Annotated in this window: 116 protein-coding genes, 2 tRNA genes and 1 pseudogene (2 of these 119 only partly in view); 69 read left to right on the top strand and 50 right to left on the bottom strand. The window is 59.0% G+C overall.

Features of this window, described 5'->3' with window-relative positions; all coding sequences use genetic code 11:
- From rplF to rplQ, 11 genes are all read left to right on the top strand, one after another.
- Window positions 1-472, top strand: the 3' portion of a protein-coding gene (gene rplF, locus ACZ5A6_RS08155; protein WP_003516129.1) for a 50S ribosomal protein L6. Its footprint begins 62 nt before the window's first position; 472 of the gene's 534 nt are visible here — the last part of the coding sequence; its start codon lies beyond the left edge, outside the window; its stop codon occupies window positions 470-472.
- Between the two features lie 12 nt (window positions 473-484).
- Window positions 485-847, top strand: a complete 363-nt coding sequence (gene rplR, locus ACZ5A6_RS08150; RefSeq protein WP_003516127.1) for a 50S ribosomal protein L18 — start codon at window positions 485-487, stop codon at window positions 845-847.
- 218 nt (window positions 848-1,065) lie between these two features.
- Window positions 1,066-1,635 (top strand): 30S ribosomal protein S5, encoded by a 570-nt coding sequence (gene rpsE / locus ACZ5A6_RS08145; protein WP_003516126.1) that lies wholly within the window; start codon window positions 1,066-1,068, stop codon window positions 1,633-1,635.
- An 11-nt stretch (window positions 1,636-1,646) separates the two neighbouring features.
- Window positions 1,647-1,853, top strand: a complete 207-nt coding sequence (gene rpmD, locus ACZ5A6_RS08140; RefSeq protein ID WP_003495212.1) for a 50S ribosomal protein L30 — start codon at window positions 1,647-1,649, stop codon at window positions 1,851-1,853.
- Window positions 1,854-1,869: 16 nt separating this feature from the next.
- Window positions 1,870-2,349 (top strand): 50S ribosomal protein L15, encoded by a 480-nt coding sequence (gene rplO, locus ACZ5A6_RS08135; RefSeq protein ID WP_003516125.1) that lies wholly within the window; start codon window positions 1,870-1,872, stop codon window positions 2,347-2,349.
- 333 nt (window positions 2,350-2,682) lie between these two features.
- The gene (gene secY / locus ACZ5A6_RS08130; protein WP_003516124.1) at window positions 2,683-4,023 is read left to right on the top strand and encodes a preprotein translocase subunit SecY; all 1,341 of its coding nucleotides are present in this window, start codon (window positions 2,683-2,685) and stop codon (window positions 4,021-4,023) included.
- The gene (locus ACZ5A6_RS08125; RefSeq protein ID WP_003516123.1) at window positions 4,020-4,610 is read left to right on the top strand and encodes an adenylate kinase; all 591 of its coding nucleotides are present in this window, start codon (window positions 4,020-4,022) and stop codon (window positions 4,608-4,610) included. Before secY ends, ACZ5A6_RS08125 begins: the two co-directional genes overlap by 4 nt.
- A gap of 307 nt (window positions 4,611-4,917) precedes the next feature.
- A complete protein-coding gene (gene rpsM, locus ACZ5A6_RS08120) occupies window positions 4,918-5,286 on the top strand; it encodes a 30S ribosomal protein S13 (RefSeq protein ID WP_003516122.1) in 369 nt (122 codons plus the stop codon).
- A 138-nt stretch (window positions 5,287-5,424) separates the two neighbouring features.
- Entirely contained in the window at window positions 5,425-5,814 is a 390-nt protein-coding gene (gene rpsK, locus ACZ5A6_RS08115; protein ID WP_003495225.1) for a 30S ribosomal protein S11, read from the top strand.
- Window positions 5,815-6,009: 195 nt separating this feature from the next.
- Complete coding sequence (locus tag ACZ5A6_RS08110; protein WP_003516121.1) at window positions 6,010-7,020, top strand: DNA-directed RNA polymerase subunit alpha; 1,011 nt, start codon at window positions 6,010-6,012, stop codon at window positions 7,018-7,020.
- Window positions 7,021-7,138: 118 nt separating this feature from the next.
- On the top strand, window positions 7,139-7,564 hold the full coding sequence (gene rplQ, locus ACZ5A6_RS08105; protein WP_003495230.1) for a 50S ribosomal protein L17: 426 nt from the start codon (window positions 7,139-7,141) through the stop codon (window positions 7,562-7,564).
- Between the two features lie 78 nt (window positions 7,565-7,642).
- Here the strand turns inward: rplQ and ACZ5A6_RS08100 are convergent, their stop codons facing one another.
- The gene (locus ACZ5A6_RS08100) at window positions 7,643-7,966 is read right to left on the bottom strand and encodes a hypothetical protein (RefSeq protein ID WP_333717822.1); all 324 of its coding nucleotides are present in this window, start codon (window positions 7,964-7,966) and stop codon (window positions 7,643-7,645) included.
- 219 nt (window positions 7,967-8,185) lie between these two features.
- Window positions 8,186-9,058: a DUF817 domain-containing protein gene (locus ACZ5A6_RS08095; protein ID WP_003516116.1), complete on the bottom strand. Its 873-nt coding sequence runs from the start codon at window positions 9,056-9,058 to the stop codon at window positions 8,186-8,188.
- A 57-nt stretch (window positions 9,059-9,115) separates the two neighbouring features.
- Here ACZ5A6_RS08095 and ACZ5A6_RS08090 point away from each other — a divergent pair.
- Window positions 9,116-9,544, top strand: a pseudogene (locus ACZ5A6_RS08090) (ribosomal maturation YjgA family protein).
- Here the strand turns inward: ACZ5A6_RS08090 and msrQ are convergent.
- Window positions 9,498-10,145: a protein-methionine-sulfoxide reductase heme-binding subunit MsrQ gene (gene msrQ, locus ACZ5A6_RS08085; RefSeq protein ID WP_113157731.1), complete on the bottom strand. Its 648-nt coding sequence runs from the start codon at window positions 10,143-10,145 to the stop codon at window positions 9,498-9,500. The pseudogene ACZ5A6_RS08090 and the gene msrQ overlap by 47 nt on opposite strands.
- A 2-nt stretch (window positions 10,146-10,147) precedes the next feature.
- Complete coding sequence (gene msrP, locus ACZ5A6_RS08080; RefSeq protein WP_025593942.1) at window positions 10,148-11,089, bottom strand: protein-methionine-sulfoxide reductase catalytic subunit MsrP; 942 nt, start codon at window positions 11,087-11,089, stop codon at window positions 10,148-10,150.
- Between the two features lie 312 nt (window positions 11,090-11,401).
- Between msrP and ilvD the strand changes: the two genes are divergently transcribed.
- Window positions 11,402-13,237, top strand: coding sequence for a dihydroxy-acid dehydratase (gene ilvD / locus ACZ5A6_RS08075; RefSeq protein ID WP_174061108.1), 1,836 nt, complete (start codon window positions 11,402-11,404; stop codon window positions 13,235-13,237).
- Window positions 13,238-13,501: 264 nt separating this feature from the next.
- A complete protein-coding gene (locus tag ACZ5A6_RS08070) occupies window positions 13,502-14,503 on the top strand; it encodes a serine hydrolase domain-containing protein (RefSeq protein ID WP_174061109.1) in 1,002 nt (333 codons plus the stop codon).
- A 3-nt stretch (window positions 14,504-14,506) separates the two neighbouring features.
- Here ACZ5A6_RS08070 and ACZ5A6_RS08065 read toward each other — a convergent pair whose 3' ends face one another.
- On the bottom strand, window positions 14,507-14,860 hold the full coding sequence (locus ACZ5A6_RS08065) for a lysozyme inhibitor LprI family protein (RefSeq protein ID WP_019567060.1): 354 nt from the start codon (window positions 14,858-14,860) through the stop codon (window positions 14,507-14,509).
- A 174-nt stretch (window positions 14,861-15,034) separates the two neighbouring features.
- Between ACZ5A6_RS08065 and ACZ5A6_RS08060 the strand changes: the two genes are divergently transcribed.
- Window positions 15,035-16,441: a DegQ family serine endoprotease gene (locus ACZ5A6_RS08060; RefSeq protein WP_003516104.1), complete on the top strand. Its 1,407-nt coding sequence runs from the start codon at window positions 15,035-15,037 to the stop codon at window positions 16,439-16,441.
- Window positions 16,438-17,754, top strand: a complete 1,317-nt coding sequence (locus ACZ5A6_RS08055; RefSeq protein ID WP_464110906.1) for a replication-associated recombination protein A — start codon at window positions 16,438-16,440, stop codon at window positions 17,752-17,754. The genes ACZ5A6_RS08060 and ACZ5A6_RS08055 overlap by 4 nt, the downstream gene beginning before the upstream one ends.
- Window positions 17,755-17,835: 81 nt before the next feature.
- On the opposite strand, the gene ACZ5A6_RS08050 is transcribed toward ACZ5A6_RS08055, so the two are convergent.
- On the bottom strand, window positions 17,836-18,150 hold the full coding sequence (locus tag ACZ5A6_RS08050) for a DUF1883 domain-containing protein (RefSeq protein ID WP_003516101.1): 315 nt from the start codon (window positions 18,148-18,150) through the stop codon (window positions 17,836-17,838).
- Window positions 18,151-18,401: 251 nt separating this feature from the next.
- Here ACZ5A6_RS08050 and ACZ5A6_RS08045 point away from each other — a divergent pair, with 251 nt between their 5' ends.
- The 5 genes from ACZ5A6_RS08045 to ACZ5A6_RS08025 all read left to right on the top strand — a co-directional run bounded on the left by ACZ5A6_RS08045 (window position 18,402) and on the right by ACZ5A6_RS08025 (window position 24,800).
- Window positions 18,402-20,216, top strand: a complete 1,815-nt coding sequence (locus tag ACZ5A6_RS08045) for a methyl-accepting chemotaxis protein (RefSeq protein WP_065659245.1) — start codon at window positions 18,402-18,404, stop codon at window positions 20,214-20,216.
- A 304-nt stretch (window positions 20,217-20,520) separates the two neighbouring features.
- The gene (locus ACZ5A6_RS08040; RefSeq protein WP_065659246.1) at window positions 20,521-21,789 is read left to right on the top strand and encodes an extensin-like domain-containing protein; all 1,269 of its coding nucleotides are present in this window, start codon (window positions 20,521-20,523) and stop codon (window positions 21,787-21,789) included.
- Window positions 21,790-22,188: 399 nt separating this feature from the next.
- Window positions 22,189-23,010: a sulfite exporter TauE/SafE family protein gene (locus tag ACZ5A6_RS08035; protein WP_065660785.1), complete on the top strand. Its 822-nt coding sequence runs from the start codon at window positions 22,189-22,191 to the stop codon at window positions 23,008-23,010.
- A gap of 105 nt (window positions 23,011-23,115) precedes the next feature.
- Entirely contained in the window at window positions 23,116-24,042 is a 927-nt protein-coding gene (locus ACZ5A6_RS08030) for an ABC transporter ATP-binding protein (RefSeq protein ID WP_065659355.1), read from the top strand.
- Window positions 24,039-24,800 (top strand): ABC transporter permease, encoded by a 762-nt coding sequence (locus ACZ5A6_RS08025; RefSeq protein WP_003516094.1) that lies wholly within the window; start codon window positions 24,039-24,041, stop codon window positions 24,798-24,800. Before ACZ5A6_RS08030 ends, ACZ5A6_RS08025 begins: the two co-directional genes overlap by 4 nt.
- Before the next feature lie 115 nt (window positions 24,801-24,915).
- Here ACZ5A6_RS08025 and ACZ5A6_RS08020 read toward each other — a convergent pair whose 3' ends face one another.
- From ACZ5A6_RS08020 to ACZ5A6_RS08010, 3 genes are read right to left on the bottom strand one after another with little or no spacing between them, the layout of a single operon-like run.
- Complete coding sequence (locus tag ACZ5A6_RS08020; RefSeq protein WP_003516092.1) at window positions 24,916-25,623, bottom strand: TIGR02281 family clan AA aspartic protease; 708 nt, start codon at window positions 25,621-25,623, stop codon at window positions 24,916-24,918.
- Window positions 25,620-25,814 carry a DUF1289 domain-containing protein gene (locus ACZ5A6_RS08015; protein ID WP_038491422.1) on the bottom strand — a complete coding sequence of 65 codons (195 nt, stop codon included), beginning with the start codon at window positions 25,812-25,814 and terminating at the stop codon, window positions 25,620-25,622. Before ACZ5A6_RS08015 ends, ACZ5A6_RS08020 begins: the two co-directional genes overlap by 4 nt.
- Before the next feature lie 19 nt (window positions 25,815-25,833).
- Window positions 25,834-26,619: an adenosylcobinamide-GDP ribazoletransferase gene (locus tag ACZ5A6_RS08010; protein ID WP_081308850.1), complete on the bottom strand. Its 786-nt coding sequence runs from the start codon at window positions 26,617-26,619 to the stop codon at window positions 25,834-25,836.
- Window positions 26,620-26,750: 131 nt separating this feature from the next.
- Here ACZ5A6_RS08010 and cobT point away from each other — a divergent pair, with 131 nt between their 5' ends.
- Window positions 26,751-27,785: a nicotinate-nucleotide--dimethylbenzimidazole phosphoribosyltransferase gene (gene cobT / locus ACZ5A6_RS08005; RefSeq protein WP_173992797.1), complete on the top strand. Its 1,035-nt coding sequence runs from the start codon at window positions 26,751-26,753 to the stop codon at window positions 27,783-27,785.
- 8 nt (window positions 27,786-27,793) lie between these two features.
- Complete coding sequence (locus tag ACZ5A6_RS08000) at window positions 27,794-28,198, top strand: diacylglycerol kinase (RefSeq protein WP_013636420.1); 405 nt, start codon at window positions 27,794-27,796, stop codon at window positions 28,196-28,198.
- 16 nt (window positions 28,199-28,214) lie between these two features.
- Here the strand turns inward: ACZ5A6_RS08000 and pdhS2 are convergent, their stop codons facing one another.
- Window positions 28,215-29,750, bottom strand: a complete 1,536-nt coding sequence (pdhS2, locus tag ACZ5A6_RS07995) for a two-component system sensor histidine kinase PdhS2 (protein WP_025593930.1) — start codon at window positions 29,748-29,750, stop codon at window positions 28,215-28,217.
- A 108-nt stretch (window positions 29,751-29,858) separates the two neighbouring features.
- On the opposite strand from pdhS2, the gene ACZ5A6_RS07990 reads away from it, so the two are divergent.
- The 4 genes from ACZ5A6_RS07990 to ACZ5A6_RS07975 all read left to right on the top strand — a co-directional run bounded on the left by ACZ5A6_RS07990 (window position 29,859) and on the right by ACZ5A6_RS07975 (window position 32,905).
- Complete coding sequence (locus ACZ5A6_RS07990; protein WP_003516079.1) at window positions 29,859-30,452, top strand: thermonuclease family protein; 594 nt, start codon at window positions 29,859-29,861, stop codon at window positions 30,450-30,452.
- A complete protein-coding gene (locus ACZ5A6_RS07985; RefSeq protein ID WP_174061112.1) occupies window positions 30,445-31,089 on the top strand; it encodes a uracil-DNA glycosylase family protein in 645 nt (214 codons plus the stop codon). The genes ACZ5A6_RS07990 and ACZ5A6_RS07985 overlap by 8 nt, the downstream gene beginning before the upstream one ends.
- A 70-nt stretch (window positions 31,090-31,159) precedes the next feature.
- Window positions 31,160-31,648, top strand: coding sequence for an Lrp/AsnC family transcriptional regulator (locus tag ACZ5A6_RS07980; protein ID WP_003507846.1), 489 nt, complete (start codon window positions 31,160-31,162; stop codon window positions 31,646-31,648).
- A 291-nt stretch (window positions 31,649-31,939) separates the two neighbouring features.
- On the top strand, window positions 31,940-32,905 hold the full coding sequence (locus ACZ5A6_RS07975; protein ID WP_003516074.1) for an aliphatic sulfonate ABC transporter substrate-binding protein: 966 nt from the start codon (window positions 31,940-31,942) through the stop codon (window positions 32,903-32,905).
- 95 nt (window positions 32,906-33,000) lie between these two features.
- Here the strand turns inward: ACZ5A6_RS07975 and ACZ5A6_RS07970 are convergent, their stop codons facing one another.
- The 5 genes from ACZ5A6_RS07970 to ACZ5A6_RS07950 form a co-directional block, all read right to left on the bottom strand.
- A complete protein-coding gene (locus tag ACZ5A6_RS07970) occupies window positions 33,001-33,825 on the bottom strand; it encodes a methyltransferase domain-containing protein (protein ID WP_464110905.1) in 825 nt (274 codons plus the stop codon).
- A gap of 84 nt (window positions 33,826-33,909) precedes the next feature.
- Window positions 33,910-34,176 (bottom strand): usg protein, encoded by a 267-nt coding sequence (locus ACZ5A6_RS07965; protein WP_003516070.1) that lies wholly within the window; start codon window positions 34,174-34,176, stop codon window positions 33,910-33,912.
- 168 nt (window positions 34,177-34,344) lie between these two features.
- Window positions 34,345-35,175, bottom strand: a complete 831-nt coding sequence (locus ACZ5A6_RS07960) for an ABC transporter permease (protein WP_025593926.1) — start codon at window positions 35,173-35,175, stop codon at window positions 34,345-34,347.
- Entirely contained in the window at window positions 35,172-35,975 is an 804-nt protein-coding gene (locus ACZ5A6_RS07955; protein WP_003516067.1) for an ABC transporter permease, read from the bottom strand. The genes ACZ5A6_RS07960 and ACZ5A6_RS07955 overlap by 4 nt, the downstream gene beginning before the upstream one ends.
- 113 nt (window positions 35,976-36,088) lie before the next feature.
- On the bottom strand, window positions 36,089-36,862 hold the full coding sequence (locus ACZ5A6_RS07950) for an ABC transporter substrate-binding protein (RefSeq protein ID WP_003516066.1): 774 nt from the start codon (window positions 36,860-36,862) through the stop codon (window positions 36,089-36,091).
- Window positions 36,863-37,203: 341 nt separating this feature from the next.
- Between ACZ5A6_RS07950 and ACZ5A6_RS07945 the strand changes: the two genes are divergently transcribed.
- The gene (locus tag ACZ5A6_RS07945) at window positions 37,204-39,432 is read left to right on the top strand and encodes an OmpA family protein (protein ID WP_464110904.1); all 2,229 of its coding nucleotides are present in this window, start codon (window positions 37,204-37,206) and stop codon (window positions 39,430-39,432) included.
- A gap of 202 nt (window positions 39,433-39,634) precedes the next feature.
- Here ACZ5A6_RS07945 and ACZ5A6_RS07940 read toward each other — a convergent pair whose 3' ends face one another.
- Together ACZ5A6_RS07940 and ACZ5A6_RS07935 are read right to left on the bottom strand one after the other, a co-directional pair.
- Window positions 39,635-40,558, bottom strand: a complete 924-nt coding sequence (locus tag ACZ5A6_RS07940; RefSeq protein ID WP_003516064.1) for a pseudouridine-5'-phosphate glycosidase — start codon at window positions 40,556-40,558, stop codon at window positions 39,635-39,637.
- A gap of 31 nt (window positions 40,559-40,589) precedes the next feature.
- Entirely contained in the window at window positions 40,590-41,531 is a 942-nt protein-coding gene (locus ACZ5A6_RS07935) for a carbohydrate kinase family protein (protein ID WP_113555735.1), read from the bottom strand.
- A gap of 246 nt (window positions 41,532-41,777) precedes the next feature.
- Between ACZ5A6_RS07935 and recA the strand changes: the two genes are divergently transcribed.
- The 3 genes from recA to ACZ5A6_RS07920 all read left to right on the top strand — a co-directional run bounded on the left by recA (window position 41,778) and on the right by ACZ5A6_RS07920 (window position 46,223).
- The gene (gene recA / locus ACZ5A6_RS07930; RefSeq protein ID WP_003516062.1) at window positions 41,778-42,869 is read left to right on the top strand and encodes a recombinase RecA; all 1,092 of its coding nucleotides are present in this window, start codon (window positions 41,778-41,780) and stop codon (window positions 42,867-42,869) included.
- A 231-nt stretch (window positions 42,870-43,100) separates the two neighbouring features.
- Window positions 43,101-45,764: an alanine--tRNA ligase gene (gene alaS, locus ACZ5A6_RS07925; protein ID WP_003516058.1), complete on the top strand. Its 2,664-nt coding sequence runs from the start codon at window positions 43,101-43,103 to the stop codon at window positions 45,762-45,764.
- Between the two features lie 75 nt (window positions 45,765-45,839).
- Window positions 45,840-46,223 carry a VOC family protein gene (locus ACZ5A6_RS07920; protein WP_111799586.1) on the top strand — a complete coding sequence of 128 codons (384 nt, stop codon included), beginning with the start codon at window positions 45,840-45,842 and terminating at the stop codon, window positions 46,221-46,223.
- 77 nt (window positions 46,224-46,300) lie between these two features.
- On the opposite strand, the gene ACZ5A6_RS07915 is transcribed toward ACZ5A6_RS07920, so the two are convergent.
- Both ACZ5A6_RS07915 and ACZ5A6_RS07910 read right to left on the bottom strand, forming a co-directional pair.
- Window positions 46,301-46,927: a glutathione S-transferase family protein gene (locus ACZ5A6_RS07915; protein ID WP_065659255.1), complete on the bottom strand. Its 627-nt coding sequence runs from the start codon at window positions 46,925-46,927 to the stop codon at window positions 46,301-46,303.
- Between the two features lie 335 nt (window positions 46,928-47,262).
- Window positions 47,263-48,477 (bottom strand): NADP-dependent isocitrate dehydrogenase, encoded by a 1,215-nt coding sequence (locus ACZ5A6_RS07910; RefSeq protein ID WP_003516051.1) that lies wholly within the window; start codon window positions 48,475-48,477, stop codon window positions 47,263-47,265.
- 216 nt (window positions 48,478-48,693) lie between these two features.
- Here ACZ5A6_RS07910 and ACZ5A6_RS07905 point away from each other — a divergent pair, with 216 nt between their 5' ends.
- The 7 genes from ACZ5A6_RS07905 to ACZ5A6_RS07875 all read left to right on the top strand — a co-directional run bounded on the left by ACZ5A6_RS07905 (window position 48,694) and on the right by ACZ5A6_RS07875 (window position 55,320).
- Complete coding sequence (locus tag ACZ5A6_RS07905) at window positions 48,694-49,224, top strand: hypothetical protein (protein ID WP_003516050.1); 531 nt, start codon at window positions 48,694-48,696, stop codon at window positions 49,222-49,224.
- A 174-nt stretch (window positions 49,225-49,398) separates the two neighbouring features.
- Window positions 49,399-50,241 carry an RNA methyltransferase gene (locus tag ACZ5A6_RS07900; protein ID WP_003516049.1) on the top strand — a complete coding sequence of 281 codons (843 nt, stop codon included), beginning with the start codon at window positions 49,399-49,401 and terminating at the stop codon, window positions 50,239-50,241.
- Entirely contained in the window at window positions 50,225-51,046 is an 822-nt protein-coding gene (gene murI, locus ACZ5A6_RS07895; protein ID WP_174061114.1) for a glutamate racemase, read from the top strand. Before ACZ5A6_RS07900 ends, murI begins: the two co-directional genes overlap by 17 nt.
- 380 nt (window positions 51,047-51,426) lie before the next feature.
- The gene (locus ACZ5A6_RS07890; RefSeq protein ID WP_025593918.1) at window positions 51,427-51,666 is read left to right on the top strand and encodes a DUF1127 domain-containing protein; all 240 of its coding nucleotides are present in this window, start codon (window positions 51,427-51,429) and stop codon (window positions 51,664-51,666) included.
- Window positions 51,667-52,112: 446 nt separating this feature from the next.
- Window positions 52,113-52,751 (top strand): LysE family translocator, encoded by a 639-nt coding sequence (locus ACZ5A6_RS07885; protein WP_174061115.1) that lies wholly within the window; start codon window positions 52,113-52,115, stop codon window positions 52,749-52,751.
- 37 nt (window positions 52,752-52,788) lie between these two features.
- Window positions 52,789-53,676 carry an EamA family transporter gene (locus ACZ5A6_RS07880; protein ID WP_111790321.1) on the top strand — a complete coding sequence of 296 codons (888 nt, stop codon included), beginning with the start codon at window positions 52,789-52,791 and terminating at the stop codon, window positions 53,674-53,676.
- A gap of 126 nt (window positions 53,677-53,802) precedes the next feature.
- Window positions 53,803-55,320, top strand: a complete 1,518-nt coding sequence (locus ACZ5A6_RS07875; RefSeq protein ID WP_464111078.1) for a helicase HerA domain-containing protein — start codon at window positions 53,803-53,805, stop codon at window positions 55,318-55,320.
- A 38-nt stretch (window positions 55,321-55,358) separates the two neighbouring features.
- Here ACZ5A6_RS07875 and ACZ5A6_RS07870 read toward each other — a convergent pair whose 3' ends face one another.
- Entirely contained in the window at window positions 55,359-56,342 is a 984-nt protein-coding gene (locus ACZ5A6_RS07870; protein WP_174061117.1) for a TerC family protein, read from the bottom strand.
- A 451-nt stretch (window positions 56,343-56,793) separates the two neighbouring features.
- Between ACZ5A6_RS07870 and rpsD the strand changes: the two genes are divergently transcribed.
- The 5 genes from rpsD (at window position 56,794) to ACZ5A6_RS07845 (ending at window position 61,087) form a co-directional block, all read left to right on the top strand.
- Complete coding sequence (gene rpsD / locus ACZ5A6_RS07865) at window positions 56,794-57,411, top strand: 30S ribosomal protein S4 (RefSeq protein ID WP_003516040.1); 618 nt, start codon at window positions 56,794-56,796, stop codon at window positions 57,409-57,411.
- Window positions 57,412-57,480: 69 nt separating this feature from the next.
- Entirely contained in the window at window positions 57,481-58,410 is a 930-nt protein-coding gene (locus ACZ5A6_RS07860) for a glutaminase (protein WP_003495341.1), read from the top strand.
- A 63-nt stretch (window positions 58,411-58,473) separates the two neighbouring features.
- Complete coding sequence (gene ttcA / locus ACZ5A6_RS07855) at window positions 58,474-59,388, top strand: tRNA 2-thiocytidine(32) synthetase TtcA (RefSeq protein WP_003516038.1); 915 nt, start codon at window positions 58,474-58,476, stop codon at window positions 59,386-59,388.
- A gap of 16 nt (window positions 59,389-59,404) precedes the next feature.
- Window positions 59,405-60,232, top strand: coding sequence for an inositol monophosphatase family protein (locus ACZ5A6_RS07850; protein WP_003516037.1), 828 nt, complete (start codon window positions 59,405-59,407; stop codon window positions 60,230-60,232).
- A gap of 30 nt (window positions 60,233-60,262) precedes the next feature.
- Window positions 60,263-61,087 carry an inositol monophosphatase family protein gene (locus ACZ5A6_RS07845; protein ID WP_003516036.1) on the top strand — a complete coding sequence of 275 codons (825 nt, stop codon included), beginning with the start codon at window positions 60,263-60,265 and terminating at the stop codon, window positions 61,085-61,087.
- Window positions 61,088-61,161: 74 nt separating this feature from the next.
- On the opposite strand, the gene ACZ5A6_RS07840 is transcribed toward ACZ5A6_RS07845, so the two are convergent.
- From ACZ5A6_RS07840 to ACZ5A6_RS07825, 4 genes are all read right to left on the bottom strand, one after another.
- Complete coding sequence (locus ACZ5A6_RS07840) at window positions 61,162-62,370, bottom strand: multidrug effflux MFS transporter (RefSeq protein WP_026331057.1); 1,209 nt, start codon at window positions 62,368-62,370, stop codon at window positions 61,162-61,164.
- A gap of 138 nt (window positions 62,371-62,508) precedes the next feature.
- Window positions 62,509-62,844 carry a Grx4 family monothiol glutaredoxin gene (grxD, locus tag ACZ5A6_RS07835; RefSeq protein ID WP_003516034.1) on the bottom strand — a complete coding sequence of 112 codons (336 nt, stop codon included), beginning with the start codon at window positions 62,842-62,844 and terminating at the stop codon, window positions 62,509-62,511.
- A 137-nt stretch (window positions 62,845-62,981) separates the two neighbouring features.
- Window positions 62,982-63,413 carry a hypothetical protein gene (locus ACZ5A6_RS07830; RefSeq protein ID WP_174061118.1) on the bottom strand — a complete coding sequence of 144 codons (432 nt, stop codon included), beginning with the start codon at window positions 63,411-63,413 and terminating at the stop codon, window positions 62,982-62,984.
- Window positions 63,410-63,661 (bottom strand): hypothetical protein, encoded by a 252-nt coding sequence (locus ACZ5A6_RS07825; protein WP_174061119.1) that lies wholly within the window; start codon window positions 63,659-63,661, stop codon window positions 63,410-63,412. Before ACZ5A6_RS07825 ends, ACZ5A6_RS07830 begins: the two co-directional genes overlap by 4 nt.
- 109 nt (window positions 63,662-63,770) lie before the next feature.
- Between ACZ5A6_RS07825 and ACZ5A6_RS07820 the strand changes: the two genes are divergently transcribed.
- A complete protein-coding gene (locus ACZ5A6_RS07820) occupies window positions 63,771-64,919 on the top strand; it encodes a hypothetical protein (RefSeq protein ID WP_174061120.1) in 1,149 nt (382 codons plus the stop codon).
- A 136-nt stretch (window positions 64,920-65,055) separates the two neighbouring features.
- Here ACZ5A6_RS07820 and ACZ5A6_RS07815 read toward each other — a convergent pair whose 3' ends face one another.
- The 4 genes from ACZ5A6_RS07815 to ACZ5A6_RS07800 form a co-directional block, all read right to left on the bottom strand.
- Window positions 65,056-65,289, bottom strand: coding sequence for a BolA family protein (locus tag ACZ5A6_RS07815; RefSeq protein WP_003516012.1), 234 nt, complete (start codon window positions 65,287-65,289; stop codon window positions 65,056-65,058).
- 16 nt (window positions 65,290-65,305) lie between these two features.
- Window positions 65,306-67,540 carry a phosphoribosylformylglycinamidine synthase subunit PurL gene (purL, locus tag ACZ5A6_RS07810; RefSeq protein ID WP_003516011.1) on the bottom strand — a complete coding sequence of 745 codons (2,235 nt, stop codon included), beginning with the start codon at window positions 67,538-67,540 and terminating at the stop codon, window positions 65,306-65,308.
- A gap of 114 nt (window positions 67,541-67,654) precedes the next feature.
- Complete coding sequence (locus ACZ5A6_RS07805) at window positions 67,655-68,245, bottom strand: acyloxyacyl hydrolase (RefSeq protein ID WP_003516010.1); 591 nt, start codon at window positions 68,243-68,245, stop codon at window positions 67,655-67,657.
- A gap of 107 nt (window positions 68,246-68,352) precedes the next feature.
- Window positions 68,353-69,771, bottom strand: coding sequence for an aminotransferase-like domain-containing protein (locus ACZ5A6_RS07800; protein WP_464110903.1), 1,419 nt, complete (start codon window positions 69,769-69,771; stop codon window positions 68,353-68,355).
- A gap of 93 nt (window positions 69,772-69,864) precedes the next feature.
- Between ACZ5A6_RS07800 and ACZ5A6_RS07795 the strand changes: the two genes are divergently transcribed.
- The gene (locus ACZ5A6_RS07795) at window positions 69,865-70,170 is read left to right on the top strand and encodes a DUF1127 domain-containing protein (protein WP_003516008.1); all 306 of its coding nucleotides are present in this window, start codon (window positions 69,865-69,867) and stop codon (window positions 70,168-70,170) included.
- A gap of 132 nt (window positions 70,171-70,302) precedes the next feature.
- Here the strand turns inward: ACZ5A6_RS07795 and ACZ5A6_RS07790 are convergent, their stop codons facing one another.
- The 14 genes from ACZ5A6_RS07790 to ACZ5A6_RS07725 form a co-directional block, all read right to left on the bottom strand.
- Window positions 70,303-70,710, bottom strand: a complete 408-nt coding sequence (locus ACZ5A6_RS07790; RefSeq protein ID WP_003516006.1) for a hypothetical protein — start codon at window positions 70,708-70,710, stop codon at window positions 70,303-70,305.
- Window positions 70,711-70,795: 85 nt separating this feature from the next.
- Window positions 70,796-71,467, bottom strand: a complete 672-nt coding sequence (gene purQ / locus ACZ5A6_RS07785) for a phosphoribosylformylglycinamidine synthase subunit PurQ (protein WP_003516005.1) — start codon at window positions 71,465-71,467, stop codon at window positions 70,796-70,798.
- Between the two features lie 20 nt (window positions 71,468-71,487).
- Complete coding sequence (purS, locus tag ACZ5A6_RS07780; RefSeq protein WP_003495372.1) at window positions 71,488-71,730, bottom strand: phosphoribosylformylglycinamidine synthase subunit PurS; 243 nt, start codon at window positions 71,728-71,730, stop codon at window positions 71,488-71,490.
- Window positions 71,731-71,785: 55 nt separating this feature from the next.
- The gene (gene purC / locus ACZ5A6_RS07775) at window positions 71,786-72,550 is read right to left on the bottom strand and encodes a phosphoribosylaminoimidazolesuccinocarboxamide synthase (RefSeq protein ID WP_003516002.1); all 765 of its coding nucleotides are present in this window, start codon (window positions 72,548-72,550) and stop codon (window positions 71,786-71,788) included.
- Window positions 72,551-72,733: 183 nt separating this feature from the next.
- A complete protein-coding gene (locus ACZ5A6_RS07770; protein WP_003516000.1) occupies window positions 72,734-73,297 on the bottom strand; it encodes an alpha/beta hydrolase in 564 nt (187 codons plus the stop codon).
- 69 nt (window positions 73,298-73,366) lie between these two features.
- Window positions 73,367-74,674 carry an adenylosuccinate lyase gene (purB, locus tag ACZ5A6_RS07765; RefSeq protein WP_003515998.1) on the bottom strand — a complete coding sequence of 436 codons (1,308 nt, stop codon included), beginning with the start codon at window positions 74,672-74,674 and terminating at the stop codon, window positions 73,367-73,369.
- Window positions 74,675-74,781: 107 nt separating this feature from the next.
- Window positions 74,782-75,318 (bottom strand): hypothetical protein, encoded by a 537-nt coding sequence (locus tag ACZ5A6_RS07760; protein ID WP_025593892.1) that lies wholly within the window; start codon window positions 75,316-75,318, stop codon window positions 74,782-74,784.
- A 61-nt stretch (window positions 75,319-75,379) separates the two neighbouring features.
- Window positions 75,380-76,057: a ribulose-phosphate 3-epimerase gene (rpe, locus tag ACZ5A6_RS07755; protein ID WP_003515995.1), complete on the bottom strand. Its 678-nt coding sequence runs from the start codon at window positions 76,055-76,057 to the stop codon at window positions 75,380-75,382.
- A 132-nt stretch (window positions 76,058-76,189) separates the two neighbouring features.
- Window positions 76,190-77,269 carry a branched-chain amino acid ABC transporter substrate-binding protein gene (locus ACZ5A6_RS07750; protein WP_050923875.1) on the bottom strand — a complete coding sequence of 360 codons (1,080 nt, stop codon included), beginning with the start codon at window positions 77,267-77,269 and terminating at the stop codon, window positions 76,190-76,192.
- Window positions 77,270-78,154: 885 nt separating this feature from the next.
- Window positions 78,155-78,574 (bottom strand): NUDIX domain-containing protein, encoded by a 420-nt coding sequence (locus tag ACZ5A6_RS07745; protein ID WP_003515990.1) that lies wholly within the window; start codon window positions 78,572-78,574, stop codon window positions 78,155-78,157.
- A gap of 32 nt (window positions 78,575-78,606) precedes the next feature.
- Complete coding sequence (locus ACZ5A6_RS07740; protein WP_019567097.1) at window positions 78,607-80,121, bottom strand: DEAD/DEAH box helicase; 1,515 nt, start codon at window positions 80,119-80,121, stop codon at window positions 78,607-78,609.
- A 219-nt stretch (window positions 80,122-80,340) separates the two neighbouring features.
- Window positions 80,341-81,657: a peptidoglycan DD-metalloendopeptidase family protein gene (locus ACZ5A6_RS07735; RefSeq protein WP_065687242.1), complete on the bottom strand. Its 1,317-nt coding sequence runs from the start codon at window positions 81,655-81,657 to the stop codon at window positions 80,341-80,343.
- 89 nt (window positions 81,658-81,746) lie between these two features.
- Window positions 81,747-82,577, bottom strand: coding sequence for a ferritin-like domain-containing protein (locus ACZ5A6_RS07730; protein WP_080798308.1), 831 nt, complete (start codon window positions 82,575-82,577; stop codon window positions 81,747-81,749).
- Between the two features lie 14 nt (window positions 82,578-82,591).
- The gene (locus tag ACZ5A6_RS07725; RefSeq protein ID WP_013636380.1) at window positions 82,592-83,059 is read right to left on the bottom strand and encodes a peroxiredoxin; all 468 of its coding nucleotides are present in this window, start codon (window positions 83,057-83,059) and stop codon (window positions 82,592-82,594) included.
- 118 nt (window positions 83,060-83,177) lie between these two features.
- Between ACZ5A6_RS07725 and ACZ5A6_RS07720 the strand changes: the two genes are divergently transcribed.
- Complete coding sequence (locus ACZ5A6_RS07720; RefSeq protein ID WP_174061121.1) at window positions 83,178-86,561, top strand: YhdP family protein; 3,384 nt, start codon at window positions 83,178-83,180, stop codon at window positions 86,559-86,561.
- A 44-nt stretch (window positions 86,562-86,605) separates the two neighbouring features.
- On the opposite strand, the gene tyrS is transcribed toward ACZ5A6_RS07720, so the two are convergent.
- Complete coding sequence (gene tyrS / locus ACZ5A6_RS07715; protein ID WP_003515978.1) at window positions 86,606-87,859, bottom strand: tyrosine--tRNA ligase; 1,254 nt, start codon at window positions 87,857-87,859, stop codon at window positions 86,606-86,608.
- A gap of 151 nt (window positions 87,860-88,010) precedes the next feature.
- On the opposite strand from tyrS, the gene ACZ5A6_RS07710 reads away from it, so the two are divergent.
- The gene (locus tag ACZ5A6_RS07710; RefSeq protein ID WP_112154609.1) at window positions 88,011-89,132 is read left to right on the top strand and encodes an anhydro-N-acetylmuramic acid kinase; all 1,122 of its coding nucleotides are present in this window, start codon (window positions 88,011-88,013) and stop codon (window positions 89,130-89,132) included.
- 114 nt (window positions 89,133-89,246) lie between these two features.
- Here ACZ5A6_RS07710 and ACZ5A6_RS07705 read toward each other — a convergent pair whose 3' ends face one another.
- Window positions 89,247-89,924 (bottom strand): alpha/beta hydrolase, encoded by a 678-nt coding sequence (locus tag ACZ5A6_RS07705; RefSeq protein ID WP_003507952.1) that lies wholly within the window; start codon window positions 89,922-89,924, stop codon window positions 89,247-89,249.
- 211 nt (window positions 89,925-90,135) lie between these two features.
- Here ACZ5A6_RS07705 and ACZ5A6_RS07700 point away from each other — a divergent pair, with 211 nt between their 5' ends.
- The 7 genes from ACZ5A6_RS07700 to sufA all read left to right on the top strand — a co-directional run bounded on the left by ACZ5A6_RS07700 (window position 90,136) and on the right by sufA (window position 97,251).
- Entirely contained in the window at window positions 90,136-91,305 is a 1,170-nt protein-coding gene (locus tag ACZ5A6_RS07700; RefSeq protein WP_113291124.1) for a cysteine desulfurase family protein, read from the top strand.
- Between the two features lie 200 nt (window positions 91,306-91,505).
- Window positions 91,506-92,975 carry a Fe-S cluster assembly protein SufB gene (sufB, locus tag ACZ5A6_RS07695; protein ID WP_003507956.1) on the top strand — a complete coding sequence of 490 codons (1,470 nt, stop codon included), beginning with the start codon at window positions 91,506-91,508 and terminating at the stop codon, window positions 92,973-92,975.
- 72 nt (window positions 92,976-93,047) lie between these two features.
- Window positions 93,048-93,803 carry a Fe-S cluster assembly ATPase SufC gene (gene sufC, locus ACZ5A6_RS07690; RefSeq protein WP_003507958.1) on the top strand — a complete coding sequence of 252 codons (756 nt, stop codon included), beginning with the start codon at window positions 93,048-93,050 and terminating at the stop codon, window positions 93,801-93,803.
- A 24-nt stretch (window positions 93,804-93,827) separates the two neighbouring features.
- Window positions 93,828-95,099 (top strand): Fe-S cluster assembly protein SufD, encoded by a 1,272-nt coding sequence (gene sufD / locus ACZ5A6_RS07685; RefSeq protein ID WP_464110902.1) that lies wholly within the window; start codon window positions 93,828-93,830, stop codon window positions 95,097-95,099.
- Window positions 95,092-96,342: a cysteine desulfurase gene (locus ACZ5A6_RS07680; RefSeq protein ID WP_003515973.1), complete on the top strand. Its 1,251-nt coding sequence runs from the start codon at window positions 95,092-95,094 to the stop codon at window positions 96,340-96,342. The genes sufD and ACZ5A6_RS07680 overlap by 8 nt, the downstream gene beginning before the upstream one ends.
- A gap of 23 nt (window positions 96,343-96,365) precedes the next feature.
- On the top strand, window positions 96,366-96,749 hold the full coding sequence (locus ACZ5A6_RS07675; RefSeq protein ID WP_003515972.1) for an SUF system Fe-S cluster assembly protein: 384 nt from the start codon (window positions 96,366-96,368) through the stop codon (window positions 96,747-96,749).
- A gap of 112 nt (window positions 96,750-96,861) precedes the next feature.
- Window positions 96,862-97,251, top strand: a complete 390-nt coding sequence (gene sufA, locus ACZ5A6_RS07670) for a Fe-S cluster assembly scaffold SufA (protein ID WP_174061123.1) — start codon at window positions 96,862-96,864, stop codon at window positions 97,249-97,251.
- A gap of 21 nt (window positions 97,252-97,272) precedes the next feature.
- Here the strand turns inward: sufA and ACZ5A6_RS07665 are convergent, their stop codons facing one another.
- The 4 genes from ACZ5A6_RS07665 to ACZ5A6_RS07650 form a co-directional block, all read right to left on the bottom strand.
- On the bottom strand, window positions 97,273-97,554 hold the full coding sequence (locus ACZ5A6_RS07665) for a hypothetical protein (RefSeq protein WP_013636374.1): 282 nt from the start codon (window positions 97,552-97,554) through the stop codon (window positions 97,273-97,275).
- A gap of 62 nt (window positions 97,555-97,616) precedes the next feature.
- Entirely contained in the window at window positions 97,617-98,825 is a 1,209-nt protein-coding gene (locus tag ACZ5A6_RS07660; RefSeq protein ID WP_174061124.1) for an ABC transporter permease, read from the bottom strand.
- Window positions 98,815-99,534: an ABC transporter ATP-binding protein gene (locus ACZ5A6_RS07655; protein WP_003515966.1), complete on the bottom strand. Its 720-nt coding sequence runs from the start codon at window positions 99,532-99,534 to the stop codon at window positions 98,815-98,817. Before ACZ5A6_RS07655 ends, ACZ5A6_RS07660 begins: the two co-directional genes overlap by 11 nt.
- A gap of 14 nt (window positions 99,535-99,548) precedes the next feature.
- On the bottom strand, window positions 99,549-100,847 hold the full coding sequence (locus tag ACZ5A6_RS07650; RefSeq protein ID WP_003515964.1) for an efflux RND transporter periplasmic adaptor subunit: 1,299 nt from the start codon (window positions 100,845-100,847) through the stop codon (window positions 99,549-99,551).
- 236 nt (window positions 100,848-101,083) lie between these two features.
- Here ACZ5A6_RS07650 and ACZ5A6_RS07645 point away from each other — a divergent pair, with 236 nt between their 5' ends.
- Together ACZ5A6_RS07645 and ACZ5A6_RS07640 are read left to right on the top strand one after the other, a co-directional pair.
- Entirely contained in the window at window positions 101,084-101,239 is a 156-nt protein-coding gene (locus ACZ5A6_RS07645) for a hypothetical protein (RefSeq protein WP_003515963.1), read from the top strand.
- Between the two features lie 16 nt (window positions 101,240-101,255).
- The gene (locus ACZ5A6_RS07640) at window positions 101,256-102,041 is read left to right on the top strand and encodes a DUF429 domain-containing protein (protein WP_236776084.1); all 786 of its coding nucleotides are present in this window, start codon (window positions 101,256-101,258) and stop codon (window positions 102,039-102,041) included.
- A gap of 7 nt (window positions 102,042-102,048) precedes the next feature.
- Here ACZ5A6_RS07640 and ACZ5A6_RS07635 read toward each other — a convergent pair.
- Window positions 102,049-102,125: transfer RNA gene (locus tag ACZ5A6_RS07635), tRNA-Arg, on the bottom strand.
- Between the two features lie 51 nt (window positions 102,126-102,176).
- Window positions 102,177-102,482, bottom strand: coding sequence for an ETC complex I subunit (locus ACZ5A6_RS07630; protein WP_003495468.1), 306 nt, complete (start codon window positions 102,480-102,482; stop codon window positions 102,177-102,179).
- A gap of 265 nt (window positions 102,483-102,747) precedes the next feature.
- Between ACZ5A6_RS07630 and ACZ5A6_RS07625 the strand changes: the two genes are divergently transcribed.
- From ACZ5A6_RS07625 to ACZ5A6_RS07565, 13 genes are all read left to right on the top strand, one after another.
- Window positions 102,748-102,824, top strand: a tRNA-Pro gene (locus ACZ5A6_RS07625).
- 55 nt (window positions 102,825-102,879) lie between these two features.
- Window positions 102,880-104,469, top strand: coding sequence for an integrase (locus tag ACZ5A6_RS07620; protein WP_464110901.1), 1,590 nt, complete (start codon window positions 102,880-102,882; stop codon window positions 104,467-104,469).
- A 132-nt stretch (window positions 104,470-104,601) separates the two neighbouring features.
- Window positions 104,602-105,825, top strand: coding sequence for a phage portal protein (locus ACZ5A6_RS07615; protein ID WP_464110900.1), 1,224 nt, complete (start codon window positions 104,602-104,604; stop codon window positions 105,823-105,825).
- On the top strand, window positions 105,822-106,160 hold the full coding sequence (locus tag ACZ5A6_RS07610; protein WP_464110899.1) for a gene transfer agent family protein: 339 nt from the start codon (window positions 105,822-105,824) through the stop codon (window positions 106,158-106,160). Before ACZ5A6_RS07615 ends, ACZ5A6_RS07610 begins: the two co-directional genes overlap by 4 nt.
- Complete coding sequence (locus ACZ5A6_RS07605; RefSeq protein WP_464110898.1) at window positions 106,157-107,728, top strand: phage major capsid protein; 1,572 nt, start codon at window positions 106,157-106,159, stop codon at window positions 107,726-107,728. The genes ACZ5A6_RS07610 and ACZ5A6_RS07605 overlap by 4 nt, the downstream gene beginning before the upstream one ends.
- Window positions 107,729-107,731: 3 nt before the next feature.
- Complete coding sequence (locus ACZ5A6_RS07600; RefSeq protein WP_464110897.1) at window positions 107,732-108,349, top strand: hypothetical protein; 618 nt, start codon at window positions 107,732-107,734, stop codon at window positions 108,347-108,349.
- Complete coding sequence (locus ACZ5A6_RS07595) at window positions 108,346-108,687, top strand: HNH endonuclease (protein WP_464110896.1); 342 nt, start codon at window positions 108,346-108,348, stop codon at window positions 108,685-108,687. Before ACZ5A6_RS07600 ends, ACZ5A6_RS07595 begins: the two co-directional genes overlap by 4 nt.
- Window positions 108,688-108,999: 312 nt before the next feature.
- Window positions 109,000-109,416, top strand: coding sequence for a hypothetical protein (locus ACZ5A6_RS07590; RefSeq protein ID WP_464110895.1), 417 nt, complete (start codon window positions 109,000-109,002; stop codon window positions 109,414-109,416).
- A complete protein-coding gene (locus ACZ5A6_RS07585) occupies window positions 109,413-109,715 on the top strand; it encodes a head-tail connector protein (protein ID WP_137410535.1) in 303 nt (100 codons plus the stop codon). The genes ACZ5A6_RS07590 and ACZ5A6_RS07585 overlap by 4 nt, the downstream gene beginning before the upstream one ends.
- Entirely contained in the window at window positions 109,705-110,130 is a 426-nt protein-coding gene (locus ACZ5A6_RS07580) for an HK97-gp10 family putative phage morphogenesis protein (RefSeq protein ID WP_464110894.1), read from the top strand. The genes ACZ5A6_RS07585 and ACZ5A6_RS07580 overlap by 11 nt, the downstream gene beginning before the upstream one ends.
- Window positions 110,127-110,558 carry a DUF3168 domain-containing protein gene (locus tag ACZ5A6_RS07575; protein ID WP_464110893.1) on the top strand — a complete coding sequence of 144 codons (432 nt, stop codon included), beginning with the start codon at window positions 110,127-110,129 and terminating at the stop codon, window positions 110,556-110,558. The genes ACZ5A6_RS07580 and ACZ5A6_RS07575 overlap by 4 nt, the downstream gene beginning before the upstream one ends.
- Window positions 110,555-110,872, top strand: coding sequence for a phage head closure protein (locus ACZ5A6_RS07570; RefSeq protein WP_464110892.1), 318 nt, complete (start codon window positions 110,555-110,557; stop codon window positions 110,870-110,872). Before ACZ5A6_RS07575 ends, ACZ5A6_RS07570 begins: the two co-directional genes overlap by 4 nt.
- Window positions 110,869-111,183, top strand: partial view of a P27 family phage terminase small subunit gene (locus ACZ5A6_RS07565; protein WP_013636357.1) — the 5' portion only. It continues 78 nt past the right edge of the window; only the first 315 of its 393 coding nucleotides appear in the window; its start codon is at window positions 110,869-110,871; the stop codon falls past the right edge of the window. The genes ACZ5A6_RS07570 and ACZ5A6_RS07565 overlap by 4 nt, the downstream gene beginning before the upstream one ends.

The following is a 111,183-nucleotide window of genomic DNA, read 5'->3' as shown; positions in this document are numbered from 1 at the left end:
CCAGAAGGTCACTGCTAAGGGCCCGAAGGGTGAACTGTTTTTCGTCGCTAATGACGACATCCAGCTGAAACTCGAAGATAATGGCGTTTCCGTAACGCCGGCCAACAACACCAAGGAAGCTCGTTCCAAGTGGGGCATGTCCCGCACGATGATCGAGAACATCTTCAAGGGTGTTAAGGACGGCTACGAACGCAAGCTCGAAATCAACGGCGTCGGTTACCGTGCCGCCCTGCAGGGCAAGAACCTGCAGCTGGCTCTCGGTTTCAGCCACGATGTAGTTTACGAGCCTCCGGTCGGCATCACCATTGCCGTTCCGAAGCCGACGGAAATCATCGTTTCCGGCATCAACAAGCAGCAGGTTGGCCAGGTTGCCGCGGAAATCCGCGAATACCGTGGTCCCGAGCCCTACAAGGGTAAGGGCGTGAAGTACGCTGAAGAGCGTATCGTCCGCAAAGAAGGCAAGAAGAAGTAAGGATCACGCGAAATGGCTAGCAGGAAAGAAGCACTTGCACGTCGCGCGAGCCGTGTGCGCCGCCAGATCAAGGCGGTTGCCAATGGCCGCCCGCGCCTGTCGGTTCATCGCTCGTCGAAGAACATCTACGCTCAGATCATCGATGACGTTGCTGGCAAGACGCTTGCGTCTGCCTCCACGCTCGAAGCCGATCTGCGCGGCTCGCTCAAGACCGGCGCCGACGTTGCAGCAGCAGCTGTCGTAGGCAAGCTGGTGGCAGAGCGTGGCGTCAAGGCTGGCGTCAAGGATGTCGTATTCGACCGTGGCGCATTCATCTATCACGGCCGTATCAAGGCTGTGGCAGAAGCTGCCCGCGAAGGCGGTCTGAACTTCTGAGTGCTTGACCCTTTCGATTGTTCGCAATCGAGAGAAAGGGTCACGCACCACTCAAGATCCTGCAGTGTCCTTTGCGTGTCGGTTTCGACACGCGGCGCTGCAGTTTCCGCCCTGACAACGATCCGGGCGGAATTTCACTGGGCCATGCGGGTCTCTTCATCGAGGCCGGTGGTCTTTTCGTTTGCCGTTCCACCCGTAAAAGAAAAAGGACAAGGACAATGGCACAGGAAAAAAGAGGTTCTCGCGACGACCGCCAGAACCGTGAAGAACGCGATAGCGAATTCGTCGACAAGCTGGTCGCGATCAACCGCGTTGCAAAGGTTGTTAAGGGTGGCCGTCGCTTTGGCTTCGCCGCTCTCGTCGTCGTCGGCGACCAGAAGGGCCGCGTTGGCTTCGGTCACGGCAAGGCTCGCGAAGTTCCGGAAGCCATCCGTAAGGCAACCGAGAGCGCAAAGCGCGATCTGATCTTCGTTCCGCTGCGCGATGGCCGCACGCTGCATCACGACGTCAATGGCCGTCACGGCGCAGGCAAGGTTCTGCTGCGTTCGGCCAAGGCCGGTACCGGTATCATCGCCGGTGGTCCGATGCGCGCTGTTTTCGAAACGCTGGGCGTTCATGACGTTGTTGCCAAGTCGACCGGTTCTTCGAACCCGTACAACATGGTTCGCGCAACGTTCGACGCTCTGAAGCATCAGGTTCATCCTAAGGACATCGCTGCACAGCGTGGTCTCAAGTATGCGACCCTTCAGTCTCGTCGTGCCGCTTCCGGCAACGCTTCTGAAGAATAAGGAGCTGGATCATGGCCAAGAAGACTACTGAAGCCAAAAAGACTGTTACGGTCGAACAGATCGGCAGCCCTATCCGCCGCCCGGCAATCCAGCGTCAGACGCTGGTCGGTCTGGGTCTCAACAAGATGCACCGTCAGCGCACCCTGGAAGATACTCCTGCGGTTCGCGGCATGATCCGTGCGGTCCAGCATCTCGTTCGCGTCGTTGACGAGAAGTGAGACGGAGTAACCTATCATGAAACTCAATGAAATCAGAGACAACGAAGGCTCCACCAAGGACCGCATCCGCGTAGGTCGCGGTATTGGTTCCGGCAAGGGCAAGACCGGTGGTCGCGGTGTAAAGGGTCAAAAGGCTCGTTCGGGCGTCGCCATCAACGGTTTTGAAGGCGGTCAGATGCCAATCTACCGTCGTCTTCCGAAGCGCGGTTTCAACAACATTTTCGCTTCCGAATTTGCTGTTGTATCGCTCGGCCGCATTCAGACGGCCATCGACGCCAAGAAGCTCGACGCTTCCGCAACGATCGATGCTGCTGCTCTCAAGGCTGCTGGCGTTATCCGTCGCACCAAGGACGGCGTTCGCATTCTCGCTGACGGCGAACTGACGAGCAAGGTTGCTTTTGAAGTTGCCGGCGCTTCCAAGCCTGCACTCGAAAAGATTGAGAAGGCTGGCAGCTCTATCAAGCTTCTCGCAGTTGCAGCTGAAGCCTCCGAGTAATATATAGACTCCAGACGCCCGGGGCATAGTCGCTCCGGGCGTTTGCGCTCCCTGGCTTATGGTGCTCTCGATTTAAATCGATTTATTGTGGCATCATGGCAAACTCTTCGCGGTGCAGCTGTTATGCGCGCCACATGCGGCATAAAGTGCCGCAGGGAGAGCCTCACAGTTCTTGAACTTCCTTGAGGGAGGGGATAGGACATAAAAAAACAGGGTGAGGCATGATGGCGGCGCAACGCCGTGTTCGTCCGAAGCCCGTTTTTGAACCGGTATTTTTAGACCTTTCCGCATTGGCCGGTTTCGCTGGCCGGCAAGGGTCATTCGGAGAAATTTATGGCTTCAGCAGCGGAACAACTGGCTTCGAACCTGAATTTTTCGACCTTCGCTAAGGCGGAGGATCTGAAAAAGCGTCTCTGGTTTACTCTTGCCGCACTTCTCGTCTACCGTCTTGGTACCCACATTCCGCTTCCGGGTCTGAACCCCGAAGCCTATGCACAGGCCTTCCGTGGCCAGGCCAACGGTATTCTCGGTCTTTTCAACATGTTTGCGGGTGGCGCAGTCGAGCGTATGGCGATCTTCGCCCTCGGCATCATGCCTTACATCTCCGCTTCGATCATCGTGCAGCTCATGACCTCGGTCGTGCCTTCGCTCGAAGCGTTGAAGAAGGAAGGCGAAGCCGGACGCAAGATCATCAACCAGTACACGCGCTACGGCACGGTACTGCTTGGCACCCTGCAGGCCTACGGCATCGCTGTCGGCCTTGAGAGCGGCAACGGCCTCGTGGTCGATCCTGGCCTGTTCTTCCGTATTTCCACCGTCATCACGCTGCTCGGCGGCACGATGTTCCTGATGTGGCTTGGCGAACAGATTACCTCGCGCGGCATCGGCAACGGTATTTCGCTCATCATCTTTGCCGGTATTGCCGCAGGTCTGCCCAAGGCGCTTGCCGGCACGCTGGAACTCGGCCGCACCGGTGCGTTGTCGACGACGCTCATCCTCATGGTCGTTATCGTGGCAATCGGCGTCATCGCGCTGATCGTTTTCGTGGAGCGCGCCCAGCGCCGTCTGCTGATACAATATCCGAAACGCCAGGTCGGCAACCGGATGTTCCAGGGCGATACCTCGCATCTGCCGCTGAAGCTCAACACGGCTGGCGTTATTCCCGCGATCTTCGCATCCTCGCTGCTGCTTCTGCCTGCGACGGCTGCCGGTTTTGCCGGAAACACCAACCTGCCGGGCTGGGCAACCTCGATCATCGCGTCGTTGCAGCATGGACAGCCGCTGTTCATGGCGCTCTACGGCCTGCTCATCGCGTTCTTTGCATTTTTCTACACGGCTATCGTCTTCAATCCGAAGGACACGGCCGATAACCTCAAGAAGCATGGCGGCTTCATTCCGGGCATTCGTCCGGGCGAGCGCACCGCGGAGTACATCGATTACGTTCTGACCCGTATCACGGTTGTCGGCGCTGTTTATCTTGTCTTCGTGTGTATCCTTCCTGAGACACTTATCGCACGTACGGGCATTCCATTAGCCCTTGGTGGTACTTCGCTTTTGATCGTTGTCAGTGTAACTCTGGACACGGTTGCGCAAATTCAGGGACACCTGATCGCGCAGCAGTATGAAGGACTGATCAAGAAGTCGAAGTTGCGTGGAGGAAAGAGGGGACGATGAGACTGATATTTTTAGGTCCGCCGGGTGCGGGCAAGGGAACCCAGGCCAAACGCCTGACTGACAAGTACGGGATCCCGCAGCTTTCCACCGGTGACATGCTTCGCGCTGCGGTTAGCGCGGGCACGGAAATAGGCAAGCGCGCCAAGGCCGTCATGGACGCCGGCGGGCTGGTTTCCGACGATATCGTCAATCAGATCGTTTCCGAACGCATCGAAGCTCCGGACTGTGCCAAGGGTTTCATTCTCGATGGCTATCCGCGCACCGTTCCGCAGGCCAAGGCGCTTGCCGAGAACATGCACAAGAAGAACGTCGCCCTCGATGCCGTCATCGAACTGAAGGTGGACGAGGAGGCGCTGATTCGCCGAATCGAAAATCGCGTTGCAGAGACCATCGCTGCCGGTGGCACGGTTCGTTCCGACGACAATCCGGAAGCCTTCCGCAAGCGGTTGACGGAGTATCGCGAGAAGACTGCGCCGCTGTCGCAATATTACAGCGAGCAGGGCGAACTTGTGACACTGGATGGCATGGCTGATGTCGATGCCGTCACCGCAGCCATCGAACGGGTTCTGGAAAAGGCCTCGGCCTGATGGTTGGAGCGGGATGGTGAAAACCGCAGGCGGTTTTCCCGGCAAATCCTGTGCTCCTGATACGGCGTATCCTTTGGATCGCAAAAGAATCTTGGCGGAGCCGGTTGCTTTTTAGCGCTGATTCCGTTAAACACCGCGCCAACTCGCGACATCCCAAGCGACTGGCGCGGATTTCCCTTAAGGGATGGAAATCCGGGTTCGGTCGTTTTGACTTGTCACGGACATCAATTTTGAACTGGCGGTCGTGTCGGCCGCTCGAATGGAATCACCACTTGCCGGATGGCAACTGGAACCAAGGAGAAAAGACGTGGCACGTATCGCTGGCGTCAACATCCCGACTGCAAAGCGCGTTGTTATTGCGCTGACGTATATTCACGGGATTGGTCCGAAATTCGCGCAGGAAATCATGGACAAGGTCGGTCTTCCGGCTGACAAGCGCGTTCATCAGCTTACGGATGCTGAAGTTCTTCAGATCCGCGAAGCCATCGATCGCGACTATCAGGTCGAAGGCGATCTTCGTCGCGAGACCTCGATGAACATCAAGCGTCTGATGGACCTCGGCTGCTACCGCGGCCTGCGTCACCGTCGTGGCCTTCCGGTCCGCGGTCAGCGCACGCACACCAACGCCCGCACCCGTAAGGGTCCGGCGAAGGCTATCGCTGGTAAGAAGAAGTAATTTTCCGGTTCTCCGGAAAGGAGAGGCTGGTGCGGTCTGCGCCAGCCTTTCTGAGTTTGGCGTGAAGCTCGGAAACGGGTCGATCGCCGGTGTAGCCGCTGGTGTTACGGCGGTGAAGAGATCAATGAAAGGTATAAAATGGCCAAGGAAGCCGCACGCGTTCGCCGTCGCGAACGTAAAAATATCACGTCGGGCGTCGCGCATGTCAACTCGACCTTCAACAACACGATGATCACCATCACCGACGCACAGGGCAATGCTATTGCCTGGTCGTCCGCTGGTGCCAAGGGCTTCAAGGGTTCGCGCAAGTCGACCCCGTTTGCTGCCCAGATCGCTGCTGAAGATTGCGCGAAGAAGGCTCAGGAACACGGCATGAAGTCGCTTGAAGTTGAAGTTTGCGGTCCGGGTTCCGGCCGTGAATCGGCACTTCGCGCTCTGCAGGCTGCCGGTTTCATGATCACTTCCATTCGCGACGTGACGCCGATCCCGCACAACGGTTGCCGTCCGCGCAAGAAGCGCCGCGTCTGACGCGACCGTGGTTCGGAAATTCCGCCTTTCCTTCGGTCTGGCGGAATTTTCGTGTATCTGGCGTGTGCGCGTCGATTTCGATCGACGGACTTGCGCTCAAGAACCCACTGATGAACCGCGGAATTAGGTTCCTCTCAGTGTTTTCATGCTCGGTCCGTCACGATTGGATGGTGGCGGCGAACGGAAGGTTTAAAGATGATTCAGAAGAACTGGCAGGAACTTATCAAGCCGAACAAGGTCGAGTTCACCTCGTCCAGCCGCACCAAGGCAACTCTCGTTGCCGAGCCGCTGGAGCGTGGTTTCGGTCTTACTCTCGGCAACGCGCTGCGTCGCGTTCTGTTGTCTTCTCTGCGTGGTGCCGCTGTTACGGCCGTGCAGATCGACGGTGTCCTGCACGAATTCTCCTCCATCCCCGGCGTTCGGGAAGATGTGACGGATATCGTGCTCAACATCAAGGAAATCGCCATCAAGATGGATGGTGACGATTCCAAGCGCATGGTCGTGCGCAAGCAGGGTCCGGGTTCGGTAACCGCTGGTGACATCCAGACGGTTGGCGACATCGAGATCCTGAACCCCGACCACGTGATCTGCACGCTGGACGAAGGCGCTGAAATCCGCATGGAATTCACCGTCAACAACGGCAAGGGTTACGTACCGGCTGAGCGCAACCGCGCGGAAGATGCCCCAATTGGCCTCATTCCGGTGGACAGCCTGTATTCTCCGGTCAAGAAAGTGTCCTACAAGGTGGAAAACACCCGTGAAGGTCAGGTTCTCGACTATGACAAGCTGATCATGACGATCGAGACCAACGGTTCGGTTTCCGGCGAAGACGCCGTTGCCTTCGCCGCTCGCATTCTTCAGGACCAGCTCGGCGTCTTCGTCAACTTCGACGAGCCGCAGAAGGAAGCAGAAGAAGAATCGGTTACCGAACTCGCGTTCAACCCGGCGCTTCTCAAGAAGGTCGACGAGCTGGAACTGTCCGTTCGTTCGGCAAACTGCCTGAAGAACGACAACATCGTCTATATCGGCGACCTGATCCAGAAGACCGAAGCCGAAATGCTTCGCACGCCGAACTTTGGTCGCAAGTCGCTGAACGAAATCAAGGAAGTTCTCGCTTCCATGGGTCTGCACCTCGGTATGGAAGTACCGGCATGGCCGCCTGAGAACATCGAAGATCTCGCCAAGCGTTACGAAGACCAATACTAACAAACAAGAAGGCAGACCTTAAAGACTGCCTTTCCCCGTCAAACAGCAGATAAGTCATCTGCATGTGCCAGGAAACGGCAGGCCTTAGAGAAGGCACCTGCGTAGAAGGAGAATAGCAATGCGCCACGGTAATTCAGGCCGCAAGCTCAATAGAACCGCCAGCCACCGCAAGGCAATGTTTGCCAACATGGCTGCTTCGCTCATCACCCATGAGCAGATCGTCACCACCCTTCCTAAGGCGAAGGAAATCCGTCCGATCGTTGAGCGTCTCGTGACGCTTGGCAAGCGCGGCGACCTGCACGCTCGTCGTCAGGCGATCTCGCAGATCAAGGATCAGGACGCTGTTCGCAAGCTGTTCGACGCAATCGCTTCGCGTTACGCAACCCGCAACGGCGGCTACCTGCGCATCATGAAGGCTGGCTTCCGCCAGGGCGACAACGCGGCTCTGGCCGTTGTTGAATTCGTCGAGCGTGACGTTGACGCCAAGGGCGCAGCCGACAAGGCTCGCGTTGCTGCGGAAGCTGCTGCTGCCGAAGCTGCGTAAGGTCTGACGCCGTTCAGGCGTCGTGAATTAAAAAGCCGGGTGAGAAATCACCCGCCTTTTTATTTTCCAAAAGAATAGTCATGAACGACGCAGATAGTAACCGTCAGTGCCGTCGTCACCTTCGATCAACTCGACGGTCCGGTTGAGAAGCCATCTAATTCCCTTACCTTCGGCACCAAATTCAGCATTGGATGTGTTCCAAAGATCTCCAATCAAGCCATCTGAAACATCAGAGCGCAACAGGGATGCAAGGAATGTATTGAGCTCATTTCGCTCCTTTTTGGTTAAGTGATACAAACCTAAAAGTAAGACGCCATCCAAGCTTTCGAACATTTCGAAGTCTTGGATCATATAGCCTGTAAATTTCAGGAATACGGGCGCGGGTGTAATGGTCTTTTTCACAATATCGGCGTTCCGATGGTAAGCTGTATCAACATAGAAGCCATTAGGGCGGCTGGCGTCGTGAACAATAAATACGCCAACTTCGGTATTTTCGCTTGTCTTGTATATCGCCCGGTAGATTTTTTGGCAGGATTTACTTAATGATATCTAAGTTATTGCTCTCTATCGGCTCGATGTCCTGCAATCGTCGTTTTTAACGATGCTTGGAAAGCGCTCGCTTCACTCCGGAACGTGGATGCGGGCCTTGATGTGCTTGAGTTGCGCGACAATCGTAAACGTCATGATGACCAGCAGCGACCACGAACTCCACTTGCCGATATGCACCACGGACCAGGCGCCGATCTGATCGGGATATTTCCAGATACCGAAGAATGTGGAGATGTTTTCCGCCAGCCAGACGAAAAACCCTATCAGGACGAAGGAGAGAAGCAGCGGCATCTTTCGATCCCGATCATAGGGACGGTAGACCACTGTTGCGCGGGAATAGAGGCCGATGGCGCAGGCGGCGATGTACCAGCGGTAGTCACCGATAAAGTGGTGGGTGAAGAAGTTGGCGTAGATGGCGATGCCGATCAGCGTTGCCATCCAATAGGTGGGATAATTGCGAATGCGCACATCCAGCAGGCGCCACGCCTGGATGATGTAGCTGCCGACGGCGGCGTACATGAAGCCGGAAAAGAGCGGCACGCCGAGGACCTTGCTATAGGCGAAGTCGGGGTAGGACCAGGACTGGATAGCGCTTGACGTCTTGAACACCTCAAGCGCGAAGCCGACGATATGGAACAGCAGGATGGCCTTGGCCTCGTCAAGCGTTTCCAGCCTGCTCCAGATCATGAAGAACTGGATGCCGAGCGCGACGATCAGCAGCACGTCATAACGCGGAATGCCAAATACCCCACCATGCGGCACTACGAAGATGGAAATGAAGAACAATCCCGCAAACAGGCAGGCACGGGCTTCCTTGATACCGAAATAGAGAAATTCGATGACAAAGCGCCTGATGCCCTTGAGTTCGCCCCAAGGATAGGTATCGCACAGAAGATTGTCCAAAACCGAGAGGCGGGTTGCGGCTGGGCCTGTTGCTATGCTCATGTTCGCGCCTCGATTTGTATCCGTTAAATTTTCATACGAAAACCGGAAGGAACTCGCATGGGTCCGTCACGCCTTTCCCCGCCTTATTTTGCCCGCATCCGGCTTTTGGCGGCGGCCATGATTGTGATCATTGGCGGTCTTTGCTTGCGGGCGTTCGGCTACGAGGTGGGATTGCCGTTCGTGGCGGTAAAATATGGCGGATCCGTGCTCTGGGGGGCGATGGTCTATCTGCTGCTGGCGGCCATCCTTCCGTCCCGCTGGTACGGTTACGAGGTTCACATCGCCGTCATCGCCGTCGTCGTCGTGGAATTGATTCGGCTCGTTCATTTCCCGGCGCTGGACGCGTTTCGCGCAACGGCGGCCGGAGCTTTGCTGCTCGGCCGCGTTTTCTCGGTGTGGAATATCGTCTGATATATCGGCGGGATCGCGGTGGCGTCCTTTACGTCCGGACGGGGCTTGCGCGCCTTGCCCTCTTCGCCGCCATGATCGAGGGCCGCACCAGCCGATACCCGAGCAACACCACCATCGTACTGATATAAAACACCGGCTCGAGCGTGATCGATTTTCGCGCCAACACGAAATGCAGTACGCCGACGATGAGCACGAGATAGACGAGCTTGTGCAGCGTGTTCCAGCGGCTGCCGAGCTTGCGGATCGACCAGCGGTTGGAGGTGAGCGCGAGCGGCAGCAGCATGACGAGCCCCGCCATGCCGAACATGATATAGGGCCGCTTGAGAATATCAGCGGCGATGGAGCTGAAGACCAGGCCGCGGTCCAGAACCAGATAGACGCTGAAATGTGCCAGCACGTAATAGAAGGCGATCAGTCCCAGCGCCCGGCGATAGGCGATGAGGTTTATGTTGAAGAGATCGCGCAGCGGCGTCACCAGCAAGCCGAGGCAGAGAAAGCGCAGGGCCCAGATGCCGAGCATGTGCTCGAAATCCTTGACTGGGTTGAAGCCGAGGCCGCCCGTCGCGGCGAGGTAAAAATACCACAGGCCGGGACAGAGGCCGATGACATAAAGCGACCAGATGGCTGCCGGCTGATAACGCTTCGGCAGTGAGGGAAGCGAAAAGGCGAGGGCCATGATCAGTAATTCGCCTTTAGATCGAGGCCGGTATAGAGGCTTGCCACCTCGTCGTAGCCGTTGAACATCAGGGTAGGGCGGTTCTGGGTGCCGAAAAAGCCGCCTTCGCCGATTCGCTGTTCCGTCGCCTGGCTCCAGCGCGGATGGTCCACATGCGGATTGACGTTGGAATAGAAGCCGTATTCGCGGGCGTTGGAGTTTTTCCACGTCGTTTCCGGCTGTTTCTCGACAAGCGAAATACGGACGATGGATTTGATGCCCTTGAAGCCGTATTTCCAGGGAACGACGAGGCGAATGGGCGCGCCATTCTGGTTCGGCAGGGTTTCGCCGTATAGTCCGACGGCAAGAATGGTCAGAGGATGGCGGGCCTCATCTAGGCGCAGACCCTCGACATAGGGCCAGGACAGAGGCTGGAACAGGCCGCTCTGGCCCGGCATTTCCTCCGGCCGCACCACGGTTTCGAAGGACACGTATTTCGCGCTGCCGAGTGGCTCCACCTTGTCGAGAAGGGCGGCGAGAGGGAAACCGATCCACGGAATGACCATCGACCAGCCCTCGACGCAGCGCATGCGATAGGTGCGCTCCTCTAGCTGATATTTCATCAGCTCTTCGATGCCGAATTCCTGCGGTTTGGAGACAAGGCCATCCACTTTTACCGTCCAGGGGGTGGGCTTGAACTTGCCGGAATTTTCCTTCGGGTCGGATTTGCCCACTCCGAACTCATAGAAATTATTGTAGCTGGTGACGGCATCGAGCGGGGTGAGCTTCTCATCCAGCTTGTAGGCGCCTGCTTTGGCAGCAAGCGGAGTGGCGACAGCCTCGCGGCCGGAAAGCCCGATTGCCGCAAGCCCCGCCGCCGTGCCCAGGAAGCCGCGTCTCGAGAGGTAGATATTCTTCGGCGTGATTTCTCGTGCCGGGATGAGGGGCGGACGATAGGCGGGCATTTCAACCTCCACAAAAGCCGGGTGCATCGGCGATAAATCGATTATGATAGGCTATACGGCCGCTGCACAGATATGTTTCAGCACTCTGCGCAAAAACAGCGGCCGGGCGGCAAAAATCGCGCATTTGTGATGACAGACCGCGCGAATTGCAACATTCAAACCGGGCGTACCGTACCGAACCGTACTGTTTTGCCCGAAGGTGACAGTGACAGGGCTTACGGTTTGCGCTAGAAAAACCGCAAAATAGGGCGAGGGCATTTTGACCGCGGTGCGGGAATGCGCTCTTCTGCCCAAGAGATCGAGGAAAACACCATGCCAGTCTATCGCTCCAGAACGACAACCCACGGCCGCAACATGGCGGGCGCGCGCGGCCTATGGCGCGCCACCGGCATGAAGGACAGCGATTTCGGCAAGCCCATCATCGCGGTGGTCAATTCCTTCACGCAATTTGTGCCGGGCCATGTGCATCTGAAGGATCTCGGCCAGCTCGTTGCGCGTGAAATCGAAGCGGCCGGTGGCGTCGCTAAGGAATTTAACACCATCGCTGTTGATGACGGCATCGCCATGGGACATGATGGCATGCTTTATTCGCTGCCGTCGCGCGAAATCATCGCTGACTCGGTCGAATACATGGTCAATGCCCATTGCGCCGACGCGATGGTGTGCATCTCCAACTGCGACAAGATCACCCCCGGCATGCTGAATGCGGCAATGCGCCTCAACATTCCCGCCGTATTCGTTTCCGGTGGTCCGATGGAAGCGGGCAAGGTCGTTCTGCATGGCAAGACGGTCGCGCTCGATCTGGTTGACGCCATGGTCGCAGCTGCGGACGACAAGATTTCCGATGAGGACGTCAAGATCATCGAGCGTTCCGCTTGCCCGACCTGCGGTTCCTGTTCCGGCATGTTCACTGCCAATTCCATGAACTGTCTGACCGAGGCGCTCGGCCTGTCATTGCCCGGCAATGGTTCGACGCTTGCCACCCATTCGGACCGCAAACGCCTGTTCGTCGAGGCCGGTCACCTGATCGTCGATCTGGCGCGCCGTTATTACGAGCAGGACGACGAGACCGTTCTGCCGCGCACCATTGCCAACAAGGCTGCGTTTGAAAACGCCATGTCGCTGGATATCGCCATGGGCGGTTCCACCAACACGGTGCTGCATATTCTGGCGGCAGCGCATGAGGGCGGTGTCGATTTCGGCATGGAAGACATCGACCGTCTTTCCCGCAAGGTTCCCTGCCTTTCCAAGGTCGCGCCTGCCAAGCAGGACGTGCACATGGAAGACGTTCACCGCGCCGGCGGCATCATGCGCATTCTCGGTGAGCTGGATCGTGGCGGTCTCCTCAACCGCGATACCTACACGGTGCACGAGGCGACGCTGGGCGACGCCATCGACCGTTGGGACATCACCCGCACCAACAGCGAAACCGTGCGGCAGTTCTTTAAGGCTGCCCCCGGCGGCGTGCCGACGCAGGTGGCCTTCAGCCAGTCGTCGCGCTGGGACGATCTGGATACGGACGGTGAGAACGGCGTTATCCGCTCGGTTGAAAAGCCTTTCTCCAAGGATGGCGGTCTGGCCGTGCTTTATGGCAACATCGCTCTTGATGGCTGCATCGTGAAGACGGCGGGTGTCGACGAATCCATCCTGAAATTCAGCGGTCCGGCGGTTGTTTACGAAAGCCAGGACGCGGCGGTTAAGGGTATTCTTTCCAACGAGGTCAACGCAGGTGATGTCGTCGTCATTCGTTACGAAGGACCGAAGGGCGGCCCCGGAATGCAGGAAATGCTCTATCCGACCAGCTACCTCAAGTCCAAGGGCCTCGGCAAAGCCTGCGCGCTGATCACCGACGGACGTTTTTCGGGCGGCACATCCGGCCTGTCCATCGGCCATGCCTCGCCGGAAGCGGCGCAGGGCGGCGCTATCGGCCTCGTGCGTCAGGGCGACTTGATCGAGATCGATATTCCCAACCGCACGATCAACCTCAAAGTTACGGATGCGGAACTGGCAGCCCGCCGCGCCGAGCAGGACCAGCTCGGCTGGAAGCCTGCGGAGTTCCGCAAGCGCAACGTCACGACAGCGCTGAAGGCCTATGCGGCTTTTGCGTCCAGTGCCGACAAGGGTGCTGTTCGGATTTTGCCGGAGTAATCTGGCGGGCAGGGTCCTACATTGCAGGCAGCCTGAGCCGCTCTTCTTAGCGGCTTTTTCTTGTTCTGACCCGGATTACGCGCGTCGTTAACAAACAGATTCAATTGCCTCAGAGCTTGATTCTCCAAGCTCGCGCAACACGCTGTTTCGCCACCGTAAATTCTAAACCATCCGGCCGTCCACCCTCCATGCCAGCAGTCACATTGGAGTGATGTTCCGTCACTTGCCCTTTTCCAACGCGCCGCGATGCCTAACTTCAGCATCATGAAAAGACGAACCGCACTCAGCCTTATCGCATCTTTGCCTTTCGCCCGCCTTGCCTACGGGCAAACGGCTGGCAATGGCGCCCGCTTCAGTCCATTGCTCAACGAGGCGGATGGGCTTTCGAGCCTGAAAGCCGTCATCGTCAGTATTGACGGCCAGGAGGTGGCCAGCCGTGCCTATCACGGCGCCAGCCTTATGGGTTCCACCAACATCAAGTCGGCCTCGAAATCTGTCATTTCCGCGTTGATCGGCATGGCGATCGATCGCAAGATATTGGCCGGGGCGGATCAGCCGATTGCCACGATCCTGCGCAGCGATTTTCCGCCGAACCCCGATGCGCGTCTGGAAAGGGTAACCATCGGCAACCTGCTTTCCATGCAATCCGGTATGGAACGAATGTCCGGCCCAAACTACGGCCGCTGGGTCGCCAGCCGCAACTGGGTGCGAATGGCGCTGGGGTCGGGTTTTGCCGGAGAGCCGGGCGGTGGCATGCTTTACTCCACCGGTTCCACGCATCTGCTTTCGGCGATTTTGACCAAGGCATCCGGCCGTTCGACGCTGTCGCTGGCGCGCGACTGGTTCCGGCCGCTGGAGGGCTTCTCAATCGGCGGCTGGGAGCGCGATCCGCAGGGCATCTATCTCGGCGGCAACCAGATGGCGATGACGGCGCGGTCGCTGCTGGCTTTCGGCGAGCTTTACCGGCTGGGCGGGGTAACGCCAGGCGGCGAGCGTTTGATTTCGCAGAGCTGGATCGATCAATCCTGGCAACAACGCACCAATTCCGTCTTCAACGGCGATGGTTACGGCTATTGCTGGTTCATCAAGAAGATGGCGGGCGAGACGGTTTATTATGCCTGGGGCTACGGCGGGCAGATGCTCTATATCGTCCCCGCCAAACGGATTTCGGTGGTTATGACGTCCCGTGAGGATGCGCCTTCGGCGAGAACCGGTTATCGCGACCAATTGCATGGGTTGATGGAGAATATTATTCGCGTTGCGTGAAAATCAGAGCGGTCTGTTTATGCTCTGGAAAGCTTCCCCGAGCCGCTTCATGCGCTCCTCATAGGCACTTGTAATGCAGGCGACATCCGCATTGCATTCCTGGCGCTTTTTCAACCATTGGCTCTGTTCTTCGCGCAAGGTGTCGCGTGCGCCCATCGCCATCAGTTGTGTCAGGATGTCGAAGGTGGTGACCATCTTCACGTCCTGATCGTTGAGGGCTCGGTTGTCGCAGATCGCCTTTTCATCCGCGGCCAGATCAGGCTTCGTGCAATCGAAGCTAGCGGCGTTGGCGGGCGAACCCAATGAAGCGCAGGCGAGGAGGATGCCGGAGGCAAGGATTGTCTGTTTCATGTGCATGGGTCGTCTCATTTTGAGGACAGGCTTGTGTGAGTGAAACCGAAATGGGGTGCTGTTGGTTCCACCTGCACAAGCCGGTCATCGCATGAAAAAGATCGGCCATCATCTTGCCGCGCTTTGCTTTATAGGCTTTCGCGTTATAACTCCATCATACTGATGAGGATGAGGAATCACATGCAGAGCGTGCTGAAGTATCTGTCCACCGGCTTTCTTGCGGCGCTGCTTCTCGTTCCGGTCGGAGCGCAGGCGCAGGACAACAAGACCGTGCCCGCAAGCCACACGGAAATGCAGCTTTCCTTCGCGCCGCTGGTCAAGCGTACCGCAGGCGCTGTGGTGAATGTCTATGCCGAACGCATCGTGCAGCGGCGCTCGTCGCCCTTTGCCGGCGACCCGTTCTTCGAGCAGTTCTTCGGCCAGCAGATGCCGAACCGCACGGAGAAACAGTCCTCGCTCGGATCGGGTGTGATCGTGACGGCCGGCGGCCTCGTGGTGACCAACAATCACGTCATCGATGGCGCCGACGACATCAAGGTGGCGCTGGCGGATGGGCGTGAATTCTCCTCCAAGGTGCTGCTGAAGGACGACCGGGTCGATCTTGCCATTCTGCAGATCGACGCGAAGGAACAGTTTCCGGTGCTTTCGCTTGGCAATTCGGATGCCATTGAAGTCGGCGATCTCGTGCTTGCCATCGGCAACCCCTTCGGTGTCGGCCAGACGGTAACAAGCGGCATCGTCTCGGGGCTGGCGCGCAACCAGGTGACGCAGGGCGATTTTGGCTTCTTCATCCAGACCGACGCCTCCATCAACCCCGGCAATTCCGGCGGTGCGCTGATGAACATGGCGGGTGAGTTGATCGGCATCAATACTGCCATCTTCTCCAAGGGCGGCGGGTCGAACGGCATCGGTTTTGCCATTCCCGCCAATCTGGTCCGCGTTTTCGTTGCCGCCGCCGAGCGTGGCGACGCGAACTTCCAGCGGCCCTATATCGGCGCAACCTTCGATCCCGTCACCTCCGATGTCGCCGAGGCGCTTGGCCTGCACCGCGCGCGCGGTGCGCTCGTCGTCAGCGTCGTCAAGGGCGGCCCGGCGGAGAAAGCTGGCATCGAGCCGGGGCAGGTCGTAACGGCGGTCAACGGTTTGGAGGTGGAGCATCCCGATGCACTCGGTTATCGCCTCACGACGGCTGGCATCGGCAAGTCCGCCGAATTGACGCTGGTGGAGAAGGGCAAAGAGAAGAAGGTGACCATTGCGCTCGACACGGCGCCGGAAACCGCGCCGCGTGACGAACGGCTGCTGGAGGGACGCAATCCCTTGGCGGGCGCGACTGTCGCCAATCTCTCGCCGAAGCTTGCAGATGAACTGCGCATGCCTTCGCAGGTGACCGGCGTCGTCGTCACCGATGTGAAGCGCGGTTCGCCGGCCTATCGGGTCGGGTTCCAGCCGAAGGATGTCATCCTGTCGCTGAATGGCTCGGATATCGGCTCCACGGCTGCGGTCGAAAAGGCGCTGGACGACAATCCCGGCTTCTGGCGGGTGGAAATCCTGCGTGACGGTCAACGTATCCGGCAGTTCCTGCGATGAGCGATGACCTCTTTGCCCCACAGGTGCCTGTCGAGGTCGCCAACCGGCGGCCTCTTGCCGACCGCCTGCGTCCGAAGACGCTGGCGGAGGTGACCGGGCAGCCGCATCTGACGGGGGAAGAGGGCGTGCTGCGCCGTATGATCGATAGCGGCTCACTCGGATCGATGATCTTCTGGGGACCGCCCGGTACCGGCAAGACGACGGTCGCCCGTCTGCTTTCGGGCGAGGCCGGGCTGGCTTTCGAGCAGATTTCGGCGATTTTTTCCGGTGTTGCCGATCTCAAGAAGGTTTTCGAGGCAGCACGCACACGCCGGATGAACGGCCGGCAGACGCTGCTTTTTGTTGACGAGATCCATCGTTTCAACCGTGCCCAGCAGGACAGCTTCCTGCCGGTCATGGAAGACGGCACCATCATTCTTGTGGGTGCAACCACCGAAAACCCGTCCTTTGAACTGAATGCCGCTCTTTTGTCGCGGGCGCGTGTCCTCACGTTCGGTTCGCATGACGAAGAGAGCCTGGGCGAGCTTTTGAAGCGCGCCGAAGAGGCGGAGGGCAAGCCTCTGCCGCTGACCGAGGAGGCGCGTGTCAGCCTGATCCGGATGGCCGATGGCGATGGCCGCGCCGTGCTGACGCTTGCCGAAGAGGTCTGGCGTGCGGCGCGCAAGGACGAGACTTTCGATACCGAAGGGCTGACGCGCATCGTGCAGCGGCGCGCGCCGGTTTACGACAAGGGACAGGACGGCCACTACAATCTGATTTCCGCGCTGCATAAATCGGTGCGCGGTTCGGACCCGGATGCGGCGCTTTATTATCTCTGCCGCATGTTCGATGCCGGCGAAGACCCGCTCTTTATCGGGAGGCGGCTGGTGCGCATGGCGGTGGAGGATATCGGCCTTGCCGATCCGCAGGCGCTTGCCGTCTGCAATGCCGCCAAGGACGCCTATGATTATCTGGGGTCACCGGAAGGCGAACTGGCGCTGGCGCAGGCCTGCGTCTATCTCGCCACCGCGCCGAAATCGAATGCCGTTTATACAGCCTTCAAATCGGCGATGCGGGCGGCCAAGGAAAACGGCTCGCTGGTGCCGCCAAAACATATTCTGAACGCGCCCACAAAGCTGATGAAGGGCGAGGGTTATGGTGACGGTTACCGTTACGACCATGACGAGCCGGATGCCTTTTCGGGACAGGACTATTTTCCGGAAAAAATGGGGCGCAAGACGTTTTACGATCCGCCCGACAGGGGGTTCGAGCGGGACATCCGCAAGCGTCTCGACTGGTGGGTGAAGCTGCGCCGCGAGCGCGGTTCGCGTTAAAAAGCTTTCTTCACAAAAAGAATCAGGCGCTTGCCAAAGTGAGTCGTAAAAACGCGCCATCCAACTGTTTCCAAAGGGAAATCAGGATGCCTTCCGGTGCTGCATGACCTGCGACGGGGCAGGCAGCATCTTGACCGAGGATTCCGCCAGACCACTGTGCCCTTCGGCATCGATCACCAGATGCCAGTGCAAGGTCTCGGGAATGCTGATGCGGATCGGCGATTTTTTCGCGACGCCGCCGAGATATTTGAAATCGAGCAATTCGGTGAAACGCTGGAAGTTTGCGCCTGTCATAAGCCGTACATTGTTGACGGCCGAAAGGGACACCTCAATAGTCGTCCCAGCCCGCAATTCCTTCAGGTCATAGTGTGTAAAGCGGAAATTCGGCCGTGACATTGCGCGTCTCCCTGTACCTGTATTTTGGCAAAAGAGGATAGGACGTCAGGGTTAACGAGCTCTTTAAAACGGCAGCACCCTGTAGAATTTCGGGTCGCTGCGCCGGCTTTGAAGGGCCGTGGAGAGTATTGGCGGGTTGGGAGGAGGAGGTCTGGAATAATACTAACGTATAATAAGCGTATTCAGTTATAATAAATTTTTTAACTCTAACATACGCTGGTCGAAGTGCCGTCAGCGGCGTTGGGGGGAATATGAAAAACGTCACGATATCTATGCGCCTTTATGCGCTCGTTGCATTGTTTCTGGCAATATTGACTGCGGCACTTACATTCAGCCTGTTCGAGACCTTTCATGAGATGGAACGCGAGCGTAAAGCGGGGCTCGCATCCATGAACGAAACGGCTGTCGCCATTCTTGAGCAATATTACCGGCTGGAGCAGGGTGGCACCCTGACGCGTGAGGCTGCGCAGCAGCAAGCCAAGACCACGATTGCGGCGATGCGCTATGGCAACGGCAGCGGCTATTTTTGGATCAACGACATGCATCCCAAGATGGTGATGCATCCGATCAAGCCCGAGATGAACGGCAGCGATCTCACTGCCAACAAGGATCCGAACGGCAAGGCGCTGTTCGTCGAATTCGTCAATACGGTGAAGGCGGGCGGCCAGGGCTTTGTCGATTATTATTGGCCCAAGCCCGGCGCGCCGGACCCAGTCGAGAAGTTTTCCCATGTCGCCGGTTTCGCGCCTTGGGGATGGATTGTCGGCACTGGCGTTTATGTCGACGATCTTGAGGCGGTTTTCTGGAGCAACGCCTATTTCAACATCGCAGTGTGTGTTCTGTCCGGCCTTCTGGTGATCGGCGTGGCTGCAGCCGTCGTGCGCAGCGTGACACGGCCTATCGATCGCATCCGGCAGAGTATGAAGCGGATCGCTGATGGTGACGGCGAGGCTGAAATTGAATTCGCCGACCGTCGCAACGAAATCGGCGCCATTGCCAAGACGTTGCTGGTGCTGCGTGACAGCGTCAACGAGCGCAGCGCCTTGCAGGCCCGCGAGGCGGGGCAGCAGCGGGCGCTGGAGGAGGCGCGGCATGGCAACGAGATGGCGTTGCGCTCCGCATCCGAGCGTCAGGCTCATGCCATGAACGAGCTCGGCAGTTCGCTGGAAGCACTCGCCAATGGCGATCTGACCGTCGAGCTTGCCGATATCGGCGGCGAATATGAAAAGCTGCGCATGGATTTCAACCGCGCCGTCGGCGCGCTGCATGGGGCGATCGAGGCGATCGCCAGAACCGGCCATGTCGTCAACGATAGCGCATCTGACATCAGCGGTGCGACCGGCAATCTTTCGCGCCGGACAGAGCAGCAGGCAGCGGCGCTGGAGGAGACGGCGGCGGCTCTTGACGAAATCACCGCGACGGTACGCACCGCTTCCGAACGGGCGAACGAGGCCCGACAAATGGTGCAGGATACAAAAACGAGCGCAGGCCGCTCGGGCGAGATCGTGCGCAATGCCGTCGATGCGATGGGCCGTATTGAGGAATCTTCGCGGCGCATCGGGCAGATCATTTCCGTCATCGACGAAATCGCGTTCCAGACCAACCTTCTGGCGCTGAATGCCGGAGTCGAGGCCGCAAGGGCAGGCGAAGCGGGACGCGGTTTTGCCGTGGTGGCGCAGGAGGTTCGCGAACTCGCGCAACGCTCTGCCAATGCCGCCAAGGAGATCAAGACCCTTATCAATCGTTCCGCGGAAGAGGTCGGCGGCGGTGTCGCACTCGTTCGCTCCACGGGTGACGCGCTGGATGAGATCGTGACGCTGGTCAACCGGGTCGACGGCCACGTCAATTCCATCGCCACGGCGGCACGCGAACAGGCCACCGGCCTGCAGGAGATCAACACCTCCGTCAACCACATGGACCAGATGACCCAGCAGAACGCCGCCATGGTGGAAGAGACGACGGCGGCCAGCCAGACGCTGGCCGAAGAAAGCCGGCAGCTCCGCGCGCTGCTGTCCCGTTTCGAACTCGGGCGTGGGGCAGGGCGCGAGGTTTCGCGGGCGGCTTGATTTTTATCCGCTTGAGATAGTTTACAGGGCGCGGCTTTGGCTGCGCCCTTTCTGTTTCGAGGAAGTGAGACAACATTTCCTCCGTCGTGCCGGACCTGTGGTGTGTCTGCATCGTGAGAGGCGTTGGTTTGCAGAGCTTTGCTCACACCTTTGGTATGATTTCGGTCGAGGCTTCCGCATTTCCCGCTTCACGGAACAGCCCGGTTCGTTATTTCTCCCAACCAATAAGGATTCGTTTACCCCGTTTCTTTAAAATTTACCTGTATTGCCGCGGGTAGCGGCCGCTGAAGGTACAGGTTCTCGTATGGCGTATGTTTCCCTTCCGCGTCGTCTTGTGACGTTGTTGATGATTTCCACGGTCATGGTGTCGTGTTCGGCGGAGGGCCTTGTGCCGCCGGCTGAGGTTGACGGCACGACGCGTGTCGGCGCCATCCGGTCGTCGCGGCAGCAAGGCTACAGCGCGCCGCCGGGTGCGGTCTATCAGGCCGAGCGGACCGGGCAGGCCACCAATTATCCCGCAGCCGTGTCGCAGCCGATGCCGGAGCCTTATGCCTCGCAGGATCCCCTGCTGCAATCGCCACAGGGCGGCCAGGGCTATTCCACGCTGGATGGCCAGCATCAGGCGCGGATGGCCGCGAACGGCCAAAGCATGGCCTCCCCAGCCATGCCCAACCAGCAGGGCGCCGCAAATCAGATCGCCGAAGGCGAGGGCGGGGTGAACATGGATTCCATGCTGGGCGTGGAGCCGGTTCGCGGACTTGCGGAAGAGCAGGACGCCGATATTGCCGAAGGTGCTTCCGCCCAGCCGGTGGTGGACGGCATCGGCACCGACAATCCGGTTGCCGTTTCTCCGGCTCGCCGGCAACAAAGTGCGGGTCAGTCGCGGTTGATACCGCCACCGCCGCCGGGGTCTTCTTCCCGCCGCCAGCCGGTGGAGGAGGTCGCCATGCTGATGCCTAATGATCCGATGTCCCGCGACGGACTGCAAAGCAACCGCTCGGCTATGCCGCCCGGCGTCATGCCATCCTCGGAAGTGGCCTGTCGCTCCGAGCTGCGCCGTCTCGGCGTCGCCTTCCGCGATGTTGCGCGCATTGCAGATGGACCGACCTGCGGTATCGACTATCCGATCGAACTCAGCGGGCTTGCCAGCGGCGTTGCCATCCGCCCGGCAGTGAAGCTCAATTGCCAGGTCACGCTTGCGTTCGCCAAATGGGTAAAGTTCGAACTCGTGCCGTCCTCCCGCTTCCGTTACCTCTCAGGCGTCGGACGCATCACGCCCATGGGCGGTTATTCCTGCCGCAAGATGAATTCGCGCTCCAGCAATCCGTGGTCCGAACATGCGCGTGGCAACGCCATCGATATCGGCACCATAACGCTGAACAACGGCAAGGAGATCGACGTTCGCAGCAAGAACTTCTTCGCCTTCCGGGAAAAGGCGCTGCTGAAGGCAGTGAGGTCCGATAGCTGCAAATATTTCTCCACGGTTCTCGGGCCGGGCAGCGATCCCAACCACTGGAACCATTTCCACTTCGACCTGCGCACCCGCAAGTCCGGTTACAGGCATTGCGACTAGGGGCGACGAGACGACACGGTGGTGCATGACGATAGGCGTGAGGCATTAGTTGTGGTGCGTCACGTCGACCCGTAACTTCCCGTCCGTCCCGGCGCTACCCGGAATGGCGGAGTGGGGGATGTGGCCACATTACAATTTGGGCCTGTTGGGTTTGGTGCTAGCCGCCCAAAAAAAGACCGGCCCTAAGGCGGTTGAAGAAGACTGCCTAAATCGGGGGATATCGGCGTCTTTGCAAGGGCATGCAATGGGAAGAAATCCCATAAAACGGTCCATCCGGTGCGGATATCCGGCAAAAAACATCGCGCCGTACTGACCTGCGGCCAACATGGCTTGCCGCCCTTTTCTGATACGCTATGAGCGTCACATGTTTGTGACAACGGCCCCCGGGAGCCTGCTTTCATGCCCCCTGTTTCAGAGATACTGATCTTTGCTTCGGCGCTTGCGGCCGCGGGCGTGGTCGCTGGACTTCTGGCGGGGCTGTTCGGCATTGGCGGCGGTGCTGTGCTGGTGCCGGTGTTCTACCATGTGTTCGGGCTTCTGGATGTGCCGGAGGCGGTGCGCATGCATCTGTCGCTTGGCACTTCGCTTGCCATCATCGTGCCGACCTCCATTCGTTCCTTCCTGACGCATCGCCAGAAAGGTGCCGTTGATATCGATCTCCTGAAGGGCTGGATCGTCGCCGTGCCGCTCGGCACCATCCTCGCATCTGTGGTGGCTGCGCATGCCTCGAGCGTCGCCCTGCGGCTGATCTTCGCTTTCATTGCGCTTGCGCTCGCTTTCCGGATGATCTTCAACCGGGCGAGCTGGCATCTCGGTTCAGACCTGCCGAAAAACCCGGTCCGCTTTCTGGTCGGCACCTGCATCGGCCTTCTGTCTGGCCTGATGGGTGTGGGCGGCGGGGTGATGAACAATACTTTCATGACGCTTTACGGACGCACCATCCATCAGGCGGTTGCCACATCCTCCGGTGTCGGAGTGCTTATTTCGCTGCCGGGTCTCCTCGGCTATATCTGGGCCGGCTGGGGTGATGCAGGTCTGCCGCCTTTTTCCACCGGCTTCATCAACTGGATCGCCGTCGCGCTGCTGATCCCCATCACGCTTGTCGTCGCGCCCTATGGCGCGCGGCTGGCGCATGCACTCAGCAAGAAGCAGCTGGAGCGGGCCTTCGGGGTGTTTCTGGTCTTCGTCGCGGCCCAGTTTTTCTACAGCGTCTACAGCTGATTTTCCCTCTCCGCCGAATGCAGTGTTCAGGCCGTTGGGCTGGCAATTGCGGGTTGTACGGCCTATATGGCGTGCATCTTACTCGTTTTTTTCGAAAGATTCGCGATGAATGCCATTGTTTCGATACGGAATCTGACCAAGTCCTACGCAAATGGCTTTCAGGCGCTCAAAGGTGTCAGCCTCGATATCAGAGAGGGGGAAATCCTTGCTCTTCTCGGGCCTAACGGAGCCGGCAAGACGACGCTGATCTCTATCATCTGCGGGCTTGTCAATCCGGGTGAAGGCTCGGTTCTCGTTGGCGGATATGATGTGGTGAAGGATTTTCGCCAGACGCGTGCCCTGATCGGCCTTGTGCCACAGGAATTGACGACAGACCAGTTCGAGACCGTGTGGAACACCGTCAGCTTCTCGCGCGGTCTGCATGGGCAGAAGAAGAACCCGGAACTGATCGAGCGCGTCCTGAAATCGCTGTCGCTCTGGGACAAGAAGGACAATATGCTGCGGGAGCTTTCCGGCGGCATGAAGCGACGCGTGCTGATCGCCAAGGCGCTTGCGCACGAACCGAAGGTCCTCTTCCTCGACGAGCCGACGGCGGGTGTGGATGTTACCTTGCGCCGCGACATGTGGAATGTCGTTTCCGAGCTGCGCTCCAAGGGCGTCACAATCATTTTGACCACGCATTACATCGAGGAGGCGGAAGAGATCGCTGATCGGGTGGGCGTTATCAATGGCGGCCAATTGTTGCTGGTGGAAGAAAAGACCGCGCTGATGAAGAAGCTCGGCCGCAAGCAGCTTTTCCTTGAACTTTCGCAGCCGGTGGAGGCGTTGCCGGACAGTCTCTCATCTTTCGGCCTTTCGCTCTCGGATGACCGCAACACCATCACCTACGAGATCGAGGACAACGGCGAGCAGGGGCGCATTGCCGATCTGCTGACTGCGCTTTCCGGTGCCAACATCCATTTCAAGGATATTTCGACACGTCAAAGCTCTCTTGAGGATATTTTCGTCTCGCTGGTAGGAGACCAGAAATGAATTTTGAAGCCGTCAAGTCCATCTACCTGTTCGAAATGGCGCGCACCCGCCGCACCCTGTTGCAGAGTGTCGTGTCGCCGGTCATTTCCACCTCTCTCTATTTCATCGTTTTCGGAACGGCGATCGGTTCAAGGATTCAGGAGGTTGGCGGGGTTTCCTATGGCGCGTTCATAACGCCCGGCCTGATCATGCTGACGCTTTTGACGCAATGCATCAGCAACGGCTCTTTCGGCATCTATTTTCCGAAATTCACCGGCACGGTCTACGAGATATTGTCTGCGCCAGTGGCGATGACGGAAATTGTTGCCGGTTATGTCGGGGCGGCGGCGACCAAGGGGCTGATGATCGGCACGATCATCCTGATAACGGCCTCCTTCTTCGTGGATATCACCATCGCCCATCCGTTCATGATGATCCTGTTCTTTGTGCTGACGGCGGTGAGCTTCAGCCTGTTCGGCTTCATCATCGGCATCTGGGCCACGAATTTCGAGCAGCTGAACCTCATCCCGATGCTGGTGGTGCCGCCTCTGACATTCCTTGGCGGCAGCTTCTACTCCATCGACATGCTGCCGCCCTTCTGGCAGACGGTCAGTCATTTCAACCCGGTGCTCTACCTCATCAGCGGTTTCCGCTGGAGCTTCTACGAGATCGCCGACGTTAATCCCGTCATCAGCCTGGCGATGATCACGCTGTTTCTCGCACTCTGCCTCGGTGTCGTCGGCTGGATGTTCAAGACCGGTTACCGGCTGCGCAACTGACCGGAAAGAGGTTTGCCGTGAATGTGATACGCCCGGTTTGCACCGGGCGTTTTCGTATTCGGATAGCGAGACGTTATTTTTTGATCGCGAGCAGGAACTGTCTGCACGGCAGGTTTTACCTGTCTCGCAATCTCAACTCATCGGTCTGCATCTGCATCGAACCAAGCGTCGACAGGAAGCTCATGCCGAGCAGGCTCTGGCCCAGTTGGCCATCCTGCGCGACGAGGGCGGGGATGTTGCTCCGTGCGATCGGGCCGATGCCGATCTCGGACAGGGTGACGGGCGCTGCCGCCGTGCGGCCGTTCGCGGTCATCACCGGCACGGTGTAGCGCAGTTTCGTGGTGTCGATGCCAATGGCGGCGGCATCGGCATTGGCCAGCACCACGGAGCTCGCGCCGGTATCGACCAGCATGTGGATGGTTTTGCCTTCAATACTGACATTCGCCTCGAAATGGCCGCTCATCGATTTGTGCAGTATGATCTCCTGTTCGCCGCCAGCGGTCGTCACCACCACCGCGCGGCCGGGCATCAGGCCACCCAGCAGCCGGTCGGCGAAGGATTGCAGGTCGTAGCGATAGAGATAGACGGATACGAGGCCGAGGATAATCACGAGCCAGATGGCGAGTTGCCGGACAACGCTTGCGAAGCTGCCGCGGCTTCCCGCCAGAATGCCGACGGATAGCAATCCCGCAATCGGCAGGAGATAGACGATCTGCCCGAATTTCTCGTTGTCGATGCCGAAGGTGCGGCCGCTGTCGTGATTGACGAGAAGCAGGCCGAGACCCACGGCCAGCAAGAGGAGAACGAAAGTCAGCCTGTTCATGCGGTGTGCGTCTCCCTGGAGGTGTCCTTGCCTGTTTTTGCCAGTCTTTCGGGAAGCGCCTGCATGATCATGCGGCGCTTTTCGTCGCTATAGGTTGCCCAGCCGCCGATCTCGTCCAGCGTGCGTCCGCAACCGATACAGAGGCTGTTTGTGGCGTCGAGGGAGCAGATATGAATGCAGGGTGTTTCCATGGGGATCTATATCAGTCTGTCACGTCGCAAGGGCAAGAGCGACGAGAGTAACGATCTCCGTGATCTGCTGGCTGGCGCCGATCGTGTCGCCGGTGTGGCCGCCGATCTTGCTGACACAGAGCCTGCCGAACAGCACCGTCGCGAGGCAGACAGCCGCCAGAACGACTACGATCGACACAAAGGGCAGGGCATGCAGCGTGAAAAGCACGAGCAGCAGCAACCCTGTTGCGAGCGCGATGTTGCGCTCGCTTTCCCCGGGTTGGCCCGCGCCGGCGGCGATGCCGGAGGTTTTGGCGGCGGGCAGTGACTGCCAGTGCCATACCATCAGGGCGCGGCTCACCACCAGCGCGGCAATCAGGCAGGCGGCGGCGGTCTTGGCAGGCAGGGTTTCTATAAGCGATGCGAGTGCCGTGGCGCGCAGTGCAAAGGACAGGATCATGGCGATCGTGCCATAGCTGCCGATGCGACTGTCCTTCATGATCTCAAGCGTTTTCGGCTTTTCCTTGCCGCTGCCGAAGCCATCGGCCATATCCGCCAAGCCGTCTTCGTGCAACGCACCGGTTATGAGCGCGGTGACGGCGATGGCAAGCCAGCCGGTGAGCTGCGGTGAGGCGTCGAACTTCGCTAATGCCACCACGAGCACAGCAGCGGGCAGGGCGATCAGGAGGCCTGCGGCGGGAAAAGCGCGTGCTGTCCGGCGCATCGATGGACCGTCACCTTCACCGAAGAAGCGCGATGGGACCGGCAGGCGGCTGAGAAAGGCAACGGAATGCATGACATCTGTTATAAAATCCCCGGCCTTCATGCTCTCTCCGCTGCTGTGCTTGCATTTCCGGTTGTTCCGCGGCGCGTCCGCGATTATGAGAGGCGCAACAAAGACCGATTTGCCGGAAAACACAAGTTTCCGCCAACCCGACGACGAGAAAGACAGATACCATGAGCATGAGCGGATTGCCCTTCGACGATTTCCGCGCGCTGCTGCGCGAGCTTCCCGGCCCGGATACGCATGCGCTGGTCGCGGCCAAGGAGCGCAATGCGCAACTGACGAAACCGGCCGGTTCGCTCGGTCGGCTGGAAGAAATCGCCATGTGGCTTGCCGCATGGTCGGGCCGCTCGCCCGCCGTCACCCGTCCGCTGGTGGCGATTTTCGCCGGTAATCATGGCGTCACCCGGCACGGCATCACGCCCTATCCGACGTCCGTGACGCAGCAGATGGTGGAGAATTTTGCGGCAGGCGGTGCGGCGATCAACCAGATTTGCGTCACCAACGATCTCGGTCTGAAGATTTTCGATCTGGCGCTGGACTACCCGACCGGCGACATCACCTGCGAGCCTGCCCTTTCCGAGCGTGATTGCGCCGCCACCATGGCCTTCGGCATGGAGGCGATTGCCGGCGGTACTGACCTTCTCTGCGTTGGCGAAATGGGCATTGGCAACACCACCATCGCAGCGGCGATCAATCTGGCGCTTTATGGCGGTACGGCGGAAGAATGGACCGGTCCCGGTACCGGCTCCGAAGGCGAGGTCATGGCCCGCAAGATCGCGGCAGTGAAGGCTGCCGTCGAGTTCCACAAGGACCATCTGTCCGATCCGCTCGAAATCATGCGCCGACTTGGTGGCCGTGAGATTGCGGCGATTGCCGGCGCGATCCTTGCCGCCCGCGTGCAGCGCATTCCCGTGCTGATCGACGGTTATGTGGCGACTGCCGCTGCAGCACTTCTGAAGGCTGCCAATCCTTCGGCGCTTGACCATTGCCTGATCGGCCATGTCTCCGGTGAACCGGGCCATCTGGCTGCCGTCGAGAAACTTGGCAAGACGCCGCTTCTGGCGCTGGGCATGCGGCTTGGCGAGGGCACGGGTGCCGCTTTGGCCGCCGGCATCGTCAAGGCTGCCGCCGCCTGCCATTCCGGCATGACGACTTTCGAAGCTGCCGGTGTCGATACTGGTACCCATTCCCACACTGAGCATTGAGGCCGAAGATGGACGCAACGCCGCAGAAGAAGCAACCGGAACCTGCCTTCCGTAAGGAAAAGGGATGGCGGCATCTTTTTGCTGCTGCCCGCTATTCCTTGCAAGGGCTTGGACGGCTGTGGCAGGAAGCGGCGTTCCGGCACGAGGTTCTCGCCTTCGGCGTCGGCCTTGCTCTGCTTCTGGTCGCCGGCGCGCCGTTTGCGCATCTTCTCGTCTTTACGGTGCTGATGCTGCTTTTGTTCGCGGTCGAGGCGCTCAATACCGCGATTGAGGAGTTGGTGGATCGCATCTCGCCGGAAATCTCTTCCGTCGGGCGACACGCCAAGGATCTCGGTTCCTTCGCCGTCTTCTGCCTTTTGACGGCAAACGGATTTTTCGTGCTTTATTCGCTGGTGACGACGCTGTTCTTCTGAACGGCAGATTTGACGCTTAGGCGAAGGACCGACGGCGTGGCTGGATGGCGTGGGTTTCCTCCACGGCTGGCAGGCTTTGCAGCACGCGTTTTGCCGGCAGGATGGCGATGCCTTCGGTGCCTTCACGCAATTTCGATTTCAGGATGAACTGGCCGTCATGCTTGGCAAGGATGGCCTGAACGATGGGCAGGCCGAGCCCGGTTCCCTGTTCGGCGCTCTTGATCGCGATCGATCCCTGACCGAAGGCAGACAACACCACGGGGATTTCTTCCTCTGGAATGCCGGGGCCGTTGTCCTTGATCGACACATATTGCCCGCCACCCGCCGTCCAGCCTGCCTTCACGAGGATTTCACCGCCCTGCGGGGTGAATTTGACGGCGTTGGAGAGCAGGTTGAGGATGACCTGGCGGATCGATTTTTCATCCGCCCAGACCTGCGGCAGGCTGCTTTCAAACTGCTGCGAAATCCTGATGGTCTTGGCGCGGGCGCGAAGCTGGATCATGCCGATGCAATCTTCGGCGATTTCAAGCATCGAGACCGCTTCTTCATTGAGGTCGTAGCGACCGGCCTCGATACGCGACAGGTCGAGGATTTCGTTGATGAGGTCGAGCAGATGCTGGCCGGAACGGTGGATGTCGCCGGAATATTCCTTATAGAGCGGATTGTTGAGCGGACCGAGCACCTCTGCTGACATGACTTCGGAGAAGCCGAGAATAGCGTTGAGCGGGGTTCGCAGCTCGTGCGACATGGAGGCGAGAAAGCGCGATTTCGCCAGATTGGCCTCTTCCGCACGCCGCCGCGCCTCATCCGACATCGAGTTGGCGACTTCGAGTTCGGCGATCAGATCATCTTTTTCAGTCTGCGACGACAGCAGCTTGATGCTGGTCTGGTAAAGCCTGCTGGTGATGCGATGACAGAAAAGAATCGCCATGCCGAACATCAGGGCGAGGCCAACATCGAAGGGATCGCGGGAGACGACGGAGGTGACGCACAGCGCCGCCAGCACCGGCAGGAAGGTCATGAAGGTGGCCCGCCGCAGCATGAAATTGGCCATGGCGGTAAGCGAAAGCGCGATCAGCAGCGTCGCGCCCTTGAAGAAAAGAACGAGTGTCGGGTTGTTGCGCACCGGTTCGGCCAAGGCGAACATTGCCCAGGCGCAACCGATGAGGATCTGCATGGCAAGGAAGAGATTGCGCCACTTCGGCAGATTTTCGGCCGTGATCCCCTGTTTGGCGGCTCTTTTGGCCAGCACCAGAGACATGGCATGGAAACTCAGCGCAATGAGCGACCAGATGATCAGCCCTATGTCACCCGTGATATACAAACCGATGATAGAGGCGAGCACGATGAAAAGCGGCATGATCATCGCGCCCTGAAGGGCTTCTGCGATGTGCATCGTCAGCATTTCACGTTCATAGGCTTCGCTGCCGCCAGCGCCTTGCTGCAAGCGTTCACGCGTCGTCTTCACCGTGTCGAAAACAGCCTTGTTACGGTGCTTTCGTGAACGGTCGACGATGATCTTATCGGTGGACGTGCTGACGCTTTTACTCATTGTTACAACGCAGGTGACATGAACCCTTTGCAGGCTACGCACAAAATCTTAAGAAGATGCTGCCGTGAAAGGATTTGTTTGCCATTTCTGACAAGGGTTTGTTGTGACATGAGACGAAATGGAGGCAGGCGCGGCTTTTTCTCGACGTTTCGCGACGGCGGGCTTTTCCTTGCCACCGTTTTTCTCGGCATTCTGATTGCCGCCAAGCTCGATCAGATCAATAGCGAGACCCATACCGGCCGTTTCTTCGTGATCGATGGCGATACGCTTTCAAAGGGCGAGGACCGGTTCCGGCTGCTCGGCATCGATGCGCCGGAGCTTTCGCAGACGTGCCGACGCGGCAGTGAAACCTGGCCATGCGGCGCGGAGGCGCGACGCGTTCTGCAACAGATGATCGAAGGCACGACCTTTTCCTGTTCCGGCAGTTCCAGGGACCGTTACGGACGGCTGCTGGTCTATTGCTCGGCGGGAGACCGGGATGTGTCCTCGGAAATGGTGGCGTCGGGTTTTGCCATCGCTTCAGGTTATTTCCAGTTCTCCGGCGAACAGGCGCTGGCGCGCAAAGAAGCTCGCGGCATATGGGCCGGAGAATTCGAAAAACCGGCGGAGTGGCGGCGCGAACATCGCGCAGCGGATTTGCAAACGCCCGCCGCGGGTTTCCTCACCATCATCCGTCATCTTCTGGGATGGAATCATGGCTGAGGCGGATCGAGCCCTGCCGATGAATGACGACGGGTTGGACGGGCTGCGGGGCGCGATTGCCCTCTGTCGCATCTGTCGCGACACCCCAACCTGCGGACGTCTGCCGCACGAACCCCGACCGGTCGTGGTGATGTCGACCAAGGCGCGTATCATGATTGCAGGGCAGGCGCCCGGGCTTCGCGTGCATGAAACGGGTGTGCCTTTCAACGATGCCTCCGGCGACAGGCTGCGCCAGTGGCTGAATGTGGATCGTGAGACATTCTACGATCCGGACCGCTTCGCCATCGTGCCCATGGGGTTCTGTTTCCCCGGCTATGACGACAAGGGCAGTGACCTGCCGCCTCGACGCGAATGTGCGCCGCAGTGGCGGGAGAAGGTGCTGGCGGCGATGCCGCAGGTGGAGCTGGTCCTTGCCATCGGTCAATATGCCCAGGCCTTTCATCTCGGGGAAAGACGGCGGAAAACCATGACCGAGACCGTACACGACTGGCGCAGCTATTTTCATTCAAATTCGGGACCAGCCATTTTGCCGCTGCCGCATCCGAGCTGGCGCAACACCGGCTGGCTGAAGAAGAATCCATGGTTTACCGAGGAGCTGCTTCCTGTTCTGCGAGAACATGTGGAAATGCGACTTTAGTGAAACAATTTTCTGTTTTTCTCTAAAAATTAGTGTATTGAAAGGAAATTAATTCAGGAGGGTAGACGCATTGGATCGCCTAGACCGTAAGATTTTGCGCATTCTGCAAGAAGATTCCACGCTGGCTGTCGCTGATCTGGCGAAAAAGGTCGGCCTTTCCACGACGCCCTGTTGGCGGCGTATCCAGAAGATGGAAGAGGACGGTGTCATCCGCCGGCGCGTGGCGCTGCTGGATCCGGTCAAGGTCAACACCAAGGTCACCGTTTTCGTCTCCATCCGCACTGCCTCCCATTCCATCGAATGGCTGAAGCGGTTTTCCGAGGTGGTGTCCGAGTTCCCCGAAGTCGTCGAGTTTTACCGCATGAGCGGCGATGTCGATTATCTGCTGCGCGTTGTCGTGCCTGACATCGCGGCCTATGACGCCTTCTACAAGCGGATGATCGCCAAGATCGAAATTCGTGACGTGTCGTCTGCCTTTGCGATGGAACAGATCAAATATACGACGGAACTGCCGCTCGATTACATGCTGCTGGATAATCCCAAATCCGGCGAGGAATGATCCCGGCTGATCAGGCTTTTTGAACAATGCCCTTTCCGGCTGCCGGGGAGGGCATTTTTCGTTGCGCAGTTTGCTTTTCCGCAAGCACTCAAGTCGGCCATCCGGCGGTTGTCCGGGGAATGCACACTCCTGGCGTGCCGAGGCGGCCAGGCAATCTTATTCCGCCTGCGACGGCAAATTAGCACATTCAATTCTCTTTGCACTGGTGCCGCGCAAAGTGGGATTTTGATAAAATCACTCGAATATCTACGCTTTGTATATCTGATGATGGCAACAGTGAAGGATATCCACATGCTCACACGACGCGGAACATTGGGACTGATTGCGGGTGCAACGGGGGCGGCGTTCCTGCCGCATATCCGACGGGCTGGAGCCGCGACCACCACATTACGGATCGGCTGGCAGAAGAATGGCGTGATCGCGTTGGCAAAGAGCCAGGGCGCGCTTGAAGCGCTGTTGAAGGATCGCGGCATTGAGGTCAAATGGTCGGAGTTCTCCTCCGGGCCGCCGCTTCTTGAAGCGCTGGGCGCAGGTGCGCTGGATATCGGACCGACGGGCGATGTGCCGCCGCTTTTCGCGCAGGCTGCCGGTGGCAATCTGCGCTATGTGGGAACTTACAAGGGCGCCGCCGGCGGATCGGCAATCCTTGTGCAGAAGGATTCGCCGCTGAAGACGCTGGCCGACCTCAAGGGCAAGAAGGTGGCTTTCAAGCGCGGCTCCAGCGCCCATAACGTTACTGTCAAAGCATTGCGAAAGGCCGGTCTGACGCTGAACGACATAACATCCATCGACCTTGCCCCGCCGGATGCGGCGGCCGCTTTCCGCAGCGGCAGCATCGATGCCTGGTCGATCTGGGATCCTTATTTTGCCGTGGCGGAAAAGGAGCCGACGACACGAGTTCTCGCGACTGCCGAAGGTATTGTCGATCCCTGGAGCTATTTCCTCGCCAATGGCGACTTCGTGGAAAGCAATCCCGACCTCGTGCCGCTGCTCCTCAAGGAACTCGCAAGCGTCGGCGCAAAGGCTCAGGCCAACATCGATGAGACTGCAAAATTGCTGGCGGCGATAACCGGCGTCCCGCAGGATGTAACCAAGGTGTCGCTGACGCGTCCGGGAGCGGATCTGGGGCGTGTCTCGCTGGTTTCGGATGAGGCCATCAGCTATCAGCAGGCGCTGGCCGACGAGTTCTACGATCTGAAAATCGTGCCAAAGAAACTCAAGGTTACCGATATCGTCTGGCGTCCGAAAGCGAGTTGATCCGGGCGAAAGCTGAGTCTCTTCAATCGTCTGGCTGTTGTTGCTGAGAGATTGATTCAGGCAAGCGCTCCATGTCAGGAGCGCTTGCCTCTACCTCAGCCCTTGAGCCTGGCAATCACCAGATGGCCGGGTGTGGGGTTGCCGTCCTGCATGCGCACGTTGATATCGGTGACTTCGACTATGTCGAAACCGGTCGCTGCCAGTCTTTCCCGAACATAGGTTTCGGCGTGGGCGAAACGCTGGTGCGGGCCTACCATATAGGGGCGTCCGGCCATGGTTGCTTCGGGCAGCGTTTCCGACGAGAAGATCAGCAGGCCACCAGGGACGAGGTTTTCAGCGGCGCCGAAAAACAGCGGTTCCAGCGCGCCGAGATAGGGCAGCACATCGGTTGCGGTGATGATGTCGAAGGGCTCGTCGTCATTGTCTTCGAGAAAGTCCTCGGCTTCGGCGACATAGAGCGTCTCGTAGAGGTCCTTCTCATGGGCGATCTCGACCATGTTTTCGGAAATGTCGATGCCGGTGATGTCATCAGCCATGTCGCGCAGCGCTTCGCCGGTGAGGCCGGTGCCGCAGCCGAGATCGAGCAGGCGCTTGAAGGGGCCGAGTTCAAGCGTTTGCAGGCGCTGGCGCACCATCATCGGCACTGCATAACCGAGCTGTTCGACAAGAATATCCTCGAAGGCTTCGGCGTGCTGGTCGAACAGGGTTTCGACATAGGCGTCGGGCGCTTTGGAAGGCGGTTCGCCGCGGCCCATGGCGGCGATGCGAACGGCTGCGCCACCGTGATCGTCCGGATCGATGGCCAGAACCTCTTCATAGGCCTTCACCGCCGCGTCAACATCGCCGGCCTTTTCAAGCGCGAGCGCGCGGTTATAGGCTTCGGCAAGCGCATCTTCGTCAATTTTCTGGTTCTTCGTCATCGTGCAGTATCCGTCAGCATCTTCAGTTGAAGTCTGCTGTAAGCCGCAAGACGGACGGGCGCAATGCTTATGTGGCGATGGGCCTCAGTGGAGAATGAACTCTCCTTTCAATGCGCGCCATTCCTGCGCCGAGATCACCTGCCGGTGCACATAGCGGACCGAGTGCAACGGACCGTCTAGCTTTTCCTGCCAGAATTTGAGGAAACCGTGCATTTCGGGGAAATCCGGGGCGAGATCATAGTCCTGCCAGACATAGGTCTGGAGAACCAGCGGATGGTCCGGCATGCGATAAAAAATCTGGGCGGTGGTGAGGCCGTAGCCCCTCAGCATCATTTCCATTTCCTTGTTCATGTCGGCTGTTCCCGTTCTCATGATTGCCGATCACAGCGTTGTCGCTGTATCTGATATGGGAACACGACAGGGTTAACCCAACCTTGCCAAAGGTCTGGGTTGTCACAAAATAGTTATATTTTTCAAAATGTTGGCAGTCTTCTCTGTTGAGTGCTGCCAACGGTGTCCCTAGCGCTTGAGATGGCGCGTCAGGCGGGCTTCGAGCCATGCCCAGACATGCCGGAGCGTCTCGACGATCGTCAGGTAGAAGATCGCCGCCCAGAGATAGGCCTGATAATCGAATGTGCGGGAGAAGGCGTAGCGCGTCTGTCCCATCAGGTCGAAGACCGTGACGATGGAGACCACTGCCGAACCCTTGATCATCAGGATGATCTCGTTGCCGTAGGGGCGCAGCGCCACGATGAGGGCCTGCGGCAGAATGACCTTGCGGAAGGTGATGAATTTCGACAGGCCGAGCGAGGCCGCACCTTCAATCTGGCCGCGTGGCACGCTTCGGATCGCGCCCCTCAGAATTTCGGCCTGATAGGCGGCGGTGTTGAGGGTGAGCGACAAGAGGCCGCAATACCAGGCCTCGCGGAAGAACCACCATAGGCCAACGGTTTCCAGCCCCTGACGGAAACTGCCGAGGCCGTAATAGATCAGGAAAAGCTGCGCCAGCAGCGGGGTGCTGCGAAAGACGTAGACATAGGCATAGGCCAGCGCGCTGATGACGCGATTTTCCGACATGCGGGCGAAGGCGATCGGCACCGAGAGAATTGCGCCGAGGATGATCGAACTGCCAACCAGCGTAATGGTGGTGATGAGGCCATCGATATAACGCGGCCCGTAACGTTCGAATTTCGCCCAGTCCCAGCCTTCGATCATCGCAAAGATCAGCCCGGCGGCCAGCAGCAGCCAGAGCGTTATGACGGCGATGCCGACGACGCGCGATATGTTGAGGGGCTTGTCTGTGGCGACCGGCGCGGGGCGCGGCGGGATGAGTTCCTGAACATGGCTCATCGGCTTGCCTCCGACTTGCGCGACCAGCGATCGATGAAGCCGATGCCGATGGAGGAGAGCAGAGCGAGGATGAGGTAGAGCAGGCAGGCGATGCCGTAGAAGAAGAAGGCTTCCTTGCTGACGCGGGCAGCGATGCCGGTCTGGCGCACGATATCGGCAAGGCCGATGATCGAGACGTAAGAGGTATCCTTGAGCAGAATGACCCAAAGGTTGGTCATGCCGGGCAGGGCGATCCTGACCAGCTGCGGAATGATGACGAGCACCATGGTGTGGCCGCGCGAGAGGCCGAGTGCATGGCCCGCCTCATATTGGCCCTTTGGGATGGCCTTGAAGGCGGATAGCAACACTTCCGAGGAATAGGACGAAAACACCACTGACAGCGCGACCATGCCCGCCACGAAGGCGTTGATCTCTACCGGGCCGGTTATCCCGACATAACCGGCGGCCGATTGCAGCAGCATCTGTATGCCGTAATAGACGATGAACAGCGTCAGGAGTTCCGGCAGGCCGCGGAAGATGGTGGTATAGACACCGGCCGCCAGCCGCAGCGATTTTTCCTCCGATTGCGCGGCGAGCGCAATGAGGAAACCGATCACAAGCCCGACGGGCAGGGTGGCGAGCGCCAGCGAGATCGTGACCTTGACGCCGAAGGCGATTTCGTCGCCCCAGCCGGCATCGCCACAGGTGACGAGGGTGCCGTTTCCGAAAAGCGTGAAGAGACCGACCGGCCCACAGAAAGGGTCGAGAAGTGTCGAGACATAGGTCCAGAACGCACCTATGGCGGAAAATGCTCCGCTCATGCCAGTTTTCCCCCGCGGTCTTAAGCCGCCGTGATTGTTATGGTTACGTTTTCAAACAAAAATGGCGGAAGGGCAAGCCTTCCGCCACCAGATTTCAACAGGCGACGCGCCGCTTACTGGCCGTAAACGTCGAAATCGAAGTATTTCTTGTTGATTTCCTGGTACTTGCCGTTGGCGCGGATGCCGGCGATGGCAGCCGTGAACTTGTCGGCGAGCGCCGTATCGCCCTTGCGAACGGCTACGCCTGCACCATTGCCGTTGATCTCGACATCCACCGGAAGCGGCGTCAGGATCTTGCAGCACTTGCCTGCATCCGACTTCAGCCACTCCGACAGGACGACGATATCGTCGATGACGGCGTCGATGCGGCCGTTGGCGATGTCGAGCTTATATTCGTCGGCGGTCGGGTACATTTTCAGGTCGGAACCCGGGAAGTGCTTTTCGGCATAGTTGGAGTGAGTCGTGGAACCCTGAGCGCCGAGCGACTTGCCCTTCAGGTCGTCGACGGACTTGATCGGCGAATCCTTCGGTACGGCGATTGCCGGCGGGGTGTTGTAATATTTCTTGGAGAAATCGACCTTCTGGAGACGCTCCGGCGTGATCGACATGGACGCGATGATGGCGTCGAACTTCTTTGCCTGCAGGGCGGGGATGATGCCGTCCCAGTCATTTGTGACGAAGGTGCATTCAGCCTTCATTTCGACGCACAGCGCCTTGGCGATGTCGATGTCGAAGCCGGTCAACGTACCGTCGGCTTCCAGATTGTTGAAGGGCGGGTAGGCGCCTTCCGTGCCGATGACGATCTTGTCCTGCGCGAGGGCCGCGCCGGAAAACAGGGAGATGGCGGCAATCGATACGGCTGCGAGCAGACGGGTGGAAATAGGCATTTCGATCCTCTCTTTTGGTCGTTCATCCGCAGTCTGTTGTTGTTTTCAGTGCGGACGTCGTGAGCGCAGGCGCAACAGAACGGTTTGACATTCGTGGCCTTCAGCGCGCGGCAATTATTCGTCCGGTTGGTCAAAAAATGCAACTGCAATATTAGCGCCCTCTTTTTCGTCGCGGAGCTTTCACGAAATGGCCTTGATCTGTTCATTTCCGGTACAGAACGCTTTGGTCATCATGGGAACCGAAGCGTATGCAAGGCGTTGACCAGCGCCTGCACGCGCGGCCGGATTCACAATGTCGCGGCATAAGCGGCGTACAACGATTGGCAGATGAGGAAGCACCGATGCTGAAGAAGAACACATTGCTGACGGGGGTGGTTTTCCCCCTCATGTCGCTGGCGATCGCGGTGGAGCCGGCCGCCGCCGGTTATGCCGGCGCCGCACGGACGCAAACGCAAATGCCCCAGGCACAGGCCCCGGTGATATTGGCGCAGGCGCAGCCGCAGGCGGAGGAGCAGAACCCGGAAGAGCTGCTGCGCAAGCAACGCCAGCAAGCAGAAGAGGCGCAGCCGAAGCCAGAGCCAGAGCCGAAAAAGCAGGAGCAGGCTCCGGAACCGCAGCGCGAACAGCCGAAGGCTGAAGCTGCACCGGCCGAACCGCGTCCTGAACCCAAGCGTGAAGCTCAGCCCGAGCCGCAACGCGAGCCTCAGCCAGAACCGAAACGGCAGCCGCAGCAGCGCGAAGCCCAACCGGAACCGGCGCCAGCTGAACAGCCACCCGCCCGCAAGCAGCGTCCGCAGCCTGAGCCCGAAGCCGCACCTGCACCCGCCGAGCAGCAGCCGCAGGAACGGCCGCGCAAACCGGCTAGAGCCGAGCAGCCGGCAGGCGAGGGCGAGCAACGCCCCGCACGTCCGCGCAAGCCGGAGCCGGCGGCCGAACAGCCAGCCGCACGCCCAGAAAATACCGAGCAGCCGGCGAAACAGCGCGAGCCCGCCGCCGAGAAAAAGCCGGTAGAGGAAAAGGCGCCCGCTTCAGCACCGGAACCGAAATCGGAACCCGCCGAAAAGGCCGTTTCAGAGAAAAAGCCAGCGGCTCCTGAGCCAGCTGTAAAGGAGGCTCCTGTTCCAACGGAAGCGCCGACACCGGCACGGCCACCGGCTCCGGAAGCTCAGCCCAATCCTGCGCCCGGCCAGCAGCCTTCTGAGAAGCAGCCGGTAGAAGGCCAGGGCAAGACGGAGCCTGCAGCGCCGCTGCCGGGTACTCCGACACCTCCGCCGCCAAGCGGTGCCACGACAGGACAGGCGCCTGCCGGCGAAGCCGTTCCCAATCAGGTCGCCATTCCGCAGACGGAAGCGCCTCCGACGACGAAGCAGGAACTGGACAAGGCCAAGGCTATCGCCAAGGACCCGTCCAAGACTGCCGACACCGTCATTCTGCCCGTCGACAAGGGTGCCGCCGTTCTCGACAGCGACAAGGAAGTGGAGCGCTCCGGTAACAACCAGGCACGCGAGCAACGCCGCCGCGAGCGTGAGCAGGCCGGTGACGTGAAGGTGCCGACTTCCGACGCCGAAGCGCAGCGCGCCGGTGCTGCCGGAGGCAAGGCTCCGCCGCCCGTAAAGATGGAGGCGATTACCTCTCAGCAGGGCGAGCGTGTCGACCGCCGTCCGCAATATGACCGGCCGGAAGGTGCGCGGGAATGGCAGCCGCGCGAAGGCGGCCGGCGCGATCAGGATCGCGATGCGCCGATCATCCTGCAATTCGGTGACCGCGTGGTTGTGCGCGGCGACGACAATCAGCGCTTCATCCGCGATGGCGGCGAGCCCTATTACGAGCGCCTGCCCGGCGGACGTGTCCGCGAGACCGTCGAGCGTCGCGACGGCACGCAGGTGGTGACGATCCGCAACCGCTATGGCGACGTCATCCAGCGTTCGCGCATCGATGACCGTGGCCGGGAATATGTGCTGTTCTATGCACCGGAGCTGATGGACGAACCGGACCGTGAATATGTCTATCGCGATCCCGGCCTCGATCTGCCGCCGATGCGTCTGCGCATTCCGGTTCGTGACTACATCATCGACACGTCGAGCGATCCGGACCGCGATTACTACCGCTTCCTGGAGCAGCCGCCGGTCGAGCCGGTGGAGCGTGTCTACTCGCTGGATGAAGTGCGTTATTCGGCCCGTATCCGCGACAAGGTGCGCCGTATCGACCTCGATACGATCACATTTGCCACTGGAAGCGCTGATATTCCGATGGCGCAGGCCCGTTCGCTGCGGAAAGTAGCGGATGCGATCAACAAGGCGCTGGCAAAGAACCCGGCGGAAACCTTCCTGATCGAAGGCCACACCGATGCCGTTGGTTCGGATGAAAGCAACCTCGTTCTTTCCGACGAGCGTGCCGCTTCCGTCGCCAATGTCCTGACCGATGTTTACGGCATTCCGCCGGAAAACCTGGCGACGCAAGGCTACGGCGAGCGTTACCTGAAGGTTCAGACACTCGGCCCGGAACAGCAGAACCGCCGCGTCACCATCCGCCGCGTGACACCGCTGGTAAGACCGGTCGCCCAGAACTGATAAGGTTCAGGAACTGAAAAATGAAAGCCCGGAAAGCGCAAAGCTTTCCGGGCTTTTTTATTGGTAGCAAAGTTCCCAGTCCGACACATTATCCGTAACGCCGGACCAGATCCGGGGGCCAGCGTGATCAAGTCCGGCATGACTGGGATGCTTCTCACCCTGCCATCATCCTCAAATTTGAGGATAATCCAGCCTCTAACGCTTAGTTCAGCGCCACAGCAATCTCTGCTGCGAGCTGGGCATTGTTGCGTACCAGCGCGATATTGGTCGCGAGGCTGCGGCCGTCGGTCAGGCGGAAGATATCGCCGAGCAGGAAGGGCGTGACGGCCTTGCCGGTGATGTCCTCGCGCTCGGCGTGGGAAATGGCGCGATTGATGTAGATTTCCATCTCCTCGCGCGGAATTTCGTCCTCTTCCGGCACGGGATTGGCTATCAGCATACCGCCATCGATGCCGAGCTGTTCGCGGGTCGTCTGGAAATTGGCGATGGCTGCAGGGCTGTTGAGCGACAGCGGGCTGGGAAGGCCCGAAGAACGCGACCAGAAAGCCGGGAACTCTTCCGAACCGAAAGTCACGACAGGCACGCCGTTGGTTTCGAGAACTTCCAGCGTCTTCGGGATGTCAAGAATGGCCTTGGCGCCGGCGCAGACGACGATCACGCCGGTTTTGGCAAGCTCGGTCAGATCGGCGGAAATATCGAAGGTCTCCTCCGCGCCCTTGTGTACACCGCCGATGCCGCCGGTGGCGAAAACGCGGATGCCGGCGCGGGCAGCGGCGATCATGGTGGCTGCCACTGTCGTGGCACCGGTGCGGCGCTCGGCAATCGCAAAGGCAATATCGGCGCGCGAGACCTTCATGGCGTCGGTGGTCTGGGCAAGCGCTTCGAGCTGCTCCTTCTCGAGGCCGATATGCAGCGTACCGTGAATGACGGCGATGGTTGCCGGAACGGCTCCCTGATCGCGGATGATCTGTTCGACGCCTTCAGCCATCTCGATATTGCCGGGATAGGGCATGCCGTGGGTGATGATGGTCGATTCCAGCGCGACGATCGGCGCGCCGCGCTGTTTGGCAGCGGCAACCTCTTGCGAATAGACGATGGGCAGGAGCGGGGAGATGGGGCGGGTCATTCTGTTTGTTCCAGACTATAAAAAAACGGGTTCATGCCAGCATTTCGGCCTTGGGGACAAGCCCCAACATGGTCTCGACACTGTCTTTTGACAGGTCTTGGGCGGTGGCGAAAGGCGATTGCACGGTGATGGCGGCCGCCGCGGCACCCAGTCGCAGGGCCTCAGTGATGGCTTTGCCCTCCGTAATCGCCGCGAGATAACCGGACGCCATGGCGTCTCCGGCGCCGGTTACGTCTTTCACCTCGCGGATGATTGGTGGGTGGAGGCTTGCGGTTTGCGTCGCGTTGAAGGCTACCACTTCGCTTGCGCCACGGGTGATGACGCCGCCGGCAAGGCCTGCGCTGCGGAGAATACCCGGCCAGTCGCGAACATTGTCTGCCGTCTGTCCCGTCAGCGCGCGCGCCTCTGCCTCGTTCATGAAGAGAATGTCTATATCGGCGAGCATGTCCTTCAGCTTCACCGCCTTGGCGGGCGAAATGGCGATGGCCGCGAGCGGCTTTTGGCAGGCGCGGGCAATGAGACCGAGCGCCTTCAACGTATCCTCCGGCAGATTGGCATCGCAAAGCAGAAGGTCGCTCGCGGTAATCGCGTCACGCACCGCGCGAACTTTGAGTCGGCGCGGCGAAAACAGCTTGTAAAGGTCCATATCCGCAAGTGCGATGACAAGATTGCCGTCGCGCTCCAGAATGGCGGTGTAGCTTGGCGTGCGGCGATCGAGGAAAACGAAGGGCGTATCTTCCACGCCCGCCTGCCTTGCTGCCTCCGCCACCGCTTCGCCGGTCACGTCGCCGCCGCGCGGTGCGATGATACGGACGGCAAACCCGAGCCGGGAAAGATTGCGCGCCGCGTTGAAGCCGCCGCCGCCAGCCTCTTCCATCCATGAGCCAGGATTGCTGGCGCCGGGCGCCGTTTCAGTCTCGATCATGCCGCGCCTGTCTATATGCGCGCCGCCCAGAACGAGTATTTTCTTCACGCTTGTGTTTCCCTCTTTCGCGGATGGAAAAGGTGGACGATTCGTCCCAATCTTTTGTTTGTTCCCCTTCACATCCGGTTCGCAGCGATAGGCCGGACACGGAAAAACGAAAGCAGAACAAACCACTTATCGCTATTTGTTTTCAATATGCTGGCTGCGCCTTGCGATATGAGAACAAATAGAGTACATCCTATTTCCATACTGCTTCATTGCCTGTGCGGCTTCAATAACCTAAAGGTGGATCGGATGGCACAAAATTCTTTGCGTCTCGTAGAGGATAAATCGGTGGATAAAAGCAAGGCACTGGAAGCGGCGCTCTCCCAGATCGAACGGTCGTTCGGCAAGGGATCGATCATGAAGCTCGGTTCCAATGAAAACGTGGTTGAAGTAGAGACCATTTCGACGGGTTCTCTCAGCCTGGATATAGCGCTCGGTATCGGCGGCCTGCCGAAGGGGCGTATCGTTGAGATTTACGGCCCGGAAAGCTCCGGTAAGACGACGCTTGCGTTGCAGACGATCGCGGAAGCCCAGAAAAAGGGCGGCATCTGCGCCTTCGTGGATGCCGAACACGCGCTCGATCCGGTCTATGCCCGCAAGCTCGGTGTGGATTTGCAGAACCTTCTGATCTCGCAGCCGGATACGGGCGAGCAGGCGCTTGAAATCACCGATACGCTGGTGCGCTCCGGTGCAGTCGACATTCTGGTGGTGGACTCGGTTGCGGCGCTGACGCCGCGTGCCGAAATCGAAGGCGAGATGGGCGACAGTCTGCCGGGCCTTCAGGCACGTCTGATGAGCCAGGCGCTGCGCAAGCTGACCGCCTCGATCTCCAAGTCGAAGTGCATGGTGATCTTCATCAACCAGATCCGCATGAAGATCGGCGTCATGTTCGGTTCGCCGGAAACGACGACGGGCGGTAATGCGCTTAAATTCTACGCCTCGGTGCGTCTCGACATTCGCCGTATCGGCGCCGTCAAGGAGCGTGAAGAGGTTGTCGGCAACCAGACCCGCGTCAAGGTCGTCAAGAACAAGATGGCACCGCCTTTCAAGCAGGTGGAATTCGACATCATGTATGGCGAAGGCGTTTCCAAGACCGGCGAGCTTGTCGATCTCGGCGTGAAAGCCGGTATCGTCGAGAAATCCGGTGCATGGTTCTCCTATAATAGCCAGCGTTTGGGGCAGGGGCGTGAAAATGCCAAGACCTTCCTGCGCGACAATCCGGAAATGGCAAGCGAGATCGAACTGGCGCTGCGCCAGAACGCCGGTCTGATCGCCGATCGGTTCCTGCAAAATGGCGGCCCGGAAGCCGGCGAAAGCGACGACGGTCCCGACGAGGGCTGATGCATTCGAAGGTCCGGGCGTTCGCGTCCGGTGGCTTTGCCGGCATGAGCCGGTATGGATCAAAAGGGTCGTGCGATTTTCCTCGCGTGGCCCTTTTTCTTTGCCTAGACGCCTTGGTGCGCCTCCATGGCTGGACAGGGCAGGATGCGGACGATAAAAGCCTTTGATTTTGCAAGATAGCCATCATTCGGGATGGCGGTGATGGACTCCAGCTGTGAGCGGTGTGTGGGCATGAGCGGTGTGAATGAAATTCGGTCGACCTTTCTCGACTACTTCAAGAAGAACGGACACGAGATTGTGCCCTCCAGCCCGCTGGTGCCGCGCAACGATCCGACGCTGATGTTCACCAATGCCGGCATGGTGCAGTTCAAGAACGTCTTCACCGGTCTCGAAAGCCGTCCTTATTCCACGGCCGCTTCCGCGCAGAAATGCGTGCGCGCCGGTGGCAAGCATAACGACCTGGACAATGTCGGTTATACGGCCCGTCACCATACGTTCTTCGAAATGCTCGGCAATTTCTCCTTTGGCGACTATTTCAAGGAAGAGGCGATTACCCATGCCTGGAACCTGATCACAAAGGAATTCGGCATCGACCGCAACCGTCTGCTGGTCACGGTCTATCACACCGACGACGAGGCTTTTAATCTCTGGAAGAAGATCGCCGGTTTCTCCGACGATCGCATCATCCGTATTCCGACCAGCGATAATTTCTGGGCAATGGGCGATACCGGTCCGTGCGGTCCCTGCTCGGAAATCTTCTATGACCACGGCGATCATATCTGGGGCGGACCGCCCGGTTCGCCGGAAGAGGATGGCGACCGTTTCATCGAGATCTGGAACCTCGTCTTCATGCAATATGAGCAGCTGACGAAGGAAGAGCGCATCGATCTGCCCCGCCCGTCTATCGACACCGGCATGGGTCTCGAGCGCATTTCGGCGTTGTTGCAGGGCAAACACGACAATTACGACACCGATCTGTTCCGGGCGCTGATTTCGGCCTCCGTCGAAGCGACCGGCGTTCCGGCAGAGGGCGAGAAGCGCGCCAGCCACCGCGTCATTGCCGACCATCTGCGCTCCTCCGCTTTCCTGATCGCCGATGGCGTTCTGCCGTCGAATGAGGGCCGTGGTTACGTTCTGCGCCGCATCATGCGCCGCGCCATGCGCCATGCCGAGCTTCTCGGTTCGCGCGAGCCGCTGATTTACAAGCTGCTGCCGGCGCTGATACAGCAGATGGGCCGCGCCTATCCGGAACTGGTTCGCGCCGAGGCGCTGATCTCCGAGACGCTGAAGCTTGAGGAAACCCGTTTCCGCAAGACGCTGGAACGTGGCCTGTCGCTGCTGTCTGACGCGACTTCGACTCTGCACAAGGGCGACATGCTGGACGGCGAAACCGCTTTCAAGCTTTACGATACCTATGGCTTCCCGCTCGATCTGACGCAGGATGCGCTGCGCGCCCGTGAGATCGGCGTCGATATTTCCGGCTTCACCGATGCCATGCAGCGCCAGAAGGCGGAAGCACGCTCGCACTGGGCTGGTTCCGGCGATAAGGCGACCGAAACGGTGTGGTTCGAACTGAAGGAAAAGCTAGGCGCGACCGAATTCCTTGGTTACGACACTGAAACCGCCGAAGGCGTCATTCAGGCGATCGTCAAGGACGGCAAGTCGGTGGATAGTGCTGCCGAGGGCGAGACGGTTCAGATCGTCGTCAACCAGACGCCATTTTATGGCGAGTCCGGCGGTCAGATGGGCGATACCGGCGTAATCTCTGGCGATAACGGCACCTTTACCGTTTCAGAAACACAGAAGAAGGGCGAGGGCCTCTTCGTGCATTCCGGCACGGTGTCCAAGGGTGGATTGAAGCTCGATGACGCCGTGCAACTGACGGTCGATCACGACCGCCGCTCGCGTCTGCGCGCCAACCACTCCGCCACCCACCTGCTGCATGAGGCGCTGCGCGAGGTTCTTGGCACGCACGTTGCTCAGAAGGGTTCGCTGGTCGCCCCCGAGCGTCTGCGCTTTGACGTTTCGCATCCGAAGCCGATGTCGGCCGAGGAGCTGAAGGTCGTCGAGGAAATGGCAAACGAGATCGTCTTGCAGAACTCGCCTGTCGTGACGCGTCTGATGAGCGTTGACGACGCCATCGCCGAGGGTGCTATGGCACTGTTTGGCGAAAAATACGGCGATGAAGTCCGCGTTGTGTCCATGGGCACCGGTGTTCACGGTGCGAAGGCCAACCGTCCGTACTCGGTCGAGCTTTGCGGCGGCACCCATGTTGCCGCAACCGGCCAGATCGGCCTTATCCGCATTCTCGGCGAAAGTGCCGTCGGTGCGGGCGTGCGCCGTCTTGAGGCCGTAACGGGTCAGGGCGCGCTTGCCTATCTCTCCGAGCAGGATGAGCGCGTAAAGGCACTGGCCTCGTCGCTGAAGGTTCAGCCGGGCGATGTGCTGTCGCGTGTCGAGGGACTTCTCGACGAGCGCAAGAAGCTGGAGCGCGAGCTTGCGGATGCCCGCAAGAAACTCGCAATGGGCGGCGGCTCGTCGGATGCCGGCGCAAACGACGTACAGCAGGTTGCGGGCGTCAATTTCCTCGCAAAATCCCTGTCCGGCATCGATGCCAAGGACCTCAAGGGTCTTGCAGATGAAGCCAAGGCCAATATCGGCTCCGGCGTCGTGCTGCTGATCGCCGTGTCCGAAGACGGCAAGGCAAGTGCTGTTGCTGCCGTGACCGAGGATCTAACTGGCCGTTTCAGCGCCGTCGATATCGTCCGCACGGCCTCTGCGGCCCTCGGCGGCAAGGGCGGCGGTGGACGCCCGGATATGGCGCAGGCCGGCGGCCCCGATGGCGCCAAGGCACAGGACGCCATCAACGCGGTGGCAGCGGCCCTGGCGGCCTGATCTGGATGAATTGAAAAAAGGCGGGGTTCTACCCCGCCTTTTTGATTCTGGATGTTGAAATCCGAAAGGAACGTGATGCGCTTTGTAAATCCCATCCCTTTCGTGTGCGATATCAACCGCTCCAGGGAGTTTTATCGTGACAGGCTCGGCCTGAAGGTTTTGGACGATTTCGGAAATTTCGTCCTCTTTGAAAGCGGCTTTGCAATCCATGAGGGGCGTTCGCTCGAACAGACGGTCTGGCGGACATCGCCGGACACGGACAAACCTTACGGCAGACGGAATCTGCTGCTCTATTTCGAACATGAGGATGTCGATGCGGCATTTCGGAATATTGCGCCGCATGTGGAGTTGATCCATCCCGTTGAGCGGCAGGCATGGGGACAGAGAGTGTTCCGTTTTTATGATCCGGACGGGCATGCAATCGAGATCGGCGAACCACTCGCCCAGTCCAACGAATAAGCCCGCTTCCAAAATCCGTTTTGTGACCCTTGCGAGCGCTCGTGCTCCGCTTTCAGGCGAAATGCCTGTCAGTTTCCTCAACCCGCCGCCTGCATATCCTTCGCTGCCGCTTCGTCAAGCTGTGTGGCCCGCTTGAAGGCGGGGCGGTCGGTCAGATGCGCAATATAGTCCGTGAAGGCCGGACGTTTTTCTATTGTGCCGAACTGCAGGCCCCAGCCGACATGGGCACCTACATAGACATCCGCCGCAGTGAAGTGATCGCCGGCAATGAAGCGGTTTTCGCTGACGGCACGTTCGAGCGTGTTGATCGCATCCGCATAGCTGCCGCACCCAGCCATACGCAGCTTTTCCTGCGGCACCTCGAAACCCATCGCCTTCATGCTGGTTGTCATTTCCAACGGACCGGCAGCAAAAAACATCCAGCGGTAATAAAGTCCGCGCGCTTTCGGCGTCGGCGCAAGGTTGGCGCCCGGAAAGGCATCCGCCAGATAGGCGCAGATCGCTGCCGCTTCGGTGACAATGGTGTCGCCGTGTTTGATGGCGGGCACCTTGGCCATCGGGTTGATCAGCCGATAGGCCGGCGATTTCATCGACGTCGAGAAGCCCAGTATCTCTGTCTTGTAGGGAACGCCCACTTCCTCGAGCATCCATCGCGCAATGCGTCCGCGCGACATGGGATTGGTGTAGAAGATCAATTCACTCATTGCTTTGCCTCCCCAAGCAAAATTGCAAAAGCATCATTGAAAACCTGCGCGCAGTTCGCGCTGACACGGTGCGTTTTTATAGTCCACAGCATTATCTGTTTTCCCGAAGGATCGCGCTGGTAACCACATGAATTTTTGACTGTGCCGGACAAGTTATGTGTCGTTTTATGCTGTTTCAGCTATATATTTTTATTTTTCTGACTGCGGCACGCTGTGGAATCGAAGTCTGCGCCTAGTGCAACATCTAAGCAAGATACTGTGAACAAAAAAAGAAACCCGGCGTTGCGGCCGGGTTTCCTTTTGTCGATATTTCAAACGGGCAGTGCGCTGTTCTTTTAAGCCGCCATCGCCGTCTTGAGGTTTTCATCGATCTTGTCGAGGAAGGCGGTGGTGGAGAGCCAGGGCTGATCCGGACCGATGAGGAGCGCGAGGTCCTTGGTCATGAAGCCGCTTTCGACGGTGTCGACGCAGACAGTTTCGAGCGTTGCTGCGAACTTTGCGAGTTCTGCATTGTCGTCCAGCTTGGCGCGGTGGGCGAGGCCACGGGTCCAGGCGAAGATCGAAGCGATCGAGTTGGTCGAAGTTTCCTGACCCTTCTGGTGCTGGCGGTAGTGGCGCGTGACCGTGCCGTGTGCCGCTTCAGCTTCAACCGTGCGGCCGTCCGGCGACAGGAGAACGGAGGTCATCAGGCCGAGCGAACCGAAGCCCTGGGCAACCGTATCAGACTGCACGTCGCCATCGTAGTTCTTGCAGGCCCAGACGTAACCGCCGGACCACTTCAGAGCGGAGGCAACCATGTCGTCGATCAGGCGGTGTTCATAGATGATGCCGATTTCATCGAACTTCGCCTTGAACTCGGTCTGGTAGACTTCTTCGAAGATGTCCTTGAAGCGGCCGTCATAGGCCTTCAGGATGGTGTTCTTGGTGGACAGGTAAACCGGCCACTTGCGCATCAGGCCGTACATCATGGATGCGCGGGCGAATTCGCGGATGGATTCGTCAAGGTTGTACATTGCCAGCGCAACGCCTGCGCTCGGCGCGTCGAAGACGTCCTTTTCAATGACCTGACCGTCTTCGCCGACGAACTTGATCGTCAGCTTGCCCTTGCCAGGGAACTTGAAATCGGTTGCCTTGTACTGGTCGCCGAAGGCGTGGCGGCCGACGACGATCGGCTTCGTCCAGCCAGGAACGAGGCGGGGAACGTTCTTGCAGATGATCGGCTCGCGGAAGATGACGCCGCCCAGAATGTTGCGGATCGTGCCGTTCGGGCTCTTCCACATCTGCTTCAGGCCGAATTCCTCGACGCGCTGCTCGTCCGGCGTGATCGTCGCGCACTTGATGCCGACGCCGTGCTTCTTGATGGCATGTGCCGCATCGACTGTTACCTGGTCGTTGGTAGCATCGCGGTTTTCGACCGAGAGGTCATAATATTCGATGTCGAGATCGAGGTATGGCAGGATCAGCTTGTCCTTGATGAGCTGCCAGATGATACGGGTCATTTCGTCGCCGTCGAGATCGACGACTGGATTGGCTACCTTGATCTTTGCCATGAATTCCTCACCTTCGAAGCTGTGGCGCCTGGTGACGCCGGTATTCGGAAAAATATCCGGTGCGGCTATAGCATCGCGCGCGCCTGAGGCAAAGCCATGGGGGGCGCTTTTTTGGCGCGGTGCAATAACGCTTTGCGCATTGCCAAACCATATTGCCGGAATACAGTCAGGCGAATCGCTTCGCCCGCGCGTCGGGCCTACCTCCGGGATCACATCATGCGGAATATTCTGCTTCTGACTGCCGCCGTCCTCTTTTCCCACAGCGCCCTTGCGGCCGGCCCCGCCGATCCCGTCCAGAAGGTGATGGACATTACCGTCAAGAACTGGTCCGGCGATGCGGAAAACTGGAAATACATCTTCGACGAGGACATGCTGACCAGTCTGTTCAGCAAGGACTTCGTTGCCCAATACCGCGAAGCTTCCAAGAAGCCGGCTTACGAGGCGGAAAGCGGCGAGACCGGCGATCCCTTCGGCTACGATGTGGTGACCAACTCGCAGGATGGCTGTCCGCTGGTGGATGTTTCGGTAACGCCCGGTGAGGTGAAGGACGGCGTGACTGACGTGACGGCGAAGTTCAAGCTCTGGGCCTGCATGGATGAGGCAGAGATGAAGGCAACGGTCGACGAGGTGCATTTCGATGTCATCGAGGAAAACGGCCAGCCTGTCATCAGCGACATTCACCGGGTTGGAGACGAGGGCAGGGATTCGCTGCGCGCAGAGATGGCGGCGATCATCAAGGGCGAATAACAGGGCGTTCTGCCTGCCCCGGCTTTGATTTTGGCGCCGATCTGTGCCAGTGAAGCGCGCTTTAGAGCATTTTCAGGAAAAGCGGCGACCGGTTTTCAGTCTGGAAATGCGCGAAAACCATAAAACGCATCGGCCTGAAAATCGATGCGGCGCTTCAGAAACTGGAAAACGACGATGGCAGGCACAAACAGCGAGCTTGAACTTGTGGCGGAAGGCCCGGCGATCATTCTGGTCGAACCGCAGCTCGGCGAAAATATCGGCATGGTGGCACGGGCAATGGCCAATTTCGGTCTTGCCGAACTTCGCCTCGTCAAGCCGCGTGACGGCTGGCCGAACGAGAAGGCGCGCGCCGCCGCTTCCAAGGCCGATCATGTCATCGACGGGACTAAGGTGTTCGAGACGCTGGAAGAGGCGATCAAGGATCTCAATTTCGTCTATGCCACAACCGCGCGGGAGCGTTACGGTTTCAAACCGGTTCGTGCCCCCGTCACCGCAGCCGGCACGCTGCGCGCGAAGTTCAAGGCGGGTGAAAGAACCGGCATCCTGTTCGGGCGTGAGCGCTGGGGCCTTACCAATGAAGAAGTGGCGCTGGCCGATGAGATCGTGACATTTCCGGTCAACCCCGCCTTCGCCTCGCTCAATATCGCGCAGGCCGTGCTTTTGATGTCCTATGAGTGGATGAAATCCGGCATGGACGATCTGGACGAGACGCTTTTCCAGCCCATCGAGCAGCGGCCCTCGACCAAGGAACAGGTCTTCGGCCTGTTCGAACACATCGAGGAGGCGCTCGATGCGCGCGGATATTTTCATCCGCCCGAAAAAAAGCCGAAAATGGTGGACAATCTGCGTGCGGTGCTGTCGAGACGCGGCTTTTCCGAGCAGGAAATCAGTGTTTTCCGTGGCGTGATCAGGTCACTTGATCGTTTTCCCCGGCAGTGGCCTAAGCAGGCAGGCCGGGCCGGAACGGCGGAGGGACCATTGTCGGAGAGGGCTGGGGAGAATGCTGAAGACGACTGAGGCTCTGGCCGATATTCTCAAACCGGTGCTGGTGTTCGATTCCGGCATTGGCGGGCTGACGGTACTGCGCGAGGCGCGCGTGCTGATGCCCGAGCGCGGTTTCATCTATGTGGCCGACGACGCCGGTTTCCCCTATGGCGGCTGGGAAGAGGAGGCGCTGAAAGCGCGCATTCTTTCGCTCTTCGAAAAGCTGCTTGAAGACTATAGCCCTGAAGTCTGCATCATTGCCTGCAACACCGCCTTCACACTGGCAGGCGCCGATCTTCGGGCGCGCTTCCCTGATATGACTTTCGTCGGCACCGTTCCAGCTATCAAACCTGCGGCCGAACGCACCCGTTCCGGTCTCGTTTCCGTGCTGGCAACACCCGGCACCGTCAAGCGCGCCTATACGCGCGATCTCATCCAGTCATTCGCCACGCAATGCCATGTTCGCCTCGTGGGGTCGGAAAATCTGGCGCGTATGGCCGAAAGCTGGATCAGGGGCGAACCGATCTCCGATGAAGCCGTGCTGGCGGAAATCGAACCCTGCTTCATCGATAGCGACGGCAAGCGCACCGATATCGTTGTTCTCGCCTGCACTCATTATCCCTTCATGGCCAATGTGTTTCGCCGGCTGGCGCCATGGCCGGTGGACTGGCTCGATCCGGCGGAAGCGATTGCCCGTCGCGCGCGCCATCTGGTGCCGCTGCCGCAGGATGCGGAGCATCCAGATGGTTTCGATTTCGCCGTCTTCACTTCCGGCAAGCCGGATTTCGCCACACGGCGGCTGATGCAGGGTTTTGGCCTCAGCGTCTCGCTGAGCTGAACGGCTTGTTGCATTTTTGCATCTATTCTGCCTGACTTTTGCAATTCGAGATTGCGACCTCTTGTCGCGTCCGGCATCTCGTGTAAGATGCACCTTGTCTGTAACCGCTATAAAAAGGAGGCGTGGAATGACTGACTATATGAATATGCGCCTTACCGGCATGTCTGGCTTTTCCGGCATGGTCGTCGGCGGTTACGTGTCCCGAGGCATCGACCTCCGATAAGGCTTCCTGCCTGATTTCCCTGCCGTTTGGCATCTTCATTTCGTCTGACAGCTGAATTGTGCGTCCGCGCTACCGCGTGTTGCGCCCGCCGTTCCTGCATGTCGTTTTATCATCGATAAAGGACCCGGCTGCTTCGCCGCGCCGGGACGGATTTCCCATGCAGAAAAATCAACCATTGGTAGCATATGCGCTGCCGGATGCGGTCGACCGCTTGTTCGTCACATTCGGCGTCTGGACAACCCTGAAAGCGGTTCTCGTCGCGGCAATGGTGCCGCGCCCGCCGCCCACCGATCTTTCCGATCTGCCGGAGCGTCTTCTGGACGATATCGGCCTGGAGCCGTCCGACCGCAAAATGCGACGGGAGTGGGCCCCTCCTTACTGGGCGCCGCGGTTTTGATGGCGACAGTCTCTCCGGCGAGAAAATGCCGGGGAGGCTCCGTCGTTCGTTTCACACTTCTAATGATGTTCGAAATGCGCGCCTCCGTCATGCCGGACTTGACCCGTCGTCCACCCAGGGTGCGTCTGCGAGGAGTTCACTGCCGCACTTCAGTTTTCCGTAACGGAAGCTGCGGAAAGGCCTGGCATATAGCGCGTTGCACTATTCTCGGGAACGTCCGGGCGGGCGTTATCCCTGATCTTGCCCTGCGGCTGGAGCGGGCAGGGGGCAGCGCGGCGCGGCATGACTTGCCATGCAGTCAAATTACGATCTTGCACAGGCGATGAAGCGGCGGCAGCAGCCCCTTCGTCCGCTGGATCACAAAGCGGCATAGTCCCCGAAAATCTGGCTTGATACCGGGCGCTTTTGGTGGCTTGCTCCAAAGACCGAACGGGGTAGATTGCATCATGCCACTGGAGAACTGGCTGGCCTTCGTGGCCGCATCCGCCATCATGCTTGCCATTCCGGGGCCGACGATCCTGCTGGTGATTTCTTATGCTCTGGGGCATGGACGCAAGGCGAGCATCGCGACGGTGACGGGTGTGGCGCTTGGTGATTTCACTGCGATGACGGCCTCCATGCTGGGGCTCGGCGCGCTGCTTGCCACATCGGCGGCCCTTTTTACCGGTCTGAAATGGATCGGTGCGGCTTACCTCATCTATCTCGGCATCAAGCTGTGGCGTTCGCCGGTTGGCGTTGAAGGTGGTGAAGCCGCAGGCGTGACCGGCCGTGAAAGGCCGCTCAAAATCTTCCTGCATGCCTATGTCGTCACGGCGCTGAACCCCAAGAGCATTGTCTTCTTCGTCGCCTTCCTGCCGCAGTTTCTGGTGCCGACGCTGCCTTTCTGGCCGCAGGTGCTGATTTTCGAAGCGACATTCCTTGTGCTTGCCAGCTGCAATGCGGCGCTTTATGGACTTCTGGCAAGTGCCGCCCGCAATACGATCCGCAAACCCAGGGTTCAGCGCATCGTCAACCGCACGGGCGGCGGTCTCCTGATCGGCGCCGGTCTCATTACATTTGGCTGGAAGAGGGCGGTTTCGGCGTAAAGCGCCCGTCGATCGCCTGAAATTCGGACATAACAAAATGGCGTTGCCGCATATTCTTCTTGCCCTGATCACCGTGTTTTTGTGGGGCTTCAACTTCGTTGCCATCAAGATCGGCGTCGCCGACATGCCGCCTCTGTTTCTGACGGGGGTGCGCTATCTGTTTGCAGCCGTGCCGTTGGTGTTCTTCCTGCCCAAACCCAATGTGCCGTGGCGGCATATGATCGTTTACGGCATGGCGATGGGTTTCGTGCAATTCGGCCTGCTTTACCCGGCCATCAAGCTCGGCCTGCCGGCTGGGCTTGCTTCGCTCGTCATGCAGTCGCAGGCCTTCTTCACGCTGGCGCTGGCCGTGGTGTTTCTCGGCGAGCGGCCGTTGCCGTCACAGATCGTCGGCGCAATCGTTGCCTTTGGCGGGCTGGCGGTCATCGGCGTGGAGCGCATGACGGCTGCAGCGTTGATACCGCTGCTGATGGGCGTCGGCTCGGCTATTGCCTGGGCCTGCGGCAACATCGTCAATCGCCGCATCGGCCAGGTGAATGCGGTCTCCTTTGTCGCGTGGACGAGCCTTGTACCCGTTCTGCCGTTGGTGCTGCTTTCGCTGGTGGTGGAGGGACCTGATGCGATTGCGGAAGGGCTGAGCAATGCGACGCCTACGATGGCTCTCGTGGTGATCTACATGGCCTATGGTGCGACCATCGTCGGCGCGGGTATCTGGAGTTACCTGCTTCTGCGTTATCCGGCCGGAACGGTGGCGCCGTTTTCGCTGCTGGTGCCGATTGTCGGTTTCGTCAGCGCCTATCTCGCTTTTGCGGAGCATATTACCGTCTTCGAAGTGGTCGGTGCCGCATTGGTCATCATCGGGCTGATGCTGAATGTGTTCGGCAGGCGGCTATCATTTTCGCGCGTCTCGTCCGGGGCCGCATAGATGTGGCGCAATTGCCTGTGCATTATCGGCACGGGGCAGACGCAATCGGTGATTTTTTGGTAAAGAGCATGTTCGGCCGCCTTCACGGGAATCGGCCGGATGACATGCAGCACGAGGAACGGAACATTGCAGGTCGGCATCGACATGGGAACCCTATCGGGCGGGCAACAGGCCAAGCTCGATATTGAGGAATTGCTTGCAACGCGTTTGCTGGTGCAGGGCAATTCCGGGTCCGGCAAGTCACACCTTCTGCGCCGGCTCCTGGAGCAATCGGCGCAATGGGTGCAGCAGGTCATTATCGATCCCGAGGGTGATTTCGTCACGCTGTCCGACAAGTTCGGCCATGTGGTGGTGGATGGAGAGCGCACGGAAGCCGAGCTTGGGGGCATTGCCAACCGCATCCGCCAGCACCGCGTTTCCTGCGTGCTGACGCTTGAAGGTCTTGATATCGAGCAGCAGATGCGGGCCGCTGCCGCTTTCCTCAATGGCCTTTTCGATGCGGATCGCGAATTCTGGTATCCCGTGCTTGTCGTTGTGGACGAGGCGCAGATGTTTGCGCCCTCCGTCGGCGGCGAGGTGACCGAGGATGCGCGCAAGGCGTCGCTGGGCGCCATGACCAATCTGATGTGCCGTGGGCGTAAACGCGGGCTTGCGGGCGTCATCGCCACGCAGCGCCTTGCCAAGCTTGCCAAGAACGTAGCGGCGGAAGCCTCGAACTTTCTGATGGGCCGCACCTTTCTCGATATCGATATGGCGCGCGCTGCCGATCTGCTCGGCATGGACCGGCGGCAGGCGGAAATGTTCCGGGATCTGCAGCGCGGCAATTTCGTGGCGCTTGGACCGGCGCTGTCGCGCCGCCCGTTGCCCATCGTCATCGGTGCGGTGGAAACCTCGGCGCGGTCTTCCTCGCCGAAGCTGATGCCGCTGCCGGATGCACCGCAGGATGTGGAAGATCTGATCTTCACGCCGGACCCGGAAGAGTTCACGCGACCCGCCACGCGCCGCACGCCGCCAGCGCCGCGCCCGACAACCGATATCCTCGCTGAACTCTCCCGCTCCACCCCCGCCGCCGCCGGTCCTTCACCGGAGCAGTCGGCGCGTGCAGGTCAGCCGGAGCTGACGCCGGAGGAGCGCGAAGAGAAGATCGCGGCAGTGCTGGTCGAAATTCTCGACGATCCGCAATCGGCATATCGTACCGACGCCGTGCTGTACCAGGATTTTCTGGTGCGCGCCCGCATGCGCCGTATTCCCGGCACGCCGATGACGCTGGCGGATTTCCGCCGGCAGGTGGCGATTGCCCGCTCCGGCGTGGATGCAGCAATGGCGGCCAGCGAAGGCTGGGAGAAAGCGCTGGAATTGTCGATGTCGGTCTCCGACGATTTGCAGGGGGTTTTCCTGCTGTTGGTCAAGGCGGCGCTCAATGAGGAGCCTTGCCCATCCGACGCCCGTATTGCCCGCGCTTACGGTACCCATTCCGCCCGCCGTGCGCGCCGTCTTCTCGGTTATTTCGAGGAGAAGGAGCTTGTGGTGGTACACGCCGATTTCTCCGGCAAGCGCATCGTGGCGTTCCCCGATCTCGACGCGAAGACCGCACCCGGCGATGCGGATGCGGCTGAGGATGATGCGAGGCTGGCGGCGGAGTAAGTTGGGGCAGGGTTTCCTGCCGCCAACATTTTCAGGCGTTACTCGATAGCCTTTGTTTCCTTGCGCGTCGCAATCAGCGAACCGATGATGCCGGTTGCGAGGATGGCGACGGTGACGCCGAGCGAGACGGCGGGCGGGATCTTGGCGATGCCGAGCATATCCGCGACGAAAATCTTCGAGCCGACGAAGACCAGAACCGCAGCCAGCGCGTATTTCAGATAGGCGAAGCGGTGGATCAGGGCGGCAAGTGCGAAATAGAGGGCGCGCAGGCCGAGGATCGCGAAGATGTTAGAGGTATAGACGATAAACGGATCGGTGGTGATCGCGAAGATCGCCGGGATCGAATCGACCGCGAAGATGAGGTCGGCGATTTCGACCATGATAAGCGCCAGAAACAGCGGCGTCACAAAGGTCTTCAGCTTGCCTGTGGCAGCACCGGTCTCCTTGACGAAGAATTTCTCGCCATGCAGCTTCTCCGTTACCGGAAGGCGGCTGCGCAGGAATTTCAGGATGCGGTTATTGCCGATGTCGTTCTCGTCATGGTCGGATGAAAACAGCATCTTGAGGCCCGTGAAGACGAGGAAGGCCGCAAAGAGATAAAGCACCCAGTGGAAGTTTTCGACAATGGCGGCGCCGCCGGCAATCATAATGCCGCGCAGAACGATCACGCCAAGGATGCCCCATAGCAGCACGCGGTGCTGATATTGGCGGGGAATGGCGAAATAGGAGAAGATCATCGCGATGATGAAGATATTGTCCATGGCGAGGCTTTTTTCGACCACGAAGCCGGTGACATATTCCATCGCTGACTGTTCACCGGACTGGTACCAGATCCATCCGCCGAAGGCCAAGCCGATGGCGATATAAAAGCCAGACATCAGCAAGCTTTCACGGATGCCGATTTCCTTGGAATTCTTGTGCAGCACGCCGAGATCGAGCGCCAAGAGGCCAAGGACGAGAGAAATGAAGACCGCCCACATCCATGTGGGGGTACCGAGAAAATCGTTGAGGAGGAACTCCATCAGTCAACCTTTAGCCGGACGAGGTTGGCTTTGCGGATGGGGACGCGTATCAGGAATAAACGTGGGCCCCAACCTTCAAGAGACTCGACATCGCGTGTTGTCCGGTAACACGCCAGAGGGGCCCGAGTCCTGATTACGGCTTAGAAGTGGGTGGGCCTTCCAGCTTTTCAAGGGGTGGTTCGAGAAAAAAGCGGCGGGCTTTGTTTGACAAATTTGTAAAACGTGTTTAGAAGCCGCCCCAACGCCGGGCAGTCATGTCCGGTGTGTTTCGTTGACTGCCTTGCAGTTTATAAGCTGACGTTCGGCGGTCAACATCACCGACATGTCCCGTGGTCTCTCCATTCGCATGTGAGAAACCTGTCAGAGGTCCTGAAACGGGCTTCAGAGGAGGGCGTGTTTCCTCAAACCGGTTTGGCAACAAACCGGCATAACCTATTGAGAAGGAAATACGATGAGCAAGCGCGAATCGGCTAAGTATAAAATTGACCGCCGTATGGGCGAAAACATCTGGGGCCGTCCGAAGTCCCCGGTAAACCGCCGCGAATACGGCCCGGGCCAGCACGGCCAGCGCCGCAAGGGCAAGATGAGCGACTTCGGCACGCAGCTGCGCGCCAAGCAGAAGCTCAAGGGCTACTACGGCGAACTGCGCGAAAAGCAGTTCCGCGCCACCTACGACGAAGCAAACCGTCGCAAGGGCGATACCTCCGAGAACCTGATCGGCCTGCTCGAGTCGCGTCTGGACGCCATCGTCTACCGCGCCAAGTTCGTTCCGACCGTTTTCGCATCGCGTCAGTTCATCAACCATGGCCACGTCACGGTTAACGGCGTTCGCGTCAACATCGGTTCTTACCGTTGCAAGCCGGGCGACGTTATCGAAGTTCGCCAGAAGTCCAAGCAGCTGGTGACCGTTCTCGAAGCTGTTCAGCTCGCAGAACGCGACGTTCCTGATTACATCGAAGTCGATCACAACAAGATGGTTGCGACCTATGCTCGCATCCCGGCTCTGTCTGACGTTCCGTACCCGGTCGTCATGGAACCGCATCTGGTCGTCGAATTCTACTCGCGTTAATCGGCGCGTTTCAGTATTGAGAAAGCCGCCCCTCGGGGCGGCTTTTTTGTTTGCTGGGGAAGGCTTTGCATGCAGGACATTCAGGCGATCGTCGATTCCATTTACGACAGCATGGTGCCGCGCCTGGGCGAGGGCAAAGTTGCGGATTACATTCCGGAACTCGCCAAGGTCGATCCGAACCAGTTCGGTATCGCCATCACCACTGTCGACGGAACCACCTATACAGCCGGCAATGCGCTCACGCCGTTTTCGATCCAGAGCATCTCCAAGGTCTTCATGCTGACGCTGGCGCTCGGCAAGGCGGGCGAGACGGTGTGGAACCGGGTGGGGCGTGAGCCGTCGGGGTCGTCCTTCAACTCCATCGTCCAGCTGGAGCACGAGCATGGCATTCCGCGCAATCCCTTCGTCAATGCCGGTGCCATCGTGGTGACGGATATCGTTCTTTCCGGCCACCAGCCGCGCGAGGCGATTGGCGAGCTTCTGCGTTTCGTCCGTTATCTCGCTGATGATGACACGATCAGCATTGATGACACCGTGGCGAAATCCGAGCAGGCGACGGGTTTCCGCAATTTCGCACTTGCCAATTTCATGCGGTCCTTCGGCAATCTGCATCACCCCGTTGAATATACGCTGGGCGTCTATTTTCATCAGTGCGCGCTGTCCATGACCTGCGCGCAGCTTTCACGGGCCGGTCTTTTCCTTGCCAATCGCGGCCGCAATCCGCTGAGTGGTCATACGGTTGTGTCAGACCGACGCGCGCGACGCATCAATGCGCTGATGCTGACCTGCGGCCATTATGACGGATCGGGCGATTTCGCCTATCATGTCGGCCTGCCGGGCAAGAGCGGCGTGGGCGGCGGCATCATGGCAGTGGCGCCGGGCAAGGCGTCGATTGCGGTCTGGTCGCCGGGTCTGAACAAGGTCGGCAATTCGGCGCTTGGGTCGCATGCGCTGGAAATGCTGGCGACGAAAACCGGCTGGTCGGTATTCGGGGCTTGATATTGCGGGCGGATGCGGGCATTTCCTGCATTGAAAATGGCTGAATGCCAGAGCGGGCTAATCATGAACATTGTCACCAGCATCGCAGATGAGGTCGAGGCCGATCAGGACCTGGCCGGAGAAAATGGCGCTTCGCATCCGCTGTTCGACGCGGCACCCCGTTCTGTCTCCTTCAACAAGCTGCGCAAGCGGCTGTTGCGCAATGTACGTCAGGCCTTCGGGGATTTTGGCATGCTGAACGGCCAGAAGCGCTGGCTGGTAGGCCTTTCCGGCGGCAAGGACAGCTACGGCCTTCTGGCGCTGCTGCTTGATTTGAAGTGGCGCGGCCTTTTGCCCGTGGAACTCATTGCCTGCAATCTGGATCAGGGCCAGCCGAATTTCCCCAAGCACGTCCTGCCGGAATATCTGGCGAAGATCGGCGTCGCACATCGCATCGAATATCGCGACACTTATTCCGTTGTGAAGGAAAAGGTGCCGGCGGGTGGCACCTATTGTTCGCTCTGTTCGCGGCTGCGGCGCGGCAATCTCTACCGTATTGCGCGGGAAGAGGGCTGCGACGCGCTCGTGCTCGGCCATCACCGCGAGGATATTCTCGAGACCTTCTTCATGAACTTCTTCCATGGCGGCCGTCTGGCTGGCATGCCGGCAAAGCTGATGAACGACGAGGGCGACCTGATGGTGCTGCGCCCGCTTGCCTATTGCGCCGAAGAGGATATGGCGAAATTCGCGGCGGCGATGGAATTCCCGATCATTCCCTGTGACCTCTGCGGCTCGCAGGACGGGCTTCAGCGCAATGCCATGAAGGAGATGCTGGCTGACATCGAAAGGCGTATGCCGGGCCGCAAGGACGTGATGCTGCGGGCGCTTGCCCATGTCAATCCATCGCATCTGCTCGACCCGAAGCTTTTTGATTTCTCGGCGCTTTCTGTCACCGGGGCGTCACCTGAAGAGCGTACGGAGGCCAGCCCTCCCTTATGAAGAAGTGCCCTTAGCGATGACCCTTTCCGATAAAGATATCGACTTTCTGATTTCCACCGTTGCCGCTGCCGGCCGCCAGGAAATCATGCCCCGCTTCCGCAATCTCGATGCAGGCGCGATTTCCGAAAAGACCTCTGCGGTCGATCTCGTCACCGAGGCGGATATTCTGACGGAAAAGGCGATAACCGCCGCTCTTCTGCAACGGTTTCCTAAGGCCCATATTGTCGGCGAAGAGGCATATGACGCGGATCAATCCGTTATTCCTGCCCTTGCCGATGCACCATTTGCCTTCGTGATCGATCCAATCGACGGCACTTTCAACTATGCTTCCGGTTTTCCAGCTTTCGGCACGCTGCTCGCCGTCACCGTCAAGGGTGAGACGGTCGCAGGCATCATCCACGATCCTGTCATGGGTGATACCATCCTTGCTCTCAAAGGCGAGGGCGCTTATCTCCACCGCAAGGACGGCTCACAGGCAAGGCTCAAGGTTGCCGACCCCCTGCCATTGTCAGAAATGGTCGGTATATTTTCCTGGGGTCACAGCCACGAAGATCGCCGCCCGGTGATCGCCGCCAATATGGCCAAGATCAAGATGGCGCTTTCAATCAATTGCTCGGCTCATGAATATTGGCTTGCCTCGACTGGCAAGCTGCACTTCATCGGCCACGAAAAACTGATGCCCTGGGATCATCTCGCCGGCGTTCTCATTCATCAGGAAGCGGGCGGCTACACGGCCCGTTTCGACAATACGCCCTACCGGCCGGGACAGACGACAGGCGGCATCCTGTCGGCACCCGACAAGGAAAGCTGGAAGATGCTGCGCCGGGAAATCGTGGCCTTATAATATTGATGCTTAAATAGAAGGATATCGCCCATGGCTATCGAACTCGACATCGCCTCTCTCGCCAATGCGCTTCAGGAGGCGGCGGCAGTGGAAATCCTGCCGAGGTTCCGTAATCTGGGTGAGGGCGACGTCAGGATAAAGAGCGAGGCGATAGACCTCGTAACCGAGGCTGACGAGGCTGCTGAGCGGCTGATCCGCGCCCGCGTGCAGGAAATCATGCCGCAGGCGCTGTTCATCGGTGAAGAGGCCGTTGCGGCGGATGCCTCGCTGCTTGGCAAGCTTGCGGATGCGGATCTTGCCGTGGTGGTCGATCCGATCGACGGCACCTACAACTTCGCGTCGGGCCTGCCGCTGTTTGGCGTGATGATGAGCGTCATCTCCAAGGGCGAGACCGTTGCCGGTCTCATTTTCGATCCGATGGGCAATGACTGGGCGATTGCCGAAAAGGGTTCCGGCGCATGGCTTTGTGCCGCCGATGGCTCGCAGACGCAGATGTCCGTCGTGCCCGCACCGGCACTGTCGCAGATGGTCGGCATCGCCAACACCGGTTATTTTGACGTGGAGACCCGCCGCAAGATTCTCATGAACCTCGCGGATGTGCGGCTCTTCACCAGCTACCGTTGTGCTGCGCATGAATACCGCGTGTTCTGCGGCGGCCACATGCATTTCCTGATGTACAACAAGCTTATGCCCTGGGATCATCTCGCTGGCACCCTGCTTTCGCAGGAAGCGGGCGCCTACGCCGCCCGTTTCGACGGCTCGCCTTACCTGCCGCGCCACCTTGAGGGTGGCCTGCTGCTTGCTCCTGATCAGGAGACATGGGAATTGCTGCGCGAGAAGATTTTCACGGTTTGAGTGAAGTTCGGCTTTGATCAACAAAAAAGGGCGCGGAACCGAGTTCCGCGCCCTTTTTATTTGCCTGTCCGCCCTTAGTGCGTCGGCTTGTTGTGGGCCTGAAACAGCACGCCCTTTTCTCCGATCAGCACGAAGACGAGGCCGATAATGGAGACGGCGAAGAAGCCGGCTACCATTGGCAGCGCCGTGCCATCAAAGGCCTGACCGATAACGGCACCGATCAGCGAACCGCCGACGGTTCCCATGAAGCCAATGACGGACGAGGCCGTGCCGGCGACATGGCCGAGCGGCTCCATGGCGAGCGAGTTGAAGTTCGAGCCGATCCAGCCGAACTGGAACATGGCAAGCGCGAAGAACACGATGAAGATCGCAAAGGGCATCGGTTCCGGCCCGACCATCTGTACCACCAGCCACACGAAGGTGATGGCGATGAAGCCGAGCAGCGACCCGTGCGACAGCTTGCGCATGCCAAACCTGCCGACAAGCCTTGCATTGATGAAGGACGAGAAGGCCATGAACAGGGCGACGCCCGCAAAAGCGGCCGCAAACCATGCGCCCAGCCCGTAGATGCCCTTATAGACCTGTTCGGCGGAATTGATGAAGCCGAACAGCGCACCGAAGATGAATGTGCTGGAGAGCGTGTAACAGAGCGCGATACGGTTGGTGAGCACGATCTTGAAGCCACCGAGGATCGAACGAACCGTGAAAGGCCTGACGTCATCGGCATGCAGGGTTTCCGGCAGGCGGAAATACATCCAGGCGGTCACGACGGCGGCAATTCCGGCCATGAAGGCGAAGATAAGGTGCCAGTCACCGAAAAACAGCACGATCTGGCCAGTGCCGGGTGCGATGACCGGAACGACCATGAATACCATCATGATCAGCGACATGACTTCCGCCATCTGACGGCCGCCATAGATGTCGCGCACGATCGAAATGGTGATGACGCGCGTCGCCGCAGAGCCGATGCCCTGAATGAAGCGCAGAACCAGCAGGCCAGTGAATGAAGGTACGAAGACGACGGCAATAGCCGAAACGATGTAGATTGCCAGGCCGACGAGCATCGGCTTGCGGCGCCCGAAACGGTCCGAGATCGGTCCGTATAGAAGCTGGGCAATGCCGAAGCCTAGAAGATAGCTGGAAATGACGTATTGACGGTGGTTTTCATTCACGACGCCAAGTGACGCGCCGATTTCCTGAAGGCCGGGAAGCATGATGTCGATGGCAAGCGCATTCAGCGCCATCAGCATCGCGGCAAGCGCGATGAATTCCGTGCGCCCCATCGAAACGGCGCGCGAAGTGGTGGATTGTGAAAGTTCTGTCACAGGATTGCCCCAAAAAGAACGGCAAAGGCGTTGCATGAAGCAACGCCTGGCATAAGTTTTCTGACAATCAGGGTGGGCCGGATGAACCGGCCGAAATCAGGCCGCGCCGCGGACGCTGATACCCTGTTCTTGGAAGTGATTTTGAAGTTCACCGGACTGGAACATCTCTCTTACGATGTCACAGCCGCCGACGAATTCGCCCTTGACGTAGAGCTGCGGGATGGTCGGCCAGTTGGAATAATCCTTGATGCCCTGACGGATGTCGGCATCGGCGAGCACATTGACGCCCTTGTAGTCGACGCCGAGATAATCGAGGATCTGTACGACCTGACCGGAAAACCCGCACTGCGGGAATTGCGGGGTGCCCTTCATGAAAAGAACGATGTCGTTGCTCTTCACTTCGCTGTCGATCATATCGTGAATGCCGCTCATAGGCCTATTCCTTTCACATGCGGTTCAAGGCCGCTGCTTTGACTTTGTCCCTAAATAACATGTCGCGGCGCGATTTCCACCCGGGAAGCGTAAAAAATGCGCTGGTGTGGTATCGCTAAGTGAAGGTCGCAACCCCGCTACCAGCGCGTCGTTCTCTTCGGGTAAGAAAAGTCGAGAACTATTTTTCCGATCTGCCTCCACCGTCTGAAGACTGATTGTATCAATACACCTGTTTCGCCTTCCGAAATATGGAATTCGCGAGCGCTATCGAACGTTATGGCTTGCATTCCGCCCGGCAGTGAGCAATCGTCCTCACAGTCAATCTCCATTTCGCTATAGAAACTGTTCACTTCAATATCGAGAATTAACTTTGGACTTTTCTGGTCCACCAGGCGGCAGGTGTTGCCGGTTTTGCAGAAGGCTGTGCCGGATATCCGATCAGCACCATCAAGCTCCACGACGAAGCCGATCTTGATCTCTTTGCTGCTCTTAACCTCTGCGGCACCTTGTAGCGGCCCCGAAATCGCCAACACTAAAAAGGTGGGAAGCAGGCGGAGGTGATGCATCATCGAAGCCGCTGTCTGCTGCGGGCGGCGGCGGCGCGTCTTTTGCTCACCTGTTTTTTGGCCGGCTTGGGTTTGACGGCTGCTTTGATTGCCGCTTCCAGCACGGAGCCGACAATGCCGCCTGCGAGGGACGTGTTGCTTTTGGTCCGGCGGCGGATGCGGCGGGTTTTGCGAAGGCCTGTCTTGGCGAGGACTTCGGACAGAGCGCCTTTGACGACGCCGTTTAGCAATTGATCGACGATCCCAGACAAAATTCCCTCGCAACAAATAAATCATATTTCCGTCGCGTTTTTTACTATACGTGCATCGCCCACTGTATCAAGCGATCCTTTCGGGTGTCTCCAGCCCGAGGGTTTATGCATGCCGACCGTCAAGTCACGACTTGTTCTTTATTTCCCGGGCTTCGATCCGCTCGATGCGGCTGCGCATCATCTGCGCTATCAGCGGGCGGCAGCGCTTGCTGGCAAGACGTGGGATGTCAATTATGCCGTGGGTGCGCTGGAGAACTCTCCGGCTGGCGAAACATTCTCGGTGGAGGCCTCGGCCGGCGACTGGCGGACGCGTTCCACCATCTTCGTCTACGACCACAATGCGGTGATATCGCGCCTGCGGGATGCGCCACTCTGGCGGCAGATCGCACTAGGCTTTGCGGCTGCGGCCGGTATCGTCGCGGAAGGTGGGGCAGGGCGTTACCTCCGTCATGCCTGGCGTTTCGGCCTGTTCTTCATTTTCCCGTTTCTGCTGATGCTGGTGGGGGGTGCGCTTGCGGCGGGGATCGCGCTCTCGCCATGGCTGTTCGGTTTGCCGCTCTGGTTGCTTGCGATCAGTCTTCCCGCTGCGGCCTTGTTCTTCGTGAAGGCGTTTCTGCCTTTCGCCGAGCGGTTTCATACGTTGCATCTTTATGCCGATTGGCGCTTTGCGCTGGCCGTCGGGCGCGATGAGCCGATTGCCCGCAACTGGATCGAAGAGAAGGCAGCCCTCGTTCTCAAGGCGCTGGAGCAGCCGTCTGAGGAGGTTCTGGTCGTGTCGCATAGCATGGGCGCCAGCCTGGCGCTCGCCGTGATAGGCCGTGTGCTGGAACTGCGGCCAGATGCGCTGGATGGCCGGAAGCTGTCCTTTGCGACGCTCGGTGGCGCTGCGCTGCAATGCGCGCTGCTGTCGAGTGCGGACAGGCTTCGCCAGAGCGTCGGCGTGATTGCGTGTCACCCTGAAGTGACATGGTTCGATATCCAGTGCCTGACGGATCCGATCCACCTCTACCGCTGCAACACCGTGGCGCTGACCGGGCACAAGGATGCGCCGCAGCCGAAGATCGTGCCGATCCGTTTCAAGCACTCGCTTTCACCCGACCGCTACAAAAAGAACAAGCGCAACTTCCTGCGCATGCACCGGCAATATGTTCTGGGGCCGGACCGCAAGTCCGGTTACGATTTTACCCTGCTGACGGCTGGGCCGTTGCCGGCCGCCTCCTTTGCCGATCTGGAATCCCAGCAGCCACCTGTTTTGTAAGCGGCACGCGCCATTTGCCGGAAAAGAAAAGGCCCGCGTGACAGTCTCACGCGGGCCTTTTTCAATCCATGGCTTCAAGCGTTGCCGCGGCAAGGACAGTGAAACCGTCCTGCCGGAGACGCTTTTCCGGGCGCAGTCATTCGGGAGCCGAGGTCTGCAGGGCAAGGGCGTGCAGAACACCGCCCATATTGCCCTTCAGCGCGTCATAGACCATCTGGTGCTGCTGCACGCGGGTCTTGCCCTTGAAAGCATCCGCGACGACTTCCGCCGCGTAATGATCGCCATCACCGGCCAGATCGCGGATCGTGACCTTTGCCCCGGGAATTCCCGCCTTAATCATGTCTTCAATGTCGCCGGGTTTCATGGGCATGGTGTATCTCCTTAATTCATTCTGCGGCGATTAGAGTTTCGCCATCCATGAATTGAGGGAACCACGATTCATAGGCCAAGTGCAATTCTTTAATCTCGATAGCGCGTGCCGTGCCCAGCTTTACGCTTGAGCCGCCGGTGACGCCGATCGCCGGGCAGGAAACGCCCGCTGCCTTCGCTGCCGCGCGCACTTCATCCAGATCGCTCTTCTTGACGGTCAGCACATAACGGCCCTGATCTTCGCCATAGAAGGTGAGGACGGGATTATGGCCCTCGACCGCGTCGATCGTCGCGCCGATGCCGGAGGAAATTGCCATTTCGGCAACCGCGAGAGCCAGGCCGCCCGAGGAGCAATCGTGAACCGCTGTGGCAAGACCGTCTGCGATAAGGGCGCGGACGAAATCGCCATTTCTCTTTTCAGCTTCCAGATCGACATGCGGTGCCGGGCCATCGATGCGGCCATGCACGTCGCGCATGTAGACGGACTGGGCAATATGGGTGCCAAGACCGGCAGGCGCGCCCGCCAGCAGCACGACTTCGTCCGCGGCGGCAAAGCGGATGCGCGCCATACGGCCCCAGTCCTTCAGCAGGCCAACGCCGCCGATGGTGGGGGTGGGCAGGATCGCCTGACCGTTGGTCTCGTTGTAGAGCGAGACGTTGCCGGAAACGATCGGGAATTCCAGTACGCGGCAGGCTTCGCCGATGCCCTTGATGGCATGGACGAGCTGGCTCATGATCTCGGGCTTTTCCGGATTGCCGAAATTGAGGTTGTCGGTGGCCGCGAGCGGCAAAGCGCCGGTTGCGGTGATGTTGCGCCAGCATTCGGCCACGGCCTGCTTGCCGCCTTCAAAGGCGTCTGCCTCGACATAACGCGGTGTCACGTCGGAGGAGAAGGCGAGCGCCTTCTTGTCATGGCCTTCAACGCGGACAACGCCGGCATCGCCACCTGGCAGCTGCAGGGAATTGCCCTGGATCAGCGTGTCATACTGCTCGTAGACCCAGCGGCGCGAGGAGTTGTTGGCAGAACCGACCAGTGACACCAATGCGTCGGCAATGTCTGCATCAGGAACGTCGTTCTCCGCAAGCGGAGCCTGAACCTTGGCGGGCGTCCACGGGCGGTCGTATTCCGGAGCCTGATCACCGAGATCCTTGATCGGAAGGTTGGCGACTTCCTCGCCATTGTGCAGCACGCGGAAACGCAGGTCGTCGGTGGTCTTGCCGACGATGGCGAAGTCCAGGCCCCATTTAACGAAGATCGCCTTGGCGACTTCTTCCTTGGACGGCTCGAGAACCATGAGCATGCGCTCCTGGCTTTCCGATAGCATCATTTCGTAGGCCGTCATGCGCTCTTCGCGCACCGGTACGGCGTTGAGATCAAGTTCGATACCGAGATCACCCTTGGCGCCCATTTCGACGGCCGAGCAGGTAAGGCCGGCGGCACCCATGTCCTGAATGGCGATGACCGCACCTGTTTTCATCAACTCGAGGCAGGCTTCCAGCAGGCACTTTTCGGTGAAGGGGTCGCCGACCTGAACGGTTGGGCGCTTTTCTTCGATCGACTCATCAAATTCGGCAGAGGCCATGGTCGCGCCGCCGACGCCGTCGCGGCCGGTCTTCGCACCGAGATACACCACCGGCAGGCCGACGCCCTTGGCTTCCGAAAGGAAAATCGCATCGGACTTGGCAAGTCCGGCGGCAAAGGCGTTGACGAGGATGTTGCCGTTATAGCGGGGATCGAATTCCACTTCGCCGCCGACGGTCGGCACGCCGAAGGAGTTGCCGTAACCGCCGACTCCGGCGACGACGCCAGCCACGAGGTGGCGGGTCTTCGGATGGTCGGGTGCGCCGAAACGTAGCGCATTCATGGCTGCGATCGGGCGTGCGCCCATGGTGAAGACATCGCGCAGGATGCCGCCGACGCCGGTTGCCGCACCCTGATAGGGCTCGATGTAGGACGGATGGTTGTGGCTTTCCATCTTGAAGACGACGCAGTCGCCATCATCGATATCCACCACGCCGGCATTTTCGCCGGGGCCTTGAATGACACGCGGGCCAGTGGTGGGCAGGGTCTTCAGCCATTTCTTGGAGGACTTGTAGGAGCAGTGCTCGTTCCACATGGCCGAGAAAATGCCAAGCTCGGTAAAGCTCGGCTCCCGTCCGATCAGGTCGAGGATACGCTGGTATTCGTCGGGCTTCAGCCCGTGGGATGCAACGAGTTCCGGGGTGATCTTGATGGAGTTTGGAATCGACATAGGTCTCACGCGGTTCGAGCCGAGGAAAGTTTCCGGTTCTTTAGCGCAAGAGGCCTCTCCGTGCGACAGGAAAATGCGCAGTTTTGCCAGCAAAACGCTGCTTTGTTGGGTTATTCAGAACTTGTAGCCGACCATAAGTCCGACACGCGTCAGCCCGTCATTGGGGCCATCGCACAGATTGGCATGGGAGGCATGTTCGATCTGGGTCGAAATATTCCAGTTGCTGTTGAAGCGATATCCGATGGCGGCATATTCATGAAAAAGCACGCGGCAACCGAATTCCGCGCCAGTTTCGCCCGGACCGTTTCGCAGCCTGCCGTCATGCCACAGGCCGCCAAAGCCGAGGTCGACGAAAATCTTCGGATTGAGGTCGAAGGTCCAGTTGATACCGCCGTAAATGGTATTTGCTTCGCCCTCGGTGCCGATTTCCGCACCCAGATGCAGACGCGGTCGGGCAAGTTTTTCGCCAAAGGTGACCGCCGAGGCGCTCGCGAAAGGATCGAAATAGGCAGTGAAAGCCGGGAAGACACCATCTTCGCCGCCACCATTGCGATCGGCGAGCGAGGTTGTGACCCCGAAACGCAATTCATCGAACACCGTGCCGTCTGCGGCGGCGGCCGGCGTCATGTCACTCAACACACATGCTGCGAAAACCATCGCGAGAGCAACAAATGCCCTGGCGGATATGGAACTGAATGCTGCCATCGAATCATTCCCCGCTCCGAAGTAGGGAAAGGATGGCAGATTCGTCGGCGTGGTAAATAATGAGTTACTGAATTAGGGGGCGTGTTGCAGGAAAGACTCGTTCCCGCTCACGCCTCGCTTTCGTAGCCGGCTGAACCATTGTCGAGCAGATGCCGCAGGATACCCAGGGCATGCTTCAGTTCTTCCTGGTTTGACGGCCCGGAAAGGCTGATGCGGACACGGTGGTAAACCTTCTCCGTGCGCCCGGCCTTAAACTCGTCCTCGTCGTCTATCAGCACACCTTCCTTCATGGCGGCGCTGCGGAAGGTTCCAGACAGCCACGGTTCAGGCAGCCTCAGCCACAGAAAGGCGATGTCCGGCAGGGAGTTGAATTCCAGCCCCGCAAAGATGCGTCTGGCGAGGGCCTCGCGCTGGTTGATCTCGGCGATACAGTCCTTGCGGATGTCGTCTGCGTCGCCGCTGTTGACGAGGCGTGCATTCAGTTCGGCCAGCATAAACGGCAGTCCGCCGGTTATCATCGAATGCGAAATGCGAATTCTCGAGGCGAATTGCGCCGGGCAGGCGACCCAGCCACCCCTGACGCCGGCGGAAACGGATTTCGACAGGCCGCCGACGACGAAAGTAAGATCGGGCGCGAATTCCGCAATGAGTGGGATCGCATCCCGCGTCATGGCGCCATAGAGATTGTCCTCCACGATCCATACGCCGTATCTGCGGGCGATATCGGCGATCGCCCGCCGCCGCTCCTCGGGCAGGGTGGCGCAGGTCGGGTTCTGGCCCGCCGACATCAGGAAGATCATCTTTGGATGCTGTTGGGCGCAAACGCGCTCGAAATCATAGGGGATAATGCCTTTCTCATCCACTTCCACCAGTGTCACCCGCCGTCCGGCAAGGGCGGCGCTGCGGCTGATATGGGAATAGGTGAGGGGTTCGAAAACGATACGGTCGCCCGGCGCGGTCATTGCCGTTACCACACTCATCACCGCAGCATGGGCGCCAAGCGTCGAAACGATGTTTTCCGGTTTCGGCGACCAGCCATTCTGGGAAAGCCAGCGAACGCCCGCCATGCACCAGTTGTCGGGAAAGGAGCGGGTGTAGTTGGAAATTTCGAACGGATGCTCTCTCGTCACGGCCTCGACGTGTTTGCTGACCAGCGCGCTCTGCCCGACATCGGGAGCAGCCGTGGTGTTCAGGCGGAATTCGGCGCTGGTGTCCACCGCGTAGCGCGTGCCGCCGAATGCCGATGCCGTCGGTTCCACGCGTGATAACGGGGCGGCAGCCTTACGCTCGTTGACATAGGTGCCACGGCCGACTTCGCCGCTGACGAGGCCGCGTTCGTGGATTAGGGCATATGCCCGGCTGATTGTACCGATTGTAACGCCCAGATCGAAAGCGAGATTGCGTTGCGGCGGCAATTTCGACCCGGCCTGCAAGATGCCATCCGAAATTGCGCCTTCGATCTTGTCCGCGAGTCGAAGGTAGATGGGGCCGTTGCCCTCGGTGATATCAGGAAGCCAATTTGTCATGGTGACAATTTATGCATTGTATCTGTCCGCAAGTCAATTGTATTTATCGGATGCAGTCAATGAGATCAAACGCACGGAGACAATAGGTGCAATATGCGCAAGATGGATCAATACCTTTCGACAGCGGATACGCTTTATCCTGACGGCTACGAACGGGAACGCGTGTTCCGCGATACCGGCGACATGGTCGCACCGTCGCCCTTTCCGGCCCGGATCGCTCACACGCTTATTGGCCGCCTGATTGCGGGATTGTCCAACTGGCATGGCAAACGTCAGGGACGGCTTGCCTTGCGGGAATTGTCCGACGATCTTCTGGACGATATCGGCGTTACGCGGGACGAGGCCTTGAAGGAGGCCGCGAGATCGCAGCTGTTTTCATGGCCGTCGCGGCCGCTTTGATTTTCTGCCGGAGAGCGGCGCCATCTTTCCCCGGTGCCTGAACAGCCATTCGGCAGGCCCGCCACGCCAGTCCCAACCGGCGTCGGCGGGTCTTTTTTGTATTTGGCCGGCTTTTAGCGCAGTTTTGCCCGATCAGCAGCCCTTGCCGCCATTCGCCCAGCGTTTGACGTCGGTTGCGATGCGGCCGGAGATGGCTTCGTTCATAACGGGGCCGAAAGCGTCGAGCTTTGCCGGGTTGCCTTCTGCCTGAATAACCAGCATCGGGCGCGATTCCGGGCTGTTGCGCGGTACGAGCAGAATGCGCGGACGGCCCGAGAAGGAGTTGAGTTCGGGCGCCAGGCGATAGGCCTTGAACGCCGGATCGCCCGATTTGAACCAGCAGGCATTGGCGCCAAGCGCGATTCGCTCCATCGTCGGTAATGCCGCACGGGATGCGGAGGACGATGCCGGTTGCGGCTTGGGCTGGCACGCAGCAAGCGCTGCTGCGGCGAGAAGCAATCCAGCGGCCTTCGGGGCGTGGGAACGGAGCAGGCGGTTCATCGCGTCATCCAAGGTAAGGGCCAAAAACTGGAGCCATAAAAAGCATCATCGGGAAGAGGGCAGGCGGGGATGGCCCGCCCGCTTGTCAGGCTGCGATAACGCCAAGCGCCGAGGCGAAGAGGCCACGGCCGTCATTGCCGCCATGGGCAGCTTCGATCAGGTTTTCCGGGTGCGGCATCATGCCGAGAACGTTGCCCTTGGCGTTGATGACGCCGGCAATGTCGTTCAACGAGCCGTTCGGATTGGTGCCATCTGCATAACGGAAAACGACCTGACCGTTGTCTTCGACGGACTTAAGCTCATCCGTATCGAGGAAATAGTTGCCATCGTGGTGGGCGACTGGGCAGCGCAGAACCTGACCCTTGTCATAGGCGCGGGTGAATTCGGTGTCGTTGTTGACGACTTCGAGTTTCACTTCGCGGCACACGAATTTCAGCGAGGCGTTGCGCATCAGCGCGCCCGGCAGCATGCCCGCTTCGACCAGAATCTGGAAGCCGTTGCAGACGCCGAGAACCTTGACGCCCTGTTCAGCCTTTTCGCGAATGGCCTGCATGACCGGCATCCGTGCAGCAATCGCACCGCAACGCAGATAGTCGCCATAGGAAAAACCGCCCGGAATGACGATCAGGTCGACATCCGGGATAGTCGTCTCCGTCTGCCAGATGGTGACGGGCGCCTTGCCGGAGATTTTCGTGAGTGCCGCGATCATGTCGCGATCGCGGTTGAGGCCGGGAAGTTGGACGACAGCGGATTTCATGGTCGGCGGCTCCTGCGGCTTTAGAGAATGGCGATAGAGTAGTTTTCGATAACCGTATTGGCCAGGAGCTTTTCGCACATCGCCTTCAGGTCGGTCTCGGCCTTGGCCTTGTCTGCACCTTCCAGTTCCAGATCGAAGACCTTGCCCTGACGGACATGGCCGACGCCACCGAAACCGAGGCTGCCGAGTGCGCCTTCGATTGCCTTGCCCTGCGGATCGAGAACGCCGTTCTTCAGCGTAACAGTCACCCGTGCCTTGATCACCTGATCTTCTCCTGATTTTACCTTGCTAGGCCGATATTATTTCACGAGGCCGAAATTACTTTACCAGGACAGGGCCGGTGCCGCGGATCGGTTCGTTTTCATTGATGATGCCGAGACGGCGTGCCACTTCGGAATAGGCTTCCACGAGGCCGCCCATGTCGCGGCGGAACAGGTCCTTGTCCATTTTTTTCTGGGTCTCGATGTCCCACAGGCGGCAGCTATCGGGCGAAATCTCGTCGGCGAGGATGATGCGCATCATGTCGCCTTCGAACAGGCGGCCGCATTCGATCTTGAAGTCGACCAGCTGGATGCCGACGCCCAAGAACAGGCCGGACAGGAAGTCGTTGACACGGATCGCCAGTGCCATGATGTCGTCAAGCTCGGCAGGGTTGGCCCAGCCGAAGGCCGTGATGTGCTCTTCGGAGACCATCGGGTCTTCCAGCTCGTCGGACTTGTAGTAGAACTCGATGATGGAGCGCGGCAGAACCACGCCTTCATCGATGCCGAGTCGCTTCGACAGCGAGCCGGCGGCGACATTGCGCACGACGATCTCGAGCGGGATCATCTCGACTTCCTTGATCAACTGCTCGCGCATGTTGAGGCGGCGGATGAAGTGTGTGGGAATGCCGATCTTGTTCAGATGCGTGAAAACATATTCACAAATCCGGTTATTCAACACACCTTTGCCGTCGATGACTTCGTGTTTTTTCTTGTTGAAGGCAGTCGCATCGTCCTTGAAGAACTGGATAAGCGTGCCTGGCTCCGGACCTTCGTAGAGGATCTTGGCCTTGCCTTCGTAAATACGGCGGCGACGGTTCATAATGGCAGGTCTCTTGGTTCACGCCGATTCTGGTGGCGTTGCGTTTCTGTCTTTGAGCGGTCCCATAAAGGAAAAGAGTGCATTCTACAATGCGGCTCGCATATCTTCCCTTCAATTCTTGTGTCGGGCGGAAGAATGTTGCCCGGCCGAAAATCGACCGGCTTCAGCGGCTGGCCGCGATGGTCAGGGCTCGTTCACCTTGAGGCGGCTCAGGAACTGGGCAAATACCATGCCACCCTCGGGCCAGGGGCCATGGCCAGACTCGGCGTTGATATGGCCGGACATGCCTGCATCCACCAACATCGCACCCCAGGCGGCGGCAATATCGTCGGCATGTTCGTAGGATCCGAAGGGATCGTTGCGGCTGGCAATTGTGATTGCCGGAAACGGCAAGGGATCGCGCGGATAGGGACCGAAGGTCATCAGATGTTTCGGCCTGATATCGGGATTGGCGACATCCGGCGGCGCCACCAGAAGCGCGCCTGCAACCTTCTTGCCGATTTCCGGAAGGGCGTGGATGACGGTCGGCACACCAAGCGAATGAGCGACGATGACAACGGGCTTGGTCGAGGCGTTAACCTCTTCCACCAGCCGCGCGATCCAGTCTTCCTTCACCGGTTTTGACCATTCAGCCTGCTCGACGCGGCGCGCTGTCGAAAGCTTGCGCTCCCAGCGTGTCTGCCAGTGGTCAGGACCGGAATTGGTGTAACCCGGTACGATGAGAATATCTGCTTCTGAAACTTTCATGGGCCCATATCTGTGGTTTCATGCCGTCACGATCAAGGTCGCGACGGCATTAACTTCGGGAGCCTCGCCTCAGGCGTTGCCGAAGACGCGGGCGAAGATCGTGTCGACGTGCTTGGTGTGGTAACCGAGGTCGAATTTTTCACGGATGACGCTTTCGGGAAGGGCGGCGCGCACTTCCTGGTCGCCCAGCAGTTCCTCAAGGAAATCCGCACCCTGTTCCCAGACCCTCATGGCATTGCGCTGCACCAGACGGTAGGCGTCCTCGCGGGAAACGCCGGCCTGCGTCAGCGCCAGAAGAACGCGCTGCGAATGCACGAGGCCGCGGAACTTGTTCATGTTCTTCAGCATGTTGTCGGGATAGATCACCAGCTTTTCGATGACGCCGGCAAGGCGGTTCAGCGCAAAATCGAGGGTGACTGTCGTGTCGGGGCCGATGGCGCGCTCCACGGAGGAGTGGCTGATGTCACGCTCATGCCAGAGCGCCACGTTTTCAAGCGCGGGAACGACCGACATGCGCACCAGGCGGGCAAGGCCCGTGAGGTTTTCGGTGAGAACCGGGTTACGCTTGTGCGGCATCGCCGACGAACCCTTCTGGCCGGGAGAGAAGAACTCTTCCGCTTCCAGAACCTCGGTGCGCTGCATGTGGCGGATTTCGATGGCGACGTTTTCGATCGACGAGGCGATGACGCCGAGGATGGCGAAGAACATGGCGTGGCGGTCACGCGGGATGACCTGCGTGGAGACCGGCTCGGGCACGAGGCCGAGCTTTGCGCAGACATGTTCCTCGACGCGCGGATCGATATTGGCGAAGGTGCCGACAGCACCGGAGATCGCGCCCGTGGCGATTTCCGCGCGCGCATTGACGAGACGCTCGCGGTTACGATGCATCTCGGCGTAGAAGCGGGCGAAGGTCAGGCCCATCGTGGTCGGCTCGGCGTGGATGCCGTGGCTGCGGCCGATGCGTACCGTGTTCTTGTGTTCGAAAGCGCGGGTCTTGAGCGCCGCCAGCACGCGGTCCATATCGGCCAGCAGCAGATCGGCGGCGCGGACGAGCTGGATGTTGAGGGTTGTGTCAAGCACGTCGGACGAGGTCATGCCCTGGTGGATGAAGCGGCTGTCGGGACCGACGAATTCCGCAAGGTGGGTGAGGAAGGCGATGACGTCGTGTTTGGTGACGGCCTCGATCTCGTCGATGCGGGCGACGTCGAAAGTCGCGCTGCCGCCTTTTTCCCAGATGGTCTGTGCGGCCGATTTCGGAATGACGCCGAGCTCGGCCAGCGCGTCACAGGCATGCGCCTCGATCTCGAACCAGATGCGGAATTTTGTTTCCGGCGACCAGATGGCGACCATTTCCGGCCGGGAGTAACGAGGGATCATGGCAATGACTTTCTTTGTGGAGGAATTTTGCTGCCCGTTTAGCAAAGTGTTCCGCGAATCTCAATCTATCAAGCCTGCGCATCGGCTCGATGCGTACATTCAAAATGCTAGAGCGTCCGTTGTACGTCCGAACGGACGCGTGGCGCTCTGTGCGCACGGCGGCAAAGGATTGCGCCTGCCAGCGCAAGCGGAATGGCGGCAAACGGAAAATAGAGGCCGAGGCCGAGAATGCAGAACTGGTAGATCGCGCCAAGCGAGGTGAAAAATTGCTGGAAAAACCAGATGCGGGAAAATGCCGGCGCATGCCATTGCGCATAAAAGATGCGGTACTGGAGCGCGAAAAATGCCGCCGCGACCGCGATCGTGAAAAAAGCGATGGCAAGGCAGCTTGCCGCAAAGCGCAGCGGCAGGCTGGTGGATGCGGGCAGGAAGCGCAAGGCAACCATGGCCAGCGGCCAGCCCAAGAGACCGCCGAAGAAGAACAGCACGGCGATATCGGCGGCATGGTCGGTTTCCAGCCGGTTGCGGAGATAGAGGCCGAGGGTAGCAGTGGCTGCCGAGATGGCGGCCCAGACAAGCGGAGCGAGGAGCGAAAACAGCGCTGCCGGGATGACGTTGTGGAAATTCCGCCTGCCGCTGTTCATCAAAGCCCCCACCCAAACGCCCTGCCGTCCCGTCTCCGGTGTATCCGGCTGCTGTGGCGGGTCAGGACCGGGCGGCTTCCGACACCGAGCGCAACAACGAAACCGTCTTGCGATAGTCTGCGACACCATCGCCCTTGAAGACGGCCGAACCGGCCACGAGTGCGTTGGCACCGGCTGCGACGATGGCGCCGGCTGTCTCCGCCGTCACGCCGCCGTCCACTTCAAGTTCGATCGGCCGGTCGCCGATCATGGCCTTTGCCGCACGGATCTTGTCGAGCATGGCCGGAATGAATTTCTGTCCACCGAAACCGGGATTGACGCTCATGATCAGCACGAGATCGACATCGTCAAGCACGTTTTCGATGACCGAAAGCGGCGTGGCGGGGTTGAGCGTCACGCCGGCCTTCCTGCCGAGCGTGCGGATGGTCTGGAGTGAGCGATGGAGATGCGGGCCTGCCTCCGCATGGACGGTAATGCCGTCGCAGCCGGCCTTGGCGAAGGCTTCGAGGTAGGGATCGACGGGGGCAATCATCAGGTGGCAGTCGAAAAAGGCATTGCTGTGCGGGCGGAGCGCCTTGATGACGTCAGGACCGAAGGAGATGTTTGGCACGAAATGGCCGTCCATGACATCGAGGTGGATCCAGTCTGCGCCCGCTTCCGTCACATCGGCGACTTCCTGTCCCAGCTTGGCGAAATTGGACGCCAGAATGGAAGGTGCAATCCGGATGGGCAGGGACATGGGGCAAACTCCTCTCGACGCGTTGCGTAAGCTGCCTTTAGCATCAAGTATCAGGGTTTGAAACGGCTTGTCGCGCGGTTGCCGCCGGTTTTCAGCCGCGGCTTACTGAATTTCCAGCGATACCGGCTTCACCTATTGTCTTTCGGCCTTGTCCGCCTGTTCGAAACGCTGGCCGTTCCAGCGCTGCAGGCGATAGGGATTGTCTGCAAGTTCATGCGAAGGGTTGAAAGCGATATCGCCGAGCACGGTTTTGAAGACGGTACCGTTCGCCAGTATCTCCGGTGCGGGTTTACCTTGGGATTGGGCTGCTTCGGCAAGCGCCGCGGTCAGTTCCGCAGCCGCATAGGAGGGCAGGACGTAACCTTCCGGCTCGATATTGGCGGCACGCAATTCGCCGGCGACGGCCTGTGCCGAAGGTAATGTGTCATAGGCCGGGCGCGTGACCGCTAGCACATTTGCTGCAAGTGGCACGGGGTTGTTTGCCGCATTCATGGCGTCGCCGCTCATGATGGTGAGCGGAATGTTTTCGGAGCCGGCGTCTCTGGCGACAATCGCGACGTCGTTGCGTTCCGCGCCGATGAAGACATGGGTGATGCCGGTGCGCCCCAGCCGGCGCACAAGCGCCACCTGTTGCTCCTGTGCCGGGCGCAGCGTATCGGTGAGTGTCGGTTTCAGCCCGTTCTCCTCCAGCGCCGAACGGATGCGATCTACCAGATCGCGACTGAAGATCGTGCCATCATCCACGAGGCCAATGGAATGTCCCTTCCAGTCGCGCAGAATGATTTCTGCGGCCCGGTCCGATTCGGCCTTGTCCGATGGCGCTAGGCGGAAAAGCGGCCAGCTATATTTCAGAGCGTCTTCCATCAGGATCGGGGCACGGCTGGAAAGCGTGATTGCTGGAATGGCGGCTGACTTCAGAGGCGGCAGAACGCCCTGAAGCGTTTCCGTGCACAAAAAACCGATTGCCGCGCTGACCTTGGCGGCCACGAGACCATCGGCAATCGCGCCGCCGCTGCCGTCTTCGCAGCTTTCATGGATTTCGACGACATCTAGCCCGAGCTTGGCGGCTGCGGCCTTCGCGCCCTGCCTGACCTGTTGCCCCAGCAGTTCGTATGGGCCGTTCTGTGGGGCAACGATGCCGATCGACGCCGCGCATGCTGAGCCCGCAAAGGCAAAACCGGCGATGATCGTTAGCAGGCGAAGTGAAAGCATGACGTGCGCGAAATCCTGTTGTCCCGGTTTGATGTTTATCGGCAACAACTGGTTTTCCAAAGGAAAAATCGCTGATACCCATCATAATCGCACATCATCGTTCACTGCACGGCCGTTTTGATCGCAACTCATCCAATTTGAAATAATAGTCTGTAATGACGCGTTATGGTTGTATATATTCAATGTGATCGCGCGCGATTGTTTTTTGCCGAGATTCATCTTTTTTAAGGTCGGTAATTCACTCTGTAATTTCATAAGAGCGGAAGTACTGCTCGTCATGGTTTAGAGCATTTTTACTTTATAAAACTGTAACATGCAGTGCGTATAAGCACAGTTTTATAAGGGCGGGTTTGCGATTTTGCCTTTTATAGTGCACCCCAATAAAATGCACATTTTATTTCCATTCATCTAATTTATTGATATAAAAAGAGAATATACATATTTCCCTGTGCTTTATTTGTGCTTTGCCATGTTTTTTTCGCATTTGCGAGAAGATCTGCTTGACGAAAAGTAAATGGTTAGATTAGATATAGGTGTTTCAGGGGACGACTGAAATTGGCTGTAACAAGCCTCGGAAGTGTTCCGAATTTAAGCACTGCCAAACTATATTACATTCTATATTCTATTATTTTCATTACGTATAAACCGCTTCGGGCAACCGGGGCGGTTTTTTATGTGATGCTAATTTAAGCAATTTTAAATTGCATTCGAAAAGCTTCGCGAAAAGATATTCTTCCAGCATTGGGTTTTCCGAAAGCAAATCGCGCAGGAGCGTCGCGTCTGTCGCAGGCGAGGCCTGTTTTTAGTAAAGCTCAAGACGCCGTTGAGTGCCGCGAAAAGCCCACGCCAGTCAGCGCTGATGCCGCTTCCGTCCGCTATGCGACTTTATTTCGTCAGAGCAGCCAGCGCGTCTTTTGCAAAGGCAGAGATGGGTTCGGGAAGGTTATCGGGGTCGAACCAGCCGATATCGGAAAGCTTGTCCGGTTCTGTCAGTACCGGCTCACCCTGCGTGTCGCGGGTGACGAAGATCAGCGAGACCCAATGGTGCCGGTCTGCGACATTGATATATTCGCTATGACAGAGAAATTCGACCTTGCCGATTGTCAGCCCGGTCTCTTCTTCAGCTTCTCGCCGTGCTGCGGCGAGGGATGATTCAAGGTGATCGACTTTGCCGCCCGGAATATTCCAGTATCCGGCTTCCGGCGCTTTCAAGCGCCGGCATAAAAGCAGGCGGCCATCACGCAATATGGCAAGCCCAACGCCGACGCCTGGAAAATCTTGTCCTGGCTTGATCGTCGGTGTCATGCGTATTGTTTCCTGCGTCAGGCCGTCGGGGCTCAGCCCTTGGCGTTGGCCACGATCAGCATGAAAGCGGGAATGTCATCGCCGAAACCAACAGGCGTCGGGCCATCGTCATGGTCACGGTAATGGCGGCGACGGTCACGGTTGTCGTCATTGGCGTGCAGCGGGTTCAGGTTGCGGCTGTTGCGCTCGGAATTGCGCGGGGTCTTTTCCGGTCTGCGTTCTGCCTTCACCTTGTCTTCTCCGTGAGCCGCGATGTCCGTATCCACAGTGGTGGATTGTGCACCCTGATTGATGTTTTCGACCGGCGATGCAGGTGCATCGCGACGGTTTCTGTCGCGGCCTCTGCCGCCACGTTCCTTGGTGCCCCGGCGGCCGGTATTGCTTTCAAAGCTTTCCATGGGCGCGGGGAGGGAGGACAGGTCACCGTTCAGCCATTCGACCTTCTCGGTGATCAGCTTTTCGATCGCGTCGAGATATTTCGCATCGCTCTTGGTGACGAGGGTGAAGGCCTTGCCCGAACGCCCAGCACGACCGGTACGGCCAATGCGGTGGACATAGTCTTCGGCATGAATGGGAACGTCGAAGTTGAAGACGTGGCTGACATCGGGAATATCAAGACCGCGGGCTGCAACGTCGGAAGCGACCAGCAGCGTCAGCTGACCGTCCCGGAAGTTCTGCAGCATGGTCGTGCGCGAACGCTGGTCCATGTCGCCATGCAGCGCGCCGACGGAAAAGCCGTGACGATCCAGCGAACGGAAGAGGTCGGCAACGTCCTTTTTGCGATTGCAGAAAATGATCGCGTTCTTGAGTTCGGCTTCTTCGGCACGGACGAGATCGCGCAGGACAGCGCGCTTCTCATAGTCCTTGTTGTGCGAAGCGACGATGCGCTGGGTAACGGTCTTCGCCGTGGAGGAGGGCTTGGCAACCTCGATACGGGTCGGGTTCTGCAGGAACCTGTCGGCAAGCTTCTGGATTTCCGGCGGCATGGTGGCCGAGAAGAACAGGGTTTGCCGGGTAAAGGGAATCATCTTGGCGATGCGTTCGATATCGGGAATGAAGCCCATATCCAGCATGCGATCGGCTTCATCGATCACGAGGATTTCAACGCCGGTCATCAGGAGCTTGCCGCGCTCGCAATGGTCGAGAAGGCGGCCGGGCGTGCAGATGAGAACATCGGCGCCGCGCTCAAGCTTGCGGTCCTGATCTTCAAAAGAAACGCCACCAATCAGAAGGGCAACGTTCAGCTTGTGATTCTTGCCGTATTTCTCGAAGTTTTCGGCCACCTGTGCCGCCAGTTCGCGGGTCGGCTCGAGGATCAGCGTGCGCGGCATTCTGGCGCGTGCGCGGCCTTTTTCCAGCAGTGTGAGCATCGGCAGAACGAAGGATGCGGTTTTCCCCGTGCCGGTCTGTGCGATACCGCAGATATCACGCTTTTCAAGAGCGGGCGGAATTGCGCCAGCCTGAATGGGTGTCGGCGTCGTGTAGCCGGCATCTGCAATAGCGGAAAGAACTTTTTGGCTCAGGCCAAGATCAGAGAATGTTGTCAAAGGAAGAACTTTTTCCGTTCTGGTTCGGTAAGAATACCTGCGTGCCGCTGCGACACTTGCAAAGACTTGGCGCGGGGATATGCCCAAATTGCCAGAAAGTCAAGGAAACAACCGGAAATGCGCGCGAAACGGCGAGACGTTGGCGAGGCTTTTGAGCCTTGGACGCGGTTTCGGGCGATTTATCGCAAAAAGGGCGAAAAAAGCGTTAAAATCGGACTGCTATTTGAGATAGGTTTTAAGCTCGGCCCCGGCGACCAGAAACCGCATCGGATCAACAGGCGTGTCGTTGCGGCGGACCTCGTAATGTACGTGCGGACCGGTGGAGCGGCCGGTGCTCCCAGCACGGCCAACGATGTCGCCGGCCTCCACCTTGTCGCCGGCTTTGACCAGAATGGTGGAGAGATGGCCGAATCGCGTCGATACGCCCTGGCCGTGATCGATCTCGACCATATTGCCGTAGCCGCCGGAGTTTTCCGCAACCGTTACCTTTCCAGCGCCCGTCGCCTTGACGTCGGCGCCTGTTTCGGCGCGAAAATCGATGCCGGTATGTAAGGCGGGCCGTCCGAGGAAAGGGTCGAGCCGGTTTCCGAATCGGCTGGTGATCGCCCTGCCGGGGGCCGGATTGCCGAAGGGCAGGGCGGTTGCGGTTTCCTTCACGATATCCAGCCGGTTGAGCGCATTGTCTAGATTGGTCAGAGACATATTGAAGGGATCGGTTTCATTCCCCTGCGGGTCCGCATAGGGGCCGCCGACACCGTCCGTGTCACTTTCGTCGATTTTCAGACCCGCCTGCCGGATGATATCCTGCATCGCGCTTGCCTTGTCCTCGGCGTCGCTGGTCAGTCTGGCGATCCGTGATATCTGCTGGCGTTCGATATCCTTCAACGACAGCGTGACCTTGGAAAACACGCGGTCGGCGCGGTCGGAAGGCGTTTCGCCGTTTTCGGGCACATAGGACGCCCGCTTGTCGGTTCCGGCTGGCTTTTCCGGCTGCGACGGGCGGGGCGCCATCAGATTTTCTATGGCGGAGAGGCCACCTGTCAGATCGGCGCGCTTTTCCGGCGCCATCGCGTTCGAGAGCGAGGAGGGCGCGGTTGGAATGGGGGCCGTGGCCGTGGAGGCGGCGATGCCGGAATTTTCCGCGCGCTCCAGCAATTCGCTCATGCGCCCGTGTCTGGACGTGAGTGCCGCCTGCTGTTGCAGCAGCTTTTCCACTTTCTTTTCAACCACCTGCTGGTCGAGCAATTGTCTTGAGGTAACGCGGTCCACCTGCGCCCTCAGCGCGGCGATACGGTCTTCGTAATCGTGCTGCATGCGGGTCTGGCGCGCCATGGTCGCGCCGATCAGGTCGTCACGCAAGATGAGATAGCCGGTGGCGCCCAGATAACCGAGCGAGAAAAGGCCGATCGTGCAGCCGGCAAGCGCCGTCATCCAAGGCCGGATCGTCATGTGCCGGACCTTGTCACCGCTTGCCAGCACCAGAACGTGCTGCTGCCGCTTTTTGCCGAATACCCGGTTTTCCGCTGTATCAGTCAAAATCTCTCTCCGGACTGGCCGATTTCTCACAGGAAATCATACTTCGTTAAGGTTAACGAAGTTTTGCACCATGCGCCGGGCTGCGGGCGTCAGCCGCTGTTGCTGACAGCGGTGAGGGAGCGATAAAAGGATGGCGTCAACCCGGCTTCGGCGCGGGCGAGGTCGTTGAAGGGCGGTTTCAGCGGTCCGCGGAAATTGGCACGTACCAGTTGCCGGAAGGTTGCTGCCGGGTCCTTCTTTTCACGGGCGCACAGGAAGCGAAACCATTTGGCGCCGATGGCGACATGGCCCTTTTCGTCATTGTAGATGACATCGAGAACGGCGGCGCTTTCAAGGTCTCCGGTTTCGCGCATCTTCGCCTGCAGGGAGGGCGTCACGTCCAGTCCGCGCGCCTCGAGGATGAGCGGCACGACTGCGAGCCGCGCGGTGAGGTCGTTGCGGGTTGAATGCGCCGCCTGCCAGAGCCCGTCATGGGCGGGCAGATCGCCGTAATCCGCGCCGAGGTTTCGCAGCCTTTCCCGCACCATCCGGAAATGTTTCGCCTCCTCGAAGGCAACCTGCATCCAGCCGTTGAAAAAGGAATGCGGCACCGGCTCGCTCGCATAACGGGCGACGATGTCGAGCGCAAGGTCAACGGCGTTCAGCTCGATATGGGCGATGGCGTGCAGCAGCGCTATGCGACCCTTGACGCTGTGGAGGGAGCGGCGCTCCACGGCGGTCGGCGGAACGAGTTCCGGTTTATCCGGCCTGCCCGGACGTTCGGGCAGGGGTGGATCTAGGGGGGAGCGCAGCGACAGGCGGCGCTCGAACCATCGTGTCGCCGTTTCCTGCGCCAGTGCGGTTTTTCTGTCGAGATCGGCGCAGGCAATCGCCTCGGTGGCGCCGCCGCGCAGCGAGATGATCCTGAAGGTGGGCGTCACGACAGGGGCGTCTCTCAGAGCTTCCGTGCGGCGTCGAGAACGGCCTGTGCGTGGCCCGGAACCTTCACCTTGTTCCAGATTTCCGCGATCGTACCGTCAGGTGCTACGAGGACGGTGGTGCGTTCGACACCCATGTATTTTTTGCCATACATGCTTTTTTCCTTCCAGACGCCGTAGGCCTCGAGCGCCTTCCGTTCCTCGTCGGCGGCCAGCATCACCGAAAGCTTGTGCTTTGCAGCAAACTTGTCGTGGCTTTTGACGCTATCAGGGGAAATGCCGATGACGACAGTATTGGCGGCCTCGAATTCCGCGCCGAGGGCACTGAAATCTATCGCTTCGGCGGTGCAGCCGGATGTGTCGTCCTTCGGGTAGAAATAGAGAACGACCGCCTTGCCTCGCAGGCCGGACAATGTCACCGTTCCTTCACCGTTGCGGGGCAAAGTAAAATCGGGGGCAGGGCTGCCAATCGTCAGTTCTGTCATAATCATCTTTCTTTCGCCGGGATGTTGAGTGAAAGTCGCCACATTCGATATATAGCGAAACCGGGCGTCGTCCAGTGTTGAGGCGAAACAAAAGCTATTCAGGGGCAAACACGGGCGTATGGCTGAAGTAAGGGGTGAAAAGGTCAAGTTCAGCAAGCGCGATATCGTTGCGCTGCATGATCTTCCTTCGGCGCAGGCCGAAGATCCTCTCATCGTGCATTGCCCGGCGCCGCGCTCCATGGCGCGTGCTCTCATCAAGATTTTCGCTGCTCTTTTCGTACTGGCCTTCCTGTCCATCGGCGGCATCATTGTCTCCGTCGAAACCGGATCGATCGACAATGCCCTTTCCAGCCAGGCGCAGCAGGCGCTCGAACGGGCGCTCGGACCCCACTACAGCGCGCGAATCGGTTCTTCGGCCATCAGGTTCTCGACCGGGCTGCGGCTTGCGCTGGTGGCGGAGGATGTGGATATCGTCGAGAAGGAATCCGGCCAGCATTTGAGCCGGGCAAGGGCTATCGGCATGGCGCTCGATCCGCTAGCGCTTTTGACCGGACGCGTCTCCGTGCAAAGTCTCGAGGCCGACGGGATGGAACTCGATACGGCCCTTTTGCCGAAGGGTAACGGTTTCGATCTCGCCAGCATCCGGCTGGACGCGGTTCCGCAGCAGTTGCAGGCGGCGTTTTCCCAGCTGGACAAATTGGCGCAGGCGTTTTTAAGCAGCGGAACCGAGGAAATCGATATTTCCAGCGTCTCGATCCACTTGCCACCGAGCGAAGCCGGCAAGCCACGCGTCGTCGAAGTGCGCGAGCTTTCGTTGACCCCTGACCAGCAGGGCGGATATTCGCTTGAGGGTGAAACGCTGTTTAACGGCGAAATCGCCAGCCTGTCGCTAAAGACATCGGGATCGGGCGGTGTGATCGACGGTTTCGACGCGCGCATCGACGGTTTCGACATCGGTCCTTTTCTGGAAAAATTCGATCCTGAAGGCAATCTTCATGAGGGGCTGAACGTCAAGACCGGTGTCAGCATCCTCGCCCGGCGTTCCATGCCCGGACATGAGCCGCGGCTGGAAATCTCGCTCGGCATGGGCAATGGAATGCTTCTTATCGGCGGCGAGGCTCAACCCTTCACTGCCGGCACCGTCAACGCGCGCTACGATTTTCAGAAAAGCAGTCTAGTCATTGGGAATTCGCGGATCGACCTTGGGCGAACGGCTATTCCGGTCACTGGGGAAATCACGGATACCCAAGAGGGCTTCGGTCTTTCGCTGCGGATCGACAATGCGGTTGCCTCGGCCGAAGCCTCTGGCGAAGACCCCGTTCCTTTCAGCTTGAAGGCGGACGGGCAATTCAATGTCGCGACCAGGCAGCTTGAGGTACCCTCGCTATACGTTACCGGCCCGCTTGGAGACATGGCAGGCTCGCTGAAAATCCGCTTCGGCCAGGGCTCGCCTGAAATCAGTTTCGCCGGACAGATTCCCAAGATGGAGGCCACGGCGGTCAAGCAGCTCTGGCCGTTTTGGATGGCGCACAAGCCGCGCGAGTGGGTGGTCTCCAATCTTTATGGCGGCACGGTCACGAACGGCTCGATTGCGATCTTCATTCCGCAGGGACGGATGTGCGGTCCCGGTTGCCCGCTGGTGCTGGGCGAGAGCGAAATGCAGATCCGCTTCGATATCGACGGTACGCGTCTCAATACCACCGGCGACATTCCTCCGCTGCGCGACGTTGATGCGCATTTCAATCTCGTCGGCGGCCGGATGAATGTCGATCTCAAGAACGCGACAACCTATTTCGCCTCCAATCGGTCGCTTGCGCTGGAGGACAGCCGGTTCTCCATGTCCGACGTCTACGCAAAGCCCCTGCTTGGGAATCTCGAGTTGAACGTTTCGGGCTCGGCCGATGCCGTGGCGGAGCTTGCGACGCTGAAGCCTATCAATGCGCTCAAGGATACGCAGTTCAAGCCGGATGACTTCACCGGCGACGTGACGGCGAATGCAAAGCTGACCGTCGGCATGCTTTCCAGCCAAAATCCACCGCCGCCGGTGTGGACGGCCGATCTCGATCTGAAGAACCTGTCGCTGACAAAACCGTTTGCCGGCCGCAAGGTGACCGCGCTTGACGGTTTCATGTCCATCAACGACCGGCAGCTCAAGCTTGAAGGCAAGGGCCGGGTGGACGATGTGCCGATGTCTATCGAGATGACGGAGCCGGTGCGCAAGAATAGCGACGTTGCTCCAACGCTGTCGCTGAAAGCAACCCTGAACGAGACGCAGGTCGCCAAGCTTGCACCGGAGCTTTCCACGGTTCTTGGCGGCACGACCGTTGTGGAAATCGATGGCGCGGATACGAAAAGTCAGGAGATACAGCTCGATCTGGCGAAGGCGTCTATCATTCTGCCGGGGCTTGGATGGAGCAAGGGCGTCGGTATTCCGGCAAAAGCGACCTTTACCCTGGAAACCAGCGATGGCCGCACGACGATCAGTGATTTCTCCCTAACCGGGGACGGCTTCGGCGCGGCCGGAGATGTCACCTTCACCAAGAACGGGCTGATTTCGGCCGATCTCAGCCGCGTGCAATTGTCACCTTCCGACAATTACGCCGTCGCCGTCACTGCCTCCAAAAACGGATATAGCATCAACGCTTCGGGAAAATCGGCCGATCTCCGGCCTTTCCTCTCAAAGCTTCGCAGTTCCTCAGGGGCAGGTGACGGCACATCGCGTTCGCAGCCGTCCCTTGCCATCAAGGCGCAACTCGACAAGGTCTACGGCTTCAATGACGAGATCCTTTCCAATGTCAGTGCCGATGTCAGTGTGCGTGACGGCAAGGTCCGTTCGGTTGATTTTCGCGGCGTCACCGGCAGGGGCCAGGCGGTTGTGGCTCAGACGACCAATCGCGGCGCGACGGGAACCGTGACGCTTACCAGCAGCGACGCCGGTTCTCTTGCCCGTTTCACCAATATCTACACCCGCATTCGCGGTGGTCTTCTCAATCTCGCACTTTCGACCGTCAACGGCAGCGACTGGAGCGGTTCGCTCGATCTGCGCAATTTCGCCGTTGTCAACGAAGCGAAGCTTCAGGATATCGTCGCCACGCCGACGGGCGATGACGGCCGGAGCCTCAACACGGCGGTCCGCCGTAACATCGATGTCAGCTCGGAGAAATTCCAGCGCGGTTTTGCCCGGCTCGTTTACGTCAACGGCTCGGTTGCGGTGGAAAACGGCGTGGTGCGCGGCGAACAGATCGGTGCGACCTTCCAGGGCCTGCTGAAAGACCAGAACGGCCGTATGGACATGACCGGCACCTTCATGCCCGCCTATGGCCTGAACCGGCTGTTCGGCGAGCTGCCCTTTATCGGCATCTTCCTCGGCAACGGCCGCGACCGCGGTCTGCTCGGCATCACCTTCAAGCTTTCCGGCCAGACGGACCAGCCGAAGCTGACTATAAACCCGCTGTCGCTGATAGCGCCCGGCGTCTTCAGGCAGATTTTCGAGTTTCAATAAAAGGGCCGCTTCCGCGGCCCTTCATCTGATGATTTGCGCGGGTGTTACGCCGGGCGAACGAGAACGTGCTTCTTCTTGCCAACCGAAAGCTTGATGATGCCATCGCCGGTGATCTCGGCGGAACCGATCATCTGGCGATCGTCGGATACGCCCTTGTCGTTGATCTTTACCGCGCCGCCCTGAACGTGACGGCGGGCTTCGCCATTCGAGCCGGCAAGGCCAGCGCGGACGATGAGCGACAGGACGCCGACGCCGGCATCGAGTTCGGATGCCGGAACCTCGATGGAGGGCAGGTTTTCAGCAAGCGCGCCTTCCTCGAAAGTCTTGCGCGCCGTTTCGGCAGCTTCTTCGGCAGCGGCACGGCCATGCAGAATGGCCGTCACTTCCGTTGCAAGGATTTTCTTCGCCTCGTTGATCTCAGATCCGCCAAGGGCGGCGATGCGTGCGATCTCATCCATCGGCAGCGTGGTGAAGAGCTTTGCGAAGCGAACCACGTCCGCGTCTTCCGTATTGCGCCAGTATTGCCAGAAATCATAGACCGGCAGCAGGTCCTTGTTGAGCCAGACGGCACCGGACGCGGACTTGCCCATCTTCGCACCCGAAGAGGTGGTCAAAAGCGGGGAGGTCAGCGCATAGAGCTGCGGTGTCCCCATGCGGTGACCGAGATCGATGCCGTTGATGATGTTGCCCCACTGGTCAGAGCCGCCCATCTGCAGGCGGCAGCCGGTACGCTGGTTCAGCTCCACGAAATCGTAGGCCTGGAGGATCATGTAATTGAATTCGAGGAAGGACAGCGACTGCTCGCGGTCGAGGCGCGTCTTCACGCTGTCGAAGGAAAGCATGCGGTTGACCGAAAAGTGGCGGCCGACGTCGCGCAGGAATTCGAGGTAGTTGAGCCCACGCAGCCAGTCGGCATTGTTGATCATCAGCGCCGGATTTTCCGCGCGATCGTAATCGAGGTAGTTGGCGAAGACGTGCTTGAGCGAGGTGATGTTGTCCTCGATCATGTCGATTGTCATCAGCTTGCGGGCCTCCTCCTTGAAGGAGGGATCGCCAACCATGCCGGTGCCGCCGCCCATCAGCGAAATCGGCTGGTGACCGGTCTTCTGCATCCAGTGCAGCATCATGATCTGGGTGAGGTGGCCGACATGCAGGCTGGAGGCCGTCGGGTCATAGCCGATATAGGCGGTCACGGTTTCCTTGGCGAACAGTTCGTCGAGACCCGACTCGTCGGAGATCTGGTGAATGAAGCCGCGCTCATCGAGCGTGCGGAGGAAATCGGACTTGAACCTGGACATAACCTTTTTCTTTCTGGTTGGACCTTTGCCGTCATTGTCTGTCAATGAACGCGGGGGGGCTTTACCATTGTTTTTTGAAAAGTGCACCCGTTTCGGCCATGAATAACGGCGATTCATCTCCGCATGATTCGATATTGAAAGGGAGCAGCGCGTGGGCGAGGTCAAAACGGCAATCGGGCTGATGAGCGGGACGTCGATGGACGGCATCGATATCGGCCTGTTGCGCACGGATGGCGAAAACGTGGTCCGGCATGGGCCGAGCGGTTATTTCCCCTATGATCCGGGCCTGCGCGCCACGTGGCAGAAGGCGCTGGTTACGGCCAAAGCCATTCGCGAACGGCGCGAGCGTCCGGGTGACCTCGCGGATGCGGAACGCAAGCTGACGCTTGCCCATGCGGCGGCAGTCAAATCCTTCCTCCACCGCCATCGGCTTGAAGCCAGCGATATAGACGTGATCGGTTTTCATGGCCAAACGGTGCTGCATCGGCCGGATGAGGCGTTGACCGTGCAGATCGGCGACGGCGCGCTTCTGGCCGAGGAAACCGGTATCGATGTGGTGTACGACATGCGTGCCAACGACATGGTGCATGGCGGGCAGGGCGCACCGCTCATTCCTGCGTACCACATGGCGCTCTCCGCCAATCTGCCTGATGGCTTCGAAACGCCCGCCGTCTTCGTCAATATCGGCGGCATATCCAATCTCACCTATATCGGCGAGGGAGGGCGGCTTGCGGCTTTCGATAGCGGTCCCGGCAATATGCTGATCGACCAGTGGATCGAGGCGCATACGGGCAAAGCCTTCGACAAGGGCGGCAGGACGGCGGCGGGCGGCAGCGTCGTTGCCTCGCTCGTCACGCGCTACATGGAAAGCCCGTTCTTCTCGGCCAATATCCGCCGCTCGCTTGACCGCAGCGATTTCGTGCCGCCGCAAAAGGGCGAGGTTTCGCTGGCGGACGGCGCACGCACGCTGTCGCATCTGACGGGTGCCGCGATCCTCAAATCGGCGAGCTATCTGCCGGAAGCGGCTAAGACCTATGTGATCTGCGGCGGCGGGCGGCTCAATCCTGTTATCATGGAAGAGTTTGCGAGCCTTGCTGCCAAGCAGGGTGCGCGGGTAATCGCGGCGGAAGAGGCGGGGTTCGACGGCGGGGCGATGGAGGCTGAGGCCTGGGCCTATCTGGCGGTGCGATCGCTGAAGGGGCTGCCGCTAACCTATCCGGGGACGACCGGTGTGAATGAGCCGGTTACGGGTGGGGTTTTGGTCAGGGCGTAATAGACGATGGCGGGCTTGGATCACCCCCTCTGCCCTGCAGGTCAGAGGGGGTGAGCCAAGCCCGCCGTCGATCATTGTAGGTAGATCAACACTGACCTAAGCTGCGCTCCTAAATCACCGAATGCGCTTCGCTGCCGGTTCCGGAACCAGTTCGCCATTCAGGCGGCGGTCGAGGTAGTCCTCACATTCGCTCATCAGCTCATCAACCTTGCCGTTGAAGAAGTGGTTGGCGCCGGGAAGGGTGCGGTGGGTGATGAGAATGCCCTTCTGGGTCTTCAGCTTTTCGACCAGACCGTTGACGTCCTTCTCAGGCGCGACCTTGTCGGCGTCGCCATTGATGATGAGGCCGGAAGACGGGCAGGGGGCGAGGAAAGAGAAGTCGTAGGTGTTGGGCTGCGGCGCAATCGACATGAAACCTTCGATTTCCGGGCGACGCATCAGAAGCTGCATGCCGATCCAGGCGCCGAAGGAATAACCGGCGACCCAGCAGCTTTTCGAATCGGGATGCAGGCTCTGCACCCAGTCGAGAGCGGACGCGGCATCGGAAAGCTCGCCGGCGCCATGGTCAAACTCGCCCTGGCTGCGGCCGATGGAGCGGAAGTTGAACCGGAGCGTCGTGAAACCGCGCTTCTGGAAAAGATAGAAGAGCTGATAAACGATCTGGTTGTTCATCGTCCCGCCGAACTGCGGGTGCGGATGAAGGATGATCGCTATCGGCGCGCTCTTTTCCTTGGAGGGTTGATAACGGCCTTCGAGGCGACCCGCAGGGCCGTTAAAAATGACTTCGGGCATTGGTACTCCGGTCGTGTTTTTTCATTCTCCAACCGCATTCTTCCGACGAGAAGACTTGACGAACTGTGTCATCTTTTCTAGAACGCAGTTTAGAATAATTCGAAACTTTGCGTGTGCTTAAGCACTCGGACCGTGTCATAAGGCAAGCGCAACTGTAATTTCAAGAAAAATGCGTTTTGGCGCATGGAAGATTGAGCGAAGCTTTTCCGCGATGACGGTTTTGACGCGCACATATATGGACTGGAACGCCACGGCGCCGCTTTTGCCTGCCGTGCGGGATGTTCTTGTCCGCGCTCTCGATATCACGGGTAATCCGTCCTCCGTACACCGGGAAGGGCGCGCAGCCCGTGCGGCCGTCGAGGCCGCGCGTCGTGACGTTGCTGTGGTCTGCGGCGCCCAGGCGTCGCATGTGACCTTTACGAGCGGTGCGACCGAAGCGGCCAATCTGGTGCTTTCGCCTGAATTCAAGATGGGGCGCGCTCCCGTACGCTATGGTCGTCTTTACGTTTCGGCGATCGAACACCCCGCTTTTCGTGAAGGAGGCCGGTTCGGCAAGGCTGACGTTACGGAAATTCCCGTTACGTCAGCGGGTGTCATCGATCTTGCGGCCCTTGAGGCGCTGCTGTCAGCGCACGACAAGTCCACTGGCCTGCCGATGGTCGCCTGCATGCTGGTCAATAATGAGACCGGCATTCTTCAGCCGGTGGCTGAAGCGGCGCGGCTTGCACATGCAGCTGGGGGATTGATGGTCGTCGATGCCGTGCAGGCTGCCGGCCGCGTTCCGCTCGATATCAATGCATTGGAGGCCGATTTCCTTGTGATCTCGTCCCATAAGCTTGGTGGTCCGAAGGGTGCGGGGGCGCTGGTGTCCCGCGGCGAGGTGATGATGCCGAAGCCGTTGATCCATGGTGGCGGCCAGGAAAAGGGACATCGTTCCGGTACTGAAAATACCCTGTCGGTCATCGGTTTCGGTGCCGCCGCCGCTATTGCTGCGCAAAACCTCGAGACCGAAGCGACGCGTCTTGCAGCGCTGCGCGCAAGGCTGGAAGACGGCATGCGGGCAGTCGCGCCTGACGTGATCATCTACGGTGAGGATGTCGGCCGTGTCGGCAATACCACGTTTTTCACCTTGCCCGGTTTGAAGGCGGAAACGGGCCAGATTGCATTCGATATCGAAGGCATTGCGCTCTCGGCCGGTTCGGCCTGCTCTTCCGGCAAGGTGGGTGAAAGCCATGTGCTGACGGCGATGGGACGCGATCCCAAGCTTGGCGCACTCAGGATTTCGCTTGGTCATGCGACTGATGAGGCGGATATCGAGCGCGCGCTCGCAGCCTTTACGAAAATTGCCGGGCGGCGCAGGCTGACCGGTCAGGCCGCTTAAAATGCGGCAAAGAATTGCGGAATAGCAATTTTCCGCTTGCCGGGATGTGTGAAAAGCGCCATCCCGCACTTACATGGGTATAAGCTCCGCCCCGTTTATACGGGCCCGGATTATTTGCCCGAAGATGGATGAAGGCGGCTATCCGCCTTGATACGTTGACAAGCCACCGGACCTTGGCTCCGGCGAGATTGGAGAACGACATGGCAGCGGTTCAGGAAACGATCGATCAGGTTCGCCAGATCGATGTGGACCAGTATAAATACGGCTTCGAAACCGAAATTGAAGTCGACAAGGCCCCGAAGGGCCTTTCGGAAGAGGTGATCCGCTTCATCTCGGCCAAGAAGCAGGAGCCGGAATGGATGCTGGAATGGCGTCTTGAGGCTTACAAGCGCTGGCTGACGATGGAAGAGCCGACATGGGCGCGCGTCAGCTACCCCAAGATCGACTTCAACGATCTCTATTATTATGCCGCACCGAAAAGCACGCCCGGCCCGAAGTCGCTGGACGAAGTCGATCCGGAGCTGCTGAAGGTTTACGAGAAGCTGGGCATTCCGCTGAAGGAACAGGAAATCCTGGCCGGCGTGGAAAACCGTCGTGTGGCCGTGGATGCCGTGTTCGACAGCGTCTCCGTTGTCACCACCTTCAAGGCGGAACTGGCAAAGGCCGGCGTGATCTTCATGTCGATCTCCGAAGCCGTGCGCGAATATCCTGATCTGGTGAAGAAATATCTCGGTTCGGTCGTGCCGCAGACGGACAATTTCTACGCAACGCTGAACTCGGCCGTCTTTACCGATGGTTCCTTCGTGTTCGTGCCGAAAGGCGTTCGGTGCCCGATGGAGCTTTCCACCTATTTTCGCATCAACGAAAAGAACACCGGACAGTTCGAGCGCACGCTGATCATCGCTGAAGAGGGCGCCTACGTCTCCTATCTGGAAGGCTGCACCGCGCCGCAGCGCGACGAGAACCAGCTTCACGCCGCCGTGGTGGAACTGGTGGCACTCGACGATGCCGAAATCAAATATTCCACCGTCCAGAACTGGTATCCGGGCGACAAGGACGGCAAGGGCGGCATCTACAACTTCGTGACCAAGCGCGGCGATTGCCGTGGCAACCGTTCGAAGATTTCGTGGACGCAGGTTGAAACCGGCTCGGCCATCACCTGGAAATACCCGTCCTGCATTTTGCGCGGCGACGACAGCCGTGGCGAATTCTATTCGATCGCGGTTTCCAACGGCCATCAGCAGATCGACAGTGGCACCAAGATGATCCATCTCGGCAAGAACACGTCGAGCCGCATCATCGCCAAGGGCATTGCCGCCGGTTTCTCGGAAAACGTCTATCGCGGGCAGGTCTCGGCTCACCGCAAGGCGACCAACACGCGCAACTTCACGCAGTGCGACTCGCTTCTGATCGGCGACAAGTGCGGCGCGCATACCGTGCCCTATATCGAGGCGAAGAACTCGTCTGCTCATTTCGAGCATGAGGCGACCACGTCGAAGATTTCCGAAGACCAGCTGTTCTATTGCCTGCAGCGCGGCATCCCCGAGGAGTCGGCGATCGCACTGATCGTCAATGGCTTTGTGAAGGATGTCATCCAGCAGCTGCCGATGGAGTTTGCGGTTGAAGCGCAGAAGCTGATCGGCATTTCGCTGGAAGGTTCGGTCGGCTGATCGTCATACGAATACGCACTTTGAGTGCGCGGTTTCGCGCACCTTCGCTCACACTATTCTTAGGATAAAACCATGCTTGAAATCATCGACCTGCACGCAAAGATCGCCGATACCGAAACCGAGATCATCAAGGGCCTCAACCTTAAGGTTGCTGCCGGTGAAGTTGCGGCCATCATGGGCCCGAACGGTTCCGGCAAGTCGACGCTGTCCTACATCCTGTCGGGCCGCGAAGACTATGAAGTCACCTCCGGTGACATCCTCTATAACGGCGAAAGCATTCTGGAACTGGATGCCGCCGAGCGCGCTGCCAAGGGTATTTTCCTGGCCTTCCAGTATCCCGTCGAAATTCCGGGTGTTGCCACCATGCAGTTCCTCAAGGTTGCTATGAACGAGCAACGCAAGGCGCGCGGCGAGGCCGAGCTTACGACGCCGGACTTCATCCGTCGCGTCAAGGAAGCTGCCGGCGATCTGAAGATCGACATGGACATGCTGAAGCGTCCGCTGAACGTCGGTTTCTCCGGCGGTGAGAAGAAGCGCGCCGAAATCCTGCAGATGGCACTGCTGGAGCCGAAGCTCTGCGTTCTCGACGAAACCGATAGCGGCCTCGACATCGACGCGCTGAAGATTGTGGCTGATGGCGTCAATGCGCTGAAGTCGCCGGATCGCGCCACTGTCGTCATCACCCACTACCAGCGCCTGCTCGATTACATCGTGCCTGATAGCGTTCACGTTCTCTACAAGGGCAAGATCATCCGTTCGGGCGACAAGGCCCTGGCGCTGGAGCTGGAAAACAATGGTTACGCCGACATCATCGGTGAAGCGGCCTAAGCCAGAGGCCAGGAGGTGATGTCCATGAACATTCAAACGACCAATCGGCTGACGCCAGCGGAAACCGCGCTGATCGACGCCTATACCGCCAAGTTCAGCGAATTGCCGGGCAATGGTGCGGTTGTCGCCGCCCGTGACGTGCTGTTCGACGATCTGAAGACCGGCGGTCTTCCGACCCGCCGCATCGAGGCGTGGCACTATACCGATCTCAAGAGCCTGTTGCGTGCCATTCCCGAGGACCAGCCCGCACCTGTTATCGAAAAGCAGGCGTCTGTTGTCGCCGGCTCGTCCGTCGCCTACGTGCTGCATGGCACGGCCAATGTCGGCAAGATCGAAGATATCAGCGTTTCCAGCTTTGCCGAGAGCCTGCTTGACGGCTCGGCCGCCACAGGCCTTGCGGAAGCCAGCAAGGACGACGTGATCGGTCGTATCAACGGCAGCTTCGTGCGCGACGGCCTGACGCTCGACATTCCCGCCGATGCCGAGATCGAAAAGCCGATCGAATTGCAGGCGATCCATGGCGCAGGTCAGGTTCACAGCCGCTTCCCGGTGCGCTTCGGCAAGGGTTCGAAGGCGACCGTCATCGAGCGTCACCTTTCGGTGACTTCGGATGCCGCCCTGGTTTCCTCCGTCACCGACATCGTTGTCGAAGACGGTGCGGAAGTGACCTGGATCATCCTGCAGCAACAGGGCGCGGCCGATATTCATCTTGGCCAGCTGCGCATGAGAATCGGTGCGGACGCCAAGATTCGTCTGTTCGTCATCAATGCCGGCGGCAAGCTGGTGCGGCAGGAACTGCGCATCGACGTGGACGGCGAGGGTACTGACCTCACCGTTCGCGGCGTCAACCTGTTGGGCGGCGAAACCCATACCGACGTGACGATGGTTCTTGGCCACAACGTGCCGAACACGACCTCGACGGAAGTGTTCCGCAACGTGGTCTTCGACCGTGCAAAGGGCATTTTCCAGGGCATGATCCGGGTTGCCCCCGATGCCCAGAAGACCGATGCGAAGATGGCGTGCAATACGCTGCTGATGTCTGACGATGGCGAGTTCTCGGCAAAGCCGGAGCTTGAAATCTTCGCCGACGACGTTCAGTGCGGTCACGGTGCGACGGTTGCCGATATTGACGACAACCATCTCTATTATCTGATGGCGCGCGGCGTGCCGCGGGCAAAAGCGCGGGCGATGCTCGTCAATGCCTTCGTCGCTGAGATCGCCGAGGAACTGGAAGAAGAAAATCTGGTAGAGGCGCTAGAGACTATCATCTCCTGCTGGCTGGAACATCATGCCTGAGAGCGAACGCGCCGCATTGGCGGCCCCTTATGACGTTGAAGCCGTGCGGAAGGATTTCCCGATCCTGTCGCGCGAGGTCTATGGCAAGCCGCTGGTCTATCTCGACAACGGCGCGTCCGCTCAAAAACCGCAGGTGGTCATCGACGCCGTTTCGCATGCTTATTCCAATGAATACGCGAATGTGCATCGTGGCCTGCATTTCCTCTCCAATGCCGCAACCGACGCCTATGAGGCGGCGCGCGAAAAGGTGCGCCGTTTCCTGAATGCCGGTTCGGTGGACGAGATCGTCTTCACCAAATCCTCCACCGAGGCGATCAATACGGTTGCTTACGGTTACGGCATGCCAAAGATCGGCGAGGGCGACGAGATCGTCATCTCGATCATGGAACATCACTCCAACATCGTGCCGTGGCATTTCATTCGCGAGCGGCAGGGCGCCAAGCTTGTCTGGGTGCCTGTCGATGACGACGGCGCGTTCCATATCGAGGCTTTCGAAAAAAGCCTGACGGAGCGCACCAAGCTCGTTGCCATCACCCATATGTCGAATGCGCTGGGCACCATCGTGCCGGTCAAGGAAATCTGCCGCATCGCCCATGAGCGCGGCATTCCGGTGCTTGTCGATGGCTCTCAGGGCGCGGTTCACATGCCGGTTGACGTGCGCGATATCGATTGCGACTGGTACGTCATGACCGGCCACAAGCTTTACGGTCCCTCGGGCATCGGCGTGCTCTACGGCAAGGCTGACCGCCTGAGCGAGATGCGGCCGTTCCAGGGCGGCGGCGAGATGATCCTCGACGTGTCCGAAGACAATGTGACCTATAACGAGCCGCCGCATCGTTTCGAAGCGGGAACGCCACCCATCGTGCAGGCCATCGGTCTTGGCTATGCGCTTGATTATATGGACAATCTCGGCCGTGCCGCGATTGCAGCCCACGAGGCTGATCTTGCGGCCTATGCTGCCGAGCGGCTGCGCGAGGTCAACTCACTGCGAATCATCGGCAATGCGCCTGATAAGGGCGGTATCTTCTCCTTCGAACTCGAGGGCATCCATGCCCATGACGTGTCGATGGTGATAGACCGGCGCGGCGTTGCCGTGCGTGCCGGCACCCATTGTGCCATGCCGCTCTTGAAACGGTTCGGCGTCACCTCCACATGCCGGGCATCGTTCGGCCTTTACAATACCCGCGCCGAAGTAGATCGTCTTGTCGAGGCGCTTGACTATGCGCGCAAATTTTTCGCCTGATATCAGGATTGAGGTTCAGGACCATGACTGCCGAAGCCACTGCAAAGACCCATGATGTGACCGAAGACGCTGCAAAGCCGTCTTCCATTGCGCCCGACGAACTGGCGCGTCTTAGCGACGACGTGATCGCGGCGCTGAAAACCGTGTACGATCCGGAAATTCCGGCCGATATTTTCGAACTCGGTCTCGTTTACAAGATCGATATCGAGGACGACCGGATGGTCAAGATCGTCATGACGCTGACAGCACCGGGCTGCCCGGTTGCCGGCGAAATGCCGGGCTGGGTGGAAAATGCCGTCGGCGCGGTCGAAGGTGTTTCCGGTGTCGAAGTGTCGATGACCTTCGATCCGCCGTGGACGCCGGACCGCATGTCGGAAGAGGCTCAGGTCGCCGTCGGCTGGTATTGAGACTGACGTGATTTTGACAGGCGTCATCCCTTGATGGCGCCTTCAAGCACTATTAAATTGAAATCCATAAACATCGAGCCTTGAACTCGATTGTCGAAGGAGAATTAAGCCCATGGGCTTTGCGATCATGACCATGACCGGGGCTGCTGCCTCGCGCGTTAAAGCAATCGTCGAGAATTCCGGCCCTGACGCCAAGGGTGTGCGCGTCGGCATCAAGAAGGGCGGCTGCGCGGGCATGGAATATACCATCGACCTCGTGACGGAAGCGGATGCGAAGGACGATCTGGTCGAATTCGATGGAGCCAAGGTGTGGGTTCAGCCCTCCGCCGTGCTCTATCTGCTCGGCACCCAGATGGATTTTGAAGTGACCAAGATGCGCTCCGGCTTCACCTTCAACAACCCGAACCAGACATCCGCTTGCGGCTGCGGTGAGTCGGTGGAACTGAAGCCTGCCGATCTGGCGGCGCTGGCGAAGCAGCGCGAGGCTGAAGCCGGCGTTTGATTGGCTGCGCCATTTTTCCGATCAGCGGGATGTTTGCTGTTTCAGCGTATCGATAAAATCCGCCAGCGGATGAATCGATGGCGTCGTTGTCAAAAGCGGCTCGAGAGCTGCTGCAATCTTCCCGCAATCCTCCTCGGCAAGTGGTCGAAGGCTGGAGCTGACTTTGTTGTAGTCGGGCGTTCCGCGTGACGCGAGGGAGCGATTGATCACAAACAGTTCCGTTTGCCCGTCAATTCGTTCCACGAAGAGCGCAAGCGAACCGCCGTCTGCAGCAGCGGCGCTATCCGATATCGATTTGAACATCGAAACTCTCCGTAAATCATGAACCTTTTCCGTTGAGGCCGTTGCAGCCTCGACGGCTCGTTTCACTCGTGTCGCAGCGCCTCGATCGGGCTCAAACTCGCTGCCCGCCGCGCCGGGAAATAGCCGAAAATCACGCCGATGGCAGCCGAGAAGGCGAAGGCGAGGAAGATGATCGACGGGCTGGTGACGAAGGGCACGTTGAGGAAGCTGACGACGCCATAGGCAAGGCCAAGGCCCGTCAAGATGCCGACCGTGCCGCCCAGGGCAGAGAGCATGACGGCTTCCACCAGAAACTGCGTCAGTACCTGTTTTTCCAGTGCGCCGATGGCGAGGCGAATGCCGATCTCGCGGGTGCGCTCGGTTACCGAAACCAGCATGATGTTCATGATGCCGATGCCGCCGACCAGCAGGCTGACGGCTGCAACCGCACCCAGAAGCCCTGTGAGCAGCGTCGTCGTGCCGGTCATGGCCGAGGCGATCTGCGTCATGTCGTTGACGGTGAAATCATCCTCGCGGCCAATGTTGATGCGTCGCCGTTCCCGCAGCAGGTTCTGCAGGTCGCTTTGGACCTTGGCGGTGGAAACGCCGTCCTGCGCGGAGACCATGATGGACGAAATGGTGGTGGTGCCGCCGATGCGCCGCTGGTGGATTTTGAGCGGCATGATGATCGTGTCATCCTGATCGTCGCCGAGGCCGGATTGGCCTTTTCGGGCGAGAACACCGATGACGGGGCAGGAGATGTTGCTGACGCGGATCGTCTGGCCGACCGGGTTTTCAGCGCCAAAGAGTTCCTGCCGCACCGTTTCGCCGATGATGCAGCCCATCTGCCCTCCGCGATCTTCGGCCGGCTGGAAGTCACGGCCCAGCGCAAGCGTCCAGTCCTGTGCCACAAGATAATCATTGGTGGTGCCGATGACGCTTGTCTGGTGGTTCTTGCCGCCGAAAATGACCGTTGCGGCGGAGCTGCGGTTTTGAGGAGCAACGGCGCGCAGGCCGCTGATCTGGTTGCGGATCGCCTCGACATCGCGATCATCGAAACGTTTGGCTTCCGTGCTGGCGCGGCCGGGCCCGAACTGGCCGGGGCGCACGAACAGCATGTTGGTGCCGAGCCGCGACAATTCCGATTTCACCTGTTCAGTCGTGCCGTTGCCGATGGTTACCATGGCGATGACGGCGGCAACACCGATGACGACGCCGAGCACGGTGAGGAAGGAGCGGAGCAGGTTGCGGCTGATGGCACGCAGCGCAAGACGCGACGTTTCAAAGAACATCGGCAGTCTCCTTGTTTTCCGCTGCGCTGTCGGAGGCGAGATGGCCGTCCACGAAACGCAGGAGGCGTCCCGCATGGGCAGCGATATCCTCTTCATGCGTGACCATGACGACCGTAATGCCCTTGTCGCGGTTGAGCGTGGTGATCAGCTCCATGATCTCGGCGCTGGTTTTGGTGTCGAGGTTGCCTGTGGGTTCGTCGGCGAGAAGCAGAGCGGGGCGGGTGACGATGGCCCGTGCAATGGCCACACGCTGCTGCTGACCGCCGGAAAGCTCCTGCGTCGTGTGGTGCTCGCGGCCCTTCAGACCCACCTGTGCCAGCGCCTCCATGGCGCGCGCGCGCCGTTCCGAGGCTTTCATGCCCCGGTACACGAGCGGCAGCTCGACATTCTCCACCGCCGAGGTGCGCGACAGGAGGTTGAAGCCCTGAAACACGAAACCCAGCATGTGGCGGCGCAGCAGCGTCAGATGTTCATTGTCGAAACCGCTGGTCGGCACGCCCTGAAACAGATATTCGCCCGATGTCGGCACATCCAGGCAGCCGATGATGTTCATCGAGGTGGATTTGCCGGAGCCGGATGGCCCCATGATGGCGACGAATTCCTTCTCGTGGATCGACAGGCTGACGCCGTCAAGCGCGCGGATCGTCGCTTCGCCCCGGCCATATTGCTTGACGACATCGCGGAATTCTATGAGCGGCGGCTGTTGCATGCGGTTTTCCTCCGTCAGCCGGCGTTGCGGGCTGAGGCGTCGGTAATCACCAGATCGTCGGCCTTCAACTCGCCCGATTTTACCACGGTATGCTGGCCATCGGTGGAGCCGGTTTCGATCGAAACCGAGACGGGCGTGTTGTTACGCAGCACCCACACCGTTCTTTTGCCTGTCGCGGCCGGACCGGCATCGCGGTTCTGTGACCGGCTCATGCGGGGAGGGCGGAACAGGCTCATCAAGCCACCGCCACGGGAGGCGGATTCGCGCGGCGGCGTATATCGGAGCGCGGAATTCGGCACCAGCAGCGTATTCTTGATCTCCTCAACGACGATATTGGCGGTTGCCGTCATGCCGGGGCGCAGCAGCAATTCCTCATTGTCCACCGTCAATATGCCCTTGTAGGTCACTACGTTAGACACGGTCTCGGAGGCGAAACGCACGGTCTCTATTTCAGCCGGGAAGCTACGGTCGGGATAAGCATCGACGTTGAAGGTGGCCTTCTGCCCGGTTTCAACCTTGCCGACATCCGCCTCATCCACCGACACCTGCAATTCCATATGGCGCAGATCGCCAGCAATGGTGAACAGCACGGGAGCGTTGAGCGAGGAGGCAACGGTGGCGCCGGGATCGACACTGCGGGTGAGGATGACACCATCGATGGGCGAGACGATCTTCGCCTTGCCGAGATTGACCTCGGCCAGCCGCAAATCCGCTTCCGCCGAAAGCACGGTCGCCTCGTTGACCTGTAGCGTGGCGCCGGCGGCATCGTGGTTGAACTGCGCGGCATCCAGATCCTGCTGGCTGGAGACCCGGCTCTGGACGAGGGACCGCAGACGCTCCATCGATGTTTTTGCCGAGCCGAGATCGGCGCGCGCCTTCAACACATTGGCCTTGGCGGAGGCAAGCTTGGCGCGGGCGCTCTGCACGTCGGCCTCCAGCTTGTTGGTGTCCAGTTCCGCCAGAATATCGCCTGATTTGACCGGGCTGTTATAGGTAACGTTGACCTTGCGAATGGTGCCGGACAATTCGCTCGATATGTCGACCTGATCGGTCGGCTGGACTGAGCCGGTGGAGGTTACGATGACGGAAAGGTCGCCCTGTTTCGCCGCTTCCGTGGTGTAGGTATAGGCGACGCCTGCGGCACGCGACTGGTAATAATAACCAAGGCCCCCACCGATCAGCACCACGGCTGCTGCGGCATAGAGATAGCGGCGCGACTTCTTCTTTCTACCTGACCTGCTGGTACCCAGAATGTCCCGCAGATCGGGCTGGCTGTTTTCCGTGTCGCGGCCATTGGTGTTGGCGTCATTCATTTTTGTCACCCGCAAAATTCAAAATACCACAGAGGATTGTTTCCAACCCCTGTTTCCGGTCCGTCTGTCGCTGTTTGTATTCCTCTGATTGTGGGAAGTGACATAGCTTGCCCAAAGGGGGAAGTGAAAACTTGGTAATATTTATGATAGCTCTGGTCTGCTAGAGATAAATCCGAAAAGGCCGATGCCATTGATGTGGCGCCGGTTTCAGCAGCGATATGCAGGACGATGATATAATGAACGACAATGTGGTGAAGTTCCGCAAACCGGCGCCCCCGAAAAAGCCGCGCCAGCCGCTTGGGCCAAAATCGAAAAAAGCCCTGACGATCGCCGCCATCATCGCTTTTTTCGCCGCCGCCTGGGGGTATTTTACGCTGTTCGGGCAGGGGTGACGCTCTGAAAGCCGTATTGGGTATAGACGCCGCATGGACTGTTACCCAGCCAAGCGGGGTCGCCTTGGTCATCAACGATGGAACAGGCTGGACGCTGCGTGCCGCCGCATCTTCCTACGTAGGCTTCCTTGCCTTTGGAACCGATATCCCGGTTCTCGCTGATCGCCCAAGGGGATCAGTTGCCGAAGCATCGGCGCTTCTGGCGGCCGCAGAAGCCCTTGCGGGATGCAAGATCGATCTCGTTACGATTGATATGCCGCTCTCGCATCAACCGATTACTGCCCGCCGTGCTTCTGACAATCTGGTGTCTTCCGCCTATGGTTCCCGGCAATGCGGCACCCACACCCCAAATGCAATCAGGCCCGGCAAGGTCAGTGATGATCTTAAAATGGGGTTTGAACTTGCGGGATATCCGTTATTAACCAGGGAAATCAGCAGTCCCGGTCTGCTCGAAGTCTACCCGCACCCTGCGCTCGTTGAACTGACCAACGCCGCGAAACGGCTTCCGTATAAGCAGGGAAAAGTCGGCAGCTACTGGCGGTCGGATACGTCCGCAGACCGTCGCGCCAAACTCCTCGAGGTCTGGTCGTTCATCATCGCACATCTGGATCGACGGATAGGTGGGGTTGCCGATGCACTCATCATCCCTGCGACGAACGCAAAGGGATGGGAGATGAAGGCTTTTGAGGACAAGATGGATGCCGTCGTGTGCGCCTGGGTCGGGATTTGTGCTTTGGAGAGTGAGGCAGTGCCGTATGGCGACGACATTTCCGCGATCTGGATCCCGAAAGCGGCAGTTTAGATGGAGATGGCGACCCCTGCAGGATTCGAACCTGCGACATTCGACTTAGAAGGTCGACGCTCTATCCAGCTGAGCTAAGGGGCCGTCGTGCCGGACTATTGTTGCTCCGGCTGAAAATCGTTCAGTGCGTCTTCTTCAATGCGTCCAGGGCTGGGTGCGGTTGAAGCGGAAATTATCCGTGTAGGATACAACTTTGCGGGTTGCTTCCTTTGGCTGGATGACGCGGTATTCGATGCCCTTGCGCTGCGCATAGGCTTCGGCCTGTTCCTGCGTCTCGAATGTCAGCTTTACCTGCTGCTTCATGTCGGATGTCGAGGTGTATCCCATGATCGGATCGATCTTGCGCGGGACCTCAGCGTCGAATTCCAGAACCCAGACATTGGTTTTCGCCTTGCCGGATTGCATGGCGGTCTTTGCAGGGCGGTAAATCTTCGCAGACATGTCGAAACTGCTCCGGTTGGGCGGTGGGGCATGCGCCCCGGATTACTATTCACGTACCTGAATAGAATAACCAAATCGTGTCAGGAACGCTGAATTTGAAATGGACCGACTCCATGTGAGAGTCAAGACGATTATCCTTTGCGACCTCTTCACGGTCCCACCGCGTTGCATGAGTTTTCAATAATCGAGACAATGGGCTCAACAAAGATGAATTTCCCTGTTGCGGACTGCGGGTGAACCGTGTATTCCCCAGCCATCGCCTCGGCGGAGTGTAGCGCAGTCTGGTAGCGCATCTGGTTTGGGACCAGAGGGTCGGGAGTTCGAATCTCTCCACTCCGACCATTTCATCTATTTGAAATGATTAGAACCCCTTGCATAGCAAGGCTTTTCCCCCATATTGACGTCACAAATCACGTCACAAAATGGGGTCCGAATGGCGGGCAAACCTCAACATTGGAAAGAGCGTAACGGGCGGTATTCCGCAAGGATCGTCATACCTTCATCGCTCCGGCCATATCTTGATAATCGGGCAGAACTCGAAATTCAGCTGGGTGGCGACCGGCGAAGCGCCCTTCGCAACCATGCCGCCGCCGTTGCTTCGATGCAGAGGCAGATTGGCATTGCCCGACTGAAGCATGAAGCCGCGACCGGCCAGCAGCCGAAGCCAGCGGCCCATCCACTCACCGCCCAACAAATCGCCCTACGTGACTACCAGAGCCAGATCAGCTTCGATTCCGAGATTCGTGCGCATGACCCTCGCTATGCGCAGATTGACCCCGATCCGGAATATGACGCTCATCCATTCCGCGACGGCTTTGCGGGCAAACTATCCGACGACGAACTAGAAGAACTCGTCGGTTCCCGTATCGAGCGCGCACGTCTCGCAGGAAACACCGACGCCGTGAAGGGAACGCCGGAGTGGCGCGCATTAGCGCAGGCGCTTTGCATCGCGTCCTACGAGGCTGTTGCACGGCGCTACGAGCGCAACGATGGGGATTTCAACGGAGAACCCTCTCACCCCATGCTTGTCGACGCCGTGAGACAGGAGGCAAGTCAGCCTGTAGCCTCGCCTTTTGCGGGCATAACCTTTGAGGACGTTATTAAGGAACAGGAGCGACTAGCTTCCATCGGTCTCAGCCGTCCGAAATCGGAAGCGACCTTAGAGAAATATCGGAACGCGAAAGACGATTTTGAGGCTTTCCGAAAAGATAAGGCCGTTGCGACGGTAACACTCGCAGAGGGCAGGGCGTGGCGTGATCACATGCTTGTCGATGGCAAGCTGTCCCGTAAGACCGTGCACGACAAAATCACCATCATCCGAACCCTGATGGGTGAGGCAAACAAGCAGGCCGAAAACCAGATGTTTCCACAAGGGGAACCGTGGGCGGCTTTGGAGCTTCCGGTTGTTCAAAAGGGCGACAGTGCCGAACGGACCTATTCACTCAAAGATGCCCGTCATTTCCTCGAATTTGCCCGGAGCGCAACACGAGCAAGCTTTCGCTGGATACCATGGATCATTGCCCATACCGGTGCGCGAGTGAATGAAATCACAGTGCTGGAAAAGCGCGATATCTTCGAAGTAGAAGGCTTCTGGTTCATTCATATCCGTGTTGGCGACGGGCGAAAGACAAAGACGCACAAGGCGCGAAAGGTGCCGGTGCACCCCGGATTGATCAAGGAAGGCTTCATCGAATGGGTGAAAGCACAACCAGACGGCAAGCTCTTTCCCGGTGGCAAGAATGAAGACCAGCGCTTGCGCGAATGGATACATGAAAAGGTCTTCCCGAAGCGCACCGATTTGCCCCCGCCGAACCACGGTTTCCGCCATCTGTTCGAAGACGCACTAACAGGAGGCGTGTCTGAACGGGCCGCCCTCTACATCATGGGGAGGTCTTCCGGGTCATCCGCTGACGACTATGGCGGCAGCGACGTGAAACTTGTCGAGATCGCGAAACAGATGAAAACCGTGCGCGACATCATCCCCTAAGACGATGCATCAATTTTTCTGATTCAAAATCGATATTATATCATATTTTCTGAAGTTTTTTAACTTATCGGGATTCACATCCGAATCCTGTCGTGAGATAATATTCCTAAGTTAAATAGGAATGTTATCCACATGGGTTTTTGGAGCGAAGTCATAAACAGGATTGGAATAGGGGAGCGTAAAGCTTATCTCCTGTCCGATCCTGCCGTTTCCGAAATCTTTGGCGTGCGCACTACTTCCAGCGGCGCCAGCGTCGGTGGTTTGTCGGCGCTCAACACTCCGGCTGTTCTTCAAGCCGTGCGCCTGATTTCTGAATCAATCGGCTCCCTGCCGGTGAAACTTTACCGGGAGCAGGCCGAAGCAAAGGAAATTGTCAGCAAGCACACCGCCCATAAGATCGTCCATAAGCGGGCAAACGAATGGACCGGTGCAGGCGCAATTCGCACGCAACTTACGTCCGACGCCCTGATTTATGGCAACGGCTTTGCCCGTGTCGTGCGCTATCCCGATGGACGCCCGTTTGAGCTTATTCGACTTTTGCCCGGAACCGTGTCCGTCGTGGAAGACAGCCTTGGCGCAGCCCCGCCATTCTATCGTGTTTCTGAGAACGGCGGCTCCCGCGACTATCCGCACAGCGAAATCCTTCATATTCCTTCCTTCCTCAATCGCTCCCCGATCTCGTTTGGCCGTGAAGCCATTGGCCTTGCATCCGTTCTGGAAAAGCACGGCGCAACGTTCTTCACGTCCGGCGCACGTCCGAACGCCATTATCTCGAATGAGAAGGCGCAGGGCGGGGAAGCTGGCGCAACCACCATTTCCAATATGCGCAAGAGCTTCCGGGAGTGGATGCGCGGCGCTTCCGCCGATCCCCTCATTCTTGATGGTGGTTGGACCTATCAAGCACCTGCGCTCACCTCCACCGATAGCCAGTATGTCGAAAACCGCCTCGAACAGATCAACGAAGTTGCCCGTATCTTCGGCGTGCCACCGCACCTGCTTTTCCAGCTTGAGCGGGCGACGTGGTCCAACGCCGAACAGATGGGTGCAAGCTTCCTTCAGCTTTGCCTCCGGCCATGGCTCGACAAGTGGCAGGAAGCCCTTGCAACTGTCCTTCTGACCGAGATCGAACAGAACGACCATTGGTTTGAATTTGTTGTCGATGACCTCATGCGCGCTGACATGGCATCGCGCACAGCGAATATTACGGCGCTCGTCACCAATCGTGTCATGTCGCCCAACGAAGCCCGCGCCATCCTCAATATGCCGCCGCTTCCCGGTGGCGACGAGTTGATCAATCCCCATACCACCTCCGGCGCAACGTCTGTTGCGGCCCCTGAAAAGGAACCCGCCAAATGACGGAACACCGCGCCTTCTTTGGCGACGGCGAGAAAGCCTTTGCCTTCCCGACCCGAGACCTGATTATCGAGCTTGAAACGAAAACCGGCCATGGTGTCGGTGCGCTTTTCCGCCGTTTCCGCGATACTAGCTACAGCTTTACAGACGTTTCCGAGATCATCCGGATTGGCTTGATCGGCGGCGGCACTGCCCCCGAAGAAGCTAACCGGCTCGTGTCTGTCTATGTCATCGGCAGGCCGCTGGCCGAAGTTTTTGCCGTTGCAGACGGCGTTATCACCAGCCTGTTCTTCGGCGTTGAAGCCGTGAATGACGCAATCTCGCAGGTGGCACAATGACAACCGCCGCCAGCACCATCGAAACAGGCAACCTCGAAATCAAGGCCGAAGTGTCGATTGACGACACCGGCACCGTGACCGGGATTGCGTGGCCTTTCGGCCAGCCCGACAGCTACGGCGATCTTATTGAGCCATCCGCCTTCAGCTTCGCCCCGCGTGTCCCGATGATCGTGGAGCATGAGCAGAAAAGCGTCGTCGGCGTCTGGGAGTCCTATTCTGTCACCGGCAAGGGACTTGAGGTTAAAGGCCGTCTTTTTGTTGAAGGCATCGAACCTGCCCGACAGGCCCGGCTTGCCCTTCAGCGTGGCACCATGTCCGGCCTGTCCATCGGATATCGCCTTCACGAAGCCAAGGCACGTCCGGCAGGTGGCCGCGTTCTGACGGCCCTCACAATCAATGAAATCTCCCTTTGCAAGCGGCCTGTCCATCCAGACGCTCGCATTACCGAGACAAAGTCTCACCCCCTCAACGTTGAACAGGAAAACCCCAAAATGGAAAATGCACAGCAGAACAAGCCGGTGGCAAATGCCGATCCGGTTGTGAGCGCCGAAGAAATCAAGGCGCTCAAGGACGATATCGCAACGATGCAGGCCAAGCTTAACCGCCGCCCTGCCGCCGACAACAACAATCACCCCAAGGCTTCGAACGATAACGGCAACGAAGTCAAAGCCTTCTCGGATTTCGTTCGCACGGGCGATGCTTCCGAAGTGAAGGCACTCGCTTATGGCGGTTCCTCCACAGGTGGCATTCTCGCACCGGAAGCCGTTGCTACCACCATTCTCGAAAAGGTGGCTGAATACTCTCCGGTTCGCGGCCTTGCCCAGACCATCGCCATGTCCGGCCCGCTGCTTCAGCTTCCGCGCCTTGTCGATGAAGTCACCCCGGCACCTCGCGCCGAAACCGCCACCGCTGCCGAAGATGAGCCTTCGTTCGAACAGATCGATCTGAAGCCGTTCGAAATGGCCGTGACTGTCCCGGTCACTCGTATTCTGCTGGAAGACGCGCAGATTGACCTTGCCGCTTTCCTGTCCAATCACATTGCGCGCCGTTTCGGCCAGATCGAAGCATCGTGGTTTGTCAACGGCAACGGCACGACGCAGGCAGAAGGCGTCCTGAAGTCTACTGACGTGGAAGAGGTCGCAGTTGCCACTGCCGCTGGCTTCAACGCGGAAGCCCTGATCGATCTCTATTATTTCATCAAGACGAGCTATTCCGTGAACGGTTCGTGGCTGATGAACCGCAAGACCATGAGTGTTGTTCGCAAGCTCAAGGATAGCGACGGAACCTATATCTGGCAGCCCGGTATCACCGCAGGTCAGCCTTCGCTGCTTTTGGGCCGCCCGGTTTATGAAGCCGTGGACGCGCCGGACATCGCAGCCGGTAAAACCCCGATCATCTTTGGCGATTTCGCCAGCGGCTACGCCATCGCTGATCGTGTCGGTTTCGACATCATCCGCGACGACATTACCGGCGCTGGTAACGGCGTGGTGAAGCTGCATGCACGCCGCCGTGTCGGTGGCCGCGTGATCATGGGCGAAGCCCTCGCCAAGCTCAAGATCACGGCCTAAGCCATGAGAAAGCAGCGCGCATCCTTCGAACAGGTGGAAATCAGTCATGGCGGTAACGCCGTGACCCTTCGCCCTTCGTTGCGCGCCGCCACCATCCTTGAAGAACGTTTCGGCCTTCCGGCGCTTCATGCCGCCTTGGAAGACCTGAACTACACAATCATTTCCGAAATCATTCGGGCCTCCGAAATAAGCAGCGGCACCCCGAATGCAGCGGCTTTCCTGACTGCCGTGCAGCGAAAGCCGCTTTTCCCTTTCTTTCTCGCTGTTCGCGCCCCGTTGTTCGAACTTGTGTCCATGCTTACGCCAGCACCGGAAAAACGTGTGCAACCGTTGCACACGACCGGCAAGCAGGTGACGTGGGCGGAAGTGTTTGCAGCCCTCTATGACCGTGCGACCGGCTGGCTTGGCTGGACGCCGGAACAGGCTTGGAACGCTACACCTACCGAAATCGACCGGGCCTATAGAGCGCACCTTGAGAAACTGAAAGCCATTCACGGCGGCGGTTCCGACGAGAAAGAACCAGACCCGGAACAGGCAGAGCGCAACATTGCCGCTGGCCTTGATCCTGAATTTGACCGTGCAGGACTTCAGGCACTCAAATCTTCCGGGAGGCGCAAATGAGCAAGCCCCCACGGATTTGCGCATGTGGCGCCGTTGTTCCCCACGGCCAGCTTTGCGGGTGCCAGGAGAAGGCCAAGCGCGAACGCAACGCCCGCCATGATGCCCGCCGCCCTTCAGCAGCCCTTCGCGGTTATAACCATGAGTGGCGTAAAGCCCGTGTTGAATATCTGCGTGCGCACCCCTCTTGCCGGATGTGTGGGAACCTCGCCACCGTTGTCGATCACGTCATTCCCCATCGCGGCGACAAGCGCCTCTTCTGGTTTCGCGGTAACTGGCAATCCCTTTGCACGCCTTGCCATAGCTCCACCAAACAGCGGCAGGAGCGCGGCCTGCAATGACGCCTGAAACCATCCTTGAACATGGTGGCATCCAGCAACCCATTATTGAATGGGCGCTCGACTACGGCATCACCCCAGCCATCATTATCGCTCGGATAGGCCGTGGCCTTTCCGTTGCAGACGCCATCACTAGACCCATGGCGACCGGCCACAAGTGCCAGCGCCTCCCTGTCTACAGCGACGAACAACGTAACACCCGTAGTGCTCTCAGAAGCACCGTTACATCTAAGCGATTGGGCAAAGGGGCCGCTTTCGCGCCCCCCTCGTTGTCATGCCCCGATAAAAAATCTAGCGCAGGCGAGGATTAGCCCGATGAACCCAATCGAAATGGATACTTCCAGAACGATTTTCTCAGATGACTTTTCCATTTTCATTTTCAGCATTTGCTTTTCCTTTGTAAGTTATGGGGAAGCAAACGCTGTTTTCTGTCAGGCTAAGCCTGATATTATTAAAGCTGTTACTTTTGCTTATGGGCATCTTCCCCGAGTTAATGTGAAAGTAACGTCAATCATGACGAACAATCCTTTGATTGCCGGTGGACAATCCATCCGGTTCGAAAACTATTTCCTCAATACAACCCTTGGTCAAGTGCGCGAACGATTGAGTTGTGGGTTGATCCACAAGCAACCCGGGGCGCCTCACAATTTGCACCCATTCGTCGGGACCGGCGCGGGGAGGTCTGTTCAAGAAAATCCCGAAATAATCTTTCACAAGGAAGCAGCGGAATGACGGGCATCACCCACGATCTCGCAAAGCAGCACATGCGCATCGATCACCATGAGGAAGACGCGCTGATCATGCTCTACATTGAGGCGGCAGAGCAGTATGTCGCGAATTATATCGGCAGGTCGCTTGATGATTTCGACCCGTTTCCGTCTGATCTGAAAGTCGCGATCCTCCGGTTGGTGGCCTTCTATTATGAAGTGCGTAACGTCGCCACGTTCGGGATTTCCAGCCAGATCGCGCCCCAGACCATCACCCAGACGCTCGATAACTACCGGGAAAGGTGGTTCCACGATGGCGAATGACGGGCTGGACGATCTCATGAAAGCATTTGACCGGGTGAAAAAAGCTCCGCGTGATGCCGTGCTTAAAGCCCTGACGACCTCCGCAGAGTCGATCGCATCCACGCAGCGCGCCCTTGCGCCAGAAGATACAGGCGCGCTGAAAGAGTCCATTGCCGTCACGCTGCCCGGCCAGTCCACCCCGCCGTATAGCCAGCCCGGCGGCAACCGTGTCGCCGGTCCTTCCGAAGTCATCATCACGGTAGGCGACACCGACACGCGCTACCCGCATCTGGTCGAATACGGGACCAGCAAAACCGACGCGCAGCCCTTCTTCTGGCCGGGCTTCCGGCTTCAGCGCAAACGCGCACAGCAACTTATCGACCGGGCAGGTCGAAAGGCGGTGAGGGACGCATGGAAAGGCACGACCAGCGAATGAGTATCGAACCTGTTCTCACCCTTCAGACCGCTATCCGCAACCGGCTGATCAATAAGCCGGAAGTCACCGCCCTTGTGCCGCCGACCCATATCCGGGCAGGCAGCACGCGCCCCGACAAGACACCCTGCATTGTGATCGCAGACGGCAACACCGAACTGCATGGCAATGATTATCGCGCCCAGACCGCCGCGTGGGTCTTTTTGGACTTGCATGCTTGGACGCTCGACGCTGGGCAGGATGCCGCGAAAGAGATCGCCGCCGCCGTCAATGATGCCCTGTCCAAATACAATTTGTCTGCCGAAATGGAGAGTGCCGGAGCCTATTGCGATCACTTCAAGGTCACGACCATCCGGCACCCACGCGACCCCGATCCTCAATACGGCCATTCCATCTTGTCGGTCGAAGCTCTGATCCGGTGGCTCAAATGATCAACGCGGGTAAAATGGATCGGCGTATTACCATCGAACGCCAGACCGAAACGGTGAAACCGTCCGGCGACGTGGTGAGAGCATGGGCTACCGTCGCCGTTGTCTGGGCCGAAATCATCCAGCAGTCAGCCACGGAGTTCTTCACGGGTTTTGGCGAAGCGGAAACCGGCAGCATCATTTTCCGTATCCGCTACATGCCGGGCATCACCACGGCAGAGCGCGTCACCTACAACGGCAACGCCTACGGTCTGAAGGAAATCAAGGAAATCGGCAGATACGAAGCCCTTGAGCTTCGCGGTGAGGTGCTGAAATGAGCATCCACAATCGCGGCGTCAAACCGGCCATCCAGCGCGACAGCACCGCCCTGACGAAAATGCCGTCGCCGCCCAAACGCCTGTCACCGCAAGCGAAAGCCGAATGGCGGCGCGTGTTTCCGGTGCTGATCAAACGCGGCGTCGTCACGACCGGCGATCTTGCTGGCATCGAAAGCTATTGCACGGCAGTCGGCTTCGTCGCCCAGATCACTGAACAGATGGCTGGCATGGCCGTTCCCGACATGAAGCTTGGCGGTCTGCAAATCCGTTACATGCAGACGGCCCGCCAGCTTGCCAGCGAATATGGCCTC

It is taken from the genome of Agrobacterium sp. 6Ca8, assembly GCF_055382765.1.
This window is presented reverse-complemented; position numbering and strand designations above follow the sequence as displayed.

Coding starts and splice junctions, on each gene's coding strand:
- sufC (WP_003507958.1), top strand. CDS start 93,048: ATGCTTGAAATCATCGACCTGCACGCAAAGATCGCCGATACCGAAACC.
- ACZ5A6_RS07970 (WP_464110905.1), bottom strand. CDS start 33,825: ATGACGAAGAACCAGAAAATTGACGAAGATGCGCTTGCCGAAGCCTAT.
- ACZ5A6_RS07985 (WP_174061112.1), top strand. CDS start 30,445: ATGGCTGAGGCGGATCGAGCCCTGCCGATGAATGACGACGGGTTGGAC.
- rpsD (WP_003516040.1), top strand. CDS start 56,794: ATGAGCAAGCGCGAATCGGCTAAGTATAAAATTGACCGCCGTATGGGC.
- ilvD (WP_174061108.1), top strand. CDS start 11,402: ATGCCAGTCTATCGCTCCAGAACGACAACCCACGGCCGCAACATGGCG.
- sufD (WP_464110902.1), top strand. CDS start 93,828: ATGAACATTCAAACGACCAATCGGCTGACGCCAGCGGAAACCGCGCTG.
- tyrS (WP_003515978.1), bottom strand. CDS start 87,859: ATGTCCAGGTTCAAGTCCGATTTCCTCCGCACGCTCGATGAGCGCGGC.
- ACZ5A6_RS07965 (WP_003516070.1), bottom strand. CDS start 34,176: ATGAACAAGGAAATGGAAATGATGCTGAGGGGCTACGGCCTCACCACC.
- ACZ5A6_RS07955 (WP_003516067.1), bottom strand. CDS start 35,975: ATGAGCGGAGCATTTTCCGCCATAGGTGCGTTCTGGACCTATGTCTCG.
- ACZ5A6_RS07795 (WP_003516008.1), top strand. CDS start 69,865: ATGCGCAAGATGGATCAATACCTTTCGACAGCGGATACGCTTTATCCT.
- ACZ5A6_RS07860 (WP_003495341.1), top strand. CDS start 57,481: ATGCAGGACATTCAGGCGATCGTCGATTCCATTTACGACAGCATGGTG.
- ACZ5A6_RS07745 (WP_003515990.1), bottom strand. CDS start 78,574: ATGACACCGACGATCAAGCCAGGACAAGATTTTCCAGGCGTCGGCGTT.
- ACZ5A6_RS07920 (WP_111799586.1), top strand. CDS start 45,840: ATGCGCTTTGTAAATCCCATCCCTTTCGTGTGCGATATCAACCGCTCC.
- ACZ5A6_RS07800 (WP_464110903.1), bottom strand. CDS start 69,771: ATGACAAATTGGCTTCCTGATATCACCGAGGGCAACGGCCCCATCTAC.
- ACZ5A6_RS07650 (WP_003515964.1), bottom strand. CDS start 100,847: ATGAATGACGCCAACACCAATGGCCGCGACACGGAAAACAGCCAGCCC.
- ACZ5A6_RS07770 (WP_003516000.1), bottom strand. CDS start 73,297: ATGAAAGTTTCAGAAGCAGATATTCTCATCGTACCGGGTTACACCAAT.
- ACZ5A6_RS07830 (WP_174061118.1), bottom strand. CDS start 63,413: ATGATGCATCACCTCCGCCTGCTTCCCACCTTTTTAGTGTTGGCGATT.
- ACZ5A6_RS08095 (WP_003516116.1), bottom strand. CDS start 9,058: ATGAGCATAGCAACAGGCCCAGCCGCAACCCGCCTCTCGGTTTTGGAC.
- ACZ5A6_RS08025 (WP_003516094.1), top strand. CDS start 24,039: ATGAATTTTGAAGCCGTCAAGTCCATCTACCTGTTCGAAATGGCGCGC.
- ACZ5A6_RS07610 (WP_464110899.1), top strand. CDS start 105,822: ATGACGGAACACCGCGCCTTCTTTGGCGACGGCGAGAAAGCCTTTGCC.
- rplO (WP_003516125.1), top strand. CDS start 1,870: ATGAAACTCAATGAAATCAGAGACAACGAAGGCTCCACCAAGGACCGC.
- ACZ5A6_RS07660 (WP_174061124.1), bottom strand. CDS start 98,825: ATGTTCTTTGAAACGTCGCGTCTTGCGCTGCGTGCCATCAGCCGCAAC.
- ACZ5A6_RS08060 (WP_003516104.1), top strand. CDS start 15,035: ATGCAGAGCGTGCTGAAGTATCTGTCCACCGGCTTTCTTGCGGCGCTG.
- ACZ5A6_RS07655 (WP_003515966.1), bottom strand. CDS start 99,534: ATGCAACAGCCGCCGCTCATAGAATTCCGCGATGTCGTCAAGCAATAT.
- ACZ5A6_RS08040 (WP_065659246.1), top strand. CDS start 20,521: ATGGCGTATGTTTCCCTTCCGCGTCGTCTTGTGACGTTGTTGATGATT.
- ACZ5A6_RS08055 (WP_464110906.1), top strand. CDS start 16,438: ATGAGCGATGACCTCTTTGCCCCACAGGTGCCTGTCGAGGTCGCCAAC.
- ttcA (WP_003516038.1), top strand. CDS start 58,474: ATGAACATTGTCACCAGCATCGCAGATGAGGTCGAGGCCGATCAGGAC.
- ACZ5A6_RS07595 (WP_464110896.1), top strand. CDS start 108,346: ATGAGCAAGCCCCCACGGATTTGCGCATGTGGCGCCGTTGTTCCCCAC.
- alaS (WP_003516058.1), top strand. CDS start 43,101: ATGAGCGGTGTGAATGAAATTCGGTCGACCTTTCTCGACTACTTCAAG.
- ACZ5A6_RS07870 (WP_174061117.1), bottom strand. CDS start 56,342: ATGGAGTTCCTCCTCAACGATTTTCTCGGTACCCCCACATGGATGTGG.
- ACZ5A6_RS07680 (WP_003515973.1), top strand. CDS start 95,092: ATGCCTGAGAGCGAACGCGCCGCATTGGCGGCCCCTTATGACGTTGAA.
- ACZ5A6_RS07725 (WP_013636380.1), bottom strand. CDS start 83,059: ATGACAGAACTGACGATTGGCAGCCCTGCCCCCGATTTTACTTTGCCC.
- ACZ5A6_RS07850 (WP_003516037.1), top strand. CDS start 59,405: ATGACCCTTTCCGATAAAGATATCGACTTTCTGATTTCCACCGTTGCC.
- rplR (WP_003516127.1), top strand. CDS start 485: ATGGCTAGCAGGAAAGAAGCACTTGCACGTCGCGCGAGCCGTGTGCGC.
- ACZ5A6_RS07590 (WP_464110895.1), top strand. CDS start 109,000: ATGAACCCAATCGAAATGGATACTTCCAGAACGATTTTCTCAGATGAC.
- ACZ5A6_RS07990 (WP_003516079.1), top strand. CDS start 29,859: ATGAGACGAAATGGAGGCAGGCGCGGCTTTTTCTCGACGTTTCGCGAC.
- ACZ5A6_RS07950 (WP_003516066.1), bottom strand. CDS start 36,862: ATGCCTATTTCCACCCGTCTGCTCGCAGCCGTATCGATTGCCGCCATC.
- purQ (WP_003516005.1), bottom strand. CDS start 71,467: ATGAAATCCGCTGTCGTCCAACTTCCCGGCCTCAACCGCGATCGCGAC.
- ACZ5A6_RS07910 (WP_003516051.1), bottom strand. CDS start 48,477: ATGGCAAAGATCAAGGTAGCCAATCCAGTCGTCGATCTCGACGGCGAC.
- ACZ5A6_RS08020 (WP_003516092.1), bottom strand. CDS start 25,623: ATGAACAGGCTGACTTTCGTTCTCCTCTTGCTGGCCGTGGGTCTCGGC.
- grxD (WP_003516034.1), bottom strand. CDS start 62,844: ATGAGCGGCATTCACGATATGATCGACAGCGAAGTGAAGAGCAACGAC.
- ACZ5A6_RS07630 (WP_003495468.1), bottom strand. CDS start 102,482: ATGTCTGCGAAGATTTACCGCCCTGCAAAGACCGCCATGCAATCCGGC.
- ACZ5A6_RS07720 (WP_174061121.1), top strand. CDS start 83,178: ATGGCTGAAGTAAGGGGTGAAAAGGTCAAGTTCAGCAAGCGCGATATC.
- ACZ5A6_RS08015 (WP_038491422.1), bottom strand. CDS start 25,814: ATGGAAACACCCTGCATTCATATCTGCTCCCTCGACGCCACAAACAGC.
- ACZ5A6_RS07750 (WP_050923875.1), bottom strand. CDS start 77,269: ATGCTTTCACTTCGCCTGCTAACGATCATCGCCGGTTTTGCCTTTGCG.
- ACZ5A6_RS07665 (WP_013636374.1), bottom strand. CDS start 97,554: ATGTTCAAATCGATATCGGATAGCGCCGCTGCTGCAGACGGCGGTTCG.
- ACZ5A6_RS07790 (WP_003516006.1), bottom strand. CDS start 70,710: ATGAACCGCCTGCTCCGTTCCCACGCCCCGAAGGCCGCTGGATTGCTT.
- ACZ5A6_RS07705 (WP_003507952.1), bottom strand. CDS start 89,924: ATGCCCGAAGTCATTTTTAACGGCCCTGCGGGTCGCCTCGAAGGCCGT.
- sufB (WP_003507956.1), top strand. CDS start 91,506: ATGGCAGCGGTTCAGGAAACGATCGATCAGGTTCGCCAGATCGATGTG.
- ACZ5A6_RS07915 (WP_065659255.1), bottom strand. CDS start 46,927: ATGAGTGAATTGATCTTCTACACCAATCCCATGTCGCGCGGACGCATT.
- ACZ5A6_RS08050 (WP_003516101.1), bottom strand. CDS start 18,150: ATGTCACGGCCGAATTTCCGCTTTACACACTATGACCTGAAGGAATTG.
- ACZ5A6_RS07940 (WP_003516064.1), bottom strand. CDS start 40,558: ATGACCCGCCCCATCTCCCCGCTCCTGCCCATCGTCTATTCGCAAGAG.
- murI (WP_174061114.1), top strand. CDS start 50,225: ATGCTGAAGACGACTGAGGCTCTGGCCGATATTCTCAAACCGGTGCTG.
- ACZ5A6_RS07815 (WP_003516012.1), bottom strand. CDS start 65,289: ATGCCCATGAAACCCGGCGACATTGAAGACATGATTAAGGCGGGAATT.
- msrQ (WP_113157731.1), bottom strand. CDS start 10,145: ATGGCCCTCGCCTTTTCGCTTCCCTCACTGCCGAAGCGTTATCAGCCG.
- ACZ5A6_RS07820 (WP_174061120.1), top strand. CDS start 63,771: ATGCCGACCGTCAAGTCACGACTTGTTCTTTATTTCCCGGGCTTCGAT.
- ACZ5A6_RS07605 (WP_464110898.1), top strand. CDS start 106,157: ATGACAACCGCCGCCAGCACCATCGAAACAGGCAACCTCGAAATCAAG.
- ACZ5A6_RS07805 (WP_003516010.1), bottom strand. CDS start 68,245: ATGGCAGCATTCAGTTCCATATCCGCCAGGGCATTTGTTGCTCTCGCG.
- ACZ5A6_RS07840 (WP_026331057.1), bottom strand. CDS start 62,370: ATGGGGCGCACGGAATTCATCGCGCTTGCCGCGATGCTGATGGCGCTG.
- ACZ5A6_RS07945 (WP_464110904.1), top strand. CDS start 37,204: ATGCTGAAGAAGAACACATTGCTGACGGGGGTGGTTTTCCCCCTCATG.
- ACZ5A6_RS08065 (WP_019567060.1), bottom strand. CDS start 14,860: ATGCACATGAAACAGACAATCCTTGCCTCCGGCATCCTCCTCGCCTGC.
- ACZ5A6_RS08125 (WP_003516123.1), top strand. CDS start 4,020: ATGAGACTGATATTTTTAGGTCCGCCGGGTGCGGGCAAGGGAACCCAG.
- ACZ5A6_RS07580 (WP_464110894.1), top strand. CDS start 109,705: ATGGCGAATGACGGGCTGGACGATCTCATGAAAGCATTTGACCGGGTG.
- recA (WP_003516062.1), top strand. CDS start 41,778: ATGGCACAAAATTCTTTGCGTCTCGTAGAGGATAAATCGGTGGATAAA.
- ACZ5A6_RS07760 (WP_025593892.1), bottom strand. CDS start 75,318: ATGAACAGCGGCAGGCGGAATTTCCACAACGTCATCCCGGCAGCGCTG.
- ACZ5A6_RS08045 (WP_065659245.1), top strand. CDS start 18,402: ATGAAAAACGTCACGATATCTATGCGCCTTTATGCGCTCGTTGCATTG.
- cobT (WP_173992797.1), top strand. CDS start 26,751: ATGAGCATGAGCGGATTGCCCTTCGACGATTTCCGCGCGCTGCTGCGC.
- ACZ5A6_RS08070 (WP_174061109.1), top strand. CDS start 13,502: ATGAAAAGACGAACCGCACTCAGCCTTATCGCATCTTTGCCTTTCGCC.
- ACZ5A6_RS07675 (WP_003515972.1), top strand. CDS start 96,366: ATGACTGCCGAAGCCACTGCAAAGACCCATGATGTGACCGAAGACGCT.
- ACZ5A6_RS07570 (WP_464110892.1), top strand. CDS start 110,555: ATGATCAACGCGGGTAAAATGGATCGGCGTATTACCATCGAACGCCAG.
- ACZ5A6_RS08030 (WP_065659355.1), top strand. CDS start 23,116: ATGAATGCCATTGTTTCGATACGGAATCTGACCAAGTCCTACGCAAAT.
- ACZ5A6_RS08010 (WP_081308850.1), bottom strand. CDS start 26,619: ATGAAGGCCGGGGATTTTATAACAGATGTCATGCATTCCGTTGCCTTT.
- ACZ5A6_RS07700 (WP_113291124.1), top strand. CDS start 90,136: ATGACGGTTTTGACGCGCACATATATGGACTGGAACGCCACGGCGCCG.
- ACZ5A6_RS07885 (WP_174061115.1), top strand. CDS start 52,113: ATGCCACTGGAGAACTGGCTGGCCTTCGTGGCCGCATCCGCCATCATG.
- rpsE (WP_003516126.1), top strand. CDS start 1,066: ATGGCACAGGAAAAAAGAGGTTCTCGCGACGACCGCCAGAACCGTGAA.
- ACZ5A6_RS07575 (WP_464110893.1), top strand. CDS start 110,127: ATGAGTATCGAACCTGTTCTCACCCTTCAGACCGCTATCCGCAACCGG.
- sufA (WP_174061123.1), top strand. CDS start 96,862: ATGGGCTTTGCGATCATGACCATGACCGGGGCTGCTGCCTCGCGCGTT.
- pdhS2 (WP_025593930.1), bottom strand. CDS start 29,750: ATGAGTAAAAGCGTCAGCACGTCCACCGATAAGATCATCGTCGACCGT.
- ACZ5A6_RS07845 (WP_003516036.1), top strand. CDS start 60,263: ATGGCTATCGAACTCGACATCGCCTCTCTCGCCAATGCGCTTCAGGAG.
- ACZ5A6_RS07975 (WP_003516074.1), top strand. CDS start 31,940: ATGCTCACACGACGCGGAACATTGGGACTGATTGCGGGTGCAACGGGG.
- ACZ5A6_RS07585 (WP_137410535.1), top strand. CDS start 109,413: ATGACGGGCATCACCCACGATCTCGCAAAGCAGCACATGCGCATCGAT.
- purL (WP_003516011.1), bottom strand. CDS start 67,540: ATGTCGATTCCAAACTCCATCAAGATCACCCCGGAACTCGTTGCATCC.
- ACZ5A6_RS07600 (WP_464110897.1), top strand. CDS start 107,732: ATGAGAAAGCAGCGCGCATCCTTCGAACAGGTGGAAATCAGTCATGGC.
- rpmD (WP_003495212.1), top strand. CDS start 1,647: ATGGCCAAGAAGACTACTGAAGCCAAAAAGACTGTTACGGTCGAACAG.
- ACZ5A6_RS08110 (WP_003516121.1), top strand. CDS start 6,010: ATGATTCAGAAGAACTGGCAGGAACTTATCAAGCCGAACAAGGTCGAG.
- ACZ5A6_RS07900 (WP_003516049.1), top strand. CDS start 49,399: ATGGCAGGCACAAACAGCGAGCTTGAACTTGTGGCGGAAGGCCCGGCG.
- ACZ5A6_RS07615 (WP_464110900.1), top strand. CDS start 104,602: ATGGGTTTTTGGAGCGAAGTCATAAACAGGATTGGAATAGGGGAGCGT.
- msrP (WP_025593942.1), bottom strand. CDS start 11,089: ATGCCCGCCTATCGTCCGCCCCTCATCCCGGCACGAGAAATCACGCCG.
- secY (WP_003516124.1), top strand. CDS start 2,683: ATGGCTTCAGCAGCGGAACAACTGGCTTCGAACCTGAATTTTTCGACC.
- ACZ5A6_RS07960 (WP_025593926.1), bottom strand. CDS start 35,175: ATGAGCCATGTTCAGGAACTCATCCCGCCGCGCCCCGCGCCGGTCGCC.
- ACZ5A6_RS07880 (WP_111790321.1), top strand. CDS start 52,789: ATGGCGTTGCCGCATATTCTTCTTGCCCTGATCACCGTGTTTTTGTGG.
- ACZ5A6_RS07905 (WP_003516050.1), top strand. CDS start 48,694: ATGCGGAATATTCTGCTTCTGACTGCCGCCGTCCTCTTTTCCCACAGC.
- rpe (WP_003515995.1), bottom strand. CDS start 76,057: ATGTCCCTGCCCATCCGGATTGCACCTTCCATTCTGGCGTCCAATTTC.
- ACZ5A6_RS07645 (WP_003515963.1), top strand. CDS start 101,084: ATGAACGACAATGTGGTGAAGTTCCGCAAACCGGCGCCCCCGAAAAAG.
- ACZ5A6_RS08000 (WP_013636420.1), top strand. CDS start 27,794: ATGGACGCAACGCCGCAGAAGAAGCAACCGGAACCTGCCTTCCGTAAG.
- rpsK (WP_003495225.1), top strand. CDS start 5,425: ATGGCCAAGGAAGCCGCACGCGTTCGCCGTCGCGAACGTAAAAATATC.
- purC (WP_003516002.1), bottom strand. CDS start 72,550: ATGAACCGTCGCCGCCGTATTTACGAAGGCAAGGCCAAGATCCTCTAC.
- ACZ5A6_RS08035 (WP_065660785.1), top strand. CDS start 22,189: ATGCCCCCTGTTTCAGAGATACTGATCTTTGCTTCGGCGCTTGCGGCC.
- purB (WP_003515998.1), bottom strand. CDS start 74,674: ATGATCCCTCGTTACTCCCGGCCGGAAATGGTCGCCATCTGGTCGCCG.
- rplQ (WP_003495230.1), top strand. CDS start 7,139: ATGCGCCACGGTAATTCAGGCCGCAAGCTCAATAGAACCGCCAGCCAC.
- ACZ5A6_RS07890 (WP_025593918.1), top strand. CDS start 51,427: ATGCAGAAAAATCAACCATTGGTAGCATATGCGCTGCCGGATGCGGTC.